106 protein-coding genes and 3 tRNA genes (2 of these 109 running past the window's edge) are annotated in these 112,871 nt (G+C 59.2%); 71 read left to right on the plus strand and 38 right to left on the minus strand.

Features of this window, described 5'->3' with window-relative positions; all coding sequences use genetic code 11:
• From B0H98_RS13125 to B0H98_RS13175, 11 genes are all read left to right on the plus strand, one after another.
• Positions 1–424: the end of an ABC transporter substrate-binding protein gene (locus B0H98_RS13125; protein ID WP_106375522.1), read on the plus strand. 896 nt of this gene lie to the left of the window's left edge; 424 of the gene's 1,320 nt are visible here — the last part of the coding sequence; its start codon lies beyond the left edge, outside the window; the stop codon is at positions 422–424.
• Positions 425–501: 77 nt separating this feature from the next.
• Positions 502–1,392, plus strand: coding sequence for a carbohydrate ABC transporter permease (locus B0H98_RS13130; protein WP_106375523.1), 891 nt, complete (start codon positions 502–504; stop codon positions 1,390–1,392).
• A gap of 30 nt (positions 1,393–1,422) precedes the next feature.
• Positions 1,423–2,277, plus strand: coding sequence for a carbohydrate ABC transporter permease (locus B0H98_RS13135; protein ID WP_106375524.1), 855 nt, complete (start codon positions 1,423–1,425; stop codon positions 2,275–2,277).
• Between the two features lie 12 nt (positions 2,278–2,289).
• Entirely contained in the window at positions 2,290–3,438 is a 1,149-nt protein-coding gene (locus B0H98_RS13140; RefSeq protein ID WP_106375525.1) for an ABC transporter ATP-binding protein, read from the plus strand.
• Positions 3,435–4,133, plus strand: coding sequence for an HAD family hydrolase (locus tag B0H98_RS13145; RefSeq protein ID WP_106375526.1), 699 nt, complete (start codon positions 3,435–3,437; stop codon positions 4,131–4,133). The genes B0H98_RS13140 and B0H98_RS13145 overlap by 4 nt, the downstream gene beginning before the upstream one ends.
• 73 nt (positions 4,134–4,206) lie before the next feature.
• Complete coding sequence (locus tag B0H98_RS13150; protein ID WP_106375527.1) at positions 4,207–5,694, plus strand: mannitol dehydrogenase family protein; 1,488 nt, start codon at positions 4,207–4,209, stop codon at positions 5,692–5,694.
• Positions 5,694–7,181, plus strand: a complete 1,488-nt coding sequence (xylB, locus tag B0H98_RS13155; protein ID WP_106375528.1) for a xylulokinase — start codon at positions 5,694–5,696, stop codon at positions 7,179–7,181. The genes B0H98_RS13150 and xylB overlap by 1 nt, the downstream gene beginning before the upstream one ends.
• A gap of 363 nt (positions 7,182–7,544) precedes the next feature.
• A complete protein-coding gene (locus B0H98_RS13160) occupies positions 7,545–9,029 on the plus strand; it encodes a TolC family outer membrane protein (RefSeq protein WP_106375529.1) in 1,485 nt (494 codons plus the stop codon).
• A 74-nt stretch (positions 9,030–9,103) separates the two neighbouring features.
• Entirely contained in the window at positions 9,104–10,372 is a 1,269-nt protein-coding gene (locus B0H98_RS13165) for an efflux RND transporter periplasmic adaptor subunit (RefSeq protein ID WP_106375530.1), read from the plus strand.
• Complete coding sequence (locus B0H98_RS13170) at positions 10,372–13,581, plus strand: efflux RND transporter permease subunit (RefSeq protein ID WP_106375531.1); 3,210 nt, start codon at positions 10,372–10,374, stop codon at positions 13,579–13,581. Before B0H98_RS13165 ends, B0H98_RS13170 begins: the two co-directional genes overlap by 1 nt.
• Before the next feature lie 204 nt (positions 13,582–13,785).
• Complete coding sequence (locus B0H98_RS13175; RefSeq protein ID WP_106375532.1) at positions 13,786–14,460, plus strand: hypothetical protein; 675 nt, start codon at positions 13,786–13,788, stop codon at positions 14,458–14,460.
• An 87-nt stretch (positions 14,461–14,547) separates the two neighbouring features.
• Here the strand turns inward: B0H98_RS13175 and B0H98_RS13180 are convergent, their stop codons facing one another.
• Positions 14,548–15,159: a TetR family transcriptional regulator gene (locus B0H98_RS13180; protein ID WP_106375533.1), complete on the minus strand. Its 612-nt coding sequence runs from the start codon at positions 15,157–15,159 to the stop codon at positions 14,548–14,550.
• Positions 15,160–15,383: 224 nt separating this feature from the next.
• On the opposite strand from B0H98_RS13180, the gene B0H98_RS13185 reads away from it, so the two are divergent.
• Both B0H98_RS13185 and B0H98_RS13190 read left to right on the plus strand, forming a co-directional pair.
• Positions 15,384–16,415, plus strand: coding sequence for a succinylglutamate desuccinylase/aspartoacylase family protein (locus tag B0H98_RS13185; RefSeq protein ID WP_106375649.1), 1,032 nt, complete (start codon positions 15,384–15,386; stop codon positions 16,413–16,415).
• Positions 16,416–16,605: 190 nt separating this feature from the next.
• The gene (locus B0H98_RS13190) at positions 16,606–18,060 is read left to right on the plus strand and encodes a catalase (protein WP_106375534.1); all 1,455 of its coding nucleotides are present in this window, start codon (positions 16,606–16,608) and stop codon (positions 18,058–18,060) included.
• A gap of 105 nt (positions 18,061–18,165) precedes the next feature.
• On the opposite strand, the gene dusA is transcribed toward B0H98_RS13190, so the two are convergent.
• The 3 genes from dusA to B0H98_RS13205 all read right to left on the minus strand — a co-directional run bounded on the left by dusA (position 18,166) and on the right by B0H98_RS13205 (position 20,202).
• On the minus strand, positions 18,166–19,212 hold the full coding sequence (gene dusA / locus B0H98_RS13195) for a tRNA dihydrouridine(20/20a) synthase DusA (RefSeq protein ID WP_422822154.1): 1,047 nt from the start codon (positions 19,210–19,212) through the stop codon (positions 18,166–18,168).
• A gap of 324 nt (positions 19,213–19,536) precedes the next feature.
• Positions 19,537–19,887, minus strand: a complete 351-nt coding sequence (locus B0H98_RS13200) for a hypothetical protein (protein WP_106375535.1) — start codon at positions 19,885–19,887, stop codon at positions 19,537–19,539.
• 57 nt (positions 19,888–19,944) lie between these two features.
• Positions 19,945–20,202 (minus strand): hypothetical protein, encoded by a 258-nt coding sequence (locus B0H98_RS13205; RefSeq protein ID WP_106375536.1) that lies wholly within the window; start codon positions 20,200–20,202, stop codon positions 19,945–19,947.
• A 190-nt stretch (positions 20,203–20,392) separates the two neighbouring features.
• Between B0H98_RS13205 and B0H98_RS13210 the strand changes: the two genes are divergently transcribed.
• The 5 genes from B0H98_RS13210 (at position 20,393) to B0H98_RS16995 (ending at position 23,586) form a co-directional block, all read left to right on the plus strand.
• On the plus strand, positions 20,393–20,947 hold the full coding sequence (locus B0H98_RS13210; RefSeq protein ID WP_244183151.1) for a S24 family peptidase: 555 nt from the start codon (positions 20,393–20,395) through the stop codon (positions 20,945–20,947).
• Positions 20,947–21,276 carry a hypothetical protein gene (locus B0H98_RS13215; RefSeq protein ID WP_106375538.1) on the plus strand — a complete coding sequence of 110 codons (330 nt, stop codon included), beginning with the start codon at positions 20,947–20,949 and terminating at the stop codon, positions 21,274–21,276. The genes B0H98_RS13210 and B0H98_RS13215 overlap by 1 nt, the downstream gene beginning before the upstream one ends.
• An 89-nt stretch (positions 21,277–21,365) precedes the next feature.
• Entirely contained in the window at positions 21,366–22,463 is a 1,098-nt protein-coding gene (locus tag B0H98_RS13220) for a hypothetical protein (protein ID WP_146130254.1), read from the plus strand.
• A gap of 9 nt (positions 22,464–22,472) precedes the next feature.
• Complete coding sequence (locus B0H98_RS13225; RefSeq protein WP_106375540.1) at positions 22,473–22,901, plus strand: hypothetical protein; 429 nt, start codon at positions 22,473–22,475, stop codon at positions 22,899–22,901.
• On the plus strand, positions 22,894–23,586 hold the full coding sequence (locus tag B0H98_RS16995) for a hypothetical protein (RefSeq protein WP_146130255.1): 693 nt from the start codon (positions 22,894–22,896) through the stop codon (positions 23,584–23,586). Before B0H98_RS13225 ends, B0H98_RS16995 begins: the two co-directional genes overlap by 8 nt.
• A gap of 3 nt (positions 23,587–23,589) precedes the next feature.
• Here B0H98_RS16995 and B0H98_RS13230 read toward each other — a convergent pair whose 3' ends face one another.
• Complete coding sequence (locus B0H98_RS13230) at positions 23,590–24,639, minus strand: DinB/UmuC family translesion DNA polymerase (RefSeq protein WP_244183153.1); 1,050 nt, start codon at positions 24,637–24,639, stop codon at positions 23,590–23,592.
• Between the two features lie 197 nt (positions 24,640–24,836).
• Here B0H98_RS13230 and B0H98_RS13235 point away from each other — a divergent pair, with 197 nt between their 5' ends.
• A complete protein-coding gene (locus tag B0H98_RS13235; RefSeq protein ID WP_146130256.1) occupies positions 24,837–25,160 on the plus strand; it encodes a hypothetical protein in 324 nt (107 codons plus the stop codon).
• A gap of 268 nt (positions 25,161–25,428) precedes the next feature.
• On the opposite strand, the gene B0H98_RS13240 is transcribed toward B0H98_RS13235, so the two are convergent.
• Together B0H98_RS13240 and B0H98_RS13245 are read right to left on the minus strand one after the other, a co-directional pair.
• On the minus strand, positions 25,429–25,641 hold the full coding sequence (locus B0H98_RS13240; protein WP_340162384.1) for a type II toxin-antitoxin system HicB family antitoxin: 213 nt from the start codon (positions 25,639–25,641) through the stop codon (positions 25,429–25,431).
• A 309-nt stretch (positions 25,642–25,950) separates the two neighbouring features.
• Positions 25,951–26,265: a hypothetical protein gene (locus tag B0H98_RS13245; protein ID WP_106375542.1), complete on the minus strand. Its 315-nt coding sequence runs from the start codon at positions 26,263–26,265 to the stop codon at positions 25,951–25,953.
• Positions 26,266–26,599: 334 nt separating this feature from the next.
• Here B0H98_RS13245 and B0H98_RS13250 point away from each other — a divergent pair, with 334 nt between their 5' ends.
• From B0H98_RS13250 to B0H98_RS13260, 3 genes are all read left to right on the plus strand, one after another.
• Positions 26,600–26,869, plus strand: a complete 270-nt coding sequence (locus tag B0H98_RS13250; RefSeq protein ID WP_106375543.1) for a hypothetical protein — start codon at positions 26,600–26,602, stop codon at positions 26,867–26,869.
• 414 nt (positions 26,870–27,283) lie between these two features.
• Positions 27,284–28,168 carry an SDR family oxidoreductase gene (locus B0H98_RS13255; protein ID WP_146130257.1) on the plus strand — a complete coding sequence of 295 codons (885 nt, stop codon included), beginning with the start codon at positions 27,284–27,286 and terminating at the stop codon, positions 28,166–28,168.
• Between the two features lie 245 nt (positions 28,169–28,413).
• Positions 28,414–29,301 carry a dihydrodipicolinate synthase family protein gene (locus B0H98_RS13260; protein ID WP_106375545.1) on the plus strand — a complete coding sequence of 296 codons (888 nt, stop codon included), beginning with the start codon at positions 28,414–28,416 and terminating at the stop codon, positions 29,299–29,301.
• A 57-nt stretch (positions 29,302–29,358) separates the two neighbouring features.
• Here the strand turns inward: B0H98_RS13260 and B0H98_RS13265 are convergent, their stop codons facing one another.
• On the minus strand, positions 29,359–30,294 hold the full coding sequence (locus B0H98_RS13265) for a glycerophosphodiester phosphodiesterase (RefSeq protein ID WP_106375546.1): 936 nt from the start codon (positions 30,292–30,294) through the stop codon (positions 29,359–29,361).
• Positions 30,295–30,389: 95 nt separating this feature from the next.
• Positions 30,390–30,833, minus strand: a complete 444-nt coding sequence (gene soxR, locus B0H98_RS13270; protein ID WP_244183157.1) for a redox-sensitive transcriptional activator SoxR — start codon at positions 30,831–30,833, stop codon at positions 30,390–30,392.
• 176 nt (positions 30,834–31,009) lie between these two features.
• Here soxR and B0H98_RS13275 point away from each other — a divergent pair, with 176 nt between their 5' ends.
• On the plus strand, positions 31,010–31,324 hold the full coding sequence (locus B0H98_RS13275; protein WP_106375548.1) for an alcohol dehydrogenase catalytic domain-containing protein: 315 nt from the start codon (positions 31,010–31,012) through the stop codon (positions 31,322–31,324).
• A gap of 84 nt (positions 31,325–31,408) precedes the next feature.
• Positions 31,409–32,083, plus strand: coding sequence for a zinc-binding dehydrogenase (locus B0H98_RS13280; protein ID WP_167392682.1), 675 nt, complete (start codon positions 31,409–31,411; stop codon positions 32,081–32,083).
• Positions 32,084–32,189: 106 nt separating this feature from the next.
• Here the strand turns inward: B0H98_RS13280 and B0H98_RS13285 are convergent, their stop codons facing one another.
• Entirely contained in the window at positions 32,190–32,492 is a 303-nt protein-coding gene (locus tag B0H98_RS13285) for a hypothetical protein (protein WP_106375550.1), read from the minus strand.
• A gap of 126 nt (positions 32,493–32,618) precedes the next feature.
• Between B0H98_RS13285 and B0H98_RS13290 the strand changes: the two genes are divergently transcribed.
• The 3 genes from B0H98_RS13290 to mmuM all read left to right on the plus strand — a co-directional run bounded on the left by B0H98_RS13290 (position 32,619) and on the right by mmuM (position 36,864).
• Complete coding sequence (locus B0H98_RS13290; protein ID WP_244183176.1) at positions 32,619–34,232, plus strand: methyl-accepting chemotaxis protein; 1,614 nt, start codon at positions 32,619–32,621, stop codon at positions 34,230–34,232.
• Between the two features lie 215 nt (positions 34,233–34,447).
• The gene (locus tag B0H98_RS13295; RefSeq protein ID WP_106375552.1) at positions 34,448–35,914 is read left to right on the plus strand and encodes an amino acid permease; all 1,467 of its coding nucleotides are present in this window, start codon (positions 34,448–34,450) and stop codon (positions 35,912–35,914) included.
• The gene (gene mmuM, locus B0H98_RS13300) at positions 35,911–36,864 is read left to right on the plus strand and encodes a homocysteine S-methyltransferase (protein WP_106375553.1); all 954 of its coding nucleotides are present in this window, start codon (positions 35,911–35,913) and stop codon (positions 36,862–36,864) included. Before B0H98_RS13295 ends, mmuM begins: the two co-directional genes overlap by 4 nt.
• Before the next feature lie 18 nt (positions 36,865–36,882).
• Here mmuM and B0H98_RS13305 read toward each other — a convergent pair whose 3' ends face one another.
• Positions 36,883–37,785, minus strand: coding sequence for a LysR family transcriptional regulator (locus B0H98_RS13305; RefSeq protein ID WP_106375554.1), 903 nt, complete (start codon positions 37,783–37,785; stop codon positions 36,883–36,885).
• Between the two features lie 121 nt (positions 37,786–37,906).
• Here B0H98_RS13305 and trpB point away from each other — a divergent pair, with 121 nt between their 5' ends.
• Both trpB and trpA read left to right on the plus strand, forming a co-directional pair.
• A complete protein-coding gene (gene trpB / locus B0H98_RS13310) occupies positions 37,907–39,124 on the plus strand; it encodes a tryptophan synthase subunit beta (RefSeq protein ID WP_106375652.1) in 1,218 nt (405 codons plus the stop codon).
• Positions 39,121–39,972 (plus strand): tryptophan synthase subunit alpha, encoded by an 852-nt coding sequence (gene trpA / locus B0H98_RS13315; RefSeq protein WP_106375555.1) that lies wholly within the window; start codon positions 39,121–39,123, stop codon positions 39,970–39,972. Before trpB ends, trpA begins: the two co-directional genes overlap by 4 nt.
• A gap of 88 nt (positions 39,973–40,060) precedes the next feature.
• Here trpA and B0H98_RS13320 read toward each other — a convergent pair whose 3' ends face one another.
• Genes B0H98_RS13320 through B0H98_RS13330 form a run of 3 tightly spaced genes read right to left on the minus strand, consistent with a single transcriptional unit; the run spans position 40,061 to position 42,988 of the window.
• Positions 40,061–41,533: a sodium:solute symporter family protein gene (locus tag B0H98_RS13320; protein ID WP_244183159.1), complete on the minus strand. Its 1,473-nt coding sequence runs from the start codon at positions 41,531–41,533 to the stop codon at positions 40,061–40,063.
• Complete coding sequence (locus B0H98_RS13325) at positions 41,526–41,750, minus strand: DUF3311 domain-containing protein (RefSeq protein ID WP_106375557.1); 225 nt, start codon at positions 41,748–41,750, stop codon at positions 41,526–41,528. The genes B0H98_RS13320 and B0H98_RS13325 overlap by 8 nt, the downstream gene beginning before the upstream one ends.
• A 41-nt stretch (positions 41,751–41,791) precedes the next feature.
• Positions 41,792–42,988: a M20 aminoacylase family protein gene (locus B0H98_RS13330; protein WP_106375558.1), complete on the minus strand. Its 1,197-nt coding sequence runs from the start codon at positions 42,986–42,988 to the stop codon at positions 41,792–41,794.
• Positions 42,989–43,124: 136 nt separating this feature from the next.
• Here B0H98_RS13330 and B0H98_RS13335 point away from each other — a divergent pair, with 136 nt between their 5' ends.
• The 6 genes from B0H98_RS13335 to B0H98_RS13360 all read left to right on the plus strand — a co-directional run bounded on the left by B0H98_RS13335 (position 43,125) and on the right by B0H98_RS13360 (position 46,363).
• Positions 43,125–44,018: a LysR family transcriptional regulator gene (locus B0H98_RS13335; RefSeq protein ID WP_106375559.1), complete on the plus strand. Its 894-nt coding sequence runs from the start codon at positions 43,125–43,127 to the stop codon at positions 44,016–44,018.
• Positions 44,019–44,086: 68 nt separating this feature from the next.
• The gene (locus B0H98_RS17135) at positions 44,087–44,278 is read left to right on the plus strand and encodes a hypothetical protein (protein ID WP_208623618.1); all 192 of its coding nucleotides are present in this window, start codon (positions 44,087–44,089) and stop codon (positions 44,276–44,278) included.
• A gap of 4 nt (positions 44,279–44,282) precedes the next feature.
• Positions 44,283–44,438, plus strand: a complete 156-nt coding sequence (locus B0H98_RS13340) for a 2TM domain-containing protein (protein ID WP_244183177.1) — start codon at positions 44,283–44,285, stop codon at positions 44,436–44,438.
• A 78-nt stretch (positions 44,439–44,516) separates the two neighbouring features.
• On the plus strand, positions 44,517–45,410 hold the full coding sequence (locus B0H98_RS13345; protein WP_244183161.1) for a carbon-nitrogen hydrolase family protein: 894 nt from the start codon (positions 44,517–44,519) through the stop codon (positions 45,408–45,410).
• A gap of 167 nt (positions 45,411–45,577) precedes the next feature.
• Complete coding sequence (locus B0H98_RS13355; RefSeq protein WP_106375560.1) at positions 45,578–45,892, plus strand: hypothetical protein; 315 nt, start codon at positions 45,578–45,580, stop codon at positions 45,890–45,892.
• A gap of 39 nt (positions 45,893–45,931) precedes the next feature.
• On the plus strand, positions 45,932–46,363 hold the full coding sequence (locus B0H98_RS13360) for a GNAT family N-acetyltransferase (protein ID WP_106375561.1): 432 nt from the start codon (positions 45,932–45,934) through the stop codon (positions 46,361–46,363).
• Between the two features lie 27 nt (positions 46,364–46,390).
• Here B0H98_RS13360 and B0H98_RS13365 read toward each other — a convergent pair whose 3' ends face one another.
• Positions 46,391–47,359: a zinc-binding metallopeptidase family protein gene (locus tag B0H98_RS13365; RefSeq protein WP_106375562.1), complete on the minus strand. Its 969-nt coding sequence runs from the start codon at positions 47,357–47,359 to the stop codon at positions 46,391–46,393.
• Positions 47,360–47,564: 205 nt separating this feature from the next.
• On the opposite strand from B0H98_RS13365, the gene B0H98_RS13370 reads away from it, so the two are divergent.
• From B0H98_RS13370 to B0H98_RS13380, 3 genes are all read left to right on the plus strand, one after another.
• On the plus strand, positions 47,565–48,134 hold the full coding sequence (locus B0H98_RS13370) for a pyridoxamine 5'-phosphate oxidase family protein (RefSeq protein ID WP_106375563.1): 570 nt from the start codon (positions 47,565–47,567) through the stop codon (positions 48,132–48,134).
• 112 nt (positions 48,135–48,246) lie between these two features.
• Complete coding sequence (locus tag B0H98_RS13375; protein ID WP_106375564.1) at positions 48,247–49,596, plus strand: carboxylesterase family protein; 1,350 nt, start codon at positions 48,247–48,249, stop codon at positions 49,594–49,596.
• 83 nt (positions 49,597–49,679) lie between these two features.
• A complete protein-coding gene (locus tag B0H98_RS13380; protein WP_208623619.1) occupies positions 49,680–50,165 on the plus strand; it encodes a hypothetical protein in 486 nt (161 codons plus the stop codon).
• 78 nt (positions 50,166–50,243) lie between these two features.
• Here B0H98_RS13380 and B0H98_RS13385 read toward each other — a convergent pair whose 3' ends face one another.
• Positions 50,244–50,495 carry a hypothetical protein gene (locus tag B0H98_RS13385; RefSeq protein ID WP_106375566.1) on the minus strand — a complete coding sequence of 84 codons (252 nt, stop codon included), beginning with the start codon at positions 50,493–50,495 and terminating at the stop codon, positions 50,244–50,246.
• A 276-nt stretch (positions 50,496–50,771) separates the two neighbouring features.
• Between B0H98_RS13385 and B0H98_RS13390 the strand changes: the two genes are divergently transcribed.
• The 3 genes from B0H98_RS13390 (at position 50,772) to B0H98_RS13400 (ending at position 54,507) form a co-directional block, all read left to right on the plus strand.
• Positions 50,772–52,385 (plus strand): ABC-F family ATP-binding cassette domain-containing protein, encoded by a 1,614-nt coding sequence (locus tag B0H98_RS13390; RefSeq protein ID WP_106375567.1) that lies wholly within the window; start codon positions 50,772–50,774, stop codon positions 52,383–52,385.
• Between the two features lie 123 nt (positions 52,386–52,508).
• The gene (locus B0H98_RS17205) at positions 52,509–52,904 is read left to right on the plus strand and encodes an HAD family hydrolase (protein ID WP_244183163.1); all 396 of its coding nucleotides are present in this window, start codon (positions 52,509–52,511) and stop codon (positions 52,902–52,904) included.
• A gap of 436 nt (positions 52,905–53,340) precedes the next feature.
• Positions 53,341–54,507, plus strand: a complete 1,167-nt coding sequence (locus B0H98_RS13400; protein WP_106375568.1) for a DUF4062 domain-containing protein — start codon at positions 53,341–53,343, stop codon at positions 54,505–54,507.
• A gap of 226 nt (positions 54,508–54,733) precedes the next feature.
• Here B0H98_RS13400 and B0H98_RS17210 read toward each other — a convergent pair whose 3' ends face one another.
• Positions 54,734–54,940, minus strand: coding sequence for a phosphatase PAP2 family protein (locus B0H98_RS17210; protein WP_244183165.1), 207 nt, complete (start codon positions 54,938–54,940; stop codon positions 54,734–54,736).
• 189 nt (positions 54,941–55,129) lie between these two features.
• On the opposite strand from B0H98_RS17210, the gene B0H98_RS13410 reads away from it, so the two are divergent.
• On the plus strand, positions 55,130–55,696 hold the full coding sequence (locus tag B0H98_RS13410; RefSeq protein ID WP_106375569.1) for a DUF1993 domain-containing protein: 567 nt from the start codon (positions 55,130–55,132) through the stop codon (positions 55,694–55,696).
• Between the two features lie 98 nt (positions 55,697–55,794).
• On the opposite strand, the gene B0H98_RS13415 is transcribed toward B0H98_RS13410, so the two are convergent.
• From B0H98_RS13415 to recB, 3 genes are all read right to left on the minus strand, one after another.
• Positions 55,795–56,550 carry a phosphatase PAP2 family protein gene (locus B0H98_RS13415; RefSeq protein WP_106375570.1) on the minus strand — a complete coding sequence of 252 codons (756 nt, stop codon included), beginning with the start codon at positions 56,548–56,550 and terminating at the stop codon, positions 55,795–55,797.
• Between the two features lie 118 nt (positions 56,551–56,668).
• Positions 56,669–58,927 (minus strand): exodeoxyribonuclease V subunit alpha, encoded by a 2,259-nt coding sequence (gene recD / locus B0H98_RS13420; protein ID WP_106375571.1) that lies wholly within the window; start codon positions 58,925–58,927, stop codon positions 56,669–56,671.
• Complete coding sequence (recB, locus tag B0H98_RS13425; protein WP_106375572.1) at positions 58,924–62,673, minus strand: exodeoxyribonuclease V subunit beta; 3,750 nt, start codon at positions 62,671–62,673, stop codon at positions 58,924–58,926. Before recB ends, recD begins: the two co-directional genes overlap by 4 nt.
• A 264-nt stretch (positions 62,674–62,937) precedes the next feature.
• Here recB and pncB point away from each other — a divergent pair, with 264 nt between their 5' ends.
• Positions 62,938–64,119, plus strand: coding sequence for a nicotinate phosphoribosyltransferase (pncB, locus tag B0H98_RS13430; protein WP_106375573.1), 1,182 nt, complete (start codon positions 62,938–62,940; stop codon positions 64,117–64,119).
• 15 nt (positions 64,120–64,134) lie between these two features.
• On the opposite strand, the gene recC is transcribed toward pncB, so the two are convergent.
• Positions 64,135–67,740 carry an exodeoxyribonuclease V subunit gamma gene (gene recC / locus B0H98_RS13435; RefSeq protein ID WP_106375574.1) on the minus strand — a complete coding sequence of 1,202 codons (3,606 nt, stop codon included), beginning with the start codon at positions 67,738–67,740 and terminating at the stop codon, positions 64,135–64,137.
• Between the two features lie 131 nt (positions 67,741–67,871).
• On the opposite strand from recC, the gene ilvD reads away from it, so the two are divergent.
• Together ilvD and chrA are read left to right on the plus strand one after the other, a co-directional pair.
• Positions 67,872–69,557, plus strand: a complete 1,686-nt coding sequence (gene ilvD / locus B0H98_RS13440) for a dihydroxy-acid dehydratase (RefSeq protein WP_106375575.1) — start codon at positions 67,872–67,874, stop codon at positions 69,555–69,557.
• Between the two features lie 939 nt (positions 69,558–70,496).
• Positions 70,497–71,693 (plus strand): chromate efflux transporter, encoded by a 1,197-nt coding sequence (gene chrA, locus B0H98_RS13445; RefSeq protein ID WP_106375576.1) that lies wholly within the window; start codon positions 70,497–70,499, stop codon positions 71,691–71,693.
• A gap of 53 nt (positions 71,694–71,746) precedes the next feature.
• Here the strand turns inward: chrA and B0H98_RS13450 are convergent, their stop codons facing one another.
• Positions 71,747–72,019, minus strand: coding sequence for an XRE family transcriptional regulator (locus B0H98_RS13450; RefSeq protein ID WP_106375577.1), 273 nt, complete (start codon positions 72,017–72,019; stop codon positions 71,747–71,749).
• A gap of 210 nt (positions 72,020–72,229) precedes the next feature.
• On the opposite strand from B0H98_RS13450, the gene purE reads away from it, so the two are divergent.
• From purE to B0H98_RS13465, 3 genes are all read left to right on the plus strand, one after another.
• Positions 72,230–72,745, plus strand: a complete 516-nt coding sequence (purE, locus tag B0H98_RS13455; RefSeq protein ID WP_106375578.1) for a 5-(carboxyamino)imidazole ribonucleotide mutase — start codon at positions 72,230–72,232, stop codon at positions 72,743–72,745.
• 11 nt (positions 72,746–72,756) lie between these two features.
• Entirely contained in the window at positions 72,757–73,878 is a 1,122-nt protein-coding gene (locus B0H98_RS13460) for a 5-(carboxyamino)imidazole ribonucleotide synthase (RefSeq protein ID WP_106375579.1), read from the plus strand.
• A 324-nt stretch (positions 73,879–74,202) separates the two neighbouring features.
• Positions 74,203–75,639: a diguanylate cyclase domain-containing protein gene (locus tag B0H98_RS13465; protein ID WP_340162382.1), complete on the plus strand. Its 1,437-nt coding sequence runs from the start codon at positions 74,203–74,205 to the stop codon at positions 75,637–75,639.
• Here the strand turns inward: B0H98_RS13465 and B0H98_RS13470 are convergent.
• The 7 genes from B0H98_RS13470 to B0H98_RS13500 form a co-directional block, all read right to left on the minus strand.
• Complete coding sequence (locus B0H98_RS13470) at positions 75,636–76,427, minus strand: TraX family protein (RefSeq protein WP_106375581.1); 792 nt, start codon at positions 76,425–76,427, stop codon at positions 75,636–75,638. The genes B0H98_RS13465 and B0H98_RS13470 overlap by 4 nt on opposite strands.
• Before the next feature lie 187 nt (positions 76,428–76,614).
• The gene (locus B0H98_RS13475) at positions 76,615–77,385 is read right to left on the minus strand and encodes a transporter substrate-binding domain-containing protein (protein WP_106375582.1); all 771 of its coding nucleotides are present in this window, start codon (positions 77,383–77,385) and stop codon (positions 76,615–76,617) included.
• 132 nt (positions 77,386–77,517) lie between these two features.
• Positions 77,518–78,249: an ABC transporter permease gene (locus B0H98_RS13480; RefSeq protein WP_106375583.1), complete on the minus strand. Its 732-nt coding sequence runs from the start codon at positions 78,247–78,249 to the stop codon at positions 77,518–77,520.
• Between the two features lies 1 nt (position 78,250).
• Entirely contained in the window at positions 78,251–78,952 is a 702-nt protein-coding gene (locus B0H98_RS13485) for an ABC transporter permease (protein WP_106375584.1), read from the minus strand.
• A gap of 14 nt (positions 78,953–78,966) precedes the next feature.
• A complete protein-coding gene (locus B0H98_RS13490; protein ID WP_422822155.1) occupies positions 78,967–79,737 on the minus strand; it encodes an ABC transporter ATP-binding protein in 771 nt (256 codons plus the stop codon).
• Positions 79,738–79,955: 218 nt separating this feature from the next.
• The gene (locus B0H98_RS13495; RefSeq protein WP_106375586.1) at positions 79,956–80,942 is read right to left on the minus strand and encodes a succinylglutamate desuccinylase; all 987 of its coding nucleotides are present in this window, start codon (positions 80,940–80,942) and stop codon (positions 79,956–79,958) included.
• 166 nt (positions 80,943–81,108) lie between these two features.
• A complete protein-coding gene (locus B0H98_RS13500) occupies positions 81,109–81,549 on the minus strand; it encodes a hemerythrin domain-containing protein (RefSeq protein WP_106375587.1) in 441 nt (146 codons plus the stop codon).
• A gap of 210 nt (positions 81,550–81,759) precedes the next feature.
• Between B0H98_RS13500 and wrbA the strand changes: the two genes are divergently transcribed.
• Positions 81,760–82,359, plus strand: coding sequence for an NAD(P)H:quinone oxidoreductase (gene wrbA, locus B0H98_RS13505; protein WP_106375588.1), 600 nt, complete (start codon positions 81,760–81,762; stop codon positions 82,357–82,359).
• Between the two features lie 64 nt (positions 82,360–82,423).
• Here wrbA and B0H98_RS13510 read toward each other — a convergent pair whose 3' ends face one another.
• Positions 82,424–83,497 carry a tartrate dehydrogenase gene (locus tag B0H98_RS13510; RefSeq protein ID WP_106375589.1) on the minus strand — a complete coding sequence of 358 codons (1,074 nt, stop codon included), beginning with the start codon at positions 83,495–83,497 and terminating at the stop codon, positions 82,424–82,426.
• A gap of 130 nt (positions 83,498–83,627) precedes the next feature.
• Between B0H98_RS13510 and B0H98_RS13515 the strand changes: the two genes are divergently transcribed.
• The 3 genes from B0H98_RS13515 to B0H98_RS13525 all read left to right on the plus strand — a co-directional run bounded on the left by B0H98_RS13515 (position 83,628) and on the right by B0H98_RS13525 (position 87,419).
• Positions 83,628–84,563, plus strand: coding sequence for a LysR family transcriptional regulator (locus B0H98_RS13515; protein WP_106375590.1), 936 nt, complete (start codon positions 83,628–83,630; stop codon positions 84,561–84,563).
• Positions 84,564–84,665: 102 nt separating this feature from the next.
• Positions 84,666–85,094 carry a secondary thiamine-phosphate synthase enzyme YjbQ gene (locus B0H98_RS13520; protein ID WP_106375591.1) on the plus strand — a complete coding sequence of 143 codons (429 nt, stop codon included), beginning with the start codon at positions 84,666–84,668 and terminating at the stop codon, positions 85,092–85,094.
• 66 nt (positions 85,095–85,160) lie between these two features.
• Positions 85,161–87,419, plus strand: coding sequence for a glycosyltransferase (locus B0H98_RS13525; RefSeq protein WP_106375592.1), 2,259 nt, complete (start codon positions 85,161–85,163; stop codon positions 87,417–87,419).
• A gap of 2 nt (positions 87,420–87,421) precedes the next feature.
• Here the strand turns inward: B0H98_RS13525 and B0H98_RS13530 are convergent, their stop codons facing one another.
• On the minus strand, positions 87,422–88,102 hold the full coding sequence (locus tag B0H98_RS13530) for a TVP38/TMEM64 family protein (RefSeq protein WP_106375593.1): 681 nt from the start codon (positions 88,100–88,102) through the stop codon (positions 87,422–87,424).
• Positions 88,103–88,268: 166 nt separating this feature from the next.
• On the opposite strand from B0H98_RS13530, the gene B0H98_RS13535 reads away from it, so the two are divergent.
• From B0H98_RS13535 to B0H98_RS13545, 3 genes are all read left to right on the plus strand, one after another.
• On the plus strand, positions 88,269–89,720 hold the full coding sequence (locus B0H98_RS13535; protein ID WP_106375594.1) for an alanine/glycine:cation symporter family protein: 1,452 nt from the start codon (positions 88,269–88,271) through the stop codon (positions 89,718–89,720).
• A gap of 167 nt (positions 89,721–89,887) precedes the next feature.
• Positions 89,888–90,496, plus strand: a complete 609-nt coding sequence (locus B0H98_RS13540) for an FMN-dependent NADH-azoreductase (RefSeq protein WP_106375595.1) — start codon at positions 89,888–89,890, stop codon at positions 90,494–90,496.
• A 15-nt stretch (positions 90,497–90,511) separates the two neighbouring features.
• Complete coding sequence (locus tag B0H98_RS13545) at positions 90,512–90,817, plus strand: MGMT family protein (protein WP_106375596.1); 306 nt, start codon at positions 90,512–90,514, stop codon at positions 90,815–90,817.
• Positions 90,818–90,957: 140 nt separating this feature from the next.
• Here B0H98_RS13545 and B0H98_RS13550 read toward each other — a convergent pair whose 3' ends face one another.
• Complete coding sequence (locus B0H98_RS13550; RefSeq protein ID WP_106375597.1) at positions 90,958–92,526, minus strand: bifunctional GNAT family N-acetyltransferase/carbon-nitrogen hydrolase family protein; 1,569 nt, start codon at positions 92,524–92,526, stop codon at positions 90,958–90,960.
• A gap of 46 nt (positions 92,527–92,572) precedes the next feature.
• Entirely contained in the window at positions 92,573–93,484 is a 912-nt protein-coding gene (locus B0H98_RS13555) for a DMT family transporter (RefSeq protein WP_106375598.1), read from the minus strand.
• A 121-nt stretch (positions 93,485–93,605) separates the two neighbouring features.
• Between B0H98_RS13555 and B0H98_RS13560 the strand changes: the two genes are divergently transcribed.
• The gene (locus tag B0H98_RS13560) at positions 93,606–95,627 is read left to right on the plus strand and encodes an NADPH-dependent 2,4-dienoyl-CoA reductase (protein ID WP_106375599.1); all 2,022 of its coding nucleotides are present in this window, start codon (positions 93,606–93,608) and stop codon (positions 95,625–95,627) included.
• A gap of 191 nt (positions 95,628–95,818) precedes the next feature.
• Entirely contained in the window at positions 95,819–96,862 is a 1,044-nt protein-coding gene (locus B0H98_RS13565; RefSeq protein WP_106375600.1) for a threonine aldolase family protein, read from the plus strand.
• 42 nt (positions 96,863–96,904) lie between these two features.
• On the opposite strand, the gene B0H98_RS13570 is transcribed toward B0H98_RS13565, so the two are convergent.
• Complete coding sequence (locus tag B0H98_RS13570) at positions 96,905–97,411, minus strand: invasion associated locus B family protein (RefSeq protein ID WP_106375601.1); 507 nt, start codon at positions 97,409–97,411, stop codon at positions 96,905–96,907.
• 317 nt (positions 97,412–97,728) lie between these two features.
• Here B0H98_RS13570 and B0H98_RS13575 point away from each other — a divergent pair, with 317 nt between their 5' ends.
• From B0H98_RS13575 to B0H98_RS13585, 3 genes are read left to right on the plus strand one after another with little or no spacing between them, the layout of a single operon-like run.
• Positions 97,729–99,651, plus strand: coding sequence for a PrkA family serine protein kinase (locus tag B0H98_RS13575; RefSeq protein WP_106375602.1), 1,923 nt, complete (start codon positions 97,729–97,731; stop codon positions 99,649–99,651).
• Between the two features lie 32 nt (positions 99,652–99,683).
• On the plus strand, positions 99,684–100,973 hold the full coding sequence (locus B0H98_RS13580; protein WP_106375603.1) for a YeaH/YhbH family protein: 1,290 nt from the start codon (positions 99,684–99,686) through the stop codon (positions 100,971–100,973).
• Positions 100,974–100,997: 24 nt separating this feature from the next.
• Positions 100,998–102,560, plus strand: coding sequence for a SpoVR family protein (locus B0H98_RS13585; RefSeq protein WP_106375604.1), 1,563 nt, complete (start codon positions 100,998–101,000; stop codon positions 102,558–102,560).
• A 13-nt stretch (positions 102,561–102,573) separates the two neighbouring features.
• Here the strand turns inward: B0H98_RS13585 and B0H98_RS13590 are convergent, their stop codons facing one another.
• The gene (locus B0H98_RS13590) at positions 102,574–102,888 is read right to left on the minus strand and encodes a high-potential iron-sulfur protein (protein WP_106375605.1); all 315 of its coding nucleotides are present in this window, start codon (positions 102,886–102,888) and stop codon (positions 102,574–102,576) included.
• A gap of 289 nt (positions 102,889–103,177) precedes the next feature.
• On the opposite strand from B0H98_RS13590, the gene B0H98_RS13595 reads away from it, so the two are divergent.
• Together B0H98_RS13595 and B0H98_RS13600 are read left to right on the plus strand one after the other, a co-directional pair.
• Complete coding sequence (locus B0H98_RS13595) at positions 103,178–103,453, plus strand: Lrp/AsnC family transcriptional regulator (protein ID WP_008958975.1); 276 nt, start codon at positions 103,178–103,180, stop codon at positions 103,451–103,453.
• An 81-nt stretch (positions 103,454–103,534) separates the two neighbouring features.
• On the plus strand, positions 103,535–104,398 hold the full coding sequence (locus B0H98_RS13600) for a DNA/RNA non-specific endonuclease (protein ID WP_208623620.1): 864 nt from the start codon (positions 103,535–103,537) through the stop codon (positions 104,396–104,398).
• A 190-nt stretch (positions 104,399–104,588) separates the two neighbouring features.
• On the opposite strand, the gene B0H98_RS13605 is transcribed toward B0H98_RS13600, so the two are convergent.
• From B0H98_RS13605 to B0H98_RS13615, 3 genes are all read right to left on the minus strand, one after another.
• Positions 104,589–104,675: transfer RNA gene (locus tag B0H98_RS13605), tRNA-Leu, on the minus strand.
• A 28-nt stretch (positions 104,676–104,703) separates the two neighbouring features.
• Positions 104,704–104,790, minus strand: a tRNA-Leu gene (locus tag B0H98_RS13610).
• A gap of 62 nt (positions 104,791–104,852) precedes the next feature.
• Positions 104,853–104,939 (minus strand) — tRNA-Leu (locus B0H98_RS13615).
• A gap of 246 nt (positions 104,940–105,185) precedes the next feature.
• On the opposite strand from B0H98_RS13615, the gene rnr reads away from it, so the two are divergent.
• From rnr to B0H98_RS13660, 9 genes are all read left to right on the plus strand, one after another.
• Positions 105,186–107,588 (plus strand): ribonuclease R, encoded by a 2,403-nt coding sequence (rnr, locus tag B0H98_RS13620; RefSeq protein ID WP_106375606.1) that lies wholly within the window; start codon positions 105,186–105,188, stop codon positions 107,586–107,588.
• 2 nt (positions 107,589–107,590) lie between these two features.
• Positions 107,591–108,385 carry a 23S rRNA (guanosine(2251)-2'-O)-methyltransferase RlmB gene (rlmB, locus tag B0H98_RS13625; RefSeq protein WP_106375607.1) on the plus strand — a complete coding sequence of 265 codons (795 nt, stop codon included), beginning with the start codon at positions 107,591–107,593 and terminating at the stop codon, positions 108,383–108,385.
• Positions 108,386–108,590: 205 nt separating this feature from the next.
• Positions 108,591–108,989, plus strand: coding sequence for a 30S ribosomal protein S6 (rpsF, locus tag B0H98_RS13630; protein ID WP_106375608.1), 399 nt, complete (start codon positions 108,591–108,593; stop codon positions 108,987–108,989).
• 33 nt (positions 108,990–109,022) lie between these two features.
• Positions 109,023–109,250 carry a 30S ribosomal protein S18 gene (rpsR, locus tag B0H98_RS13635; RefSeq protein WP_009097135.1) on the plus strand — a complete coding sequence of 76 codons (228 nt, stop codon included), beginning with the start codon at positions 109,023–109,025 and terminating at the stop codon, positions 109,248–109,250.
• A gap of 12 nt (positions 109,251–109,262) precedes the next feature.
• Complete coding sequence (locus B0H98_RS13640; RefSeq protein ID WP_106375609.1) at positions 109,263–110,114, plus strand: hypothetical protein; 852 nt, start codon at positions 109,263–109,265, stop codon at positions 110,112–110,114.
• Positions 110,115–110,129: 15 nt separating this feature from the next.
• Positions 110,130–110,576, plus strand: a complete 447-nt coding sequence (rplI, locus tag B0H98_RS13645) for a 50S ribosomal protein L9 (RefSeq protein WP_106375610.1) — start codon at positions 110,130–110,132, stop codon at positions 110,574–110,576.
• A 199-nt stretch (positions 110,577–110,775) separates the two neighbouring features.
• Positions 110,776–112,161, plus strand: coding sequence for a replicative DNA helicase (gene dnaB, locus B0H98_RS13650; protein WP_106375611.1), 1,386 nt, complete (start codon positions 110,776–110,778; stop codon positions 112,159–112,161).
• A 69-nt stretch (positions 112,162–112,230) separates the two neighbouring features.
• Positions 112,231–112,524 carry a hypothetical protein gene (locus B0H98_RS13655; protein ID WP_106375612.1) on the plus strand — a complete coding sequence of 98 codons (294 nt, stop codon included), beginning with the start codon at positions 112,231–112,233 and terminating at the stop codon, positions 112,522–112,524.
• 145 nt (positions 112,525–112,669) lie between these two features.
• Positions 112,670–112,871: the 5' portion of a DUF6482 family protein gene (locus B0H98_RS13660; protein ID WP_106375613.1), read on the plus strand. Its footprint extends 101 nt past the window's final position; 202 of the gene's 303 nt are visible here — the first part of the coding sequence; its start codon is at positions 112,670–112,672; its stop codon lies beyond the right edge, outside the window.

Consider the following 112,871-nt stretch of genomic DNA (forward strand, 5'->3'; position numbering starts at 1 on the left):
GCTATGGACCTGGGCGCTGGCGATTCCAGCCTCCTCCGAGCACAAGGACGCCGCCAAGCAGTTTATCACCTGGGCGACATCGCAGGAGTACATTGAACTGGTCGGTGAAACCCACGGTTGGACCAATGTGCCGCCGGGTACCCGCGCATCCACCTACGCCAATGAGCAGTACACCCAAGCCGCGCCTTTCGCTGATTTTGTGCTGAGCGCGATTCAAGATGCCGATCCCACCGACTCGACGCTAGAGCCGAACCCCTATACCGGCGTGCAAATTGTCAATATTCCTGAGTTTCAGGCGATTGGCACCCAGGTAGGGCAGAGCATTGCCGCGGCGCTAACCGGCGACACCACGGTAGAGCAAGCGCTGACCAGCGCCCAGCGCGCCACCGAGCGCACCATGCAGCGAGCGGGTTACAACGACTGATGAAAAAGCGCCTACCCGTTACGCGGGTAGGCGTGTTGTGACGGTTTCTCGTTGGTTTTTTTCGCGCAGGTATTTCCATGACTAGAACACGTGCTTCTGGCCGAACGGTCGGCGGGCTAAGAACGCTGTTGCTGCAAGCACCCGCTGTGACGCTGCTGCTGCTATGGATGATCGTACCGTTAGGCATGACGATCTGGTTCTCCTTCCAGTACTACAACCTGCTGATGCCCGGCATGAGCGGATTTGCAGGTGTTGAAAACTACGAGTACCTGTTGACGGATCCTGCCCTCTGGAAGGCAATGGGCAATACCTTGCTGCTGGTCGGCTGGGTATTGGCGATTACCGTAGGCGGCGGCATTCTGCTGGCCGTACTGTTCCAGCAAGAGTTTGCCGGGCGTGGTATCGCTCGGGTACTGGCTATCTCACCGTTTTTCGTCATGCCTACGGTCAGTGCGCTGGTGTGGAAAAACATGATGATGCATCCCTCCAACGGGGTGCTGGCCTGGCTTGCCAACACGCTTGGGCTACCCGCCATGGACTGGTTTTCCACGCTGCCGCTCACGTCAATCGTGATCATCGTGGCGTGGCAGTGGCTGCCCTTTGCGCTGCTGATTCTGCTCACTGCCATGCAGTCGCTGGATGAAGATCAGGTCGAGGCTGCGCGCATGGACGGTGCCGGGCCCTTCGCCATTTTCTTCTTTATCACGCTGCCCCATTTAAAGCGGGCGATCAGCGTGGTGATCATGATCGAAATGATTTTTCTGCTGACCATCTTTGCCGAAATCTTCGTGACGACCTCTGGCGGGCCGGGGCTTGCGACCACCAATTTGGCCTATCTGATCTATATGCAGGCACTGCTTGATTTTGATGTGGGTGTCGCCTCAGCCGGCGGGGTGATTGCGATCATTCTGGCCAACATCGTGGCGATCTTTCTGGTCCGCATGGTGGCCAGGAACCTGGAAGACTGAACCTGCATCTGGACGCTTGAGGGCATGACAATGACAACTCGACACATTAATGCCGCGCCGCCCGCATCGAGATCCCGGCAGATAAAGCAGCTCGTGCTGACGCTGGTGGGCTGGGCCGTGGCGCTGGCAATCTTTTTCCCCATCCTGTGGATGGTGCTGACCGGGTTCAAGACCGAAACCGCGGCGATTGCCGACCCAAGCTTCATCTTCTCGCCGACGCTTGAAAGCTATCAGGCGGTCAATGCGCGCTCGGGCTACGCCCGCTTTGCGCTGAACAGCGTCGCGGTGGCGTTTGGCTCCACTTTTCTGGCGCTTTTGATCGCGATTCCCTGCGCCTACGCCATGGCCTTTCTGCCTACCCGGCGCACCAAGGGCACGCTCTTGTGGATGCTCTCTACCAAGATGCTGCCGCCGGTTGGCGTACTGGTGCCGATTTATTTGATCTTTCGCGACGTGGGCCTGCTGGATACCCGCACCGGGCTGATCATCATCTATACGTTGATGAACCTGCCGATCGTGGTGTGGATGCTTTATACCTTCTTCAAGGATATGCCCGAGGACATCCTCGAAGCGGGGCGCATGGACGGTGCCTCGACGTTTCAGGAAGTGTTCTACCTGCTGCTGCCGCTGACACTGCCCGGCATCGCTTCAACAGGGCTTCTATCGGTGATTCTGAGCTGGAACGAAGCCTTCTGGAGCCTCAACCTGACCACATCGAAAGCCGCCCCGCTGACCGCCTACATCGCCTCGTTCTCAAGCCCTGAAGGGCTGTTCTGGGCCAAGCTTTCCGCCGCTTCCACCATGGCCATTGCGCCCATTCTGGTGCTTGGCTGGATGACCCAAAAACAGATGGTACGCGGCCTGACCTTCGGTGCCGTCAAGTAAAGGATCTTCCTCATGGCAACACTACAACTGCGCACTATCAGCAAACGCTTTGGCGATACCGAGGTGATCAAGGGCATCAATCTTGACGTGAACGACCGCGAATTCGTGGTGTTCGTCGGCCCGTCAGGCTGCGGTAAATCGACCCTGATGCGCATGATCGCGGGCCTTGAAAGCGCCTCCGACGGCGATATTCTGATCGACGGCCAGCGCATCAACGATGTGGGCCCGGCGGACCGTGGCCTTGCCATGGTGTTTCAAAGCTATGCGCTCTACCCGCACATGACGGTTGCGGACAACATGGGCTTCAGCATGCGCCTGGCCGGCGTGCCCAAGGCCGAGCGCCGCGCCAAGGTGCTGGAGGCAGCCAGGATTCTACAGCTGGAACCGCTTTTGGATCGCAAGCCCAAGGCGCTCTCCGGCGGTCAGCGCCAGCGGGTGGCGATTGGCCGCGCCATCGTGCGCAACCCGAGCATCTTCTTGTTCGACGAGCCGCTCTCCAACCTGGACGCGGCGCTGCGCGTGCAGATGCGTATCGAGCTTGCCCGCCTGCACGACGAGCTGGATGCCACCATGATCTACGTTACCCACGACCAGATCGAGGCGATGACCATGGCGGACAAGATCGTCGTGCTCCACGACGGCGTGGTCGAGCAGGTGGGCTCGCCCATGGCGCTGTATCATCACCCACGTAACCGCTTTGTGGCGGGGTTCATTGGCTCGCCTAAAATGAACTTTCTCCCGGCCACGCTCGTTGATACAACGCCTGAAGGCGTGACGATTCGCCTGCCCGGCGGCGATGAGCGCCACGTGCCCGTTGATGGCAGGCATCTGGCGGCGGATACCGCGCTGGAACTTGGCCTGCGCCCGGAACACCTGGTGCTGGACGAACAGGGGCCGCTGAGCGGCGAGATCAAGGTGCTGGAGCGCCTGGGCGGGCAGACCTCGCTTTACGTTCAGATGGGCGCTGAACTCATTACCATCATGGCCGATGGCGATGTAGCCTTTCGCGTCAACGACACCGTGCGCTTTGGTTTCGCCCCCGAGCGCGCGCACCTGTTTGACGGCGAAGGTCTTGCCTTGCCAAGCCTTCAACAGCACCCCCTGGCCGGATTGACCCGTCATGACAACCGCGCCCCGGGTACGGCCGAGGAGCCCGCATGAGGGCGCTGATTTTTGACTGCGACGGCGTGCTGGTCGACAGCGAAGCGCTGGCGGAGGCCACACTGCTCGAGTACCTCTCTCATTGGCTGCCGGACCTGAACGTCAAAGAGGCGCTTGGTCAGGCGCTGGGGATGACTACCGCCAATATACTGGCTCACCTCGAAGGGCTGAGTATTCACACGCTGCCGGCGGATGCCACCGAGCAGATGGATAGCGCTATCGAAAGCCGGCTGGCCCAGGAGCTTCAGGCGATGGAAGGGGCCGATCAGGCCATTCGCGCCATCAGCCTTGATAAGGCGGTCGTTTCCAATAGCCGTCGCCGTCGGGTGCTGGCCTCGCTTGCTCATACGCGGCTGGCCGACGCGTTTGGCGATGTGCCCATCTTTACCGCCGATGAGGTCACCCACCCCAAACCCGACCCCGCGCTCTATCAGCTGGCGGCTTCTCGGCTGGGCCAGATGCCCGGCAACTGCCTGGTGGTGGAGGACAGCGTGGCCGGCGTGACCGCCGCGCGCGCGGCGGGCATGTGTGTCATCGGCTTTGTCGGTGCCAGCCATGTCGATACCCAGCAGGGCGAGCGCCTTCGAAAGGCAGGGGCCTGGCGCATCCTTGCGCATATGCGCGGCCTGGAAGCGCTGGTGGATGAGTGGCAGGCCGGGGCACAGGTTGCCAGCGCGCAAAACGCCGCCCACTGACGGCTTCACAGGAAGAAAGCCGATTGAACCGTCGATCTGCCTTTTTAACTCCACCGTTATCAGGAGAGCACCCGTGACCCGACTCAACAACCAGTCCGTGGGCCAGCTTGCGCCTTCCATTGCCGTTCCCCTTTACGAGCGCAGCGCACTGACGCCCGGTATCGTGCATGTAGGCGTGGGCGGCTTTCACCGGGCGCATCAGGCCATGTACCTGGATGCGCTGATGAACCAGGGCGAGGCGCTTGATTGGGGAATTATCGGCGTTGGCGTCATGCCGGGCGACAAGCGCATGCAGCAGGCGCTCGCCGCTCAGGATTACCTCTACACATTGGTGATAAAGCACCCCGACGGCGAGTATGAGCCTCGGGTCATCGGCAGCATGGTGGGCTATCTGTTCGCGCCGGACGATAGCGAGGCTGTGATCGAGCAGATGGCCGATCCGGCGATTCGGGTGGTGTCGCTCACCGTCACCGAAGGCGGCTACAACGTTCATCCGGTGAGTGGCGAGTTCAACCTTGATGAACCACAGGTACGTGAAGACCTGGCAACCCCGGCCCGGCCTTCCAGCAGCTTTGGTTTGATCGTCGAAGCGTTGGTTCGCCGTCGCGAGCGGGGCGTGGCGCCTTTTACGGTGATGTCCTGCGATAACATTCAGGGCAACGGCGACGTGGCCCGGCGAATGTTTACCGCCTATGCCTGCGCCCGGGATAGCGAGCTTGGCGAGTGGCTGAAGGCTGAAGTAGCGTTTCCCAACGCCATGGTGGACCGCATCACTCCCGTGACGGCGCAGGCGGATATCGACGAGCTGGCCCGCCGGTTTGGCGTGGACGATGCCTGGCCCGTGGTGTGCGAGCCGTTTACCCAGTGGGTGCTGGAAGATCATTTTCCGCTGGGCCGCCCGCCCTTCGAGCGGGTAGGCGTACAGCTGGTGGAGGATGTCGAACCCTACGAGCTGATGAAACTGCGCCTGCTGAATGCAAGCCACCAGGCGCTGACCTATTTTGGCTATCTGGCCGGATACCGCTACGCCCATGAGGTGTGCCAGGATGCGCTGTTCGTCGAATTTCTGCTCGGCTACATGCGCGAGGAAGGGGCGCCCACGCTTTCCCCTGTGCCCGGCGTCGACCTTGAGGCTTATCAGTTGACCCTGATCGAGCGCTTCGCCAACCCGGAAATAAAGGATACGCTGGCGCGGCTGTGCGCGGAAAGCTCGGACCGGATTCCCAAATGGCTGGTGCCGGTGATTCGCCACCAGCTTGCCTATCACGGTGAGATCAAGCGCAGCGCAGCGGTGGTGGCAAGCTGGGCGCGCTATGCCGAAGGGGTGGACGAGCAGGGCGAGCCCATCGAGGTTGTGGACCGCCTGAAAACCTCGCTGATGGCCGTGGCTGCCAATAATCGAGCTCAGCCGAGCGCGTTTATCGATAACCGCGAGCTGTTTGGTGACCTGGCGGATCAGCCGCGCTTTCGCAAGGCTTATCTAGAAGCGCTGGATTCACTGCATCGTCACGGCGCACGGGCTACGCTGGAAACTCTTGTGGCATCCAAAGGAACGCGGTGATGTATATCGGGGTGGATTGCGGTACGCAGAGTACCAAGGTGGTAGTGGTCGACGTGGAGCGAGGCATCATTCTGGGGGAGGCCAGCCGCCCGCACCGCCTGGATGAAGGTGAAAACGGACGGCGCGAGCAGGCGCCTGCCGAGTGGCTGGCCGCGTTGAAAGGCGCATTTTTCAGCGCGCTGGCGCGTGCGGGCGTAAGCGCCAGCCAAGTACGCGGCATCGGCGTTTCCGGGCAGCAGCACGGTATGGTGGCGCTGGATGCGGACGGCGCGCCGGTATACCCCGCCAAGCTCTGGTGTGATACCGAAACCAGCGCGCAGAATAGCCAACTGGTGGCCCGGCTGGGCGGCGAGCAGGGCTGCCTGGAAAAGCTCGGGCTTGTGCTGCAAACCGGCTACACCGCCTCCAAGATTGCCTGGCTGCGCGAGCATCAACCGGACGCCTACCGGCGTATCGACAGCGTACTGCTGCCCCACGATTACCTCAATTTCTGGCTGACCGGTGAGCGCGTTACCGAAGCGGGGGATGCCTCGGGTACTGGCTATTTCGATACCCGCACGCGCCGCTGGCAGTTTGAAGTGTTCTCGCTTATCGCCCCTGAACTTGACCCTGAACGCGCATTGCCGCGCCTGCTTGAAGCCCATGAGCCGGCAGGAGTCGTGCGAACACTGGTGGCCCGTGAGCTGGGGCTTTCCGATGATGTGGTGGTGTCTTCCGGCGGTGGCGACAACATGCTGGGAGCGATCGGCACGGGCAACATTACGCCGGGGCTGGTGACGCTGAGCCTGGGAACCTCCGGCACCGTATGCGCCTATTCGCCGGCGCCGATTATCTGCGATAACGCCATGGTCGCGAATTTCTGCTCCAGCACCGGCGGCTGGCTGCCCCTGATCTGCACCATGAACGTGACCTCGGCCACCACCCGGATACGCGAGCTGTTCGGCCTGGATCTGAATGCCTTTGGCGAGCAGGTCGCCAGCGCCCCGGTCGGGGCTGAAGGCATCACCGTGCTGCCGTTTTTCAACGGCGAACGCGTGCCCATGCTGCCCGACGCCTCGGCAGATTTTCTGGGCATGACCAGCCTCAATACCACCCGAGCGAACATGTGCCGCGGTGTGGTCGAGGGCGCTACCTTCGGACTGCGTTACGGGCTTGAACTGCTGGGAGATTTGACCGCCGGGGCCAGCCAGATACGCCTGATCGGCGGAGGCGCCAACAGTACCGTATGGCGGCAGATGGTCGCCGACATTACCGGCACCGAAGTGATCTGCCCGGAAATTACCGATGCGGCGGCACTGGGGGCGGCTATCCAGGCGGCCTGGTGCGATCAGCGCGCCCAAGGCGTGACGCTTGAAGCGCTGTGCAAGCGCCTGGTGCATCTGGATGCGCAGTCTCACGCCGAACCCGACCCGGGCCGAGTGGCGGCCTATCAAGGCGTTTACCAGCGCTATAAAGACGCCCTTAAACAGCGCCACGCCCACCTTTGACCAGAAGCGGCGCTGGCAATCACGTGCCAGCGTTGCGCAACCTGCCGTTCACCCATTCCCTGCTTGCTGGTCCAGCTAATCGTGGTAGCGTGGCGTACGTGCTAAACGCTTACGCCTCGGCAACCCGGCGATATAAAACTGGCCAGCCGTTCAAATGACGAGTGATGATAAAAAATGCGTCAGCGCGCTTCCCCATACCCTGCTTTGGTCTAAGTTTAGGGGGCGCGGCTTGACAATCGTTTGTACATACAAATAGACAGACTTCAAGTCTAGCATACATACATGAATGTAACTATAATGCCACTCTTCATAAAATGGCTTACGAGCAGCACCACCCCTTCGTTGACACCTAGAGGCACTTCCATGCGACTGGCACACTGGGCAGTCAATGCCCCTTTACGACCCTTGTTACTGGCAGTTTTTGCTGCGTCCGTTGCGCTGCCTGCCCAGGCGGCCGACCTTGTTACCATTACCCGTGATGCGTTGGGTAACAACGCCTCGCTGAACGCCGCCCGCGCTCAATATTCAGGCGTTGAAGCGGCGCGCGACGTAGCGCGTGGCCAGATGCTGCCGCAGGTCAACGCCTCGGGTAATGTCGTACACAATCGTCAGTACGAAAGCCAGACAAGCGCCAGAGCAGTACCCACACCGGCCCCCGGTGCGGGCGATAACGCAGGGGTGGGTGTCGGTGGCGGAAGCGATGACAACTTCAACAGCGCCTCATTGAGCCTGGAAGCTACCCAGGTGCTGTTCAACGAAGTGACCCGCCAGGAAGTGACCCAGGCCGAGCGCCAGATCGACCAGCAGGTGTATCTTCTGGCGGCCACCGAGCAGCAGCTGCTGATCGACGTGGCCAGCGCCTATTTCGATATTCTGCGCGCCAGCGAAGTGCTGGAAGCTCGCCAGGCCCAGGAGCGTGCCATTGGCCGCCAGCTGGAGCAGGCAAGCGAGCAGTTTGAAGTGGGTCTGATTGCGATTACCGAAGTGGAAGAAGCACGCGCCAGCTTTGACCAGTCGCGCGCGGATCGCATCGCGGCGGAAAGTAACCTGCAGGTCGCCTTTGAAGTGCTTGAGCAACTGACCGGCCAGCGCTACGCCAATATTGAGTCCCTGGGTGACAGCATGCCGGTGGCGCTACCTTCGCCCAGCACCCGCGACTACTGGGTAGAGCAGGCGATCCAGCGTAACCCGCAGGTGCTGGCCCAGCAGGCCGGGATCGAAATCTCCCGGGTAGGCGTGGACATCGCCCGTGCCGGCCAGATGCCTACCTTCCAGGCGTTTGCCAACTACCAGCACGCCGATAGCGATAACGACTACCTCACCGGTCACGATTCGTCGAGCCAGGTCGGCATTTCGGCCAACCTGCCCATCTATACCGGTGGCAGCACCAGCGCCCGCATTCGTCAGGGTACCTACCAGCTGGAAAGCACGCAGTACGAGTTCGAGTCACAGCGCCGCACGACCATTCAGCAGGTGCGCTCGCTCTACACCCAGGTCAGCAATAACGTCGAAACCGTCGAAGCCCGCCAGCAGGCCATCGTCTCGACCCAAAGCGCGCTGGAAGCTACCCGGGCAGGCTATGAAGTCGGCACCCGCAACATCGTGGATGTGCTGAACGCCGAGCAGAACTACTACAACGCGATCGCCAACTACGCCGAGTCGCGCTACGACTACGTGGTGAACCTGCTTTCCCTGCGCCAACAGTCTGGCCTGCTGGATGTACCGGCCATCGAGGAAGTCAACGGCTGGCTGACCGGTGAACAGGTCACCTTCACGCTGCCCGATGGCGGTGAAGATGATTACCAGCGTGGCATGAACATTGGTGCGCCGCCGACCCCGGACACATAAGTGCCGTTAATGATGCACAACCGTATGACAGCGCCGTTAGTCAACGTTTCGAGAAGATCAAGGGAAACCAACGTATGAGAAAGGTGATTCACTCACGCCGAGCGAGTCTAGTCACGCTGATTGCCGCGCTAGCGTTGACGGCCTGTGGCCAGGAAGAGCCGGAGCAGGCCCAGGGTGGGCAGCAGGAAGCTCCGCCGCATAAGGTGGAAGTTGTCGAAATGGCGCGCCAGGATATCCCTCTCGACAAGTCCTACCCTTCACTGCTGCGCAGCGATAGCGAAGTGACACTGGTGGCACGGGTCAACGGCTATCTGGAAGAGCGCCACTTCGAGCCCGGGCAGATGGTGGAAGAGGGCGACTCGCTCTATACCATCGAACCCGACCTTTACCAGGCAACGGTCAACCAGCGTGAAGCGGACCTGCAAAGTGCCCGTGCCGAATACTCGCGCGCTCAGCGCGATGCCCAGCGCTTCGAGCAGCTTTTAAGCCAGAACTCCGTCAGCCGCCAGCAGTACGACCAGGCGCAGGCCGAGCAGCGCGTGGCCCAGGCCAACGTTGCCCAGGCGGAAGCCGCGCTCACCAGCGCCAATCTTGACCTGGGTTACGCCAATATGACGGCGCCGGTGTCCGGCATGATCAGCCTGAGCCAGATCAACGTCGGCAACTTTGTTACCTCCGGCACCGAGCTTGCCACCATCACCCCGCTCGACCCGCTGGAAGTACGTTTCCAACTGCCCCAGCGTGACGCTTTCGAGCTGCGCCGCCAGCTAAAGGAGGCGGGTGATGCTTCCAATATCACCGCTCGCCTGAGCATGCCGGGTCAGAGCGGCCGCAGCGGTGCCGAGCTTGAAGGCCGGCTGGACTTTCTGGGGTCGCGGGTGGATAGCGGTACCAGCACGGTGCAGGCATCGGCCACTTTCGATAATCCCGATGGCGAAATCCTGCCCGGCCAGTTCGTACGTGTACGTATCGAAGGACTCAAGCGCTTTGACGTGATGGCCGTGCCGGAAATTGCCGTGACCCAGGGGCTGATGGGCCCCCAGGTATATGTACTGGACGAGGACAACAAGGCCCGCGAGAAGACGGTAACACTTGGCGAAGTGGCCGGCCCCTGGCAGATCATCAACGAGGGCATATCACCCGGTGATCGTGTGATCGTGGGCGACCCTGCTGGCCTGGAGCCTGGCAGGGCGATTGACCCGCAGCCGTTCAACGGCAACGCCGGGGCAATCGTTGAAGACGTCGAGCAGGCAGAGGCTCAAGAGCAGGCCCAGGAAGCAGAAGCGATGGAAGATAGCGCAGGTGGTACACCGCCCGCTGAAGGGGAAGAGGGTGCGCAATAATGAACTTCTCTAACTTCTTCATCAGCCGACCGATATTTGCCACGGTACTGGCAATTATCGTCACGTTGGTGGGTGTCATGTCCATGCGGGTGCTGCCCATCGAGCAGTACCCAAGCGTGGTTCCGCCTACGGTATCGGTGCAGGCGCAGTTCCCCGGCGCGGATGCAGAAACCGTGGCCCAGACGGTGGCAGCGCCCATCGCTGAAGCCATCAACGGCGTCGAGGACATGCTCTACATGACCTCCAACAGCGCCGATAACGGCATCATGAGCCTGAGCGTGGCGTTCAACATTGGCACGGATGGTGATATCAACACCATCAACGTCAATAACCGCGTTCAAGGCGCGCTTTCGCAGCTGCCCGAGGCGGTTCAGTCTCAGGGCGTGACGGTTCAGCTGCAGTCCGACTCCATTTTGATGTTTATAGCGTTGACCTCGCCAAACGGCGACTACAACAACATCTATATGCAGAACTACGCCACCCTCAACGTGCTGGACGAATTACGCCAGGTACCGGGGGTAGGTAACGCAGAGGTGCTGGGTGGCGGTGAGTTCGCCATGCGTATCTGGATGGACCCGGACAAGCTGGCGCAATATGACCTGACGCCCAGCGAAGTGGCCAGCGCCATTCGTTCACAGAACACCGAGATTCCTGCCGGTAGCCTCGCGTCAACGCCCCAAGGCGAGCCACGCGCCTATACCTATACGATCACGGCGGGCGGTCGTCTGAGCAATGTGGATGACTTTCGTAACATCTACCTGCGCACCAACAGCGATGGTTCATCGCTGCACCTGGAAGACGTAGCGCGTATTGAGCTGGGCGCTTCGTTCTACGGGGTCGATGCCCGCTTGAATGGTTCGACGATGACACCAATCATCATCAACCAGCAGCCCGGCGCCAACGCGCTGGAAACGGCGAACGGCGTGCGCGCCACCATGGATGAGCTGGCAGGGCGCTTCCCGCCCGGGCTTGAATATGTCGCGCCCTACGATACGACGCTGTTTATCGATGCCTCGGTCGAGACGGTACTGCATACCTTCATCGAAGCCTTCCTGATCGTTATCGTCATTCTGTTCATCTTCCTGCAGAACTGGCGCTTCACCGTCATTGCCATGTCGGTAGTACCGGTAGCCGTCGTCGGTACCTTTGCCGGTTTCTACATGCTGGGCTTCTCGATCAACCTGCTGACCCTGTTTGCCCTGGTGCTATCCATCGGGATCGTGGTCGATGATGCGATACTGGTAGTGGAGAACGTCGAGCGGGTGCTGAGCGAGGAAGACGACATCACCGTGCGCGATGCCACCGTGCGGGCCATGAAAGAGGTGGGCGGCCCGGTTATCGCGACCTCGCTGATCATGGCGGCGGTGTTCGTGCCCGTGGCCTTCCTGGGTGGTTTTACCGGGCAGATCTATCAGCAGTTCGCGATTACCGTAGCGATCTCGGTGGCCCTCTCGGCGCTGATGGCCCTGACGTTCACTCCGGCGCTGTCGGCCATCTTCATCAAGCACAACCTGCACCATAGCAAGCAGTCAGCGTTCAAGCGGGCCATTTCCACGCCGCTGCGCCTGTTTGATCGGCTGTTTGCCGGTATTACCGCAGTGTACATGTGGTTCGTGATCAGGCTGGTACGCTTCTGGGTGCTGGCGCTGGCCCTGACGGTGGCAGTAGGCGCAGGCTCTTACTGGCTATACGCCAATACGCCCTCGACACTGGTGCCGGAAACCGACCAGGGTATCGTGCTGGTCAGCGTTTCACTGCCCGACGCTGCCTCCCTTGACCGTACCCAGCGGTACATGGAGCAGCTCAGCGCGGAAATCGAGAACATTCCTGGCGTTGAGTACTCCTCGGCGGTGGCGGGTTACGACATTCTATCCAGTGCCGTGAATACGGCGCGCGGTATCATGTTCATCAACATGCTTCCCTGGTCAGAGCGCGAGCTGACGGCTGATCAATTGGTCGGCCGCATCATGGAGCTGGGGGCGGGCATCGATGGTGGCTCTGCGATGGCCTTCAACGTGCCGCCGATCATGGGTCTTTCAACCACGGGCGGCTTCACGGGATACCTGCAGTCCTTTGACGGCGCCTCGCCGCGGGAGCTGTACGAGGCATCACTGCAAATCATGCAGAAGGCCAACCAGCACCCGGCGCTGAGCCAGGTGTTTACCACCTTCAACGTCAACGTGCCCTCCTACCGCGCCAAGATCGATCAGCAGAAAGCGCTCAGTTACGGCGTGGCGCTGGAGAATATCAACTCAGCCCTTGCCAACACCTTCGGTAACGGCTTTGTTAACTACTTCAGCTATCAAAACCGTAACTTCCAGGTCTATCTGCAGAACGAGGATGAATTCCGCAAGACGCCCGAGGATGTCAACAGCGTTTACGTGCGCGGAGGTAACGGCGAGCGTATTCCGCTATCGGAGTTCGTCGAGCTCGAGCGTCAGACCGGCCCTTCTGTGGTATCGCGCTTTGGGGTTTATGCGGGCGCCCAGTTCCAGGGTAATCCTGCGCCTGGCTACAGCTCGACCCAGGCGATCGAAGCGATGAACGAAGTCGTTCAGGAAACGCTGGGTTCCAACTGGGGCATGGGGTGGACCGGTACGGCTTATCAGGAAGCCAACCTGGGCAACGCGGCTACCATGGCCATTGTCTTCGGGCTGCTGATGGTGTTTTTGATTCTGGCAGCTCAGTACGAAAGCTGGTCGCTGCCACTTGCGGTACTCACCGCCACGCCTTTTGCCTTCCTGGGCGGCATCGGCGGTATTGCGCTGCGCGGTCTGGATACCAGCGTGTATGTGCAGATCGGTATGCTGGTGGTCGTGGGTCTGGCGGCGAAGAACGCGATTCTGATCGTGGAGTTTGCCGAGCTGCAGCGCAAGGAGCAGGGTAAATCGATCCGCGAAGCGGCGATTACCGCGGCAGAGCTGCGCTTCAGGCCCATCGTGATGACCTCGCTTGCGTTCATCTTTGGTACCTTGCCGTTGGCATTGGCCACCGGGGCCAGTGATGTCAGCAGTCACCATATCGGCACCACGGTGGCGATGGGCATGGCCTCGGTCGCGATCTTGGGAAGCCTGTTCATTCCGAGCTTCTACGCCATGATCGCTTATGCATCTGACTGGATGCATCGCAAGCGCAAGGGTGATCGTCACGACGATGCTCAGGTGCTGGAGCATGACCAGTCACCCCGTGATCCGCAGAACAACGTCTAGCTAAAACGCCAGACGTAACCCAAACGGGTGTTGCCTTCGGGCGGCACCCGTTTTTTTATGTTCCAGTGACCCGCGTCAAGGACTGCAAACGCAGGAAAGAATAGTTTGGTCTACGCTTAAAGTGTTCAACCGTTTTCAGCTTGCACCAACACCAAAAATACAAGCGAAGACAGCACCAGGCTCAAGCCTGGAGGAGAGTACGCCATGCAACCGATTGTCTCTGCTGCCATGCAGTTTCCTACCATCGTCTTTACGTTTCTACTCGCCCTGCTGGCGCTGTACTGGCTTCTGGTGCTGGTTCGCATCGCGCCGCTCGAGCTATTCGAGCGCGACAGCCTGCGCGATGACCACATGGCGAGTACGCTGGTATCGCTTGGCTTTGCCGGCGTGCCGGCAACGCTTGCCCTGACCTTTCTGGTACTGATTGCAGGTGCTCTATCGCTTGCCGCCGAGCTTTTCGTTCTTCGCTGGCTGTCGCTTGGCATGTTGCGCGTGCCGGTGGGCGTGCTGGTCGTGTGGCTGGCGTTTGCACTTGCCTCACCCATGTCGGCGATGATCTGCCACAGCCTGCACCGCGGCTTGCACCGCTACCAGCCGTTTACAAGGCGCTGCCTGCTGGGTGCTACGGTGATCGTATCCGAGCGCGAAGGCGACGAGGCTGCCATGGCCATTATTGATAATGAGCCCAATAGCCACGTCCGCCTGCACTGCAAAGAGGGCGACTGCCCGCAGGAAGGCGAGCGCCGGGTGCTGGTGAAATATCTGGCAGAAGAGGGGGCCTACCGCAGCGTGACCGAGCAGACCTATATGGATACCCGGGTACGGTTGAACAAGTTGCGCCTGCGGCACAAGCACCACGATGAAGGTTATTCAACCTGATGCAGGGCACGCTGAATGGACGTGCTAGCGTGCTTGAGGCCTGCAACGATCTTTAAAGGGAAATAAAGCGGGGCAGTGGCGGGGCGGTTAGCGATGCATGATGCGTATCAGCGTATCGATCAGCTCGCCGCCTCGCTTGCGTATGGAAAACGCTTCAGGCGTGCGTAGCCAGTCATGAAAAAGCCCGCCCAGCATGGACTGCATCATGCGCGTGGCGACTTCCGGGGTCAGGTCATCGCGCAGCAGCTTTTGCTGTTCGGCCTCCTTGAAGACCAGCAGCATCTCGCCGTAGCACTCTTCGCCAATCGCATCCTGCATCGCCAGGGGATTGATATCGCTGAAAAACTCACAGCGGTGAAGCAGAATGGAGAGAATGCGTTGGTGCGACGGCTGCTCCAGGCGAACAAGGCCGGCATGGCAGGCAAGGCGAATGGCTTCCATGGGGGAGATATCTTCATCGGCCTTGCTGACTTCTTCCATCAGCGACTGGAACGGCATCCGCACGCGCTCCACCAGCGCCATGAACAGATCGCCCTTGTTCTTGAAATGCCAATACACCGCGCCGCGGGTAAGATCCGCATGCCGCGCGATCTGCTCAAGCGACGTGCGCGCAACACCCTTTGCAAAAAATACCTCTTCGGCAGCATCCAACAACGCTTCACGAGTAGCAGCCGCTTCCGCTTTGGTCTTTCTTGCCATGGACACGCAACCTCAGTAATCACATAAGATGGCCATATTTTATCCGATCTAGCCATCTTTTTACATTCAAAACTGTATGGATAGATGATTAAACGTATAGCGTGTGTTATCAAATCAGCAGGGCTTTAACAATGCGCACGATCTGGCGATAGATTGGTTAAGATTTATCAAGGTTAATGCCTTATAGATAGTCATCAACAACGCTGAAAAAAAGGATACTCATGATGGCGAGAGCCCCTTTTCAACTGGCCGGACACACCATAGCGCCTGGCCAACGTGCCCAGATCGATGTACCGGTGGCGCGTCTTTATACCCATACGCCGCTGCATATTACGGTGGAAGTGGTTCACGGGCGTAAAGAGGGGCCCGTCATGCTGGTATGCGGTGGCATTCATGGTGATGAGATCAACAGCGTGGAAATCGTTCGCCGACTGCTTCGCTCAAAAGCCATCAAGAGCCTGCGGGGTACGCTGATCGCAGTCCCCGTGGTCAATGTATTCGGCTTTTTACAGCAAACTCGCTACCTGCCAGACCGGCGCGACCTTAACCGCTGTTTTCCCGGCAGCGAAACCGGTTCCTTGGGCGGGCGTATCGCGGCGCTGTTTCGTGAGCAGATCGTCGATCAGGCCACTCATATCATCGATCTTCACACCGGCGCGCTTCACCGCACCAACCTGCCGCAGATTCGCGCCCAGCTAAGCCCCGGCAGCGAAACCGAGCGCATGGCCGATGCCTTCGGTGCGCCGGTCATTCTCAACGCCGAATTGCGTGAGGGCAGCCTGCGCCATTACGCGCAGAATCGCGGCATTCCCGTGTTGACCTATGAAGCCGGCGAAGCGTTGCGCTTTGATGAGTGGGCCATTGCCCCCGGTGTGCGCGGCGTGCTGCGCGTGATGCGCCGCCTGGACATGCTGACCGGCGAGCAGCGCCGCCGGGCACTGGCTCCGGCCGAGCTTGCCAATGGCTCCAGCTGGGCGCGGGCACCCATCGATGGCATCCTGCGTCCTCAGGTAAGGCTGGGTGCCCGCGTGGCCAAAGGTGAAGTGCTGGGGAGGGTAGCCGACCCGTTCGGCAATCAGGAAGATGAAGTCATCTCCATGGCCGATGGCATCGTGATCGGCATGAGCCGCCTGCCGCTTGCCAACGAAGGGGAAGCGCTTTATCACATCGCGCGTTTTGATGAGATTGAAGAAGCCGAAACCGCTATCGAGAGTTTTCACTCAAGCCTGACACCGCCGCCGGATGCGCTCTATTGAGCTTGTCATGCATGGCAGCTATTGGCCTGATAGCCAAGGTATCGGGCTACCAAGATGGCATTATGGCCATGCATTGACTATACCTTTGGGTAGATCGATTAGCTTAAATTAAAAAAATCGCTAACCAACGCGAATACTATGTATAGACGGTGCCCAGGCACCGTGTCAGCCGTGACATGGAGGAAAGGCAATGACGAGCGGTAATTCAAATTATACGACGACGGGTGCAGGCATTCCGGTTTCAAGCGACGAGCATTCGCTGTCTGTAGGCCCTGATGGCCCGATCGTCATGCACGATCATTTCCTGATGGAACAGATGGCGGCCTTCAACCGGGAAATGATTCCCGACCGTCAGCCCCACGCAAAAGGCAGCGGTGCCTTTGGGCATTTCGAAGTTACTCATGATGTCAGCAAGTACACGAAAGCCAATTTCCTGAAGAAGGGCACCAAGACCGACGTGCTCATTCGTTTCTCGACAGTGGCCGGCGAAAGCGGCAGCCCCGATACCTGGCGTGACCCGCGCGGTTTTGCGATCAAGTTCTATACCGAAGAGGGCAACTTCGACCTGGTGGGCAACAACACCCCCGTGTTCTTTGTCCGCGATCCAATGAAGTTCCAGCACTTTATCCACTCCCAGAAACGTCGCGCCGACAACGGCCTGCGCGACCATGACATGCAGTGGGATTTCTGGACACTGGTGCCTGAATCCGCTCACCAGGTGACCTGGCTGATGGGCGACCGCGGCGTACCCGCTACCTGGCGCCACATGAACGGCTACTCGAGCCATACCTACATGTGGGTCAACGACGAAGGCGAGCGCTTCTGGGTCAAGTACCACTTCAAGACCGACCAGGGCATCAAGTGCATGACCCAGGAACAGGCCGACCAGATGGCCGGTACCGACGCCGATTACCACCGGCGTGACCTGTTCGAGGCGATCAAGCGTGGCGAGTATCCCTCGTGGACGCTGCACATGCAGATCATGCCTTTCGACGATGCCAAGACCTACCGCTATAACCCCTTCGACCTGACCAAGGTGTGGCCGCACGACGACTACCCGCTGATCGAAGTGGGCAAGCTGACCCTGGACAAGAACCCGACCGACTTCCACAGCCAGATCAACCAGGCGGCGTTCGAGCCCAACAACATGGTGCCGGGTACCGGGCTTTCGCCGGACAAGATGCTGCTGGCACGTTCCATCTCCTACGCCGATGCTCACCGGGCGCGTCTGGGCGTCAACTACAAGCATATTCCGGTCAATACGCCCAAGTGCCCGGTGAACAGCTATACCCAGGGCGGGGCGATGCGTATTCATAACGCCACCGATCCGGTATACGTGCCCAACAGCAAGGGCGGCCCGCATGCCAACCCACAGCGCTTCCCGGAAGATGCCGTATGGGCGACCAGCGGCGAACTGGTACGCACCGCCTATACGCTGCGCGAAGATGATGATGACTTCAGCCAGCCCGGCACGCTGGTGCGTGATGTGATGGACGACGCGGCGCGCGACCGCCTGGTGTCCAACGTGGTCGGCCACCTTTCTGCTGGTGTGACCGAGCCCGTGCTGGAGCGCGCGTTCGAGTATTGGCGCAATGTGGATCAGGAAATCGGTAAGCGTATCGAGCAGGGCGTACGCGGCAACTAAGCAACGCGTAATGCCTGTGGCTTAACCGCTGCACATACAGCCCGCTACCTCCTCAGGTAGCGGGCTGTTCTGTTGTATCAGGCCGAGTTTCAAGTGTCGTACGTTTCAAGCGCCGTAGGTTTCAAATTCCGGCTCACGAACCAGCCCCAATGCATCGTCATAAAGGCGCAGCCCGGCGCCTTCCTTATGGGCGTGCTCGGAAAGGTGACGGCGGAAGCGCCGCCCGCCGGGGCAACCCTGGAAAAGCCCGAGCAGGTGGCGGGTAATATGGTTCAGCTTGGCGCCTTCATCCAGCCGCTGCTGGATATAAGGGCGAAACGCCTGGGCGGCCTCAAGGCGGCTAGCCGCCGGGCCGGGCTTGCCGTACAGCAATGCATCCACGCCTGCCAGCAGCCACGGATTCTGATACGCCTCGCGGCCCACCATCACGCTGTCCACGTGCTTGAGCTGCGCCTGGCACTCCTCAAGTGTCTTGATGCCGCCGTTGATGCCAATGTGCAACTCGGGCCGGTCCTGCTTCAAGCGATGCACGCGCGGGTAGTTGAGCGGCGGCACATCGCGGTTCTCCTTGGGCGAAAGCCCCTTGAGCCAGGCCTTGCGGGCGTGCACGGTAAAGATTTCGCACCCCGCATCGGCCACGATGTCGATAAAGCGCGCCAAGTCCGCGTCTTCATCCTGGTCATCAATGCCGATACGGCACTTGACGGTCACCGGAATGGAAACCGCCGCCTGCATGGCGCGCACCGCCTCGGCGACTTTTTCCGGGTAACCCATCAGGCAAGCGCCAATCATGTTGTTCTGCACCCGATCGCTGGGGCAGCCCACGTTCAGGTTGACCTCGTCATAGCCCCACGCCTCGGCAATGGCCGCGCACTCCGCAAGCTCCCCGGCATCGCTACCGCCCAACTGCAGCGCAATCGGATGCTCCACTTCGCTGTAGCCTAAAAAACGCTCCCGCGGCGAACCATGCAAGATCGCCCCGGTCGTCACCATCTCGGTGTACAGCAACGTTTCTTTGGTCAGAGTGCGCACAAACGCTCTGTAATCTTTCGTAGTCCAGTCCATCATGGGCGCGACGGAGAAAGTTCTATCCAGCGCCGGGCGGGGAGTGCCAGGCTTCATGCGGGTTTGCGGTGTTGTGGTATCATTCATAACTGTTCATATTTACAGTAGTTGTGCCACGTTTTTAGCAAATATGTGTCACATATTTGGCACTTCGTGGCACTTTCATTTGTCACATTTCGAGGCAGTGATGGCGACGATCGTGAAACGTCCGAAAAGTGACGGCAGTTTCTCATACCTGGCGCGTATTCGCATTGCGCGCACTGGTCAACCCGACTACTCAGAGTCAAAAACATTCCCCAGAAAGGCAATGGCAGAAGAGTGGGCGAAGCGTCGGGAACTGGAATTAGCAGCGCCTGGTGGTGTGTTGACTGCCAAATGGAAGGGCGTCACTTTACACGATGCCATCGAACGTTACCTGCATGAATTTGCCGATGGAGCAGGTCGGAGCAAGCGCGCCACCATTGAACAACGGCCCGCCGGCAGGAAGAAATAACTCGCCTCACCTGGGGCGACTTGGACGAAGCTGCCATGACCTGCTGGGTTCGGGATGCCAAGCATCCACGCCAGAAATGGGGCAATCACAAGCGCTTCAAGCTCACCCATGAAGCGATGGCCATAATCCAACGCCATGGAGCGCACTTCCAGTTGCTGAATCCGCTCGAGGTCCGCGCACTCGGTTTCCGTGAGGTACGCCATGACGGCCTGATCGCAGCCTTTGGGTGCATAAAGTGGCTTTGGGGTAATGGTGTTGGCGGTAGTCATGGGTTAGGCTTCCTTAATAAAGTGAAAGACTTTGAAAGAGACGTGCGGGGGGCTGGGTTAGCGCTCGTAAAGACGTACCAGCTTGCGCTGCAGAAAGTGTTCATGCAGGTGGGAGCGCAGCTCGCAAAGGGCGTCTTCGATATCCACGCCGGCGGCTTCGCCGGTGGTGCGCTCTTCCAGCGCTTCAAGATCGACCAGCGGGTTGGCCGCGTCGATATCGGCGGTGATGGCCTGGCGGGTGGCGGGTGAGCAGCGGTTCAACTCGACGTCGATACCGCGGAATAGCATGAAAGTACTTGTAGCAGGCGTGGCCATGGCAGTGGCTCCCTTGCAAAGTGAAGTGAAGTAAAAGACATCAATAAAATGGTGCCGAATGGTTGCCTTTGCCAAGAGTTTTGAGGACTTAATGGTTTCATTGGGTGAAAGACTTAGGGAAGAGAGGGAGCGTCTAGGGTTGTCTCAAACCCAGTTTGGCGACCTTGCCCATGTAACTAAAAAGTCCCAAATGCTTTACGAAGCAGATCAACGCAGCCCGAAAGGTGGCTATCTGGCTGCGATTGCTGCTCAGGGAGTTGACGTTCAGTACGTTCTGACTGGAAACCGTTCGGTTTCTTCTAACGTTGAGCTTGTCGATCTATCAGCAGGAATGGCATGTATACCGATGTACGACATCGAGGCCGCCGCCGGCGCTGGCCGTAGCTTTGAAGGCGAGCCGATTAAAACCACTTTGCAGTTCCCGCGCAGCGAGCTGGCTACCCAGGGGCTCGACCCGGCACAGATCGTGGGCGTGCAGGTTAGGGGCGACTCAATGGATGGCACCTTGGCAGATGGTGACTGGGTGCTGGTGAACCGGGCCTCCCGCGACCCGAAGCAGGAAGGGGTGTTCTTGTGGCTGGTGAGTGGGGAGCGGCGGATCAAGCGGGTGCAGCGGTTGGCCGGGGGCGCGCTGTATTTGATTAGTGATAACGAGCTGTACCAGCCGGAAATGATCAAGCCGCAGGATATGGGGGATCTGGAGATTCTGGGGCGGTGTGAGATTCGGATTGGGCGGGTGGTGTGATGATGAAGAGCGCGGTTCGAGCCGCTAGCGTTGGGTGCGTCGCTTTATGGGGGGCACTGGCATTGCCCGCCAGCGCCGATGATGTGCCTAACCTTGATATCAAGACCGACTGCCGTGAAACGAACAAGTACTCCGAACACGATGTTTATGAGTCGTGTTTGGAGCAAGAAAAGATCGCCTATCAGCTGTTGCGCGAGGCATGGGACAGGATCTATCCGTCTGTCGTCGACTGGTGTATGGGCAACATGCAACACGATGGTTGGGAGAGTTACCAGTTTCTATTCGATTGCGTCAATTCGCAACAGGAGGGGGTACTTGGGGCTGATTGAGTCGCGGTGTATGAGGGATCTGGAGATTCTGGGGCGGTGTGAGATTCGGATTGGGCGGGTTGTGTGATAGCTTTTTTAAAGGGAAAATTATGAATACTGCATTACAGTCAAAACAATTATTATTAAATGAGTTTTCTGAGCTATACGAATTGTTTCGTAAGTATGGTGTTAATCAATCCAGTGTTAGAACTCGAATTTTTAATCCATTAAAATTCCCTAAGGTGAAAATCAGCGATAATCATAAAGAAGCCTGTGAAAAACATGCTTCTTTGATGAATGAAAAAGATTTAAAGAAAGTTATAACTGATCTTAAGTTAGTTCTTGAAAAATTTGTTATTTTTAACGATAAAATAGTTCAGTTCTATGATATGAATCACATGCAGCTGAAGTGCATAGATGATTGCATTGAAAAAGAGCTGGCAAATAAAAACAATAGTGGGTTAGTAAATTACTACCCAGGACTTCCACACGACCCAAATATTATCGACGAAGTTGTTAAGCCAATTAAGTCAATTAAGCTTAATAATAACGTAAAAATTTTCCTAGTTGGTTCACGCAGAGAATACTATAAGGTTTTTCAATTAAGCAAGCAGGATTTGACTCAGACGGCTTTAAGCACAATACAGGATGTTAAAGAAGTTTCTGCAAAAGGAATGGTTTCAGAGCTAGCAATTGATTTAGTTGTGTTAGATTATGCTTCTTCTCGTTTAGAGTTAAGACTGTCGAATGCAACAGCTATGTCTAAAACAAATACATCTACATTCCAAAATAAATTAATTAAATATGTGCGTGGTGCTTTGGGTGGTAAATTAGGTGATCCATATGATTTTTTGAGTAAAGTTAATGACTATTATTTTGCTGATGATCATGGCCGCGTTGTAGCATTTGATTTTTTAACAGAGGAAGGTGTAGAGAGAACTGAAAAAGTAAGGAATAAAAAAGATGATTTAAAAGATGAAAGTTATCATATTGGTGGTACTGAAAAGGTAAATAAAATCTTTCAAAGTCATAGTATTGCCAAGGTTTGGGATTTTAAATTTGATAACTCCGACTGTCGAATTTCTTTGAAAGTTAAAGGAAGTTTAAGGCTCTTGCTTAAAGGAAATCAAACTATTGATCAAGTCTATTTGATGGATTGTTTTAGTGAGTCAGACTATAATTATCTTCTTTCTAAATTAATGCTTTGAGTAAATGAGATGAAGTCTCCAAAGCTGAAAGAATTCATTGATGTGCATTATCGTCCTAATGAGGAGGGCGGAGGGCTGTGTAAGTATAATGCACTTTATGCTTTGAATGACTTTTTGGAGAAGTACCCTGGTTCGAACTATCGTGTTGTCTTCACGAAAAATAGGTTATATGAGGTCTTCAAAGATTACTTCTCTGATTCCTATGACATTGAAGATTTTATTGGTGAGTTGAACTATAAATATCCTTTCTTGCTCAAGCCTCGTTACTTTTTTGAGGATGATCGCCTAGAACGTGTAACTTTAGAAGCTTCTGATGTCTTTAAGTATATATCTAAACGTTCAAACCTTGATCCTATTAGTGGTCTGCCTTCAGATTCAATTGAAGAATACATTTTCGTTGAGTATGTCTTGAATGAAGAGGCAGTCGAAAATGATTAGTTTGACTGCTAATAGAATGTCTGCTTTGGATAAGGCTTTCTTATTGTGTAACCAAGCTGAAAATTTTGATGATTTTGCTAGTGGTGTCCATATCCTACTAGATAGAGCTGTTAATAGTGCTGAACAAGAAGCGCATATATTATTTGAAAGCGGTTCTGTTGAAGACGGCTGGACATCTAAAATTATCGCACGCTTGGATAATGGTTTTTGTTTGAAAGCGAGGCCCGCAACAGCGGGCGGGAATGCCGATATTGTTATCGAGCATCTATCAGGTGATTTTACAATTATTTGTGAATCCAAAATATTGGGTGAAATTCCTAATAGCACATCCAAATATTACAATAACCATTTATTGGAAGGTATGAAACAACTTGTAACGCGTTATTCTACCGCTACAGTTGGTCAAGATCATTGTATTTTATTGATTTTTTGTTTCGCTCCAATGATGAGAGATGCAATAGATAAATGGAAACAGTATTTTTTTGATAAATCAAAAAATGGAACAGATGATGATAAAAAACATTTTAAGAATTTAGGCGATTACAATTTCGTAAGCTATGTTGGTCAGAGAGGTTTTTTCACTTCTCATACTCATCACTCTTCAGGCTATCCTGTTAAAGTTAGACATGTACCTGTATGTCTTTATCACCAACCGGTTGACAAATCAGCGAAAAGAAAAACTTAGTTTCTAAAGGCCTATTGAAATGCGTTTGGCTGTTCCTTCATCCGTGTAAGCCTTCATCAGCTCATCCCAACTCGTCGTATAGCGTGGGCTCCGGCTCGCGCAGCGTAGGTGCCAGGGGGCGTTCTTTTCTGGTAGCCCCAGGCGCACCGTGCCTTTCCCCATCTTCTCGTTCAGCGCGTCCATGGTGGCCATGAGCTGCTGGCTGCGCTGGCGTTCTTCTTCCGTTTGCGGGGTGTCCATTAAGCTGAGCTGTTGGCGGTGCTGATCGGTAAGGTCCAGCAACATGACGCCAGCTTTGGTGTAGGCGTACTTGGGCCGGTAGATCTTCGCCAGGGCTTCGTTGGCGGCGTGGAGGATGTCGCGGGTGTCCTGGGTGGGGCGTTCCAGTTCCACCACCTTATTGGGGGCGTATTGGGGCAGGTCGGGCCGAAAGCGGTTGGTTCTGAGGAACACCAGCACGGCGCGAGCTAGGCTCTTTTGCCCACGCAGCTTTTCCGCGCCGCGCTGGGCGTGCTGGCGAACGGCGCCTTGCAGGTCGTAAAGCTGGCCGGTCGGGCGGCCGAAGGGGCGGCTGGTCATGATGCGCTTACGCGGTTCGTTGAAGTCGTTCATTTCCAGGCAGCTGATGCCGCGCAGTTCCAGTACCGTGCGCTCCATGTTGACCGAAAACTTCCACCGTAGGCGCTTGGCGTCCGCTTCGCGCAGATCCCAGACGGTTTTGATGCCCAGCACCTGCAAACGCTCGTTCAGCCGGCGGCCCACGCCCCACACGTCACCCACGTCGATCTGCTGCAGCAGGTGCCGGGCCTCGTCGCTTTCCGGGTGCATGATGCACACGCCTGGGTAGCCGGAGTGCTTCTTGGCGATGCGGTTGGCCAGCTTGGCCAGGGTGTGGGTGGGGGCCACGCCCACGCATACGGGTATGCCGGTATAGCGGCGAATCATCCAGTGCAGCCGCTTGGCGTGCTGGTGGTGGATGAGGCGCGCTCGTTTGGGCACGCCGATCTGGTGGTTGCGAAAGTGGGCGGCGAGTACCGGCTGTTCAAGACCCACCGCGTGGGCCAGCGCTGCCGCCTGCTACCCGCCACCGGGGGCGAGGGGGCTTCATCAAGGCGGAGCAGTTCAAGGGGTAGTGGTCAGGCAGGCGCGGTGCTGGGCGGTGTAGGTGATCATCGAAATGCCGGAGCGTTAATTGATAAAGCCGGGAAAGGTGCTGAAAATAAGTGGGTAAACCGATACAGGGGGAGCGAATGATCATAAAAACCGTACTCGCGTTATCTACGCTAGCGCTATCAAGCTTGGCAATGGCTGCCGATATACCGCGCTTTGAAGTTGAGGCCATTTGCAAAGAAATCACTGGCGGTAGCCGCGATATGTTCAATTTTTGCATTGAGCAGGAGCAAAAATCCTACAATCAGCTGCGCGATAAAGCCGAATCGATTGATCCGCGAACGGTGAGCTATTGCACCGAGGGAGTGGGCGATAGCTATGAGGTGCTGCTGTTTTGTATAGAGGATGAATCTGATGATGAAAACGAGCCCGCCAATTCCCTGAAATCTTTCAGCTTTGACTAGCTATCGATTGGCTAGTGGTAAACGGCGACGGAGGATTCATCAATACCGAGCAGTTTATGGGGAGTAGGTAGACGTGGTGCTGGGCGGTGTAAGCGATCTCTTGCATGACGCGGGCGTGATTACTCACAGCGAATATTCAGAAGCCTTGCCACGCTGAAAGAGTCGCCAAGAAGCTCGCGGTTTACCGCCGGAAGATTGCGACGGATAAGCACCTGTCATGGAGGGCGGGCTTCATGAGAAAGCCCCCGCTCAAGGCCGGGGCTTTTTATTAGGCCGATGTCAGTTGATGCGCCTCGGCTTTCTGTTTTCTGGCCAGCTCGGCCATGGCGACGCGGGAGAGAAAGCCCGAGCGGGTTTTATCGCCGGGATGGCGGGCCACGAAGTCGTCGATCTGCTTGAGCAGCAAGTCCGGCATGGTGACGTTGATCTTGTGGCTTTTGCCCAGGTACGGGATCACGTCAATGCCGACGATGGCCCAGATCCCTCAAGTTCCAGGGTAGGGGTGTAACTGGCATCGGTGAGGCGGTGGGTGACCTGGAATGATCCACGGCGCGTTGGAGGCGCTGCCACTCGGCTTGCGTAGCTGGTGGGCATTTTGTGGCTTGCCGCCGGTGAACGCTGCGCGCTCGGCTATCAAGTAGCGGTGCTGGTCACGCTTTCCCCAACAATGGATTGTGTTGTTATCTCGATAAATCAGCACTCTATAAAATCATAAAAGGCCGCCGATAAGGGCGGCCTTGAGATCGAACTTATGCCTATCATGGAAGGGGGTAGGGTCTGCGAAAGCAGACTATTCGCTTCCCTGCGGATCCGCCTCATCCGTCTTCTCGTCAATATTATCTTTATGTGCGCGTTTTTCCTTGACCACCTGAGCGCCGGAGAAGGGCGCAGTCTTGCCCGAGGTATTATGGTGGGGCGTCGAGCTCGGCTTTTCGTCTTTCTGATTGTCTACGTTTTCATCGGGTCGAAAAGGGCGGGGCTCTTCGCCATATGAGGCTTTTTGAGTCGCGGGGTCGTCGGCATTGGGCGTGTCTTTATCCACTACCTGCTTGGCTTTCTGAGCTTCTTCGCTCTCATTGCGCTTTCCATCCGGTCCATGGCTCATGTCGTCACTCCTATGCTTTCCTGATAGTTGTTTCCATTTCCAACCAAGCCACATTGGCGCTTTTTACTGCTCATAGGCTAGAACAGCCCTTTCATATCTGCAGGCATAGAAGCCTGGTTAAGCAGTTAATTTAATTTGTATTTTTAACTTTTATAAAAATATAGGCGAAATAGGCGCTTAGTCCGTTAACGGTTGCTTAAAACTTGCAATCTGTGTGTGTTTGCTATGGTTAAAGAGATGGTTGGCGTTGAGCGCAAGATGCTCGAGCCAAGCATCGGAGTACCGCTAGCGCATGGAGTCGTTAGGGTTATTACTGAATGGATGGAGAGTTTAAATGGCGAATTTTACGCGCACCAACCTGAGCCTGGATCACTACACGTGGGATGGCGATTCAAACAGCAACGCCGATTTGACCGGTGCGCCGGACAGCTCCACGTTCAACCCTCAGCAGGGCGATGAAGTGCTGTACATACTCAACTCGGCACTTTCCGCCTCGGCGCCGATTACCGCGCTACATAAAGGTGAAGCGCTGATTCGTGACGAGTTGCCGGACGACAAGCGCGCACAGCTGGATGTCAAAAAGTGGTTGGATGAAAAAATCTAACCGGCATCAATTTCAATGATTGATGTGTTCTCTAACCCCTGGCCCATGCGGCCGGGGGTTATTGCGTCTGGATATATAAAAAGCTGAACCCGGCGTTATGTAACCGATTAACCGCCTGTCGTCTTGAGGTGGTTTGTAATCGTGGCGATTACGACTAAAGTCAATAGAGTCTTGGTTTCGGCCTGCGTCCTCAGCATCCGCCGGGACGGCTAGTGCCAGTGCAAACACTGTTTAAACAGGGAGGTTTACGTGAAACCCATCAATACGTTTGATCCTACACGCCGTCGCGTTGTCGGTGGTTTGGCGACCGGTATGGCCGCAGCGATGGCAGCACCTGCTTTTGCCCAGTCATCTTCATCTCAGGCAACAGGCAGTGCAGGTAATTCGGGCAACGCCAGCGCAGCAGGAGGCTCCATGGCACAGAAACAGGACCCTACCACTCAGTATCCGTCACCTTCGTTCCCCGAGCAGCCCCAGGAGTGGCCGGGCCTTGCCAGCGAAATGGACCCACGTCCGGATCACGGTGAGGAAAGCTACCGCGGGAGCGGGCGGCTGGAAGGCCGCAAGGCCCTGATTACCGGCGGTGATTCCGGCATTGGCCGCGCCGCTGCCATCGCCTACGCCCGTGAAGGCGCGGATGTCGCGATCAACTACCTGCCGGAAGAAGAGTCCGACGCTCGAGAAGTGATTGAGCTCATCGAAGCCGAAGGGCGCACCGCCGTGGCGATCCCTGGTGATATTCGCGACGAAGCATTCTGCAGCGAGCTGGTCGAAATCGCCGTGGAACAGCTCGGCGGGCTGGATATTCTGGTCAACAACGCCGCCCGCCAGCAGTGGAAGCCATCGATTACCGACCTGAGCCACGATGACTTCGACGCCACCATGAAAACCAATCTGTACGCCATGTACTGGATTACCCAGGCGGCCATGCCGCACCTGGAAGCCGGCGCGTCGATCATCAACACGTCCTCGGTGGTGGCCTACGACCCGCCCAAGATCCTGCTCGACTACTCCATGACCAAGGCAGCGATCATCGCGTTTACCAAGGCGCTGGCCAAGCAGCTGGGCGAGAAGGGCATTCGCGTCAATGCCGTCGCCCCTGGCCCGTTCTGGACTCCGCTTCAGCCCAGCGGCGGCCAGCCGCAGGAAGCCGTACAGAGCTTCGGTGAAGACACGCCTCTTGGCCGCCCCGGTCAGCCGGTAGAGCTTTCCGGCGTTTATGTACTGCTTGCCTCGCAGGAATCGAGCTTTACCACGGGTAATGTATACGGCGCGGCCGGCGGTAGCGGTCATCCATAAACACGATCAGCAGTGATCGGCTCGGGGTTGATTACCCGCCCTGAGCCACCCGCCTTGCGTCCTTCTTCTACCGCCGTTTCTTTATGTCCAATCAAGCGGTTGCTCTTCGTATTGTCCTTCTCTTCGCTATTTCGCCTTTCCATTATATTTTGACTATCAGTTGATCATCAGAAGATCATGTCTGTTTTAAGTCACATGCTCTTGATCAGTAGCATCGATGCTTACCTGCTCAGAAGGATATGCCCATGTTTACCGGCCTGAGTGCCTTTCCGTTGACCCCCATGAACGAACAGGGCATCCGTGAAGACGAGTTTGCCTGCCTGGTGGCGCGCCTGGCGGCGGCGCGGGTGGATTCCATTGGCGTGCTGGGCTCCACGGGAAGCTACATGTACCTTTCGCGCGAGGAGCGCGCTCGGGTTCTTCGGCTGGCGATGGAAAACGCTGGCGATGTGCCGGTCATTGCCGGTATCGGCGCGCTGAGTACCCGCGAAGTGCTGGCATTGGCCGAAGATGCCCAGAAGGCCGGGGTGGCCGGTGTGCTGCTGGCGCCGGTGTCGTACCAGAAGCTTACCGATGATGAAGTGTTCGGCCACTTCAAGACAGTGTGTGAATCGCTACAAGTGCCGCTGTGCGTCTACGATAACCCAGGCACTACCCACTTCGCGTTCAGTGACGAGCTGCATGGCCGTATCGCTCAACTGCCTTCAGTCAAGTCGATCAAGATACCCCCGGTATCGCTCGAACCCGGTGCAGCCGAGGCGCGTATTCAGCGGCTGCGCGAATTGATCCCGGCGGATGTAACGCTGGGTATCAGCGGCGACCCGGCCGCGGCGGTTGGGTTAAACGTTGGGTGCCAGGCGTGGTATTCGGTGCTGGGCGGGCTGTTTCCGGAACGGGCGCTGGCAATTACCCGCGCCGCCCAGGGTGGCGATACGCAAACGGCGTTGAGGCTTTCAAGCCAGCTCGAGCCGCTGTGGGCGCTTTATCGGGAGTATGGCGGAAGTCTGCGGGTCATCGCGACCGTGGCCGAAGTGCTGGGTGATGTCAGCCGCCCCAGCCTGCCGCAGCCACTGACAACCTTGCAGGGTGACGCGCGCAAAAAGGTAGAGCAGGTAGTTGAACAGCTCAAATGACGCTGGATGCTTCAAAAAATGCCCGGTGCGAGACCGGGCAATGAGTTACAAGATCCGTTATTCGACCAGCTCGATCAACCGGTCCGGGTAGTCGGTGAACAGGCCGTTCACGCCCCAATCGATCAGTTTCTGCATCTCGTCACGCTCGTTGACCGTGTAGACATGCACCGCCAGGTCGTTGTCCTGAGCGCTGGCAACGAAAGATGCGTCGATCACCTCTTCACCGTCATAGCGATAGTTCGTGCCCAAACCTACGGCATACTCGGCGACCGCCTGGAAGTCTTCGTCGCTGATCTCGCCAGGCGCAGGCGTCACGCCGGTCCACTCGGTCAGGCGTTCGTCGTCGGCTTCATCCGGGGAGTACCACACCAGCTGAATCAGCGGAATATCCGCATTGAGATCGTGAATCTTCAGAAGACTTTCCTGATCGAAGGACTGGATCAGCACCCGCCCGGTTTCGATCATGTTGTAGGCTTCCAGGCGGCGAACCAGGCCTTCTTCCACGCCAGGGTTGAGCTCGGGTGATTTGGTTTCCAGGTAGTAGCGCGCATCGTCGCCAAAGCGGTTGAACACCTCTTCCAGCGTCAGAATCTGCGTGCCTTCGAAAGCACTATCGGCAAGGTCGGGGTGTGCTTCGTTGAACCACGAACCCGTGTCCAGCTCTTTCAGCTCGGCCAGGGTATGGTCGTTGATGGAACCTTCGCCATTGCTGGTGCGCTCGAGGGTGTCATCGTGAAAAGCCACCAGCTCGCCGTCGGCGGTGATCTGAATATCCAGCTCCAGGTAGTCCGCGCCCCATTCATGGGCCAGTTCGAGTGCGGCCATGCTGCTTTCCGGCGCGTGGCCGCTGGCGCCACGGTGGGCGATGACCTGAAACGACTGCAGATCCTTTAGCTGTTGCTCCAGCGGAGATGCTTCTGCAAACACAGTCGAGGTGGTAACACCAGCGAAAAGACCTAATGACACGGCAGTAAATAACGAAGAATGATGCATAGATGTTCCTTTTATTGAATAGGCGATCAATAACCCTACCCCTTTTTCCGCACCATTCCAAACCGTGGGGCTGACGCTAAACGTGAGTATCGCGTCTAGACGCGCGACGAGACTAACAAGCGCGCACCGGGGCCTTCCTCGGCCAAGTGGTCATCCGGGTTGCGCAGTGGGCAGTCGGCCAGGGAAAGGCAGCCGCAGCCAATGCATCGGTCCATCTGGTTACGCAGCTGCATCAGGCTTTCCACACGGCGATCAATCTCCTCGCGCCAGGCGGCCGTGATCGCCTGCCAGTCCGCGGCGCTCAGCGGACGATCAGTCGGGATCGAGTCCAGGTGCTCCTTGGTCAACGCCAGCGGAATACCGGCGCGCTGGGCGATGCGAATCACCGCGACCCGGCGCAGTACGCTACGCGGGTAGCGGCGCTGATTGCCGCTGGTTCGCCAGGACGCTATCAGCCCCTTGGACTCGTAGAAGTGAAGCGTCGATACCCGCACGCCGCTGCGCCTGGCGACATCGCCAACGGATAGGTCGGTAGCCATCAGATGTTCAAACCTCGAGTTTACTGAATGCATTTAGATTGCTGTCTCTTTAATACAGTAGCTTGAGTTAAAAATAAATCTGTTGACCTCGACTATAGTTGAGGTCTTAGCCTTGTGCCGTGGCTGCCGTCGCCACATCCAATCTGTATGTCTTTCACCCTAAGGAGTGACTGTTGATGAAAGCCTGGTACAAGGAAACCCTTCAAACCCCGCTGCGCTGCGTCGAGCGTCCGGACCCTGCATGCCTGCCAGGGGCGGTCGTTGTGGATGTGCGGGCGGTTCACGTGCCCGCCTACCTGATGGCGATGGTCGACAGCACCGATATTCCGCTGCCCGTGCCGCTCGTGCTGGGCGCCGGTGGTGTCGGCGTGGTGCGCGAAAAGGCCGATGACGTGTTCAACGTGGAGGTCGGGGATGTCGTTGCGCTCGACTCTCTGGTGGAGTCCGGGGATATCGACTACCCCGAAGACGTGCTCATGGGCTTGGGCTAGATAGGCGGGCGCGGCGAGGAGACCGAGGTGGTGGACGCCATGCGCACGCAGTGGCGACACGGCACCATGGCGCAGAAGGCGCTGTTGCCGAAGGAAGCTGTCACCCGGCTGCCCGGGGCGGAGCATTTTGATGATCCTGGCCGGCTGGCGTTTCTTACCTGGTTAGGGATCGCCGGGGAGGGTGTCGAGCAGTCCGGCCAAAAACCGGGCGATGTCGTGGCAATTCTGGGCGCCACCGGGCAGATGGGCGGGGCGGCAGTGTTGGTCGCCCTGGCGAAAGGCGCTTCACGGGTAATCGCGCTGGGCCGCAATGAAGCCGCACTGCAGAAGTTGGCCGCGCTGGATAAGCGTGTTGTGCCTGTTCGACTGATCGGCAAGATCGATCAGGACGCCGCGGCAATCACGGCGGTGGCCGGCGCCCCGCATGTGGTGATCGACACCATGGGCGACGCCGATAGCGCCAATCCGCTGCTGGCCGGTTTTGCGGCGCTCCGAGATAGCGGCACCCTGGTGCTGATGGGCGGCGTGCGTCAGGACATTCCGATTCCCTACGGAGAGGTGCTGCGCCGCCGACTGACGATCCGCGGATCGCGCATGTACCGATCAAAAACGGTGCTGTCGATCTGGCGCCTGATCGAAGCCGGGCTGATCGATCTGTCTCAGGTGGGCATGGTGGAAGTCGGCATCGATGACCCCAAAGCCGCCATCGAAACCGCTACCAGGACGACCGGACTCAGCTTCGTATCACTGAGACCCTGACGCGTACAACGGCGCGGTTTGCCGCGCCGCTTTGTGGCAGTAGGGAGGGAGCTGAGAGGTGTGCTGCCCAATTTGCTGACGAATTATCTTTTTTTAAAAGCCATACCTAGCCTGTCCTGTGTCTGAATAAGAGAAGTGCTTGATATAAATAATCCTTACCCGCCCAGGCTTCAAAGCAGCCCCCGAGCCTATCAAATTTTAAATGAAGAACAGCGTTTAGACAGCGAAGGCGTTGCATTGCCGCGATACCGGCCTTTCCCTTCAATATCAGGCTATCTGTCGAACGTGCAATGTGTTCACTATTTTTTAAAATCCACTCAACTCCTGTGAATTTCGGTCGATAGATCATCACGGCAGCCATCCCAACGACGGATCGCCGTTCAGGTCGCCCCTGCGTGAAGATAGCCATCCAATACCTCCCCCTTCCTACCCAATGCCTTGCGCGGCGGGCTCTTGTGAGATGTCTACTCCTATGTTGTTCATGAATAAAAGCGTCAAACAGCGGCTGATACTGAGCTTGGGGACGTGTGTGTTGATGTTGATTTGTGTGGGCGCGTTAGGCCTTTATAGTCTCAAGAAGACTGACGATGCCATGACCGAAATTTATGAAAGTAACGTGCTGACGTTGATCGCGCTCAACCAAGTCGGCGAGGGTTTGCTTAGCAACCGGGTCATCATAACGGCGGAACAGCGCGATCAAAATCCTGCTTCTGCCGTGGCCGCCCAGCAGCGAATCGTCGAGAACGATGCCATTATTGATGCCGCCTGGGCGGGCTACTTCCCGGAGCGGGTATCCACGGAAGACGAACGCGTCATCGCGAACGCGTTTATCACGTCGTTGGCCGAGCTGCGTACCGGCGTCAAAGATGTCAACGCCGCGATGATCGGCGGAGATTTTGACAACGCGCGCACTATTGCGACTACGCGGCTGAGTACGGCATATGCAGGAGTGCTGGGCGCCATTACAGAGCTTACTGAGCGTAACAACGTTCAGGCGGCTGCTGCCAACCAGCAATCGACGGATAACTATCTTTGGACGCGCAACGTGATCCTGATCGTCATGGCGATTGCCGTCATTTCCAGCACTCTGCTTGCGATATGGCTGGTTCGCGGCATCATGACGCCGCTCGGCAAGGCGCAGAAGCTCGCCAATGAAATGGCAGAAGGCCGGCTTGATAACGTTATCGACGTTACCTGCCAGGATGAGTTCGGTGACATGCTCCAAGCCCTGAAAACCATGGAAGCCAAGTTTTCAGGCGTAGTAATGTCCGTGCGCAGCAATGCAGAAGCCGTCAACGGCGCCGCCGACGACATCGCCCAGGGAACCGAAGACTTGAGCAGCCGCACTCAGCAGCAGGCGGCGAGTATCGAAGAGACAGCGGCATCGATGGATGAAATTACTTCCACCGTGCGCCAGAACGCAGAGAACGCGGTCGAAGCCGACAAGCTGGTAAGTAACGTCAGCCAGCAGGCCAACGAAGGGGGAGAAATCGCCGGGCAGGCCGTGGAAGCGATGGAGCGTATCAATAGCTCAAGCCGCAAGATTGCCGGTATCGTCGGGTTAATTGATGAAATTGCCTTCCAGACCAACTTGCTGGCGCTGAATGCCTCGGTCGAAGCTGCCCGCGCCGGTGAGCAGGGCCGCGGATTTGCGGTAGTGGCCAACGAAGTGCGTAACCTGGCCGGGCGCAGCGCCGATGCTGCCAAGGACATAAAGAAACTTGTCGAAGACAGTATCGTTCAGGTGGATACCGGCTCGGAGCTGGTCAACCGGGCGGGCAAGGCGCTCGAGGATATCGTTGGCGGTGTGCAGCGCGTCTCGACCCTGGTAGGCGAGATCGCTACGGCAAGCCGAGAGCAGTCGCAGGGTATCGAACAGGTCAATACGGCCATATCGCAGATGGACAGCGTCACCCAGGAAAATGCCAGTTTGGTGGAGGAGTCCAGCGCGGCAGGGCGTTCACTGCAGCTTCAGGCTGCGGCGTTGCTCAAGGAAGTATCCTTTTTCAAAGGAGCGGCGACCGGCCAGCATGCGGCCGCATTGCCTACGCCGCCGCGCCGTCCCCAAAGTGCCCCACGTGCCGCCAGGCCCGAGAAAACTCACGTGCTGGGCAGCCCGCAGGACACGGAGCAGTGGACCTCCTTTTAAACGCGATGAGCGCCCCACCGGGGCGCTTTTTTTGGCAATCCTGCTGTCTAGGCACGCTTCTTCCGGCATCCGCCTGATGCCTCATCAATATCATATTCAAAATTAAGCTATAAAATCGTTTTTTTATGCCTTTTGAATACATTAAGATAACGCCCTTTTTCAGGTCAGGCTCACGGGCCGGCATAGACGCGTCAAGTCAATAGAAGGTTGTCACCATGAGTGATCGGGCAAGTAATTCATCTGAGCGGCAAGATAGCCGACAAGAGGGTGCGCACTTCAAGCGCAGCATGCAGACGCGGCATCTGGTGATGCTTTCGCTTGGGGGCGTGATCGGTACCGGGCTGTTCTTGAGCTCTGGCTATACCGTACAGCAGGCCGGGCCTGTCGGGGCAGTGCTGGCGTATCTGGTGGGCGGCATTGTCGCCTGGCTTGTGATGATGTGCTTGGGTGAGCTTGCCGTGCACATGCCGGACTCCGGCGCGTTCAGCGCCCACGCCAGCCGCTATATTGGCCCCGGCACCGGCTACATGGTGGCCTGGATGTACTGGCTGACCTGGACGGTCGCGCTGGGGTCGGAGTTTACCGCCGCTGCGGTGTTCATGGGGCGCTGGTTTCCCGATATTCCCGGCTGGTACTGGAGCGGGCTGTTCGCGGCGGTCGTGTTCGGGGTGAATGCGTTTACCTCGCGCTTCTTTGCCGAATCCGAGTTCTGGCTTTCGTTGATCAAGGTGATCGCGGTCGTCGTGTTCGTGGTGGTGGGGGCGGGCGCGATCATCGGCTGGGTGCCGCTGCAGGATGCGTCCGGTGCAAGCGTTGCATCCCCCGGGCTTTCGGCGTTCTGGGGCGAAGGCGCCATGTCGCCCAGCCTCTTGGCCATCGGCACCACCTTGCTGGCCGTAATGTTCGCGTTTTCCGGCACCGAGCTGATCGGTATCGCCGCCGGGGAAACCGTGGACCCGGCGCGCAACGTGCCCAAGGCGATCCGTGCCACGCTCTGGCGGCTGATCCTGTTTTTCGTCGGTACCATCATCGTGATTGCCGCACTGCTGCCCCAGAGCCAGGCTGGGCTCAGCCAGAGCCCGTTCGTCGCGGTATTTCAGCGCCTGGGCGTGCCGGGCGCTGCCGACATCATGAACTTCGTGATCATCACCGCGCTGCTCTCGGCGGCCAACTCCGGGCTTTACGCCTCGTCGCGCATGCTCTGGACGCTGTCGGATCAGGGCACCTTGCCCAAGTCGCTGGGCCGGCTCAACAAGCGCGGCATCCCGATGAATGCGCTGCTGCTCAGCATGATTGGCGGCTTCGGCGCGCTGTTCTCGAGCATCTACGCGCCGGAAACCGTTTACCTGGTGCTGGTGTCGATTTCCGGCCTGGCGGTTGTCGTGGTGTGGATGGCGATTGCGCTCAGCCAGCTTAACTTTCGCCGCCAGTATCTGCGCGAAGGCGGGCGGCTCGAGGACCTGGTCTATCGCACGCCGTTCTACCCCTGGGTGCCGCTGATCGCCTTCGCGGCTTGCCTTGCGGCGTGCATCGGCATCGCGTTTGATCCGCAGCAGCGCGTGGCGCTATATTTTGGTGTGCCTTTCATTGGCCTGTGCTACCTGATGTATTTCCTACACCAGCGCAAGGCCGCCCAACCCCCTGCGTACCCGAACACCGCCGCTGAGGAGAAGCGAGCATGAGTCAATCAAATCCGATCAAGGCCCTGCTGGCGGATGCGCCCTTCATGGTGATCGATGGCGCCTTGGCCACCGAGCTTGAAGCGCTTGGCTGCGATCTCAACGATAGCCTGTGGTCGGCACGCCTGCTGGCCCAGGCACCGGAGAAGATTCGCCAGGTGCATCAAGCGTATTTCGAAGCCGGTGCCGACTGCGCGATTACCGCAAGCTACCAGGCAACAATCCCCGGTTTCATGCAGGCGGGGATGACGGTAGAGCAGGCCCGCGAGCTGATCAAGCGCTCGGTCACCCTGGCGATGGAGGCCCGCGATGCGGTGTGGCAGCCGGGGCAGGCGGATCGGCCAAGGCCCTTGGTGGCCGCATCGGTTGGCCCATATGGCGCTTATCTGGCGGACGGCAGCGAGTACCGCGGCGGCTATGATCTGGATCGTGCCGGTCTGGTCGAGTTTCACCGCGAACGCTTGGAGCTGTTGCTGGCATCCGGGGCTGACCTGCTGGCCGTGGAAACCTTGCCCTCGCTGGAGGAAGCCTTGGCCATTACCGATCTACTGGCGGAGCACCCCGGTGCTCAGGCCTGGATCACGTTCTCGGCAAAGGACGGTGAACACATCAGCGACGGCACGCCGATCGAGGCGTGCGCGGCGGCGCTGGCGGGCTGCCCGGGGGTGGCGGCCATCGGCGTGAACTGCACGGCACTCAAGCATATCGAGTCGCTGATTGCGTCGATCAAGCGGGCGTGCGACCTGCCGGTGCTGGTGTACCCCAACTCCGGCGAGCAGTACGACCCGGTGACCAAGACCTGGCACCCGGCGGCCTGCGAACACTCAGGGCCTTCCGGCCTGGTTCAAGGAGCCGAGCAGTGGCTGGCCGCCGGGGCATCCGGCATTGGCGGATGCTGCCGCACCACCCCAGAGGATATTCAAGCCCTGGCCCAGTGGCGGCGCTTACGCTAGAACACTGGAGCCAAAACGCTAACGCACTGGTTCATTCAGCGCCTGCTTGAGCCACTCGGCCAGGCGCTGCCCAACGTGGGGGCTGGTCTGGCCGGGTAGCCATAAACACAGCCGGGCAGGGGTTTCGATACTGCCCCAGGGCGCGACCAGCCGCCCGCTTTTCAGATCATCCTCTACCAGCAGCCTGGGCGCGATGGCCACGCCCAGGCCCGCCACCGCCGCTTCCATCAGGTAGTAAAGGTGATCAAACCCCTGGCCGTGCGTCAACGCCTCATCAAGCTGCGCATCTTCAAACCCCTGAGCGCGCGCCCACTCCGGCCACGCCTGGGGGCGTGAGGCGGTGTACAAAAGCTTTTGGCTGAAAAGCGTTGCCGGTTTGGCCGCCTCAAGATTGGCAGCAAGCTGGGGGCTTGCCACCGCGCAGATTTCTTCCGCCATCAGTTCGATGACCTCACCACCCTCGGGCCAGGGCGGCTCGATAAACGCAAGCGTGGCGCTGGAGCCTGCCTGCCTGCCGGGCTGTTCGGTTTCGCTGACCACCACCTGAACATTGAGCTCGGGCAGCGCCCGGTGCAGGTGGTCAAGCCTTGGAATCAGCCAGCGCGCCAGAAGGCTCCCCGGGCAGGCCAAGGTGAAGGGCGCGCCTTCCACTTCACGCTTGAGCTCAAAGCAACTATCACGCAGGCGTGCGAACGCCTCGCCCAGGCCGCGCTGCAGGGTTTCGCCATGGCGCGAAAGCACGATACCCCGGCCTGACTTTACGAACAGCGCCGTGCCGAAATACGCATCCAGGCTTTTCAAATGACGGCTGACCGCACCGTGGGTCACGCTCAGCTCATCGGCGGCGGCGGTGACACTGCCTAGCCTGGCGGTAGCCTCAAAGGCACGCAGGGCGCTTAACGGCGGCAAGCTGTGGTGCATAAGTGCCTCGAAGATAGTTGATTAAAACTCACGGATGCCTGACATCTTATCGATTTTTATCCCGGCCTGCCTGCGCTACTTTGAAGGCATTGAAATCGTACCCATTGCTTTCGAGGTCGTGATGAATAAACCCCTTAACCTGTCGACAAGCCTGCCCGATGGCAACGGCATGTTTGGTAGCTTCGGCGGCCGTTTTGTCGCGGAAACGCTGATGCCGCTGATCAATGAGCTGCGGGACGAGTACGCCGCGGCCAAGAATGACCCGGAATTTCAGCGTCAGCTGACCTACTTTCAGAACGACTACGTGGGGCGCCCCAGTCCGCTCTACTTCGCCGAGCGGCTGACCGAGCACTTCGGTGGCGCGAAGATCTATTTAAAGCGTGAAGAGCTCAATCACACCGGCGCGCACAAGATCAACAACTGCATCGGGCAGGTGCTGCTCGCCAGGCAGATGGGCAAGAAGCGCATCATTGCCGAAACCGGCGCGGGCATGCATGGCGTGGCTACGGCCACCGTGGCGGCGCGCTTTGGGTTGAAGTGTGTGATCTACATGGGCACCACCGACATCGAGCGCCAGCAGCCCAACGTGTTCCGCATGAAGCTGCTGGGCGCGGAAGTGGTTCCGGTCACCTCCGGCACCGGCACGCTGAAGGACGCCATGAACGAGGCGCTGCGCGACTGGGTCACCAATATCGATGACACCTTCTACATCATCGGCACCGTCGCAGGGCCACACCCGTACCCCGCCATGGTGCGCGACTTCCAGGCGGTGATCGGCCATGAAACCCGCCGCCAGATGCAAGAGAAAGAAGGGCGCCTGCCGGATTCGCTGGTGGCCTGCATCGGCGGCGGCTCCAACGCCATGGGACTTTTCCACCCGTTCCTTGCCGATGAAAGCGTGCAGATGATCGGCGTGGAAGCGGGCGGCAAGGGCGTGCAAAGTGGCCTGCACGCGGCCAGCTTGAACGGTGGCACGCCCGGCGTACTCCACGGTAACCGCACGTACCTGCTGCAAAACGAAGATGGCCAGATTGTTGACGCCCACTCGGTTTCTGCGGGGCTGGATTACCCCGGCATCGGGCCCGAGCACGCCTGGCTTCACGAGCAGGGCCGCGTCGAGTACGTCTCGGCCACTGACGATGAAGCGCTCGACGCCTTCCAGATCTGCTGCCAGCAGGAGGGCATCATTCCGGCGCTTGAAACCGCCCACGCCCTGGCCGAAGTGGCCAAGCGTGCGCCCAAACTCCCCCGCGAGCACCTGATGGTCGTCAACCTGAGCGGGCGCGGCGACAAGGACATGATGAGCGTTGCCCACTATCTAGGAGACAAGTTTCAATGAACCAAGCCAACTCGACTGTCGGCACCAAACGTCTCGAACGCTGCTTTACCGCGCTGCAGGCGCAGAATCGGCCGGCGCTGGTGAGTTACCTGACCGCCGGCGACCCGGACGCCGAAACCTCGCAACGCCTGCTCGACGGGCTGCCCGAAGCGGGCGTGGACATCATCGAGCTGGGCATGCCGTTCAGTGACCCCATGGCCGACGGACCCGCCATCCAGAAAGCCGCCCTGCGCGCGCTGGAAGGCGGCCAGACCCAGGCCAAGACGCTGGAAATGGTGCGCCGCTTTCGTGAAGAGAACGCCACCACCCCCATCGTGCTGATGGGCTACTACAACCCCATCTTCTGCTACGGCGTCGAACGCTTTCTGACCGACGCCGCTAAAGCCGGGGTTGATGGCCTGATCGTCGTCGATCTTCCCCCAGAGCACGACGATGAACTCTGCCAACCCGCCACCCGGCACGGCATCGATTTCATCCGCCTGGCCACGCCCACCACCGACGCCAAGCGCCTGCCCACGGTGCTGGCCAACGCCTCCGGGTTTATCTACTACGTCTCGGTGGCAGGAGTGACCGGCGCGGGTGCGGCCACGCCGGAAAGTATCGAGCGCGCGGTCGCCGACCTGAAACGCCATACTCAGCTTCCCATTGGCGTAGGGTTCGGTATTCGCACACCGCAACAGGCCGCGACTATCGGCCGCTTCAGCGACGCGGTGGTGGTCGGCTCGGCGCTGGTGGATTGCATCGAACAGGCCAGCACCGCCGATGAAGCCGTTGCCCGCGTGCACGGCCTGGTGCGCGAGCTTTCAGCAAGCGTGCGCAGTTGCCGGGAAGAAGAAGCAGTGAGTTAAGCGATGTGCCACGGGCCGCTAGTGATGTTCACTAGCGGCCCGTGGAGTATCGGAGACTCGACGATGCCCTCGAGTGAAGCAGAACGAGTTATCTTGTCTCGCTCAACGCTTGGGCAGGTGAGTGTTGTGAAGTACTGGCCGTGCTCATGCTGGCCGCGATGAACACAATGCTATTAACGAGCAGCCCGCAGAACCCGGCATGCCAGCCAAAGGGGGCATTTATGCCGAACTCAAGCAGCAGAGTGATGAAGGCTCCCACCGCCAAGCCTGCAAAGGCACCTGTCTTAGAGGCGCGTCGCCAGAAAAGCGCGCCCACCAGCATCGGTAGTAGCTGAACAACGATGCCGTATGCGCCCAGTAGTAGTGCTACCAATGAGGCCGGATTGGCCAATGCCAGCAGGTAAGCCAGAAAGGAAAGCAGCACGACGCCGTAACGGGTCAACTTGAGCGACTTCTGATCCGACATGCCACGCAGTGAAGGAAGATGCTGTCCTACATCGCGAACCAGAATGGTCGCCGAGGTATGCGCGAGATTGGCCGCCGTCGACATCGCCGCCGCCAGCGTACCGGAAAGGGCGAGCCCCACCAGCCAGGCCGGGAAATCCGCGATCTCGACCACGATGGTGAGCAGAACCCGGTCGGCGGAATCGAGCGGTGTGTCTATCAGCAATACCCCGGCGAAGCCGATGATCAGCAGGGGTACCAGCAGATAGCTATAAAGCGGATAGAGAACGAAGACACGCTTCAGCGTTCGCTCGCTCTTGGCGCTGTAGAACTTCATGAAGATGTGTGGCCACATCACACAGCCCAGCGCACTGACCAGAATAGCGGTAGAAAACGCCCCCCAGCCCATGCCGCTGGCGCCGGGCATCGTCAGGTATTCCGGGGCTTCACGCTGAAGCTCACGGAACATCTCACCGACCCCGCCAAAAAGCTGGTCGGCGGTGGCCAGCCCCAGAAACCAGGCTACGGCGACCATCATGATGCCCTGCAGAAGGTTGGTCCAGCCAATGCCTTGCAAGCCGCTAGCGTAGACGTATGCCGTGACTACGGCGCAGGCAAGAAGACTGCCCAGCCAGAAGGGAATGGTACCCGAAGTGGCCGCTTCGAACAGCAGGCCAGCCCCCGCGATCTGGATGGTCATGTAAGGGATGATCGCAAGTACGCTGATGATCCCAATGAAAAGTCCTAGAAAATTGTTACGGGTCGGATAGCAGGCCGACAGAAATTCTGCCTGAGTCAGATAGCCATGCAAGCGTCCAAGGCGTGATATGTAGGGGGCAATGAGCCACCAGACGACCACGGACAACGTCAGATAGGCAATGATGTATAACGCAGGAGCACCCCGGCTATAGGCCCATCCTGGGGCGCCCAGAAAGGCAAAAGCGGAAAAGACTTCTGCCCCCAGGATGAAAAAGAGAACCAGCAAACCCATGTGGCGGCCGCCAGCAACATAGCCCTCCAGTGACGAACTCTGGTTATGCCTTGCCCGAAGGCCGACGAGCAGAACGATAGCCAGATAGGCAATAGTGATAGAGGTGATGATTAGAGGCTCACTCATCATACGTCTCCTCTTTCTTCTCGCCCTGATAGGCAATCGCCAGCCCTACGAACAGCGCAAATACCCATGCCACGTACCAGAATACGAAAAATGGCAGCCCCAGCACGAAAGGCTCGATCCGATTGGCAACCAGTGCGCCTGGCCACACCATGGCCAAGGCACAGATTGAGAAATAGATCAGCATCCAGCGGGCAGGTAAGCGGGGGTGATAGTTCATGCGACATCCTCTTTTTTTAGCGTTGTAATCAAGAAAAGTGTTCAGGCGGGTGTTGATAGAGCGCTTAAACCAATGGTGACCAGTAACCGGCAGCCGGTGGGGATGATGGCGTCGTTGAAGTCATATCGTGCGTTGTGTAGCGGATAATCGTTGCCATCCTTTGAAGTGCCCAGAAAGAAATAAGCACCGGGGCACTTCTCCAACATGAAGGCAAAATCTTCTCCGCCCAGACTCGGGTCGGTGTCTCGGATAAGGGCGGATTCGCCCAGTGTATCGACAACGCACCGTTCAACATGCCGGGTTTCCTCGGCGGTATTGATGGTGGCCGGGAAAATGCGCTGGTAATTCAGCTCGATATCGCAGTTGTAGGTCGCGGCGGTGCCTTCACAAACCCGCTGCACCGAGCTTTCGAGCTGTCCACGTGTCGCGTCATCCAGGCTGCGCGCAGTACCGCTGATGCGTACCTCGTCAGGAATGATGGCGAAGCCGTCCAGATCGCCACCTTGCAGGCCACAAAGGCTCAACGCGGCGGGGGAAAGCGGGTTGATTTCCCGAGAGACAACCGAGTGCAGGCTCTGGATCAAGGATGCCGCCGTACGTACCGGATCAATCGATAAATGTGGGTTCACCCCCCCATGTCCGCCTTTGCCGCGCACGGTGATATCGAGGCGGTCGGTGGCGGCCATGATCGGCCCCGTGCGCACTGCTACCTGGCCGACCGGTAGCGTTGGCCAGTTGTGAAGCGCATAGATGGCCTGCATGGGAAAGCGCTCGAACAGGCCATCTTCGACCATCTCCCTACCACCCCCTAGGCCTTCCTCGGCAGGTTGAAAAACGAGATAAAGCGTGCCTGCGAAATCGCGATGCTCGGCCAGATAACGCGCCGCGCCCAGCAGCATGGTGGTGTGGCCGTCATGGCCGCACGCGTGCATGCGCCCCGATGATTCGGAAACGTAGTCGTGCTGGTTGAGCTCCTTGATGGGTAGTGCGTCCATGTCGGCGCGCAAACCGATGCGGTGGCCGTTGTCGGGCTGACTGCCCGTTACCGTTGCGACAATACCGGTCTTGCCGATGCCCGTTTCGAAGGGCAGACCCAGGCGCTCCAGCTCTTTTGCAATACGTCTGGCCGTTTCGTGCTCTTGAAAGCCAAGCTCTGGATGGCGGTGAAATTTCTGACGTAGGTGAGTCAGTTCAAGGTGATGCTTTTCGAAAAACGCAGGATCGATGAAATGTGTCATGGTGAATTCGCATTGTTGTGGATGACACCTTTATCTTGAAGTGCTAGCTAATATAGAGAAAATCGTTTTTTTAATGCTTTTGCATACTTTAATTAGATGTTTGATCGTCAATAAGTAGAATGCCAAAGAGGACGAGATGGACTTCAAGCGCTTGAACTATTTTCAGATAGTCGTCGAAGAGGGATCGATTACCGCTGCCGCCAAGCGTATTCCGTTGGCACAGCCTGCTCTGACACGCCAGCTTCAGTTGTTGGAAGAAGAAGTGGGTACAACGCTGTTGAACCGTTCGCGAACCGGCGTTCGCCTGACGATGGCTGGAAAGGCTTTCTATCGCGATACCCGAAAGCTGTTGAGTGAGTTCGAACAGGCCAAACGTAGCGCCCAGCGCATTTCGGAAGGGCAGCTGGGCCAGTTGCACTTAGGCGTTACCGTCATGCATCTCTGGGTACCGCAGATCACGGCGCTGTTGAACGCTTTCCGTGAGCGCTATCCCGAAGTGTCGCTGAAAGTCGATTCACTCTTGTCCGCGCCACAAGTGGAAGCAATACGCCGTGAAGAGCTGGACGCCGGCATTCTTTTCTTTCCTCCCGACGATGAGACGCTATGTAGCCACTGTCTCTACGAGGATCATCTGGTGCTCGTGACCAGCGCCACTTCTCGCTTGGCAAGGCATCCGCCCCAAAAGCTGAGCGATCTGAACAATGAAGAATTCATCTGGTTCGACCGTAGCGCAACGCCGACCTACCATGACAAGTTGATTCACGCCTTTCAGCGAGCCGATTTCACGCCGCATGTGGTTCAGGAGGGCACCGACAACGCCACCATGCTCTGCCTGGTCGCGGCCGGCATGGGCTGCACGATCTTGCCGGCCATGACCATGGCCGGTGCGCCCGAAGGGGTGGTTAGTCATCGTGTCAGCGATCTTGATCTTAAGTTACCATTGATGCTCGTCTGGCGTCGTGACTCGGGGCTGTCGGCGGTTCAGAAATTCATCGAGATCGCCGAAGGGCGCTCGCTGGGAATGAACTGAGGGCTCATAAATGCGTGAAAGCGGCGGTACGAAAGCCCTCGTGCTGTTCTGTATTTAACATGTTTCGGATGCCCGAAGTCGAGTTTGGGCGTTCTCAGGTTATTGAAAATAAAAAACTGTCAGGCCGCTGTCGTGTTGGTGACGTTGTTTGGGGCGCTATCGGCTTCGATGATGATTTCTGGAACAGCAGAAAGGATTCAACAATGATCGTTAGAAAATATTTCTTACGTGTTGGTTATCTCACTGCTGTTTGCCATTAACCTTGTGAGCGGAACTGGCTATATGTGGGCGTGGTGGCCCGCCATGGGGTGGGGGATAGGAATTATCAGCCACGGCCTGAGTGCCTTTGAAGTGCTGAACTTTTTTGGGCCGGAGTGGGAGAAAAAGCAGATCGAGAAGAGGCTGGGCAGAAAGCTGTAAGCTGCTTTTATCTGCCGCATCTCTTCTCGTTGCGAATGGGTACCGCTAGCTGGCCGTGGCGGTAAGTGGTACCCACACATGCTCAAAACCAATCGACAGCGCCACGGCCGCCAGCAATCCCGCCATCACACTGTTAAAGCCCTTCATGGTGCGCGGGTTCTGGAGGCGCTGGCCGACCAGACGTTAGATGACAGCGAGGGTGGAATGAACAGTAGCAGTATCACGATCGGCTTGGCGCAGCTCCCCGTGGTAAAAGGCGCCGTCAGCGAAAATCTGGCAGCCCACCTTGCCTATATAGAGCGTGCGGCCAAAAACGGCGCCGATGTGGTCGTCTTTCCCGAGCTTTCACTAACCGGCTACGAGCTTGCGCTACTGGAAGAGCTTGCGATGTCCAGGGCGTCAGACGTATTCAACACACTTTCTGGCGCTGCCGCCCAGCACAACATCGTGGTGATTGCTGGCTGCCCGTTGGGCAACGAAGGTAACAAACCGCGCATCGGTGCCGTTATCTGCTTCCCCAGTGGCGAGCGCGAGTTTTACGCCAAGCAGTACCTGCACGAAGGCGAGGACGTCTACTGCTCGCCGGGTACTCAGCACTATCTATTTACCGTCAACGATACGCGCATCGCGCTGGCGGTTTGTGCCGATTTCGCCAACCCTGCCCATATCAAGGCCGCGGCCGCTCAGCAGGCAGAGGTGTATATCGCCAGTGCTCTGATATCCGAAGCGGGTTATGAAGCGGATGCCGAGCTGCTGGCCGCTATGGCAAAACATCATCAAATGCCGGTGCTGCTTTCCAATCATCTATCCATCACCGGCGGCTGGCAAACCTGTGGTAACAGTGGTGGCTGGAATGCCGAAGGCGAACTGACCGTGGCGGCAAATGGAACTGAGCCGGGCTTGGTGCAGTGCCATATCCACCAGGGACAACTGACTGACGGGAAGGTAAACCATGTTTCCAGTCTCCATTAAAGGCGTGCTGCTGTTGCCTTCAAGCGAAGTAGTGCTGGCGCTCAATGATCGAAACAGGCGAAGACCCCCGCCGAGTGACCGGCCACGGGTTCTGCTTGTGCACTGGATTCGCCATTGGCATTATCACGCCTAGCCGTTGGATGAACGGCGATAATGTGAGGATGTTCATGGGTAAGCTATTGTCATTGGTCGTGGTGCTGGCGCTGGGCTATGCGGGTATCTATGTTTACTACGGCCACGCCGTAGAGCAGAAAGTGCAGCAGGAACTCGATAGCCGCGGCCTTTCTTCGGTGAAGGTAGACAGTGTCGAATACGGGCTGTGGGCACCGGTGAGTACTTCGACCGAGGTGACGATCAACGTGACCTACCGTGGCTCGCAGGCCGCGCTGAACTTGGGTATCGAAGGGCATCCGGTCTTTTCTGATAACGTCAGCGTGAGACTTGATGGCCTTCAAGCGCTGCGGCTGGGTATCAGCTTTTAAGCACGCAGGTATGTAACCAGCCACGAACGAGATTCCGCCATGCACTACCGCCCCATGACGATTGAAGATTATGACGCCGCCGTAGCGCTATGGCTGAGCACGGAAGGCGTGCGCCTACGCGATGCGGACTCCTGCGAAGGTATCGATAAATACCTGAAGCGAAACCCCGGCTTGAGCTTCGTGGCAGAGCAACAGGGCAAAGTGGTGGGCACCATCATGGCGGGGCATGACGGCCATCGCGGTTTTGTGCAGCATCTGGCGGTCGCGGCGGCGTGCCGTAAACAGGGCATTGGCTCTGAGCTGGTCAGCCGCTGCATGAACGCGCTGAAAGAAGAGGGCATTCAAAAATCGCACCTGATGCTGCTGGTGGATAATGAGGTCGGCAAGCGCTTCTGGAAGCGCCTGGGCTGGGAATTTCGCACCGATATCGAGCTTCACTCGTTTATCTTGAGCGGCGGCCCCAGCGCCTAGGAACCCGCCAGGCCTGAGATATAGTACTTAAAGCCCCAGCGCCCCCCGGCGCAGCCAGCCATGCACAAAAACCAGCTTTTGCAGCGTCGCTTCCGTCAGCACAAACGGGTACACATCCGAAAGCCCCATGGAGCGGTTGACGTTGTTAACCCCGGCTACCACCGCCGTGGCAATATGGATCAAACGCTCGGCATCCGGCTCGGCGTAGGCGTCCCATTTGTGATCGCGCGGAAGCTCTGGCAAATCCATGCCTGAGGCCACAAAACTGTCGGTGATGTCGGTCAAGTGCAGCAGATGCGAAACGGTTTCCGCCCAGTCTTCATGCGGATGGGCCGAGGCGTAGGTCGAGACATAGTGTGCGCGCCAGTCCTCTGGCGGGCCTTCATGGTAGTGATGCTTAAGCGCCTCGGTGTAGTCGGCACGCTCATCGTCAAACGCCTCGCGAAAGGCATCGAGAAAATCTTCCCGCAGGCTTAGCCGCCACCACAGCATATGGGCGATTTCATGGCGCATATGGCCAATCATGGTGCGATAGGGCTCTTCCAGCGCTTCGCGGCGGGTGGTGCTCAGCACCGGGTCGGCTTCCGCCACGCTGATAGTAACCACGCCGCCCACATGGCCCATGGGCACCGGCGTGGCGCCTTCGGCCAGCATATGAAAGGTGGGCGGCGCGCCTGGGTCTTCCGGCCGGAACCAGTGCCAGCGGCCCAGGTTATCGATCACCCAGCGCTTGGCGGCTTCGGTCAGTGCCCAGTTGGGAATGGCGTCGGGAATCTCGGGGTCCGGCGCCAGGGCGGTCATCGCACAGGCGCGGCAGAACTCGCCCGCTTTGGGCGCAATCCAGTTACAGCCGATCACCTCGCGGTTGGCGCAGAAGGGCGGCATGGGAATGAACGCCCGCGCCTGCGGGTCGTAAGCCACCGGCACGCCATCGGCGGTCACCAGGTTATCGAACCACAACGAGCCGGCACCGACCGGGTTGGAAAAAACGCGCATGGGCCGGGTACTCTTTGGAAGGAGTTTTGAGTCTAGGCAGTGATGTGCCGCCACGTCCACTCACTTCTGCCTGGGCATCTAGGCCCTGTGCTTGCCGTCTGAATACACCGTAGGAGCCGGCTTCAGCCCGCAACGATTCCAGCACATGCTATAAATACCCCCACGCGAGTGAGAAGCCCGCCTAATTTTTCTACAAAGGTACCCCATGTCGAGAAGCGAACACCCTTGGGCAGAAGCGCTGCCGCTGCTCTACAACCACCTTTGGGCGTGCCTGACCCAAGGCGTCAACGACCGTCACGGCCCGGCCCGCCACCCTACCTTGGCCACCGTCAGCGAAAAAGGCGAACCTCAGGCTCGCACCATCGTGCTGCGCGAAGCCGACCCGCACGCCGCCACGCTTGCCACCTACACGGATATCCACTCCGACAAGATCGCCGCCCTGCGCGCCAATCCCGTGGCAGGCCTGCACATATGGGACGCCAAGCAAAAGCTGCAAGTACGCATCGAGGCCAACGTCACCCTCTTGAGCGGTGATGAGGTGAGCGCGCGCTGGCAGCGAATACCCGAACACGCCCGCACCGCTTACAGCAGCGGCCCCGCCCCGGGCGAGCCAATTGCGGATTCACTGGCCTACACCAAGACCCCGGCCCAACGCGCCTTCGCAGTACTGTGGCTGGAGGTTCAAACGATAGAAGCGCTGCACCTGGGCCAGCAGCACCGCCGCGCGGTGTTCAAGCGAGCGGATGGCTGGGCCGGACAGTGGCTGGTGCCTTGATGGGCGTGCTGGCTAACGTAAATGGCTGCCACACGTTTTTGTAGGAGCCGGCTTTAGCCCGCGACGGTATAGGCTATCCAGTAGCGATAATTTTCAAACCTCAAGGACCCCCATGCCCCACGCAGAGCCTACCGAGCAGGATGCTCCACGCTTCACTACCCCCGCCGGTGAAATCATCGGCTGGCGGGATCGCGGCGTGATTCGCGCCACGGGTATCCGCTACGCCCGCGCCAAGCGCTTTTGCGCTCCAGAAGATGAGCCGCCCGCCACTGTGCCCATTCACGCCACCGAATGGTCGCCAGCCTTGCCACAGAACACCATTCCCGAGCTGGATGCGGCCTTGGGCGTTACCCCTAAGGAAGCGGCCTACTGCGAAGGTGAACTGCATCTCTCGGTTACCGTTCCGGATAGCCCCGCCACAAAGCCACGCCCGGTAATGGTGTGGATTCACGGCGGCTCCTACGTGTTTGGCGCGGCGGATCTTGCGGTGTTCGACGTGCGCCCGCTGGCACTTGAGCAAGACGTGATCGTGGTGGCCGTGAGCTACCGGCTCGGCCTGTTGGGATTTCTCGGCGGCTACGCCAACCGCCCCGCCAACCTGGGCCTGCTCGACATGGTTTCGGCGCTGCGCTGGGTCAACACCAACATCGCCGCCATGGGCGGCGACCCGGCCAACGTCACCCTGTTTGGGCACTCCGCCGGGGGCGATGCGGTGGCCCACCTGATGATTGCCGAAGGCACGCAAGGGCTATTTCGGCGGGCCATCATTCAGAGCGCCCCGTTAGGCATCAGCCGCAGGCGAGCAAAGATGAACGCCAAGATGGGCCAAAAGGCCGCCGCGCTGAAAGATGATGCGCCTCTGAGTCAGGTGTTGCGCACGCAGGTAAAGGTAGAGAAAGCCGCCCAAGGCTTCGGGCTGAGATCGACCATGCCGTTCGGCATTCAGTACGGCCATTACCCACTGCCCGCTGAGCACGACGTAGACGCTGCCTGGCGCCATGTGGCGACGAATTTTGACGTCTTCATTGGCACCACCGCCGAAGAAACCGCGCTGTTTCTAGTGATGTCGCCCAACCTGATGCGTCTTCGCCAACTGCCACTGGTTGGAGAGCCTGCGTGCCGGGCGATGGTAGCCGCCACTACGCGAAGGGTATATCAGCGCGATGCGCTTCGGTTTGCCCGCCGCCATGCACGCGCAGGCGGCAACGCCTACGTTTACCGGTTGCACTGGGGCAAGGGGCGCTACCCGTTTGGCGCCGCCCACACGATTGATCTGCCGCTGCTGTTGGGCGAACCCGAAAGCTGGCAGTATGCCGACCTGATAAAGCACGTGGACGAAACCACCCTGCTTGAGCACGGCCAGCGCCTGCGTGGGCTATGGACGGAGTTTGCGCGAAGTGGGCAACTGCCGGCCTCGGGGCAGGTTGAGCCGCAGATATTGCAATGGTGGAAAGCAGACTAACATCATCGCCATTCCGAACAGGACTTAGCCCTTTGCATTAATGTAAAATAATAAAGATACAACTAATGCAGACAGGAAAGGGCATGCAAGACGATAACGATAGTTCTAATATCTATAAGCTTTCCTGGCTGGCCTACTTCAAGCCACTTGTAATGGGTATTGTGGTCGGGTTAGCCGGGCTTGTTGTTTCGGGGATGGTACAGCAAACGTGGTTGAGCTGGGTGGCGCTACTGGCAGGGGTGGTAAGCTTTATCTATCAGCTCATCTATGTGCGGACCACGACGCTCTATACCGATGAAGCTGGTGTATGGCTTTATGAAGGCGTTTTCCCCTGGCAAAAGGGAGTGCGGGGCGTGAAATGGCGCGACCTGGATAGCGCGCTGTTCTTTACCGGCTTTATCAGTTGGGCGTTCAAGTCCTACGCGATCAATATCGGCCACCGTTATACCAAGGGCAGCGAGATTCATGTTCGCCACGTGAAAAACGGCAAGCAGTTTGTCGAACTGGTGAATGCCGAACACTATCGCCAGGTGGGCGGTGAGTCGCCAAGCATCAATGTAATGGATTAAGCAGCCTTACATGAATGTGAGAAGGGCATAGTGCTTCAACAGCGCTATGCCCTTTTTATTGCCAAAACGGTTTAAAAACTATTCGACACGTTTGCCCACATCCCTTTGCGAGGCATCATAATCCTGAGTATCGTCCGGATCGGACCCCGGCTCATTTGAGGTCTCGGCCTCGAAGAGCCGCGCCGCCTCGATGGCTTCGGGTTCACTGTCGTGGCGCGAAATTTCCTGCGGGGCGTCTGGGTCGGTCACATCCACGACGCGCCATGCGAGCACGATGATGGCATCTTCCTGGTCTTCGCTGACGGGTTCCACGCGTGCAGTATGGGTCATGTTCTCTTCTCCTTGAGTACGGTTACGGGGTGATCTTTCACTATGGCAGAGCAGGGCGAACCCTGCCGGGCTTGCGATGAAATTTAACCAAGCCGGGGGTAAGAACCGTATTTGACACGTTCAACCATCCCTCGCTAAGGTAATCCAGCACGCCACACGTTTCCCTATTCTTTAAAGGTAGTTGTCCAATGAATCATTGATGCCGCCGTTGCAATGACGGCCAGTCTTCACCAGCCCCCAGACGCGGGGAAGTCTTGGCATCCTTGGTATCAAAACATGACCACTACCTCTATCACCGTCAGCGGTGTTTCCTACGTTTTGCCGGATGGCAGAGCACTTTTTACTGACCTGCATGAGCAGTTCGATGGCCGCCCCACAGGGTTGGTCGGGCGTAATGGTGTCGGCAAGACGGTCCTGGCCAGGATCCTTGCAGGCTTATTGGCGCCTGCGAGCGGGCAGTGCCAGCGCCTTGGGAGCGTGCATTACCTCGCCCAGCAGGTCGCCCGGCCTAAGGAGGCCACCGTTGCTGAGCTTGCGGGTGTGCAACCAACGCTGGATGCGCTTTCCAACATTGCCGCGGGAAGTACCGCCCCCAACGATTTTGAAATGGCGGAAGGCAACTGGGATATGGCCCAGCGATTTCACCATGAGCTCGAGCGAGGCGGCCTGGGCTATCTTGATGCCACCACGCTCGCCAGCACCCTGAGCGGGGGCGAAACCATGCGGGTCGCCTTGATAGGCGCCATGCTTTCCCAGGCGGATTTTCTGATTCTCGATGAGCCGAGCAACCACTTGGACCGCCCCAACCGGCAGGCACTCATCGAACAGCTACAGCGCTGGCCGCGTGGGCTAATCGTCGTCAGCCACGACCGGCAACTGCTGGACGCCATGGAGCGTATTGTGGAGCTTTCCCCGCTGGGGCTGCACAGCTACGGCGGTAACTACACGTTCTATGCCGAGGCCAAGGCATGCGAGCAGCAAAACGCGCTGGAGCAACTCAGCCAGCGCAAGCTGGAACGCCAGCGCGAAGAGCGAGCGCAGCAAAAGCAGCGTGAGCGCCAGGAGCGCCGCCAAGCGCGGGGCAACCGCCAAGGCAAGGAAACCAACCAGGCCAAGATACTGCTCGACCGCCAGAAAGCGCGCAGCGAAGCCTCAGCAGGCGCGCTGCGCCAAAGCCAAGCCGCTCGCCAAGCGCACCATCGGAAGCTGGTTCTTGAGGCCGCGCAGCGCGTCGAAGACGCAGCCCACATCACCCTGCACGATATACCCGTTACCCAGGCCGCAAAGCGAACCGTAGCGACGCTAGAACGCTGCGTGTTGCCCCACGTGACGAGCGCGACCCGGCACATCGATCTGATGGTGCGGGGGCAGCAGCGAATCGGGGTCGTCGGGCCGAATGGGTGCGGCAAGTCCACGCTGCTTCGCGTGCTGGCGGGGCAGATGGCACCGTTAACGGGAAACTGCCAGGTAACGCCGGAATACGCCTATCTCGATCAGCGCCTGGAAAGCCTGAACCCGCAGCAGAGCGTATTCGAGCAGTTGCGCGAGGCCAACCGAACGACGACAGAGGGGGAGCTGCGCATGCGGCTGGCCCAGCTCGGCCTGGATGCGCAGAAAATCACCACCCCCAGCGGCGTGCTGAGCGGTGGCGAGCGCCTGAAAGGCGCGCTTGCCTGTCTGCTCTACGCCGACACTCCGCCACACCTGCTGCTGCTGGACGAGCCCAACAACCATCTCGACCTGCCATCCAACCAGGCACTGGAAACCATGCTACGCAGCTATTCTGGCGCTTTGCTGGTGGTATCTCACGACGACACCTTTCTGGAAAACCTGGCCCTCACTGACCACCTATACGCCACAGAGCAAGGCTGGCACTTGGCGCCAGTGTGACCTTTCGTTTATCCACCCGCATCGACGCTCTTGATAACGGGCATTAAGCATACCTAGCGGGCGGCGGACGATTGCGATACCGTTACCAAAACGAACAACAACCAACCTTCGGGAAAGGCGTGTATGAAAGCTATCCTGTTTGACGTGTTCGGCACCGTGGTCGACTGGCGCTCAAGCCTGATTCAACAGTTCAGCGAGCTGGAGCTGGGGTTCGAGCTACCCAAAGAGGCACTGACCGATCAATGGCGACAATGTTACGCGCCTTCCATGGATAGGGTGCGCAAGGGCGAACTCCCTTGGACGATCCTCGATGATCTGCACCGCGAAAGCTTGAATCAGCTTCTCGATCAGCACGCCATTGCGCTGGATGAAGCAACCATCGATAAACCTCTTCTGGCACCGGCTGGAGCCGTGTTCAGACGTACAGCAACGCCTCGCGCAGCTAAAAGAGAAGTAAATTATCGGAACGTTGACCAATGGCAACGTCTCGTTGATGGTCGATGTGGCTCGCCATGCTAAGCTGCCTTGGGATATGATCTTTAGTGCTGGGCTGTTTGAGCCTTACCAGCCGAATGCAGAAGTGTATCTGGGCGCGTGCCATTTGCTGAATCTACCGCTTGAAAAATTGTTGCTTTGCGCAGCGCATAATGCTGATTTGCAGGCTGTCCGCACCTTGGGTATGAAAAACGCGTTCATTCCTCGATTCAAGTAGTACCGACTAGAGGAGCAGAGGGATTTAGCCGATGAAAACGTATAGGATTATATGGTTGAGAGTTTATTATAAGAAGCAATTAGCTGAAAAAGCATTCTGGAGCTCTAACTGGACACTATATTTTTTTGCGCGTCTCAAGGTACTATTTTAGCCTAGAGTTTTGATTGTTATTTTTAGCTTATAAATGTTTGGTTTTTATCATTAAGAGTTTAAGTTTAGTAGTTGTTATTGAGGGCTTTATTTATGTCTAAAGGTAGTAAGGCTACTTTGTTTGTTAGCTCTACTTGCTACGACCTTAGTCAGGTGCGTGCTGATTTGAGAGATTTTTCTGAATCCTTAGGTTTAGAACCAATTCTCTCTGAGTTTAATACGTTTCCAGTAAATCCAAATCAAAATACATTGAGTAACTGTTTAGAAGTAGTTAAAAGTCGAGCAGATATTTTTGTTCTTATAGTTGGTGGGAGATACGGCTCTATTACCGATGCTGGTAAATCGATTACGAATCTTGAATACTTTGAAGCAAAAGCAAAAGGTATTCCTATCTACGTATTTATTAAAGAAGATATATTGCCTTTGATAAAAATATGGAAAGATAACCCTACTGGAGATTATAGTTCCATAGTTGATAGTCCTTCACTGTTTGAGTTTGTTGTTAATCTGAGAGATTCTGGTGATGGATGGGTATTCCCCTTTGTAAACGCGCAAAATATAATATCAACTTTAAGAGAGCAACTCAGTTATTTACTTTCTGATTGTTTAGAACTTCGTGCAAAAGCGCAAAAAAGCGATCCTTTGATTTATGATTTAGAGCCAAAAGCATTTCGCTTAGCACTCGAAAAACCAGCTGGTTGGGAGTTTTTGCTTTTTGCTGAAGTGTTATCTGATGAGCTTGCAAAACTCGAAAGCAAACGGCTTGACTCAGAGTTAGGTATAAGTTTTGGAAAACCTAAAAGATTAGAGGATTTAAAGGAGTTAACTAGCTGGGTTTCTTCAAGCTGTTCGTGGATATCTTCGACTATTCATCACATATCAAAGGCTTTGAATCAAGGTTTTGTTAAAGCTGTAGGTGAGCCAGGTCAGTCTGGAGACCTTAAACGAATTATTCATTTAGCTAAGAGAGTGGGTGAAGGTTACGAACAATTGCTAGATTGGAAACTACAGTTTCTACGTGTATCATGTGATGATATATTTTTAAAATTAATAGAAATTACATCAAATCTTTCTTCTAACGCTATCAAAGAGATTGAAGAGTTTTCTGAAAGTCTTTATTCCATTATTGAAAATGATATCAAGAGTTCTGAACCTGGTTATGTGAGGAGAATTACTTTAACCTTGACGGTTCCAGATACAGAATCTTTTTTTGAAGAGATAAATCGACTGAAAAATTTATATGGTGCTTCAAGCTTGTAGGGTAATCGCAGCCCTTATATAGAGGCGTGGCCCTCGGCTAACAGCGCCGCTTTACACCTTGCTTATAAGCCCCCTTACCCGCATTACTTCTCGCTCTACCGCCTTATTTAACACCCGCCCTTGGCTTCCTTCAGGGGTAGCCATCCGCGGGCGCGGGTTACGCCGGTGTTCACCCGTTCTCGCACCAACGTCGGGCTAGTCGCTGATCGCCTCGCGCTCTTCCTTCTCAATCTGCCCACGCCCCAGCAAAACGCCACCCATTCCGCCCCGACGGCCCAGCCAGCACATCGGTCGGCCAGTGGACGCCTAAGTAGACGCGGCTCACGCCCACGAGCAGGGTCAGCAGTATCAGCAGATAGGCTGTTAGGCGCGGTGCGCGCTGAATGCGGATGAAGAGTGCTGCAAGCGTCAGGTAGGTCACGGTCGACATCATGGAGTGGTCGCTGGGAAAGCTCGCGGTGTAGACCATGGCTTCATGCGGCACGAGATTAGGGGACGTTCAAAGCCCAACTTCATCACGGTGCAATCGACTTGATGGCTATTATTCGCAATCACTCACGTTTATAAAGAAGCCTCACCCTCACGACCATTCGTCGATTACCGATTCAAAGGAAGAGTATTCATGTCACTAACGCAGCTGCTGGTACCCACTTACACCCAAATGCTGGGCGCGCTTTCCAACTGGTTAAAGAAGGCTCAAAGCCAGTTGCCTGATGCCGAGGCACAAGCGCTGCTTTCCGCGCAGCTTGCGCCGGATATGTTCCCGCTGTCGACGCAAGTGCGGTTTGCTTGCGTGCAGGCGCAAGAGGCAGTCCACCGGTTGCAGGGTGAGGCGCTACCGGCTTCTATCAAGGAAATGCTCGACGAGGGACGAAATGCCGGTGAGAACCCTGGAACGTTTGCAGAGGCGCAGGCGCGTATTGAGGAAACCCTCGTCTTGCTCAACGGACTGGCTTTTGATGCGCTGGATGCCAAGGCGGATAAGCCGTTAGTGCACGAGCTGCCCAACGGTATGATTCTCGATTTAACCGCCGAGCAGTATGCGCGTGATTGGACGCTGGGGCAGTTCTACTTCCACATCATGACTGCCTATTCCATCTTGCGCAGCGAGAAGGTCGCGCTTGGGAAGGCCGATTATGTCGCGCACCTGTTTCCCTATATTCGCCCTGAAACGCTTCCCAAAGGCTAAGCGGCTGGTTTGGCGGCGTAGCCTTTGGCTTCTTGAGGGGCAGCCATTCGCGGGCGCGGGTGATGTCGGTCTACACCCGTTCCCGCAGCAAGATCGGGCTAGTCGCTGCTCACCTCGCGCGCTTCCGCTTCAATCTGCCCGCGCCCCTGCATCCAGTGCATCACGCCCCAGCAGAGCGCCGCCCAGCTCGCCCCGGCGGTCCAGCCGGCCAGCACATCGGTCGGCCAGTGAACGCCGAGATAAACGCGGCTTACGCCGACGAGCAGGGTCAGCAGTATCGCCAGTATCAGCAGGTACGCTTTCAGGCGCAGCGCGGGCTGAATGCGGATGAGGAGGGCGGCCAGCGTCAGGTAGGTCACGGCGGACATCATGGAGTGGCCGCTGGGAAAGCTCGCGGTGTAGACCATGGCTTCGTGCGGCACGAGATCCGGGCGGGGGCGGTCAAAGCCCAGCTTCATCACGGTGCTGAGCAGAATGCCGCCGGGCACCGCCACCAGGGCGAAAAGGGCCGCGCGAAAGTGCCTGGCGAGTAGCAGATACCCCAGCGCCCCCAGCGTGATGACCACCAACACGCCCACACCGCCCAGCGCGGTGAAGTCCCGGCCCATCTCCTCGACCCAGCCCGGCCCGATGGGGTCGTTCAGGTCGGCGGGGTTGCGAAGGGCGAGCAGCAGACGCTCGTCGAAGCTCTGGGTATCCCCCTCGATAACTTCACCGGCCAGCGCGACGAAGCCCCAGATGCCGCCGGAAATGATCGCCAGGCACAGCAGCAGGGCGAGTTCGTGGCGGCCAAGCCGAGATAGCAGGGAAACGCCCTGACGCCCGAGATGGGCGATTTTCCTGTGATACTTCATGTGCAACTCCCTTGCATTGGTCTGTCACGCCCCGGTGGTTCAAGGCGATCCTGTGGTGATGGTTACGCCGTCTCTCAAGCGCTCAGCGATGGGTGTTTTAACCATCCATTTATCTTGATCACGCCCGCATTACTTCCCTGACTACCGCTTCATTCAAGATGCCCCGCCTGGCTTCCGCGACGGTGAGCCACTGCCGGGCGCGGGTGATGCCGGTATACACCAGTTCCCGCGTCAGAATGGGGTTGATCGTGGCGGGCAGCAGCAGCGCCGTGTGCAGAAACTCCGAGCCCTGGGATTTGTGCACCGTCATCGCGAACACGGTTTCTACCGCGTGCAGGCGCGAGGGCAATACCCAGCGGATGGGTTTTTCCGGGTCGCTGTTGGGAAAGGCGACCCTCAACAGCATTCTGCCCGGTGCGCGCGGGTCGGGCACCGCGAGTGTAATGCCGATATCGCCGTTCATCAGCCCCAGGCTGTAGTCGTTTTGCGTGACCAGCACCGGGCGGCCCTCAAACCAGCCTTTTTCAAGCTCCATATCGCTGGCGCTCAAAAGCCTTTCGCGGCGCAGTACCTGGGCGATGCGCAGGTTCAGGCCTTCCACGCCCCAAGGGCCTTTGCGCAGAGCGCAGAGCAGTTGAAAGTGGCCGTAGGCGTTCAGCACCTGCTGGGCCCAGGCGTTGTAGGGCTCGCGGTTCTCCTCGAACGCCAGCCCTGAATCCGGGCGCAGGCTGCCGAGGGCGGTGAGGTAGTGGCGGTAGCCGGTGGGCAGGGCGAGCGCTACGCCGGAGCGCTTATCCACACGGCCTTTGCCGGCGTCGGGAAAGCGCTCCGGTGAGCCGGTGATGACCAGGCGCTCCAGGGCGGTGTCGTCCTCGCCGTTCAGCACCAGGTGATGCAGATCGGCGTAGCCGTGGCGCAGCGCTTCCTGCACGGCGCTTTGCTTGTCGCGCTCGTCGAGTTCACGGCTCAGCGGCTGGTTGATCGCCTGGGCCAGCTGGCCAATGCCGCTTTGGGCATCGAAGCGGTGGCTTACCCGCAGCATGGTTATCGCCTGGTCCTGGGGCTGGCCGTGTGGGTCGGTCAGCTCTTCCGGCAGCGGCTGGCCGGTGAGTGCCTGCAGCCACTGCGCGGTTGCCGGTGTGTAGTGGGCGGCTTCGGCGCGGCGGCATAAATCGCCCAGCACGGCGCCTGCTTCTACCGAGGCGAGCTGGTCCTTGTCCCCCAGCAGCACCAGCTGGGCGTTTGCGGGCAGGGCGCTGAGCACGGCGGTCATCATTTCGATATCCACCATGGAAGCTTCGTCGATCACCAGCACATCCAGGGCCAACGGGTTGTTGGGGTTGTGGCGGAAGTGGCGGGTATCTGGTCGGGCGCCCAGCAGGCGGTGGAGGGTTGTGACCTCTGTGGGGATTGATGCTTGTAGAGGTTCAGCGCTTGAATCATCGCCCAGTGAACCGGGGGCCTGCACTAAGTTGGGCTTATGCAATGGGTTTTGCTTCAACAAAGTGGCCAGTGACTCTGTGGGCAACTGGCTTACCTGCCCGGCGATGGATTCGTTCAGGCGGGCGGCGGCCTTGCCGGTGGGGGCGGCCAGGCGGATGCGCAGCGGCTGATCAGACTCGGCCAGTTGCAGGGTTTGCAGAAGGGCCAGCAGGCGCACCACGGTGGTGGTCTTGCCGGTGCCGGGGCCGCCGGTGATGATCGCAAAGTGGCTGCGCGATGCCAGGGCGCAGGCGATCTTTTGCCAGTCCAGGGTCGCGGTGGCGGGAAACAGTGTGTCCAGGCTGGGCTTGAGCAGCGGCTTCTGGCTTGTGGCGTCCTGCTCCGGCGCGGCCAGGCGGGCGGCGATTTCCTGGTGCAGGGTCTGCTCGTACTGCCAGTAGCGGCGCAGGTAGAGCCGCGTGGTGTGCGCGGCGTCGGCGCGTACCAGCGGCGTATTGCCGGGGCCTTCGCCTACCAGCGTGGGGTGGGCAAGCGCGGCCTGCCACTGCTTGAGCGTGAGCGTGTCGAGCACATCGCTTGGCAGCGGCGGCGGCTCAACCAGGTCATCGCCTTCCGGCGGCAGCGAAAGCGCGAAGTCCGGCGAGTCGAGGGTAGCGCTTAAATCCAGGCAGACGTGGCCGCGGCCAAGCTGGTGGCTGGCCAGGGCGGCGGCCAGCAGAAGCAGCGGCGGGGCGTCGCTGGCCTCGCGGGCGAAGAAGCTGGCCAGCGCCCGGTCCAGGTCGCGAAGCCAGCCTCGGGCTACCCAGCGCTCGAACAGCGCCATTAACGCCGCCGTGCTGGCAAGCGCCGGGTGCGGCTTGGGCACACTTGGCGCAGGCGCGGAAACGTGCGGCTCGCTGTCGCCGAACAGGTCGAAGGTGTAGCCATCGTTCATGCGGTTGCCTCCTGACGTTCGCGGCCTGCAAAAAGAGCGTCCAGCGCTTCGATCAGCGCCACCGGGGCGGGCTCTGCATGAACGCCGCGCTGGGCGGTGCGGCTGCCGCGCAGAAACACCGTGAGCGAGCCGCCCAGGTGGCGGTGCGGGTCGTAGTCCGGCAGGCGGGCCTTGAGCAGGCGATGAAGCGCCAGTAGATAGAGCGCGGCCTGCAGGTCGTAGCGTTTTTCCAGCAGCGCCGCGCTCAGGGCATCAGAGGTGTAGGCAGTGTCATCGCCGCCCAGATAGTTGGATTTCCAGTCCAGCACGTAGAAGCGCCCCTCGAACTCGAAGGCCAGGTCGATAAAGCCCTTGAGCATACCGTTCAGCGTGTCGGCGTCCAGCGCTGGCCGTGCCGTGCCGGGGAGTAAGTGCTGGCTCACCAGGCCATCCAGCGTCTGGGTATTGACGTGATGGGCGGCAAACCAGAACTCCAGCTCTACCTGATAACCGCTCAGCTGATCGAGCGCCACGCTTTGCTGGCCGGGCAGCGGCAGCGGGGCGCGTAGAAGCCCGGCAAGCCAGCTGTCCAGCGTTTCGTACCACGCCTGCCAGCCGCGCAATTGCAGGCGGCGGCGCAGGGCATCTTCGCGGGCGGTGGCGTCTTCCAGCGCCTTCTTGAACCCGAGCTGGCCGGCCCACTCCAGCAGCCCGTGCAGAAAGGTGCCGGGGCCGGGGCCGCGCGGGAAGCGGTGCAGGTGCGCGGCTTCCTCCTGCGGGGCGCTCTGCGCCGGGGCGGCCTCAATCCCTGCCTGCGGGGTCAGCGGCGCCTCGAACAGCAGGTCCTGGGGTTCGTCCAGTACCTCGAACGTGGTGGCTTCCTGGGGCGTGGTGGGTTCCGGGGTGTGCGTGGAAGGCGCCTCTGACGCGCCGGACACCCCGCCGGAGGTGCGCAGCGCCGAGTAGCTGGCAATCCACCACTGCTCGCGGGCCGGGCGGTTGGGCGTGCGCGCCTGGCCCAGCGCCGGGTGCTGTTCGGCGGGGGTGAAGCGCTGCGCGGTGGCCTGGGGCGCGGGCGCCAGGGCAATCTCGCTTTTATCGACCAGCGCTTCCAGCGCCTTGCCCAGCTCGGCGGGGGCGATGGCCTTGCCGCCATTCAGCAGGTAGCCCAGCGCACTGCCTTCGCCATTTTTCAACGGGGCCAGGCCCAGCCAGGTGGCGTGGCGGGCGCGGGTGAGCGCCACATACAGCTTGCGCAAATCTTCACCCAAACGTTCGCGGTCGGCGGTGGCCAGGGTGTGTTCGTCGGCGCCCAGGCTGAGCTGCAGGTTGCCTTCACCGTCGTGCCAGCGCAGCGGCACATCGCTCTCTTTCGTGGGGCGGTGGTTGGCGATGAAGGGCAGGAACACCAGCGGGTACTCTAGGCCCTTGGATTTGTGGATGGTGACCACCTTGACCAGATCGGCGTCGCTTTCCAGGCGCAGTTTGTGGCTGTCGCCGTGGCTTTCCGGCTCCGCAATGGCCTCGGAAAGAAAGCGGATCAGGGCGTGTTCGCCGTCAAGCTCCTGGCTTGCCTGCTGAAGCAGCTCACCCAGGTGGAGCAGGTCAGTGAGCAAGCGCTCACCCTCATTGAATTCACCCAGCAGCCGCTCGGCAATGGCGAAGTCCACCATCAGCTTGCGTACCAGCGGCAGCACCCCCTGGCGCTGCCACAGGCGGTGGTAGCGGCTGAACTGCTCGACCCGCGCTTCCCAGGCAAGCTCGCTCTGGTTCAGGTGGTCAAGCTCGGCAAGGTCCAGCCCCAGCAGCGGCGTGGCGAGCGCGGCGCGCAGTTTGGCCTCGGCTTGGCGCGAGTTGGCCTGGGGCTCGGCGCAGGCACGCAGGCAGGTTTCCAGCTGTTGGGCGATGGGCGAGCTGAACACCTTGTCGTTATCCGAGAGGTAGACGCTTTTCACGCCGCGGCTGGCCAGCGCCAGGCGAATGGCGCGGGCTTCCTGCAAGCCGTTGACCAGCACCGCCATGTCCGATGGCTTGAGCGGGGTGAGTTCGCCTTCGAGGGCAAAACCGGCGTCACGCTTGCGCCCGGCCTCCAGCAGGGCGGCCATGTGCGAGGCGCAGCGCTCGGCCATTTCCAGCTGGTAGGCGGTCTTGGAAAGCGGCTCGTCGCTTGCGAGTTCCCACAGCGTCATGGCGGGCAGCGGTACGCCGCCCCACACCAGCTGTTCGCGGCGGCCCTTGGCCTTGACGGGCAGAAAGGGCAGCGGGTTGTTGCCAGCGGCGTCGCGGAACAGAAAGGCACCGGCGTCGTGCTGGTCGGCGTAGCGAAAGCAGTGGTTGACCGCCGCTACCATGGCCTGGCTTGAGCGGAAGTTGGTGCCCAGGGTGACGTGGCGGCCGTCGGTGTCCTGGCGGGCCTTCAGGTAGGTGAAGATATCCGCCCCGCGAAAGGCGTAGATGGCCTGCTTCGGGTCGCCGATCAGCAGGATGGCGCTGTCGCGGCGCGGCTTTGCAGCGTCATACACGGCGTTGAAGATCCGGTACTGAATCGGGTCGGTGTCCTGAAACTCGTCGATCAGCGCGACCGGGAACTGGCGCAGTATCTGCGCGGCCAGCGCCTCGCGGTTCGGTCCTTGCAGGGCGCGGTCCAGGTGGGTCAACAGATCGTTCGGGCCCATTTCGGCGCGGCGCTCCTGCTCGCGCTCCAGCCGGGCGCGGCACCACTGCACGGCGTGAATCAAGAGATCATTGCGCGGCTCGGGCAGGGCGTTGAGTTCGCCGGGCAGTGCCGCCAGCGCTTCCCAGGCCTCCGGGCAAGGCGGCGCGCCGTCTTTCCAGATATCCGCCATGCCTTCCGGCGTCATGCGTTTCCAGGCGGCGTCGGTCAGCTGAGGGCGGGCGGCATCGCTCTCAAGCCACTCGCGCAGCGCCCCTAGCCAGTTGGCGCGGCTCTTGGCGTTGAAGCTCTGGCCCTTGAAGGCCTTGCGCTGGGCGGCGTCTTCAAGTGCGGGTATCAGTTCATCCAGCCACTCGGCCCAGGGGGCTTTCAGCTCATCGAGCTTGGCGGCCCGGGCGGCCTGGCAGGTAGCCAGCGTTTGTGAAGGCTCAGGGCGCGGTTCGCCCAGCGCGTCGCACTCGGGCAACAGGCGCTGAAGGCTTGCGTGCAGGGCATCCGGCGAGGGCCAGTAGCCCACGATTCCTTCCAGCGCGTCGTTATCCAGCGGGTAGTAGAAGGTGCGCCAGTAGTCGCGCACCACTTCCTGCTCGAGTTCGCGCTGGTCGTTTTCCAGGTTCAGCGAAAAGAGGCTGCCGCTGTCAAAGGCGTGCTCGCGCAGCATGCGGTAGCACCAGCTGTGAATGGTGGACACCGCCGCCTCGTCCATCCACTCGGCGGCCAATGCCAGACGCCGTGCGCAGGCGGGCCAGGTCGAGGGTGGGTACTCACTGCGCAGCTCCACAAGCAATGGATCGCTTGGGGAATCACCAAGAGTTTGGTCTTCTCGGAAGACCTCGGCGGCTTCCACCAGCCGGTTGCGAATCCGCTCGCGCAGCTCCTGCGTTGCCGCGTTGGTAAAGGTGACCACCAGAATTTCCGGCGGAGTCAGCGGGCGGATGAACGCCGCGTCGTCGTCCTGGCTGCGCCCGCCCAGTACCAGGCGCACGTATAAAAGCGCGATGGTGAAGGTCTTGCCGGTACCCGCGCTGGCTTCGATCAGGCGGCTGCCGTAGAGCGGCAGGCTCAAGGGGTTGAGCGGGGCGGGCTGGCTCATCGCTGATCTCCACAGGCGGGCGCAAAAACAGAGCGCCCCTGGTAAGCAAGGAGCGGTAGCCGGCACTATATCGCGATGGCCGATAGGGAGCAAAAGTGGGGCAAACGCGGAGCAAAAAGGGCTCATGGCGCGGTTTTGGCCCTGAGCACGCCGGGAGCGGGCTGGGAGATAGCGCCGCCAGCTGCTAATCTTGTCGGCTCGCCACGTTAGGGGCGACCCGTTTACACTACCGCGGCTTTAAGTTCACGCTGACGATGAGACTCCATGCTGACCTCGCTTCTGGATAACGACTTCTACAAGATCACGATGCAGAATGCCGTGATCAAACGCTTTCCGTACGCGCATGTGCGTTACGCTTTCATCAATCGCGGCGAGCATGAGTTCCCGGAAGGCTTTGGCGCGGCGCTGCGCCGTGAAGTCGACAACATGCAAACGCTGCGCCTGACGGCAGAAGAGAAGCGTTATCTGGAAACCACCTGCCCGTATCTCGACCCCACCTACCTCGATTTTCTGGCGGGCTTTCGCTACGACTCGAGCGAAGTGGTGATCGAGCAGCAGGGCAGCGAGCTTTCGGTGATCATCGAAGGCCCCTGGTATCGCACCATCTTGTGGGAAGTGCCGCTGATGTCGCTGATCAGCGAGCTCTGGTACCGCCTGCGCGGCATCACGGTCTCCAGGGATAGCCACGCGCTGATCGAACAGCGCACCCAGGAAAAGATCGAGCACTACCGCCAGATGGGCCTGAAGATTGCCGAGTTCGGCACCCGGCGGCGCTTTTCGTTTGACGTGCACGACCGCGTGGTCGGCGCGCTTCGCCATCACGGCGGCGAGTCGTTCACCGGTACCAGCAACGTGCTGCTGGCCATGCGCCACGGCGTCAAGCCAATTGGCACCCACGCCCACGAGTGGTTCATGTTCCACGGCGCGCGCTTCGGCTTCAAGATGGCCAACAGTCTGGCGCTGGAGAACTGGGTGGACGTGTACCGCGGGGATTTGGGGATAGCCCTGACCGATACCTTCACCTCGAAAGCCTTCTTCGCCAGCTTCGACAAGAAGTTCGCCAAGCTGTTTGACGGCGTGCGCCACGACAGCGGCGACCCGATCGACTTCGCGGCACAGACCATCAGCCACTACGAGCGCCTGGGGGTGAACCCGCTGAGCAAGACGATCATCTTCTCGGATGCGCTGACCCCGGAAAAGGTCGAGCGTATTCAGACGTTCTGCCAGGACCGTATCGGCATGGCCTTCGGCATCGGCACCAACTTCACCAACGATGTGGGCGTCGACCCGATGAACATGGTGATCAAGATGATCGATGCCCGCCCGGAAGGGCAGGGCTGGCTGCCGGTCATCAAGCTGTCCGATGTACCGGAAAAGAACACCGGTGACCCGGAAATGATCTCACTGGCCAAGCGCGTGCTGGCGCTCAACGGCCACAGCCGTTGAGCCGTTGCCGCGCCGTTACTCCTTGACGGCGCGGTAGAGCGGAGCGTAGAGCGTATCAACCAGCGTGGCGAAGCCGTGGCCTTGAGCGTGTGCGTTGTAAAGCGCCTCGAAGCTCGGCCACTGGCGCGCCAGATAAGCACTCTGCTGTACCTCGCCGGTGCGAAAGCGGTCGCCTTCATAGGCGCTGGCGGCCGCGCGATAGGCGTCGCTCTCTTCGATATCCTCTTCACTACTCGCTTTACTGCCCTCCACACTGCCGTCCTTGCCCAGCCAGGCGAATGCCGCCTGGGGGGCGAGTGGCAGCGGGCTTTCCATGCCCGCCTGCCAGCACGCCAGCAGGTTGTTCAGGTGCGTGCGGGCCGTCTCGGCGTCCAGCGGGGCCAGGCGCACGTGGCCCGCCTTGGAAAGCAGCTGGGTGGTCATGGGCGTTTGCGCGTTGGCCGCCAGGTGCACCACCCACGGGCGCAGCAGGTGCTGCCAGCGGTACTGGCCACGCCCGCGCCCCTGGCTGACCAGGCTGTTGCTGAGCAGCAGCAGGCGGCAGCGGTGGCCGTCTTCGTCCACGCGAATCTCGTTGATCCAGTCGTTCACTTCCAGGCCGTGGGCGCTGAACGCCACCGTCAGCGCGGCGTCCAGCGGGTGCGGCCACTCGGCAAGCACTTTCTGGTAGTCGATGAACAGCGCGTCCATGGGTTCCATCAGCGCCTCGCGCATGCGCTCGCCAAAGGCGCCTACCGCCAGCACTCCCTGGCCCTTGATGCGCTCGAGCGCGGCGAACATGGCGTCTTCGCGCGGTTCACCGCTATCCACCGCCTGGCGCTGGGCGGCAATCAGCTGATCCTGCAACTGCCAGTGTTGCAGGCCGTCCAGAGTAAACGGCTCGACATCCAGCTGGGCGAGCGCCTCCTGCTCGAAGTAGACGCCCAGGCGCGTGTTGAAGAACGCCTTGGCGGGTTCGCGCAGGAAGCTGCCCAGCTGGGCAAGCGTGAGCGGGATCTCCTGCTCGAAAGTGGGCAGGGCGGCGGGCGGTGTAGGCACCTGCGCCGGTGGCGTGTGCAGTGCGTGCCACTCCTGGGCGTAGGTGAATAGCCGCGCCTGGGAGGGCGAGGCGGTATCCGTACTGAAGTAGCGTTGGCTGAACGGCTGCAGCGGGTGCTCGGTGGTCAGCGCTTCCAGAAGCGATGTTTCACCCCGGCTCTGCCAGCCAGCGGCCAGGTGATCGCGCAGCTGGCCCACCAGCACCGAGGGCGGCATGGGGTTGTTGTCGATCTGGCTGCGGCCCACCCAGCTGATATAGAGCTGGTGGCGGGCGGAGAGCAGCGCCTCCAGAAACAGGTAGCGGTCATCCTCTCGGCGGGAACGGTCGCCGGGGCGGTAGTCGCCGCCCATCAAATCGAAATCCAGCGGCGGCTGGGAGCGCGGATACTCGCCGTCGTTCATGCCCAGAAGGCACACCCGCTTGAACGGAATCGCGCGCATGGGCATCAGCGTTGCGAAGTTGACCGCTCCGGCCAGAAAACGCTGAGAGAGGCTGTGCTCATCGATTTGCGCTAGCCAGTGTTCGCGCACCATGGAGAGCGGCAGCGGCTCAAAGAGCCCGGCCTCTTCGGTGCTCTCCTGCACCTGCTGAAGCGCGCCTTCGAGCTTGGTGAGCATCACGCTCTCCTGGGCATCGTCGGTCAAGAAGAAGGTTTCCAGCAGCTCGCGCAGCCTTGCTACCCACTCGGCGGCGGGGGCGGGCTGGCAGAACGTTTCCCAGGTGTCTTCCAGGCGTTCGAGCAGCGTGGCCAGCGGCCCGGCAAGCGACGCTTCGAGCCCGCCGATGTCATCGAAGGGCTCGATGCCCTGCCATGCGTCTGCCACACCCACGGTGTAGCCCAGCAGCAGGCGGCGCAGGCCGAAGGCCCAGGTGTTCTGGCTCAGCCCCTGGGGTAAATCCAGCCGGGTGCGCTGCTCGGCGTTCAGCCCCCAGCGGATGCCCGCGCCTTCGATCCAGCGGCTGAGCGTGGGTAAATCACTCTCCTCGATGCCGAAGCGCTCGCGCAGGGCGGGCACGTCGAGAAGGTCCAGCAGATCGCTCACCGACAGGCGCAGCTCCGGCAGGCGCAGGAGCTTTTCGAGCGCGATCATCAGCGGCAGGCGGTGGCGGCTTGCCTGGTCCGACAGCGTGTAGGGGATGTAGCGTGAGTCGTCGCCCCCGGTGCTGGCGCGGTAGTGCCCCGTGCGGTACTGGCCGAACACGGCTTCAATATGCGGTGCGTAGCGGTCGATATCCGGCACCATGACGATGATATCGCGCGGGCGCAATGCCGGGTCAGTGCTGAAGGCGGCCAGCAGCTGGTCGTGCAGAATCTCCACTTCGCGCTGGGGGCCGTGGGCGATGTGGAAGACGATGGAGTCGTCCTGCTGCACATCCACGTCGGGCCAGGTGGTCTGCGTTTCCGCCACCGGGCGCAGCTCGCGGATGTCGTCCTGAAGCTGGCTGAGCAGGCAGCTGTGCTCGGGGGTGGTGAACGGCTCGAACATGTCGATGCGCAGCGCCTGCTGTTCGAACAGTGTCTGGTAGTTGCCGGCGTCGTCGTGCTCGTCGAGCAGGCGCAGATAGTCGCGGCCCTGCTTGCCCCAGGCGGCCAGAAGCGGCTGGGCGTGCAGGTGCAGGGCGCTGTCCACGTCGCCATCGCCGAGCACATCCAGCGCATCAGGCATGCCGGCCTTGCGGCTCTGGCGGTAGCGGTGGGCACGCAGCAGGTCCTTGTGTTCGATGATATCCGCCCAGTAGTACTGGCAGGGGTTGTGCACGCACAGCACGATCTGGCAGCAGCGCGAAAGCGCGGCTAGCGCCTCGAGCGTCTGCTGGGGCAGCGACGAGATGCCGAAGATGATCAGCCGCCGGGGCAGGCCGTGGGGGCAGCCGCCGTCTTCGAGCCCGCCGGCCACCTCCAGAAAGCGGCTGTGTACCTGGGCGCGGCTGCTGTTCAGGCCCGCTTCGCCCTGGGTCGCGGCCACATCGTCGCGCAGGGCGCGCCACAGGGCGGGCTGCCAGCGCTGGTGCTCGTCAAGCGGTCGCCGTTCGCCGCGGGCGGTAATCAGTATGTCACGGCCATCGGCCCAGGCGTCCAGCCAGTCGGCGCGGTATACCTGGTACTGGTCGAACAGATCCGCCAGGCGCTCGGCGAGCTGGTAGTGCTTGCGCTGGTCGCGGTCGGTTTCCAGAAAGCGGGCCAGCGGGGCAAACACGGGCTGCTCGGCAAGCAGAGGTAGCAGGCGCAGCAGGCGCCACACCAGGCGCGATTTATCGAAGGGCGAGGTTTCCGGCACGGCCTCACTGTCGCCGGTAAGCTCCGTCAATACCGTGCGGTAGGCCTGCCACAGAAAACGCGCGGGCAGCGTGACATTGAGCGCGGCGGCAATCCCGGCGCCGCCCTGGGCCGGGTCTTCCGCCAGGGCCAGCTTCAGCCACTGGCCGATGCCGTTGCTCTGCACCAGAATGGTTTCGTTCTCGAGCGGCCCCAGCGGATGAAGGCGCATCCACTCCACCGCCAGCCCACGCAGATCTTCCAGCCGGTTGGCGTGCACCACCATGAAACCGGGCGTGAGGGGCGATGTGGTCGAGAGCGGCATGGCGGGTTTCCTTCGCTAGAGCGCGCGGGCGGGCGGCGTGGTCATATGGTGCCATAAGTTAAGTGTCTTGCGGGATGTGTCTTATATCGCCAAGCTGTGGGCATGTTAATGCGTCTTTAAAGGATTTTTCCATGACTGAACCGACCAACACGACTCGCCGTCATTCCGCCCAGGTAGTAGATGGCGTCGGCAAGGCCGCCAGCCGCGCCATGCTGCGCGCCGTGGGCTTTACCGACGACGATTTCAAGAAGCCCCAGGTGGGCGTGGCCTCTACCTGGAGCATGGTGACGCCGTGCAACAGTCATATCGGCGAGCTGGCGGAACTGGCCCGCGACGGCGCGGATGCTGCCGGTGGCAAGGGCGTGATCTTCAACACCATCACGATTTCCGACGGCATCGCCAACGGCACCGAAGGCATGAAGTACTCGCTGGTATCGCGCGAAGTCATTGCCGACTCCATCGAAACCGTGGCGGGCTGCGAAGGCTTTGACGGCCTGGTCGCCATCGGCGGCTGCGACAAGAACATGCCGGGCTGCGTAATGGGGCTGGCACGCCTGAATCGCCCCAGCGTGTTCGTGTATGGCGGCACCATCATGCCGGGCAAGGGGCATACCGATATCGTGTCGGTGTTCGAGGCCATGGGCGCACACTCGCGTGGCGATATGGACCTGATCGAACTCAAGCAGATCGAGGAAACCGCGATTCCCGGCCCCGGTTCCTGCGGCGGCATGTACACCGCCAATACCATGGCGTCCGCCATCGAGGCGCTGGGCATGAGCTTGCCGGGCAGTTCGGCGCAGAACGCCATCTCTCAGGAGAAGCGCGACGACTGCAAGGCGGCGGGCGAGGCGGTGCTCGAACTGCTGGCCGCCGATATCAAACCCTCGGATATCATGACCCGCCAGGCGTTTGAAAACGCCATCACCGTGGTGATTGCCCTCGGCGGCTCGACCAACGCGGTGCTGCACCTGATCGGCATGGCGCGCACCATCGATGTCGAGCTGACCCTTGAAGACTTTACCGAGATCGGCAAGCGAGTGCCGGTAGTCGCCGACCTGCGCCCCAGCGGCCACTACATGATGAGCGAGCTGGTGTCCCTAGGCGGCATTCAGCCGCTGATGAAGAACCTGCTGGAGGCCGGTCTTCTGCACGGCGACTGCCTGACGGTCACGGGCAAGACCTTGGCGGAGAATCTGGCAAGTGTTGAACCTTACCCGGATGATCAGAAAATCATCGCGCCGCTCGATCAGCCTATCAAGGCGGAAAGCCATCTGCGCATTCTTTACGGCAACCTGGCGCCGGAAGGGGCGGTTGCCAAGATTTCCGGCAAGGAAGGCACGCGTTTCTCCGGCACCGCCCGGGTATTTGGCTCTGAAGAAGAGGCCCAGGCACGCATCAATGATGGCACTGTAGTGGCGGGGGATGTGGTCGTCATCCGTTACGAAGGCCCCAAAGGCGGCCCTGGCATGCGCGAAATGCTCACCCCCACCTCGGCGATCATGGGCCGCGGGCTGGGCAACGACGTGGCGCTGATCACCGATGGCCGCTTCTCCGGCGGCAGCCACGGTTTCGTGGTCGGCCACGTATCGCCGGAGGCGTTTGAAGGCGGCCCGCTGGCGCTGGTGGAAAACGGCGACCGTATCACCATCGACGCCGAAGCCGACACCATCGAAATGCACGTGGCCGACGATGAGCTGATGCGCCGCCAAGCCGCCTGGCAGCGCCCACAACCGCGCTATACCCGCGGCGTGCTGGCCAAGTACGCAAGGTTGGTAAGCTCCGCAAGTACCGGCGCGGTGACTGATCAGAGCGAATAAGAGGCCACGCCCCGACGTTGGCCCATACCGTAGCGCGTAGTAAGCCGCCAGGCGCACCCGCAGCGGCGGCCCGACGCGGAAACAGCGCGGAGAGCGCTGCCGGGGTCGGGTGGTAGGGCGCAAACGCAAACATGGTTGCAACGGCCGAGGCGTCTTGTCAGCCGCCACCCGCGGGTGCCTTATTTACTCGTGTCCTCGCAAAACGTTACCACGCGCTACGGTGCCGTATCCGAATGTGGTGCAGAACCGTAGCGCGTGGTAAGCCGTTAGGCGCACCCGCGGGAGCAGCGCGGAGAGCGCTGCCGGGGTTGGGTGATGCGGCGCAAACGCAAACATGGTTGCAACGGCCGAGGCGTCTTGTCAGCCGCCACCCGCGGGTGCCTTATTTGCTCGTGTCCTCGCAAAACGTTACCACGCGCTACGGTGCCGTATCCGAATGTGGTGCAGAACCGTAGCGCGTGGTAAGCCGCCAGGCGCACCCGCGGATGCAGCGCGGAGAGCGCTGCCGGGGTCGGGTGATAGGGCGCAAACGCAAACATGGTTGCCACGGCCGAGGCGTCTTGTCAGCCGCCACCCGCGGGTGCCTTATTTACTCGTGTCCTCGCAAAACGTTACCACACGCTACTGTGCCGTATCCGAATGTGATGCAGAACCGTAGCGCGTGGTAAGCCGTTAGGCGCACCCGCGGGAGCAGCGCGGAGAGCGCTGCCGGGGTTGGGTGATGCGGCGCAAGCGCAAACATGGTTGCCACGGCCGAGGCGTCTTATCAGCCGCCACCCGCGGGTGCCTTATTTGCTCGTGTCCTCGCAAAACGTTACCACGCGCTACGTGGCATTCTCCGACGTTGGTGCATACTCGTAGGTTTTTAATCCGCTCGCTGTCATCATCATGTCAAACGTGGCGGTCATGCTTGAAATTTTCTTTCAAGGAACTGGTGCCATGTCTCGACAAGCGGCCGCCCGTGCCTCTATCGGCGAAGTCTTCAGCGTTTTTCTGCTGCTTGGGCTGACCTCCTTTGGTGGTCCGGTGGCGCATCTGGGCTATTTTCGTACCGAGTTTGTAGAGCGCCGCCGCTGGCTTTCCGAGACGGCCTATGCGGATCTGGTCGCGCTCTGCCAATTTTTGCCGGGGCCAGCCAGCAGCCAGGTGGGTTTTGCCATCGGGCTGCTGCGCGCCGGGCCTTGGGGGGCGGCCGCTGCGTGGCTTGCCTTTACCTTGCCTTCCGCTATCGTCCTGGGGCTTTTTGCACTGGGGGCATCGCTTTTGGATGGCCCGCTTGCCAGCGGCATTATTCACGGTTTGAAAGTAGCAGCGGTGGCCATCGTGGCCCACGCGGTGTGGGGCATGGCGGGTAACCTGTGCCCTGATAAGACTCGCGCCGGTATCGCGCTGCTGGCGGTGTTGACGGTGGTGGGGCTAAGTGGGCCGTTGGGGCAGGTAAGTGCCATTGTGCTCGGTGGCTTGCTAGGTTTGGTGATGTGTCGCGAGAGCGCAACTGCACCACAAGATGCAGCACTTCACTTCAAGGTATCGCGTTCGGCAGGTTTCATGGCGTTGGGCCTATTTGCCGGGCTGCTGGTTCTGCTGCCGCTGATAGCGGGAAGTGCAATCTGGCTGAGCATCATCGATGCGTTTTACCGCTCCGGCGCGCTGGTATTTGGCGGTGGCCATGTGGTGTTGCCGCTGCTGCAGGCCGAGGTGGTGCAGTCGGGGTGGGTGACGCCGGATGCGTTTCTAACCGGCTACGGCGCGGCGCAGGCGGTACCGGGGCCGCTGTTTACCTTTGCAGCGTACCTAGGTGCACTGGTGCCGGGTATCCATTGGCTGGCAGGCGCGTTGGTGGCGCTTCTGGCAATTTTTGTGCCTGGGTTCTTGCTACTGGTTGGCGTGCTGCCCTTCTGGAGCCGTTTTCGTCAGTGGGGCAGTGCCCAGGCGCTGATGCGTGGCGCTAATGCGGCAGTCGTCGGGATTTTAGGGGCGGCGCTTTATCAGCCGGTATGGACGAGTGCCGTGATAGGGCCTTATGAGTTTGCTTTGGCACTGACAGGCTTTTTGCTGCTGGCGGTGTGGAAGCTTCCTGCCTGGGCGGTGGTTGCGGTGATGGCGCTCGGTGGTCTGTTGATATCGATGCCATAAAAAAACGCCTCGCATTGGCGAGGCGTTTGTCTGTGTGATCAGTGGGGCTGCTGCTATGGCGCCTCCAGTTCTAACGTGCGACGCAGGACATTGAGTTCATCAATATCCAGGTGCTCAAGCCTACCGGCGAGCAGATCGCTGATCTTCTGTACTGGAAGACCTGCCTGGCGGGCGATTTCCCGGCTACCCAGGTCGGATACTGCAATCAAACGCGTAATGATGCGCATCAGGCGCGTGCGTTTCTCTAGGTCCCTGACATCGAGGTCAGGGCTGCTTCGCGGAGGATCCAGCGTTTCTGCGTGAGCAGTTGCGTATGCCGTACTCATGTGACTCCATCAGTCTGAAATGACACCTACACAATGCCGCCAACGCAGGTGCTTTTCAATATTTAATTTGATGAAAATTTCACGACATTTGGGACCGCCGCTTGCCGCCTGGCTCTGGTAAACTATGCGCCTTCCTTTTAGCGCGCGCTGTGGCTTGTGCGTGCGGCACTTTTATCGTTTTACAAGGCCCTCAGGCCGAGGAGAAATGGCATGTCGTCGAATAGCGCGCCCAAGGTGGGCGTCATCATGGGCTCCAAATCCGATTGGCCGGTCATGGAACACGCGGTCGCCATGCTGGAGCGTTTGGGTGTTGCCTACGAAACGCGTGTGGTCTCCGCCCACCGGACGCCTGACCTGCTGTTCGACTATGCCAAGAGCGCTGCCGAGCGTGGCCTTCAGGTAATTGTGGCCGGCGCTGGTGGTGCCGCGCACCTGCCGGGCATGGTGGCCTCACAGACGCCCTTGCCGGTGCTGGGCGTGCCGGTGGAATCCAAGGCGTTGAAGGGCCTGGATTCGCTGCTCTCCATCGCCCAGATGCCGGGCGGCATTGCCGTGGGCACACTGGCGATCGGCAAGGCCGGCGCCACCAACGCGGGGCTTCTGGCCGCCCAGATTGTGGGCTTGCAGGACACCGCCGTGCGCGAAGCGGTCGAGGCCTTCCGCACCGAGCAGACCCAGCTGGTGCTGGATAACCCGGACCCGCGCCCCGCGCCGGATGCAGAGTAAGGAGATACGCGATGAACATTGGCGTTCTAGGCGCGGGCCAGCTGGGCCGCATGCTGGCCTTGGCGGGCTACCCACTGGGCAACCGCTTCACCTTTCTGGACACCACGGGCAACCCGAGTGCGGGCATTGGCGAGGTCATCGTCGACCCGGATAACCAGCATCTGGCCGAGTTTCTGGCCAAGGTGGACGTGGTTACTTATGAGTTCGAACACCTGCCGGTGGCGCTGGTACAGGAGATCGAGAAGCACAAGCCGGTGTATCCCAGCAGCCGCGCGATTCAGGTATGCCAGAACCGGGTGGAAGAGAAGGCCCTGTTTGACCGCCTGAACATCCCCACGCCTGCCTATCGCGTGGTAGAGAGCTCTGACGAGCTTGAGGCCGCCGCCCGTGAGCTTGGCTGCCCGGTAGTGGCGAAATCGGTGACCGAAGGCTATGACGGCAAGGGTCAGGCGGTACTGAAAGCGCCGGAAGAGGCCGCTGACGCGTGGCAGAGCATTGGCCACACGCAGCTGATCGTCGAGGCGTTTGTCGATTTCGTGCGCGAAGTATCGATGATTGCCGTGCGCGGCCGTGACGGTGAAGTGGTGTTCTACCCCATGGCGGAAAACCAGCACGTGGGCGGCATTCTGCGCTATTCGGTGGCACCGCTTCCGGACCTGGACGCCCAGGTGCAGCAGACCGCGGATACCTATATTCGCGCGCTGCTCGACGAGCTCGATTACGTAGGCGTGCTGGCCCTTGAGCTGTTCCAGACCCGTGACGGCAGCCTGCTGGCCAATGAGATGGCCCCCCGCGTGCACAACTCCGGCCACTGGACGATGGACGGCGCGGCCACGAGCCAGTTCGAGAACCATCTGCGCGCTGTACAGGGTCTGCCGCTGGGCAGTACTCAGGCGATTGCCCCCACCTGCATGGTCAACGTGATCGGCCAGGAGGGCGATAACGCTGCCATGCTGGCGCTGGCCCATACCCACCTGCACCGTTACGACAAGGCCGAGCGTGCCGGGCGCAAGCTTGCCCACATCAATGTGGTGGCCGCCACCCACGCAGAGCTTCTGGAAAAGGTCCGCGCCTGCCAGGCGCTGCTGCCCGAGGCGCCGCCGGTCGAGTGGAGTTTCGAACCCTCGCTGTAACCTAGAAGCCGCCATATGAGGCGGCTTTTTTATGATTTTTTACAATAAGTTAGCCTGACGATATGTACTCGGGCGGTATAGATGCGTTTATTAATTCAATAAATATCTATATCAGCCGATTATATGTACAGAATTAATCACCGGGAAGTCAGTATGCCGCCTCTTGCAAGGATAACCGCCGAGCCATCCTGGCTCGGCGGTTATCCGTACGCTCATCAAAAAGCGGCTTGCCGTTTACAGGCAGAAAAAGTTGGCCTGCTCTATGAAAAACTGTGGCAGCCAGTGCTGAGCAGTGTCTGTGCAGGCGGACTGTTGATAACGGCAATGTGGTCAAGTGTCAGCACCGGGCTGCTGCTTGGCTGGTTTGCAGCCTTGGTACTCATTTCAACGTTACGGCTGATGCTGGCCTATTTTTATCATCGTGCGACGGCGGATCAACAAAAACACTCAGTTTGGCTGCGGTGGTTTTTCCAGGCAGCATTCTTGGCGGGCGGGGTGTGGGGAGCGGCCGCCATTTTGTTCTTCAGCCCCGAATACAGCCGGCAGACCAACATTCTAGCCATTGTGCTAGGCGGTGTTGCTGCGGGGGGCGTCACCACCCTGTCATCGGTATGGCGGGTGGCCCTTGTATTCATCCTGCCGGCTCTGCTTCCGTTACCCGTTCAGTTTCTGCTTAGTGGTGGTGAGCTTTCGCTGCTCATGGGTCTGCTGCTGCAGCTGTTCCTGGGCCTGATGCTGGTCATCAGCCGTCGGCTCAGCCGTATCATTCACGACAACATCGCCCTGCATGTTGAGGTTTCATCCAGAGAAGCACAGCTTCAAGAGAGTGAAGACCGATATCGCTCCATCTATCAGCACTCGCCACTGGGAGTACTGCATTTTGATTCGCGCGGCATGATTACCGACTGCAATGCAAAATTGCTGGAAATTCTCGGCAGTCAGCGCGATCAGATGATCGGCTACTGCATGCTGGACCACCGTGCTGACCAGGAGGTAGCAACCGCCGTGGCTAATGCCTTGGAAAAGGGCACGGGATATTACGAGGGCACCTTTTACCTACCCCGTCGTGATCAGGGAACGCCGCTGCGGTCGTTCTTCAATGCGGTGCGTACGGCGAGCGATCACAAGATTGGTGGCATTGCGATTATTGAAGATTTCACTGAACGAAAGCGCACTGAAGCGATTATCTATCGACAGGCTTACTACGACGCGTTGACGGATCTTCCCAACCGGCGACTGTTTATCGACCGGTTGAATCAGTTGGGCCATGAATCATCAGCGAAAACCGGGCTTGTCGTGTTTCTGGACATGGATCACTTCAAACGGGTAAACGACACTCTGGGTCACGCCGCCGGCGATGACCTGCTGATTCAGGTAGCTCGGCGTCTGGAGCAGTGTCAGGGCGAAGAGGGGATGGCGGCACGCCTGAGTGGTGATGAATTCGTACTACTGGCCCTGTTCGATATAACCAGTAGCTGCGCGGAAGAGCAGCAGGTTCAGGAGTTCATGCAGCACATGAAACAGGTACTGTCAGGTACCTATTATCTGGAAGGTGATTGGCTGAAGGTAACGCCCAGTATTGGTTATACCTGCTTTGAATCTGATCGCTTTGATGCCTCTGAAATTCTCAAGCAGGCAGATATCGCCATGTACCAGGCAAAAGCAGAAGGTCGTGACCAGTTAAAACGTTATGCGCCGTGGATGCGTGAAGCCGCCAAGCAGAACTTCACGCAGACCGACGCTTTCATGCCGAGCGTTTAAATAGCTGCGTGACCGCTGATCAGCAGCCACAGGGCGATCAGGGCGAAGTGCCCCGGGTACCAGGCAAGCCATAGCCTGCGCGGCATGACCACCGGCACGGCGGTAATCTGACGAGACGCGCCGGCGGCCAGAATCAGTACCGCCACACACGTGGCCACGGTAAACGATTTGGCCATGTCCGAGGCGTTCATCTGCCCGGCGATCCACAATACCGGAAAGGCAGCGAGGCCTGCCCACAGGCGTGACTGAAAGCGCGGACCGGCCTGGTTGAGCGCGTGCATGGCAAACATGAGCAGCGGAATCAGCAGCAGGCCGTTGTGGCCGTACTCCACCCAGAAACCCAGCAGATACCAGAGCGTGACACCCACCGCCGTGCCCAGCATCAGCCAGCCAAGGCCTAACGTTTGCTGCTGGTAGTGCTGCCAGCCCTGGCGCACCAGCGTGCCCAGCGCCAGGCCGCTTGCCAGCGTAAAGCAGACGTTGAGAATCAGCGCATCCGAGGCGCGGGGCATCAGCATGTAGGGCACCTGGGCGACCAGGCCGATAATCAGAATGCGGCGGGAATAGCGCAGCGGATTGCGCGTATTGAACAGCCCATGCCAGGCCACCATGGCGGCAAACAGCGGAAACGCAATCCGGCCGATGGAGGAGCCTGCCCAGCTCAAGTCCCAACCAGCAGGCAGTACATAGCGGGTCAGGTGATCCACGGTCATGGTGATGAGCGCAAGCCACTGGCCCCATCCCGTCCAGTGGGAAGAGGGTCGCAAAGGTGATGATGTGTTAGCCATAAAACCTCCCTGTCGGTCACTAGCTCGCTTAAGAAGACCGATAGTAGCACGGCTAGTTCACTGAATTTGCTCGCCTTGATGGCAAGTGGGGTAAAACAGGCGGTAAGTCGTGAAGAAGGAAACAGGGGGAGGGGGCTGCGAGAGCAGGCGTTGAAAACCTCCCCGGCGCAGCCGGGGAGGGCAGGAATCACTCTTCGCCGAAGTAGCGGGTGTAGATTTCGTCGTAGGTGCCGTCTTCTTTCAGCGTTGCCAGGGCTTCGTTGAATTTCTCGGCAAGCGCTTCGTCACGCTGGCGGAAGGCGATACCGAAGCCGTCACCGAAGTATTCTTTAGGCTCGGTGATCTGCTCGCCCACGATGACGTAGTCGCCGTCTTCGTTTTCAACCAGCGTGGACTGGCCAATCGGGAAATCGAGGAACACGATATCCAGACGCTGGGCGTCCATGTCCAGCACCATGTCATCGGCAGTGGAGTAGCGGCTGATATCGGCCACGCTGCCGTAGTTATCAGTGACGTAGTTGTCCTGAAGCGTGCCGCGTTGAACACCGATGGTCAGGCCTTCAAGGGTTTCTTCATTGGCTTCGTCGATGTCCAGGTCGCTTGCCGCAAACCAGGCTGATGGCATGGTGATGTAGGGCTCGGAGAACAGTACCTGCTGGCGACGCTCATCGTTGATGGTCATGGAGGACATGACGGCGTCGTAATTGCGCGACAGAAGGCCGGGGATGATGCCGTCCCACTCCTGCTCGATCCACTCGCAGGTCACGCCGATCTCTTCACACATGGCGTTACCCAGGTCGATATCGAAACCGGTCAGGTCGCCTTCAGCGGTGCGGTACTCCATGGGGACGTACGGCACGTCCACGCCAATGCGCACGTGGTCGTAATCGCGTGCCTGGGCGGAAGAGGCTGCTGCAACAGCCAGACCGATCAATGAAACCGATAGCAGTTTTTTCATTATTAAACTCCGTTGTAAAACAGGTTCACATGATGTGATCTTCTTTAACGTAACCCAGCTTTGCGCTGGCGAAAAGAGAAAAACATCATGCGAACCAACGTTTGTTTGACGTTAGCTGCCAGCCTCCTGGACTCAAGGTGTCTGAGGCTTCAAGTGGGCGAGCAGTTTCTTCTCCAGGAAGCGGAAGAAGAACAGAATGGCAAACGTCAGGCAGAGATAGATCAGCGCCACGAACAAAAAGGGCTCGAACGGGGTATAGAAGCGGGAATAGACGTAGCGCGCCGCTCCGGTCAAGTCCATCAGCGTGACAACGCTTGCGATGGCGCTGGCGTGAAGCATGAAGATCACTTCATTGCCGTAGGCGGGCAGGGCACGGCGAAAGGCGCTGGGAATGATGATACGCCGCATCATCAGCCCCTGAGACATGCCGTAGGCGCGCGCCGCTTCGATTTCACCCTTGGCCGTTGCCTTGATCGCACCCCGGAAGATCTCGGTGGTGTAGGCGGCGGTGTTCAGGGTAAAGGCGATCAGCGCGGGGTAGAACGCCTCGCGGAAGATGGGCCAGAAAACGCTTTCCTGAATGCCGTCAAAGAACACCACGCCGTAGTAGATGATATACAGCTGAACGAGCAGCGGTGTGCCGCGAAACACGTAGGTGAAAAGGTATACCGGCAGGCTGATCCACTTGCGCTTCGAGCTGCGCAGAATGGCCAGCGGTACGGCAAGCACCAGGCCAATCACCAGCGAGAGAAAGACCAGCTGGGTGGTGGTGACCAGGCCGGTCCAGTAATAGCCCATGGTGGTGGCGGTAAAGATCAGGTTGCCGGATAGAAGGTCATTAAACCAGGCGGAAATATCAGGCATGTTACTGCTCCCCAAAGCCGATATCGTAGCGTTTCTGCAGCCTTGCAAAGATCCACTCGGACACACTGGCGATCAGCAGGTAGGCAACCGCTACGGGAATTAGAAACACGAAGGGTTCGTGGGTCGCTCGGGAGGCTTCGGCTGCCACGCGAACCATATCGGTCAGGCCGATGACCGAGACCAGCGCGGTGGTCTTGAGCAGTACCATCCAGTTATTGGACAGTCCCGGCAGTGCGTGGCGCATCATCTGCGGGAACCGAATACGCCGAAACACAAGGCTGCCGCTCATGCCGTAGGCCTTGCCCGCTTCGATCTGGCCGTTATCCACGGCCATGAAGGCGCCGCGAAAGGTCTCGCCCATGTAGGCGCCGAAAATGAACCCGATGGTCAGTACGCCCGCAGCAAAGGCGTTGAAGTTGATGTAGATATCAATGTCGTAACTGTAATAGAGAATATCGCTGATGGCATTGACGCCGATCTGCCCGCCGTAGAACAGCAGCATCATCAGCACCAGATCCGGCACGCCGCGAATCAGCGTCGTATACACGGTCGCAATGCCATGCGGTAGCCAGTGACGCGACATCTTGGCCGTGGCGGTAAAAAGCCCCAGCACCAGGGCCAGCAGCAGCGATAACACCGCCAGTTGAACGGTAACCCCGGCGCCTTCGATCAAACGCGGGCCGTACCCTTGCAAATCCAGCATGGTAGCCTCGCAGATCAGTAGTTGGGGGTAAGAAACTGTTTGAGCCGCGGCGACTGCGGATTGCCCAGGACTTCATCCGGCGTGCCGGCTTCTTCTACCAGCCCCTGATGCAGGTAGATCACCTTGCTTGAAACATCCCGGGCGAAGCTCATTTCATGGGTGACCACGACCATGGTGCGTCCTTCGTTGGCCAGGTCGCGCATGACCTTCAGCACATCGCCCACCAGCTCCGGGTCAAGTGCCGAGGTGGGCTCGTCAAACAGCATGACTTCCGGGTCCATGGCCAGCGCCCGTGCAATCGCGCCGCGCTGCTGCTGCCCGCCGGACATCTGAGCGGGGTAGGCGTTGGCGCGGGCGGTCAGGCCTACGCGCTCGAGTAACGCATGGGCGTGGTCGGTGGCCTCTTTCCTGGATTTTCCCAGCACGTGAATGGGCGCTTCGATGATGTTCTGAAGCAGGGTCATGTGAGCCCAGAGGTTGAAGTTCTGAAACACCATCGACAGTTTGGCACGCATCTGCACGACCTGTTTCCAGTCGGCCGGCTCACGCCCGTGGCGGGTTTCTTTAAAGCGGATGGTGTCACCGTGGAGAATGATCTCGCCCTCGTCGGGCTGCTCCAGCAGGTTCATGCAGCGTAGAAAGGTGCTTTTACCAGACCCCGAAGCGCCAATCAGAGTGATCACGTCACCTTTTTGTGCTTCCAATGAGAGGCCTTTGAGGACTTCCGTATCGCCAAAGCGCTTTTTGATATTACGCACTTCAAGGGGAGTAGCGGCCATAAACATAGGCTCCAGTACAAAGTTGCCGCGGTAGCAACGCGTTTAATTGACGTTAGACTAGGTGGCGGCTGGCGCGAAAAAGTGGCGATTCTATCAGGCCCAGCGAAAATTGCGTGCTTTCGTTATGCGATAAATGCAGGGCGCTTGACGAACACAACGCGTGCGGTAGCCATGAATAGCCTCTAGGTTGTTGTTATTAATGCGTTATTCTAATAGTTCAACGTTTAATTCGGTGCCTGGGTCGGTGATACCAAAAGGGCCGCCCTGGCGCCGATGGCGACATCGGCATTGGGAAACACGACGTGCAAGGGAGTATCGCCCACAATGAAATCCCCTGCCACGCTATCGCAGGCCAAGCGTGTGCCCGGTTCAAAGCGGCTGAAATTGGGCGTATCCGCTGCGAAGCAGAGTGAGAAGTCTTCTGCCTGGCGCATCAGCTCGTGCTGCACCTGGAAAAACGTCATGCTGCCTGGCGCTTGCCGGGCAGGCTTGCCACCTTCACCCAGCGCCTTCAGCAGGGCCAGCATGGGTGCCAGCGCGGCCATGTCGTTTTGCCCAAAGGGGGCGACACGTCCAAGCTCGAAGGTAAATGCCTGCGCCTGATGATAGTGCTTGCTGTAGTGCGAAAACGTCCAGCTAGTCTGGTGCTGGTGAAGTACGGCCTGCATGTCGGCGGCAGCCAGCCACGCCCACTGCATTGTCGTAATCGCGGTATCGGCAAACGGCTCGACTACAAAACGCGGGTAGAGGCTGCCACGAATCGCGGTGTGCAGGTCGTAATGCAGCTTGGGAAGCTCGGTATGCGCGACAAAGAAGCGGTCCACCGCGGCCATCAGTTCTCGGGCGCGCTCGGGTTCGGCGCCTTGTTCGGCAAGGCCGCGCTGGAAAAGGCGGTTGAGGTTGATGTCGATAAAGCGGCGTTGGGCGCGCAGGGCTGGAATGTTGCCGAGTATCACCAGCACCGGGGCGCCAAGGGAGGCGACACCCGCTTCCAGCGCGCTTAGCCAACTGCCCAGAAGCTCGACCGGGGCGGTTTCGTTGCCGTGAATGGCCGCCGAGAAAATGCAGGCGTGAGCATCGGATGTGGGCGTATCGGGCAGAAGCTCGATGATGCCAGGGGCATGTAGCTGATAAGTGCCGCTGGCGAATCGGCCGCGCTTTTGTGAAGGCAGGCGCTCATTGAGCGTCCAGTCGAGCCAGTGATCCAGCATATCGGCCTCTTGTTATTGGTGGCTAGTCCACGGTCATGTTTAGCATGCCCTTGAGGCAGAGCAAGCGTCAGCGTCGTGGTTATGAAAATGAAGAGGGGCTTTGTGTAAGCACTGACCCAAAAACGCCCGCAAAGAAGCGGGCGTTGAGAAGCGAGAAAGGGAAGGCTTAGCCGGCGCGCAGGCGCTGCATCTCTTCTTCGTAGTCATCCGCCAGCGCGGTTTTCTGTGGATTTTTCAGGCCACGCCCGGCCAGCTGGAATACTTCCTGCTCTTCTTCGTCCAGATGGTGGGTCACCAGATGCTGCAGCTGCTTGGCGTAGGTAAGCCAACTGGAGGCGCTGTAGTCGGTGCTGTCCAATTGCTCGATCAGCTCATCGATTTCATGGTGCTCGGCCACGCTGTGGCGGGCTTTTTCCTGGGTGAGGTCCAGCTCCATCAGCGGGATGTAGAACATGCGCTCTTCAGCGGCGGCATGGTGCTGAAGCTCGTGCTTGACCTGCTTGTAGAGGGTATCGCGCTCTTCGCTGTCGCCATGGGTTTCGACCAGTCGCGCCAGCAGGTCGCGTTGGAGGTCATGGTCTTTACGCAGGGCTTCGAAAATGGTCATTTGGCTACTTCCTTGTGGTGAACACTTATAGCAAAGAGTAAACGTTAGTCAGTAGTGGGCATCTTCGCAAGCAAAAAGCCGTGCAGTAAATCGAAGCGAGTAGATGAAAACATTCGCTTTTATGCTTTTGATATTGGGCTATGGTTAAAGGCGCTGTCCACAAGGGTGGTTAGTCACGCAGACTTAAAGCAACGTCCAAAGGAGTGAGCAATGTCAAAGGTACTGGTACTCTACTATTCCATGTATGGTCACGTTGATACCCTGGCTCAGGCTGTCGCCGAAGGCGCAAGAAAGGTTGATGGCGTGGAGGTAACCGTCAAGCGGGTGCCGGAAACCATGCCCGAAGATGCCTTCAAGAACGCTGGGGGCAAGCAGGATTACGCGACACCAGAAGCCACTCCTCAGGAACTTGCCGATTACGACGCCATCATCTTCGGTACGCCGACCCGCTTTGGCAACATGGCCGGTCAGATGCGTACCTTCCTGGACCAGACCGGTGGCCTTTGGGCCAACGGCTCGCTGCGCGGCAAGGTAGGCAGCGTATTTACCTCGACGGGCACCGGCGGGGGCGAAGAGATGACGGTGACCTCCACCTGGACCACGCTTGCCCACCACGGCATGGTGATCGTGCCCATTGGCTACGGCATTGAAGAGCAGTTCGATATTTCCGAGGTAAGCGGCGGCAACCCTTACGGCGCCGCGACACTTGCCGGCGGCGACGGCTCCCGCCAGCCCAGCGAACGCGAGCTGAAGCTTGCCCGGTTCCAGGGCGAACACGTGGCCGGCATTGCCGCCAAACTGGCGCGTTGATAGCGCTTGCAAGAAAGCCACCCGACGGGGTGGCTTTTTTCATGCCTGACGCTTTTATTAGAGATTAGTCACCCAGCCGCTTGGCAATCGCTTCGCCCAGCGTCTTGGTAGTGCCCTGACCGCCGATATCGCCGGTCAATACGGTTGTGTCACCGTCGCTCAGCACTGACTCGATGGCACCGACGATAGCATCGCTGGCTTCCTTGTAGCCCAGGTGTTCCAGCATCATCGCGCCGGACCAGATCTGGCCGATGGGGTTGGCGATACCCTTGCCAGCGATGTCCGGGGCGCTGCCGTGGACCGGCTCGAACAGGCTGGGGAACTTGCCTTCCGGGTTGATGTTGGCCGACGGCGCAATACCGATGGTGCCAGTGCAGGCCGGGCCCAGGTCAGAGAGGATGTCACCAAACAGGTTGCTGCCCACCACCACGTCGAACCAGTCCGGGTGGAGCACGAAGTTGGCAGTCAAAATATCGATATGAAACTTGTCGACGTCGATGTCCGGGTACTGCTTGGCCATCTCCAGAACGCGCTCGTCCCAGTAGGGCATGGTGATGGAGATGCCGTTGGACTTGGTGGCCGAGGTCAGCTTCTTGCGCGGGCGGGTCTGGGCCAAGTCAAAGGCGTATTTCAGCACGCGGTCAACGCCGGTGCGACTCATTACGGTTTCCTGAATGACCACCTCGCGCTCGGTGCCTTCGAACATCTTGCCGCCGATGCTCGAGTACTCGCCCTCGGTGTTTTCACGCACCACGTAAAAATCGATATCGCCGGGTTCGCGGCCGGCCAGCGGGCTCTTGATGCCGGGCATCAGCTTGCAGGGGCGCAGGTTGACGTACTGATCGAAGCAGCGGCGGAACTGGATCAGCGAGCCCCATAGCGAAATATGGTCGGGCACTTTTTCGGGCCAGCCGACGGCGCCGTAGAAAAGTGCGTCGAAGCCCTTGAGCTGCTCGAACCAGTCGTCCGGCATCATCTTGCCGTGCTCCAGGTAGTAGTCGCAGTTACCGAAATCAAAGGTGGTGAACTCAAGGTCGATATTGAAGCGCTTGGCGGCGGCTTCCAGAGTGCGCAGGCCCTCGGGCATGACTTCCGGGCCGATACCGTCACCGGCGATAACCGCAATACGATGAGTCATGGGAACTCCTGTTTGTTGTTGAGTGAGGGTGGATGACGCTTGGATAAGCTCTACAGGCAGTCTAGCGGCTGTGGCGGGAAAGATAATCGGGTTAGTATGCAAGCTATTGTTGCCTGAAAGTGGAGAATCGATGTCGGCGCTTGATGATCTGGCGTTCTTTCAACAGCTGGCCCGCTCGGGCAGCCTGACGGCCACGGCGCGCGAGCTTGGTCTTTCGCTCTCTGCGGTCAGCAAGCGGCTCAAGCAGCTGGAAGCCCGGCTTGGGGTGGAGCTTGCCGCCCGCACCACGCGGCGGCTGACGCTAACCGCGGAAGGGGAGCGCTACCTTGCGCGCGGGTCGCTGATCCTCGACGAGCTGGGAGAGCTTGAAAATTCGCTGGGCGATGCTCGCCAGCAGGCGCTGAGTGGCCGGCTTCGAGTGAACGCCACGTTCGGCTTTGGCCGGCGGCATATCGCGCCGCTGCTTTCCGCATTCTGCGCGGCGAATCCTGGGGTAGAGGGGTGGCTCGAGCTGACCAATTTTCCGCTCAACCTGAGCGATCACGGTTTCGATATCGGCATTCGCGTTGGCCAGCCGCCGGATTCTCGCCTGATTGCCCGGCCGCTTCTGGCCAACCGGCGCGTACTCTGTGCAGCGCCTGACTATATTGCGCGCATGCCGCCGCTCGCAGCTCCGATGGATCTGGCCCGGCAGGCGTGTCTGGTGGTACGGGAAAACGATACCGATTTCCCGCTCTGGCGTTTCGAGCGCTGCGACAAGCCAAGCGAGGTGCAGTCAGTCAAGGTCAGCGGGCGGTTGGCCAGCAACGACGGCGAGGTGATCACCCAGCTGGCGCTGGATGGGCACGGCGTCATGCTGCGCTCCTGGTGGGATGTGAATGAGCATCTGGCCAGCGGTGCGCTCTGCCCCCTGATGCCTGGTTGGCAGAGCGTGCGTGCCGATTTTCATGCCGTGTTCGAGCAGCGCCGCCACGTGCCCGCCCGGCTGCGCGCCTTTATCCATTACCTGGAGCGCGAGATCGCCGGGCGGGTGCCGCCGTTACCGCTGTGTCCGGTGTCACCTTGATCGACAATAGAGGTTCCCGATTGGGCTATGGTGAAGTGAGTCTTACAAGAAGGGCGCGCGGTCGACGTGCCTCACGTGCAGTTAAGAACAAAGGAGTGTTTTATGTGGTATCAGCAGGAAATCCATCTACCCGAGCTTGCCCGTGGCTTTCATCTGGTGACCGATCAGGTGGCGCGGGCGCTACCGTGCCTGGAGGATTGCAGCATGGGAATGCTGCATCTTCAACTGATGCACACCTCGGCGTCGTTGACGCTCAATGAAAACAGCGACCCGGATGTGCGTCATGATCTCGACGCCTTTATCCGTCGGCTGGTACCGGAAGGGCTGGATTACTTTCGCCATACGCTTGAAGGGCCGGACGATATGCCCGCCCACGTGGCCGCCAGCCTGCTCGGCACTCAGGTTACTCTTGCCGTGCGCGATGGACGTATGGCGCTGGGCACCTGGCAAGGCCTCTGGCTGGGTGAACATCGCGAGCAGGGTGGCCCACGGCGTATACTGGCTACCCTGAATGGCTGCGAAGCCCGTTAAATTCGATATACCCTTATCCCGGGCTGCTTTGCCATGAATCCCCATGCCTTGAGAACACTGCTGTAGATGCTCCCGAAACGTTCCTTTCTGCGTGTTTTACGACGTTCGCACAAGCGCTGGCTGCGGCTTTTCTTCGTGCTCAATCTTCTGCTGGTCGCGGGGCTCGTCACACACCAGGTATGGCTGTATGTTGCCGAGCCCACGTTCGAGTCGGTGCATACCCTGCAGGTGGCGGATATCCGTGAAACGCTAGCCGAGCGCGACGCTTTTCGGTTTGCGGTGGTGGGGAACATCAACAATTCGGTCAGCGTGTTCCGCAACGAGATCGTGCCACGGGTGAATAGCAGCGGGGCCGATTTTCTGGTGTCCGCAGGCAACGCCGTAAGCAGCGGCCAGCAGGAGAGTTACAAGGCGATTTACGACAGCCTGGAGCAGCTGACGATGCCTTATCTGCTGACCTATGGCGAAAACGAGGACAGCGATTTTGGCAGCTACCTGTTCTACGAGTATTTTGGCCCGCACTTCTACTCCTTTGTAGCCGGCAACAGCCACTTCATCTTTCTGGATGCGACCGGAAAATCCTCGACCTCCTGGCAGCTGGACTGGCTGGAGCGTGAGCTTTCGGCATCCAATGCCGAGCATCGTTTCATCTTTATCGGTCTGCCGCTGCATGATGTGGTGCAGAATGCGCCGCTGTTTGAAACCGACAACTATCTGAATGACGCTAAGCTTGGCGAAGGGATCATGCGTCTGGCGGAAAGCTATGCGGTGGATACCGTGTTCTCGGCCAATCTGTCGCTGTTTTCCGACCAGACCATCAACGGCGTGGAGTATGTGACCACCGGCGGCGCGGGGGGGCTTCTTCTGAACGCCGACAGCAGCTTTCATCACTATGTGGTAGTGGATGTGCAGGGGGATGATGTGAGCATCCATCCGGTCCGCTTGAACGTTGACCGCCCCGGCTGGTGGCGCATGCTGAGCAGCGTCGGCTCGACGATCTATGCGTTCTTCTATGTGAGCTATCCACGTTTTCTGCTGATCGTGGGCCTGCTGACGCTGCTGGCCATGCGCCTTTATCAGCTGATATTCGAAGAGCGCGATTACTATCCGGATTTTGACATCGACCCTACCCCCTATCTGAACAAGCCGCTGCGCGTGGCAATGGTTTCCAACAACTACTTTCCGTTCGTTTCGGGGGTGTCTGTTTCGGTGGAGCGCCTGCGGCGCGGACTGAGCGAGCTTGGCCATACCCTTGAGCTTTACGTGCCGCGCTACCGTGAGGCGTGTCAGGACGACAAGGCCGTGCTGCGTATCCCGACGCTGATGTCGTTTGGCGAGAAGCGCGAATTCCGGCTTACCAACCCGTTCAGCCTGCGGTTCAGGCGCTATGTGCGTCGCTTCAGGCCGGACGTGATTCACGTGCATCACCCGTTCTGGCTAGGCTCCATGGGGCTGTTCATGGGACGCCGGCTCAAGGTGCCGGTAGTGTATACCTATCACACCCGCCTGGAGCACTACGCCCATTTTGTGCCATTACCCAGCGTCCTGTTCCGTAACCTGATTTCGCACTACCTGATCAAGCGCTTCTCCAACGCCTGCCAGGGGGTAATCGTGCCCACCTATTCGGCGGAAGAGTATCTGCGCATGATTGGCGTAAAGACGCCGACGCTGGTACAGCCAACGGGCATCGACTGCGCCCGGTTTGCCCAGGTGGATGGTCAGGCGTTGGCTGAGCTTCGCGAACAGCTGGCTATTTCCGCAAAGCGCAGGATATTGATCAGCGTCTCGCGCATCAGCCAGGAGAAGAATATCGGCTTCATGCTGGAGGCGCTGGCGGAACTCAAGCAGCAGGGGCATCAGAATCTACACCTGCTGATGATTGGCGACGGCCCGGACCGGGAAAACCTGAGCAGGCAGATTGAACGCCTGGGGCTTGGCGATCACGTTACCCTGGCTGGCGCCGTACCGCCTGAGGAGATGGCGCTTTATTACCACCTGGGCGATCTGTTCGTGTTTGCTTCGACCTCGGAAACCCAGGGAATGGTCATTCTCGAAGCCATGGCGGCCGGGTTGCCGGTGGTGGCCGTGCGCTCAAGCGGTATCGATGACGTGGTGCGCGAAGGCTTCAACGGCTACAAGACGCCGCAAAACCGCACGGCCTGGGGGCGGCGGATCGTTGAGCTGACGGAAAACGATTCGCTGCGTGAAACCCTGGGCCATCAGGCCAGTACGTTTGCCGCCGACTTCGATATCCAGAACTTTGCGGCAACGGTCGCGGGCTTTTATGCCGATGTGCTGGCCAAGTACCACGCCCCGCCCCGCTAGATTTACTGCCTGGCATTGCGCCTGGCGGCGTAGCGCTTTAGCCCGAACAGCACGCCAACCCCGGCTGCAAGCCCAATAACGGCCAGGGCAATTTCCAACGGCGTGGCTGCGGTAAACAGCGCCCCCAGCTGGCTGCCGAGCAGAATTACGGCGGCCAGCCCCGGCACGATGCCAAGCGTGGAGCCGATCATGTAGTCGCGAAAGTTGAGATGAAACGCGCCTGCCAGCATGTTGGTCAGGGTGAAGGGCGCCAGCGGCAGCAGATTGATGACCGTCATGGTGCGGATGCCGCGCTGGGAAAGGTAGCCCGAAAGTCCGCGCAGGTGTTTGCCGCCATAGCGCATCAGCGCCTCACGCCCCAGCCAGCGCCCTGCCCAGTAGGAGACCACTGACGATGCCAGCGTGCCGAGCGTGGCGTACCCAAGGCCCCAAAGCGGGCCAAAAAGTAGCCCCGTGGCCACTACCAGCAGGCTGAGCGGAAACATCACTAACAGCGCCGCGACATATACCCCCATTACCGCGGCAAACATCCAGGGGGCGGTCTTCCACTGGCTGACCGTGGCCGCAAACGCTGTCAGATGCTCCTGGGTAAGCAGGCCGGTTCGCTGTAGCCAGGACCACATCAATCCAAGCCCGATAAGGACGACCAGCAGGCCCAGGCCCTTGAGCAGTGTTCGCGACATGGCGAGCCTCATTCAAAAATCGTCAGCATACGCGAGCCGACAGCAAACGGTCGATATTTAGCATCCGTTTGCAGGAACATCAGAATAAATACGCCAATTTTCTTGCCATTTTGGTGCAGGCATGAAGAATGAAGCGCCTTCGATAAGTTAAAAAAGGGCATGTGGTATGGATTTTACGATTCCAGGGCTGTTGACGGCGGCCGTTGACCGCAGCAACGGACTACTGTGGGGCAGCGTGCTGATTTACCTGCTGATTGGGGCAGGGCTTTATTTCACGGTCATGACCGGCGGCATTCAGGTGCGTTATTTCGGCCATATGTTCAAGCTGCTGCGCACCTCCCGCGATGCCGGCGAAGGCATCTCCTCGTTTCAGGCGCTCTCGACAAGCCTGGCCGCCCGTGTCGGTACGGGTAACCTGGCTGGCGTAGCGGTCGCCATCTACTTTGGCGGCCCGGGGGCGATCTTCTGGATGTGGATGACGGCGATGGTGGGCATGGCCACCAGCTTCATCGAGTCCACCCTGGCCCAGGCGTACAAGACCGACCACGGCGACAATACCTTCCGCGGCGGCCCGGCGCGTTATATCGAGCGTGGGCTTGGGCTACGCTGGCTAGCGGTACTGTTCTCGATCTGCTTGATCATTGCGTTCGGGTTGGCGTTCAACAGCGTTCAGGCCAACTCCATCGCCCAGGCCATGGAGCAGGCGTTTGCCGTTCCCACCTGGGCCATGGGGTTAGTCTTGGTCGTGGTGGTCACACCCATCATCTTTGGCGGCTTGAAATCCATCGCCAAGGTAGCCGAGCTGGTCGTACCGCTGATGGCGCTGCTCTATCTGATTCTGGCGCTGGTCGTGGTCGCGCTTAATATCGGTGATTTCCCGGCGGCCATCATGACCATCGTGAAGAGCGCCTTTGGCCTGGAGCAGGCCGCTGGCGGGGCCGTGGGTTACGCGATTTCTCAGGCCATCATGAACGGTATCCAGCGCGGCCTGTTCTCGAACGAGGCGGGCATGGGCTCTGCGCCCAACGCGGCGGCAACGGCGAGCACGCGTCCGGATCACCCGGCAGCCCAGGGCTTTATCCAGATGCTGGGCGTGTTTCTGGATACGCTGGTGATCTGTACGGCCACCGCCGCCATCATCATCATGGCAGGCCCGGAGCTGCTGGCCGGTGAAGAGAACAACGGCATTCAGCTCACCCAGATGGCCCTTTCAAGCCATGTGGGTGATTGGGGGGCGATGTTCGTGGCGGTTGCCATACTGCTGTTTGCCTTCACCTCGGTCATTGCCAACTACTCCTACGGTGAGTCCAACATCGAGTACCTGGCCGGACGCCGCGCGCCGGTGGCGATCTTCCTCTACCGCCTGGCGGTGCTGGCGATGATCATGGTGGGCTCGGTGGCAAGCCTGGGTGCGATCTGGAACTTCGCCGATCTCTCCATGGGCATGATGGCGATCATCAACCTGGTGGCTATCCTCATGCTTTCCCCCGTGGCCTTCTCGCTGTTCCGCGATTACGAAAAGCAGTTGAAGGCGGGCAAGGAGCCAACCTTTGACCCGAGCAAGTTCCCCAAGCTTGCCAATCGGGTCGACCCCAAGGCGTGGCCCAGGAAGAAGTAGCGGCTATCTGCTGAAAACCCCGCCCTCGTGGCGGGGTTTTTTATGCACGTTTGACAGCATTCGATTTTGTCGAATGAAAATCGCAAATCAATGCGCTTTTGATTCAAAAAAAGCGTCGTAAAATAGCGGTCAATGTTCATCTTTTCATTATGAATCAGGAGCTTTCAATGACAACGCGTGCCCTGCTGGTAACCGCTTCCGTACTGGGTGAAAACGGTCAATCCACGGCGCTGGCCAAGCATTTTCAAACCCGTGCCGCTGCCCGTGAAGGTGTTGAAGTGACCCAGCGTGATGTAGTGGCCAACGCGCTGCCCCATCTGGATATTGCCGAACTCGGCGCCTGGCAGACCCCGGCGCAAGAGCGTAGCGAAGAGCAGCAGGTACTGGCCGCACGCTCGGATGAGTTGCTGACCGAGCTGCGCGCCAACGATGTGCTGGTCATCGCCGTGCCCATGTACAACCTGGGCGTGCCTTCTCAGCTCAAGGCCTGGTTTGACCGTGTGCTGCGCGCTGGTGAAACCTTCCGCTATACCGAAAATGGCCCACAGGGCCTGGTGGAAGGCAAGCGGGCGGTCATTCTGGCCGCGCGGGGCGGCATGTATGCGGGTACCGACATGGATAGCCAGACGCCGCATCTTAAAAGCATGCTAGGCTTGATGGGGATTACCGATGTAGACGTCGTCTACGCCGAAGGCCTGAACATGGGCGAGGCGACGCGCGAAGCGGCGCTGAAAGAAGCCTTCCAGGCCATCGATCAACTGGTTGAAGCGCTATAACAGAGAGAGTTGGCCATGGCACGCCCCGAATTGCTTGAGCAGATCTACACCATTGTCGATCAGATTCCGGCGGGGCGGGTGACGACCTATGGGCGCATTGCCGCCATGACCGAAGGCGCGACGCCGCGCTCGGTAGGCTCGGCCATGCGCCACCTGCCCGCGGGCCACACGCTTCCCTGGCATCGGGTGATCTCGGCAAGCCTTACGCTTGCCGACCACGGCGGCGCTTCCCGTCAGCACCAGAAGCTGCGCGATGAAGGGGTGGCCTTTGATGCCAAGGGGCGTGTTCCGGCGCACCTGATCTGGCCAGACAAGCTGTAGGAGCAGGCTTCAGCCAGCGACGCAGCGCTACGCGCTGCTGGGGTTGATGGATCACTAACGCTGCCTTCCGCCTAGGGAGGCTCTGCCTCCCATCGCCCAATAGAATTGGGCTCCTACAGGGGTAATAAACCTGCCGACCTTCACTCGTCCAGATTGGAGCCGGACTTCAGCGACCAGTCGCGCCAGCGCAGATCGAACAGATCCTTGCGGCGGTCTTTCAGGTTGGTCACCGAGCCTTCGGCGCGCACGATGGTCAGGCGCGTCAGGTCCAGGTCCGAGAAGAAGATCATCTCGGTGTTAGGCGTGGTTTCCGCCAGCACCGCATCGTGGGGGAAGGCGAAGTCAGAAGGGGTAAACACCGCCGACTGAGCGTACTGGATATCCAGGTTCTCGATCGAGGGCAGGTTGCCGACGCTTCCGCATAGCACCACGTAGCACTCGTTCTCGATGGCGCGGGCCTGGCCGCAGTGGCGTACGCGCAGGTAGCCGTTCTTGGTGTCGGTCCAGAAGGGCACGAAGAGGATATCCATGTCCTGATCGGCCAGCAGGCGGCCAAGTTCCGGAAACTCGACGTCGTAGCAGATCAGAATGCCCACACGGCCGGCGTCGGTATCGAATACCTGCAGGTTGTCGCCACCCTCGATCACCCAGTCGCGGCGCTCCTGCGGGGTGATATGCAGCTTGGCCTGCTTGTCGATGTCGCCATCGCGGTGGAAGAGGTAGGCGACGTTGTAGAGCCGGTCATCTTCACCCACCTCGATCATCGAACCGCCCACGATGTTGATGTTGTAGGACACCGCCATGCGGGAAAGCTCGGCCTTGAAGCGTTCGGTAAAGCTTGCCAGAAAGCGGATAGCACCCATCTGGTCCTGCTGAGCGGCGCGGTCCTGCAAGCCCATCAGCGGCGTGGTGAACAGCTCCGGGAAGACGGCAAAGTCGCTCTGGTAATCCGACAGTGCATCCACGAAGTATTCGATCTGCTGAAGAGCGGCTTCCACCGAGGAAAATTCGCGCATCTGCCACTGTACGGCGCCTACCCGTACCTGGGTCGGGCGGGTGTCCAGCACGTTCTCGGCGGGCTCGAAGAGAATGTTGTTCCACTCGAGCAGCGTGGCGTAGCCTCTTGACTGCTCGTCTTCTGGCAGGTATTTGCGCAGCAGGCGCTTGACCTGGAAATCGTTGGCCAACTGGAAGGACAGGATCGGGTCGTAGATCTCCTTGCGCGAGACCTTGTCGATGTACTGGGCCGGAGACAGCTCGTCGGCGTGCTGGTAATACTCGGGAATGCGCCCGCCGGCCAGAATGGCGCGCAGGTTGTGCGAACGGCACAGCTCCTTGCGGGCTTCGTAAAGGCGACGGCCCAGGCGGTAGCCGCGGTAGTCCGGGTGGATCAGCACATCCAGCCCGTACATCGCATCGCCTTCCTCGTTGTTGAGGATGATTTCACGATGGCCAATCAGATCGTCATACTTGTGCGGGTTGGAAAACTCGTCGTAATCCACCTGTACCGTGAGTGCCACGCCAACCAGGTTGCCGTCGTCTTCAATGGCGATCTGGCCGTCGGGAAACTCCTGGATCAGCTTGTCGATAGTGTGCCGGGGCCAGGCACCGCCGATATCGTGATAGACAGCGTCCATCAATGTCTTGAGCTGATCGTAATCATCGCTCGTCAGGTTGCGCAGATTTAGATGCAGTTCTTCTAAGGACATATCAGGGGGTTCCAGAATAAAAAGAAAACAGCTTAGTACAAGATGACTAGGCGCTGCCTGGCTTATTTGCTGCCACGCCGCGCACCAGTGGGCGCGTCAGAGTCTGCGCCATGACCACGCCAGCCAGAATCAGCAGGCCACCGGTAAAATGAAAGCCCGCCACCTGCTCGCCCAGCATCGCCATGGCTATCAGCGCGCTGAACAGCGGCATCAGGTTGATGAAAATACTCGCCTGGTTGGCGCCGATCTGGCGCACGGCGCGCATCCACAGATAGGTAGTAATTACCGAGGCGGGAATACCCGCATACACGATCAGCCCGATGTTCTGGCTATCTACCGGGGTCATGGGGCCCATCAGATAGGGCGGGAGCAGAAACAGCACCGCAAAACATACCTGAGCATAGAGCATCACCCAGGGCGGTAAGTTCATTTTCCAGCGCTTGAGCATGACACCGTAAAGCGCGTAGCAGCTGGCGGCGACTACCATCAGCGCATCGCCTCGCGCCACGTCAAGGTTCAAAAGCGAAAGGGGATTGCCGCGGCCCAGCAGCACGGTCACACCGATAAATGCCAGTACGCCGCCCATCACGCCGCCAAGCGTGGGCGGCTCGCGCAGAATCAGCGCGCTCAGCAGAACGGTCAACAGCGGTACCATGGCGGCCAGGATGCCCATGTTGGTCGCCGTGGTGGTTTCCGCTGCCACATAGGCAAGGCCTTGCCACAGCCCCATGCCCAGAAGCCCGAGGGAAGCCAGCTTGTACCCGTTCCGGGCGATTTCCTGACGATGGCGAATGACCGCCGGAAGAACGAACGGCGTCATGACCAGAAGCGCCAGCAGCCAGCGCAGAAAGGCGATACTGCTGGGGGCAATGGCGCCTACGGTCAGTTGGTTGATGGTCATGTTGCCCGACCAGATCAAGACGGTGGCAAGCGGCGGTAGAAAGTAGATCAGCGGCATCACAGTTTTCCTTGTCGTTAGCCGGATAATGTTACGTGCTTTACAGCGTGTCGCAAGCGAAGACTGTACGCGGTGGCAAGGATGTCATACGCTTGTTTGAATAACGCCAAGGAGAACCGTGATGACCCGTGCGCCCGCTTACCCGCATCTTTTTCAGCCGATTACGATTGGCCATCTGACGCTGCCCAATCGCCTGTTGATGGGCTCCATGCATACCAACCTTGAAGAAGCGCCCGACGGCTTTGCAAGGCTTGCGGCCTTTTATGCCGAGCGCGCGCGGGCGGGGGTAAGTTTGATCGTGACCGGAGGCATTGCGCCCAACCCGGAAGGTGCGGTGTTTCAGGGCGCTCATGCGCTGACCGATGAAACGCATCTGGCTGATCACCGTCAGGTGGTAGAGGCGGTACACGCCGAAGGCGGGCATCTGTGCATGCAGATTCTTCACGCCGGGCGCTACGCCTACTCGCCGGAATTGGTGGCGCCTTCGGCGATCCAGGCGCCGATCAACCCGTTCACACCGCGCGAGCTGCAAAGCGACGAGGTCGAGCAGCAGATCGATGACTACGTGCGCTGCGCCGTGCTTGCCCAGAAGGCCGGCTATGATGGCGTGGAAATCATGGGCTCGGAAGGCTACCTGATCAACCAGTTCATCTGCCAGCGCACCAATCAGCGCACAGATAGCTGGGGCGGCAGCTTCGAGAACCGCATTCGCTTTCCCGTCAGTATCGTCAAACGCGTTCGTGAGGCCGTGGGCGCGCGGTTCATGGTGATCTTTCGCCTCTCGATGATCGATCTGGTGGAAGAGGGCAGCACCAGTGAGGAAATCGTGGCGCTTGGCCAGGCCGTGGAAGCCGCCGGTGCCAATCTGATCAATACCGGTATCGGCTGGCACGAAGCGCGGGTACCGACCATCGTGACCAGCGTACCGCGGGCGGCCTTCACCGAGGTGACCCGGCGGGTGAAGGCCGCGCTCTCGATACCACTGGTCACGACCAACCGGATCAATATGCCAAGCGTGGCCGAGGCGGTGCTGGCCGAAGGCCACGCCGACATGGTGTCCATGGCCCGGCCGTTTCTGGCCGACCCGGCCTGGGTCGAAAAGGCCGAGGCGGGGCTTGCCGATGAAATCAATACCTGTATTGCCTGTAACCAGGCGTGTCTGGATCACACCTTTGCCGGCAAGCTGACCTCCTGCTTGGTCAACCCCCGCGCCTGCCACGAAACCGAGCTGGTTATCGAGCCTGCCGCGGCGCCCAAGCGCGTGGCGGTAGTGGGCGGCGGGCCAGCGGGCCTTGCCACCGCGGTCACGGCGGCCAGCCGTGGGCATCACGTGGTGCTGTTCGAGCAGCGCTCCGAGCTGGGCGGCCAGTTCAACTATGCGCGCAGAATTCCCGGCAAGGAGGAGTTCAACGAGACTCTGCGCTACTACCGCGTCATGCTTGAAAAGTACGCCGTCGAGGTGCGTCTGAACACCCGCGCCACGCCAGAGGCTTTGGCAGAATTCGATGACATCGTGATGGCAAGCGGCGTACGCCCGCGCACACTGACGCTTCCCGGCGCCGAGCACGAGCGCGTGGTCAGCTACGCCGAGGCTATCGAGAACCCGAGCCGCGTGGGCCGGCGGGTGGCTGTGATTGGCGCCGGCGGCATCGGTTTTGACGTCTCCGAGCTGCTGGCCCACGAGGAGCACCCGGCGCTGGATATCGATGCCTGGTGCAAGGAGTGGGGCGTGGACCTGGCGGTCAGCGAGCCCGGCGGCTTGAAGACACCGGTGGCCCCGGCGGTATCGCGGGAGATCGTCATGCTTCAACGCAAGACGTCCAAGGCAGGCAAGTATCTGGGGAAAACCACGGGCTGGGTGCACCGCGCCTCTTTGAAAGCACGCGGCGTCAAGACGCTGACGGGCTGCGAGTACGTGAAGGTGGACGATGCGGGTCTGCATATCCGCCGCGAAGGTGAAGAGCAACTGCTCGAGGTGGATACCGTGGTGGTCTGCGCAGGCCAGGAATCCGTGCGCGACCTGATTGCGCCGCTGGAAGCTGCCGGCAAGGGAGTACACGTCATCGGTGGTGCCGACGAGGCGGCGGAGCTGGATGCCAAACGGGCCATCGACCAGGGTATGCGCCTGGCCGCCGCATTGTAAGGCGTTGATAGACGCGGGTGACGCTTGTCCATAAATGGCGATAGACTGACAGCCCCATCACCTTATTAAGCATAACGTGATGTTTAAGGCGCTGGTGGCACCCAGCCAGCGCTGTAACGGTGTCTGAAAAAGGCAATGTCAGTAAAAGACAATGTCAGTAAAAGACCATGTCAGTGATAAGGACCAACGCCATGACTTCGGAGTGTACCCCGCGATTTCTAGCCAGTGATAACACCTCGGGTATCTGCCCGGAAGCCATGCAGTACTTGATGGAAGCGAACCAGGCCGATGATCTGGCCTACGGCAACGACCGTTGGACCGAGCGGGCCGCAAACCGCTTTCGTGAAATGTTCGACTACGACTGCGACGTGTTTTTCGTATTCAACGGTACCGCCGCCAACTCGCTGGCGCTTTCGGCAATGGGGCGCAGCTACCACAGCGTGATCTGCCACGAGCTTGCGCATATCGAAACCGACGAGTGCGGCGGGCCGGAGTTCTTCTCCAATGGCGCCAAGCTTTTGACCTCGCCCGGGGCGAACGGCAAGCTGACGCCTGAAGGTATCGAGGCGCTGGTTACCCGGCGAAGCGACATTCACTACCCCAAGCCCAAGGTCGTCTCGCTCACCCAGGCCACCGAAGTGGGCACGGTATATACCCGCGAAGAGCTGCTGGCGATTCGCGCCGTTGCCGACAAGCACGACCTGCGCCTGCACATGGACGGCGCCCGCTTCGCCAACGCCTGTGCCGGATTGAATGCCACGCCGGCTGAGCTTACCTGGCAGGTAGGTGTGGATGCGCTGTGCTTTTCGGGCACCAAGAACGGCCTGGCGATGGGGGAGGCCATTCTGTTCTTCAACCGCGAACTTGCCGAAGACTTCTCCTACCGCTGCAAGCAGGCGGGTCAGCTGGCCTCCAAGATGCGCTATATTTCCGCGCCCTGGCTTGGCCTGCTGGAAAGCGGCGCCTGGCTGACCAATGCCCAACATGCCAACGCCATGGCTGACTACCTATCCAAAGGGTTGCAGGCGCTGCCGGGCGTCTCGCTGATGTTCCCGACCCAGGCCAACAGCGTCTTTGTCGAGCTGCCTGCTCATGCCATCAACGCGCTCAAGGCCAAGGGGTGGACCTTCTATACCTTTATCGGCGCGGGCGGGGCACGTTTTGTATGCGCCTGGAACACTACCGTCGAGCTGCTCGACCAGTTGATGGCCGACGTCCGGGAGGCCATGACCTAGCGCCGACGGCCGATGCCGCCGCCCTGGGGGCGGCGGCGTAGATCAGGGCGCGATCTCTTGGCTGGCGCTGGTAAAGCCCATCAGTGACAGATCAAGATCAAGACGCTGACCGTCCGGGGCGATGGCGCTTACGGTGGCGCTGGTGCCGCTGCGAAGCTGTTGCAGCATGCTCGGCTCCAGCGGCAGGTCGGCGCGGCAGCCCTGCTCGTGGCAGAACTGGTAGGGGAAGCCGACCGGCTCGTTGTTATCCACCTGAAGCTGCATGCCCGGCGCCAGATTAACCCCCAGCGGCAGCATGAAGGCGATCACTGCATTGCCCTGCGCCTGGGGCGGGTAGCCGACCATGGCGCGCATCAGGGGTTCGTTGCTGTCGGGATTGTTGACCATCTGGCTCATGGTGCAGCCCTGCTGGGCGCCGCCGGTGGGGCAGCCCACCTCCCAGTCCTGAAAGCGCTGGGTTTCGACGTTGGCCGCTCCCTGCTGGGCCTGGGCAGCGGTAGCCGCAAGCAGCGGCAGTAGTGCGGTGATCAGGGCACGACGAATCGGCATGAGTTTATCTCTCCGGGTTTGAAAAGGGCGGGCCGCGGCTCGCCGTTGAGTCATTCAGCATTATCTTCATCAGTATTACCTGCATTCGAACATGAGGCGCCCCTCGTGTTCCAGCTTCGCGTTCACAAGACGCTCACTATGTTCTGCTTTTCGAGCGCTGCTTTCTCGTTCGCAGCGTCATCGCACCGCTAGCGTTGAAGGTTTTACTCTCGCTTTCTGCATTGCTGACTACGCTGATAGTACGACCCTACGTTGGGCACACCGCACGGTGGATGAGTGAAAGGGCGGTGGCCTGGGCTGTGCCAAAGGAGAGTTCCATGAGCATCTTTGATCACGTTCAAGACCGTTTTGCCCGCGTTCAGCAAGAAGACATGAGCCTTGAGGAGTATCTGGCGCTGTGTCGCCGCGACCCCAAGGTGTATGCCAGCGCCGCCGAGCGCATGCTGGAAGCCATCGGCGAGCCCAACGTCATTGATACGGCGAAGGACCCGCGCCTGTCGCGTATCTTTTCCAACAAGGTGATCCGCCGCTATCCGGCGTTTGCCGAATTTCACGGCATGGAGGAGGCCATCGAGCAGATCGTGGCCTACTTCCGCCATGCCGCCCAGGGCCTTGAGGAGCGCAAGCAGATTCTCTACCTGCTTGGGCCGGTGGGCGGCGGCAAGTCATCGCTTGCCGAGCGTTTGAAGCTTTTGATGGAGCGCATTCCCTTCTACGCGATCAAGGACTCGCCGGTGTATGAGTCGCCTCTTGGTCTGTTCTCGCCGGAAGAGGATGGCGAGCTTCTCGAACATGAGTACGGCATTGCTCCGCGCTACATCAAAAGCGTGATGTCGCCCTGGGCGGCCAAACGGTTGAAGGAGTACGGTGGGGATATCTCGAAGTTTCGCGTGGTGCGTCTTTACCCCTCGCGGCTTAACCAGATCGCGATTTCCAAGACCGAGCCCGGCGACGAGAATAACCAGGATATCTCCTCGCTGGTGGGCAAGGTGGACATTCGCCAGCTGGAACTCTACTCCCAGGATGACCCGGACGCCTACAGCTTCTCCGGCGGGCTGTGCCGCGCCAACCAGGGGTTGATGGAGTTCGTTGAGATGTTCAAGGCGCCCATCAAGGTGCTGCATCCGCTGCTCACGGCCACCCAGGAGGGTAACTACAACCCGACCGAAGGCATGGGCGCGATTCCGTTTGACGGCGTGATCCTGGCTCACTCCAACGAGTCCGAATGGCAGGCGTTTCGCAACAACCGCAATAACGAGGCGTTTCTTGACCGGGTATATATCGTCAAGGTGCCGTACTGCCTGCGGGTTTCCGAAGAGGTGAAGATCTACCAGAAGCTGCTGGAGGACTCCTCGCTCAACGCCGCCCCCTGCGCGCCGGACACGCTGCGCATGCTGGCGCAGTTCTCGGTGCTCTCGCGCCTGAAAGTACCTGAAAACTCCAGTATCTACTCCAAGATGCGCGTATATGACGGCGAGAATCTGAAGGACACCGACCCGCGCGCCAAATCGATTCAGGAGTACCGCGATGCCGCCGGGGTGGATGAAGGCATGCAGGGCCTCTCTACGCGCTTTGCGTTCAAGATTCTCTCCAAGGTATTCAACTTCGACAGCCTGGAAGTGGCCGCCAACCCGGTGCACCTGCTCTACGTGCTGGAGCAGGCGCTGGAGCGCGAACAGCTGCCGTCTGAAGTGTTCGAGCGCTATCTGGGCTTTATCAAGGAGTTCATGGCGCCGCGCTACGTGGCGTTCATCGGCAAGGAGATCCAGACCGCTTATCTCGAGTCTTACAGCGAGTATGGCCAGAACATTTTTGATCGCTACGTGACCTATGCGGATTTCTGGATTCAGGATCAGGAGTACCGCGACCCGGAAACCGGCGAGCTTCTGAACCGCCAGTCGCTCAACGAGGAGCTCGAGAAGATCGAGAAGCCTGCGGGGATTTCCAATCCGAAGGACTTCCGTCACGAGGTGGTGAACTTCGTGCTGCGAGCCCGCGCCCAGAACAACGGCATGAACCCCAGCTGGCAGTCCTACGAGAAGCTCAAGGGGGTGATCGAGCACAAGATGTTTGCCAATACCGAAGAGCTCTTGCCGGTGATTTCGTTCAACGCCAAGGCTTCGAAATCGGACCAGAAAAAGCACGAGGACTTCGTGGCTCGAATGGTGGAACGCGGCTATACCGAGAAGCAGGTGCGGCTACTTTCCGAGTGGTATCTGCGTGTACGCAAGTCGCAATAGCCGCATCTACCTTCCGGGCTTGAGGAGGTCGCATGACCTACTTTATTGATCGAAGACCCAACGCCAAGCACAAGAGCGCGGTCAACCGGCAGCGCTTTCTGGAGCGCTACCGCAAGCATATCAAGCGTTCAGTGGAAGACGCGGTCAACCGCCGCTCGATTACCGATATGGAGCGCGGCGAGAAAATCTCCATTCCGACCAAGGATATCTCCGAGCCGGTGTTTCAGCATGGCCCCGGCGGGGCGCGCAATATCGTCTCGCCGGGTAACAAGGAGTTTGTGCAAGGCGACAGGATTCGCCGGCCCGGCGGCCAGGGCGGCGGGAATGGCGCCGGCGAGGGTGGGGCTTCCAACCAGGGCGAGGGCAACGATGAGTTTGCCTTCACCCTGACCCGTGAAGAGTTTCTGGAGTTCGTCTTCGACGGCCTGGAGCTACCCCACCTGCAGCGCAAGCCGCTCAAGTCGCTGGAGGAGGTCAAGATGGTGCGCGCCGGGCTTTCCCGCGACGGCGTGCCGGCGCGCATCAGCATCACCCGTTCCATGCGCGAAGCCTACGCCCGGCGTATTGCCATGCGTGCGCCTATCAAGCGTGCGCTCAAGGAAGCGATCGAGGCGCTTGAAGAGGAGGAGCGCAAGGATTCCGTGCTGCGTAACCCCGCCCGTATCACCGAACTGAAAGCGGACATCGAGCGGCTGCAAAAGCGTATCGAGGCGGTGCCGTTCATCGATACCTACGACTTGCGCTACCACCAGCTAAGCGCCCAGCCGCAGCCATCGAGCCAGGCTGTCATGTTCTGCGTCATGGATGTGTCCGGTTCCATGACGCAGAACCACAAGGATATCGCCAAGCGCTTTTTCCTGCTGCTCTATATGTTTCTGGAGAAGCATTACGAGAAAGTGGAGCTGGTGTTCGTGCGTCACCACACGGCCGCCCGAGAAGTCAGCGAGGAGGAGTTCTTCTACTCCCGGGAAACCGGCGGCACGATCGTGTCCAGCGCCTTGAAACTGGTCAATACTATTATTAAGGCGCGCTACCCGCCGGAGAAGTGGAATCTCTACGTGGCCCAGGCCTCGGACGGGGACAACTGGGATGACGACTCCAATACCTGCCGCGAGATGCTTGTCAAGCAGCTGATGCCGCAGCTTCAATACTACGCCTACGTGGAAATCACACCCCACGATCATCAGTCGCTGTGGCACGAGTACGAAAGCGTGGCGGGCCATTTCCCCGAGCGTTTTGCCATGCGCCAGATTGTCGAAGCCAGCGATATCTATTCCGTTTTTCGCGAGCTGTTCAAGCGCCGCTTGAGTCAAACCAACTAGGTGCAACCGCGACAGGAGTGCGCCATGACAGCGTCTCAAAAGCCCATTGCCACCGGCTCCGACTGGAACTTCACCATTCTGGAGCGTTTCAACGACAAGCTGGCGGCCCTGGCCGACGAGTACCGGCTGGACACCTACCCCAACCAGATCGAAGTGATCACTACCGAGCAGATGATGGACGCCTACGCAAGCGTAGGCATGCCGGTGGGCTATCATCACTGGTCGTTCGGCAAGCAGTTCTTGGCTGTCGAGCAGGCCTACAAGCGCGGCCAGATGGGGCTGGCCTACGAGCTTGTGATCAACTCAAACCCCTGCATTGCCTACCTGATGGAAGAGAACACCCTGATGATGCAGGTGCTGGTGATGGCTCACGCCTGCTACGGGCACAACTCGTTTTTCAAGGGCAACTACCTGTTTCGTACCTGGACCGATGCCGATTCGATCGTCGACTACCTGGTCTTCGCGCGGCAGTACATCGCCCGGTGCGAGGAGCGCCATGGCGTGCATGCCGTCGAACAGCTGCTGGATGCCTGCCATGCGCTGCAAAACTACGGTGTCGATCGCTACAAGCGGCCATCTCCCATCTCTGCCGAGGAGGAGGCCAAGCGCCAGGACGAGCGCGAAGCGTACCTGCAGACTCAGGTGAACATGCTGTGGCGCACGATTCCCGAGCCGCCGGCTAACGCCTCGCCGTTGCCTGGCAGCCTGCATAGCGATGAAGACCCGTTGGGCCTGCATGAGGGGGGCATCTATCCGCCGGAGCCTCAGGAAAACCTGCTCTATTTCATCGAGAAGAATGCGCCGCTGCTGGCGCCCTGGCAGCGGGAAATCGTGCGCATCGTGCGCAAGCTGGCGCAGTACTTCTATCCGCAGCGCCAGACCCAGGTAATGAACGAGGGCTGGGCCTGTTTCTGGCACTATACGCTGATGAATCGGCTGTACGACGAGGGCGATGTGGACGAAGGCTTGATGCTGGAGTTCTTGCAGTCTCACGCGGCGGTCATCAACCAGCCGGATTTTGACAGCCCCTATTACAGCGGTATCAACCCCTACGCGCTGGGGTTTGCCATCTTTCGGGATATTCAAAGGATCTGCGAAGCGCCTACCGCCGAGGATCGTCAGTGGTTTCCGGATATTGCCGGCACCCCCTGGCGGGCAACCCTCGAGTTTGCCATGCGCAACTTCAAGGACGAGTCGTTCATCCAGCAGTTTCTATCGCCCAAGGTGATGCGCGATCTCAAGCTGTTTCTGATAGTGGATGATGATCAGTCCGAAACGCTTGAAGTAGCCGCCATTCACGATGAGCAGGGTTACCGCCGGGTGCGTGATGCGCTTTCTACCCAGTATGCGCTTTCCGTCAAGGAGCCCAACGTGCAGGTGGTGGAAGCGGCGATTCGCGGGGACCGCTCGCTGACGCTGCATCACGTGCAGGATAGCCGACGCCCACTGGCGAGAAGCGTCTACCCGGTGATTCGCCACCTGCACGAGCTGTGGGGGTTTCCAGTCCGGCTGGTGTCCATGGATGAAGGTCGTGTCACCCATCGCTACCGCTGGCCGGTCGAGGAGGAGGGCAAGGACAAGCCCTGAGCGTAGAGCGATATCAGCCCATGGCTACCCAAGATTGGCACCAGCCGCCGGGTTCGACGCTATGTTCGGGAAACAGCTGGCAGCCCTGGGTGCGCTCGGTATAGAACATGCAGTTATCGCAGCGCTCGCCCGCTTCAAAAGCCGGGTGGTCGCTGGCATCACTGGCCTCTTCTACGTAGTTGAGCGCCTGAGCACTGGGGGCTTCGGGATCCAGGCGCGGCAATGTCTGGGCAAAGGCCGTCTTGGAAAGAATGCCCATGCCCAAGGGCAGGGCGGCCAGGCTCAGCGCGCTGCTACGTAAGAACTGTCGACGGCTTTGATTCGCCATGGTTTCTCCTAAGGCTTGCGTTTATCCATCTTGATTGCGTGTAACGTCACGGTGAACGGATGGTAGGCCATCTCTATTGTCTTTCTCTTCATTATGACGTCTGACCAACCTGGGGTTATTGATGCTGCCAGGGCGGTAGTCACGGTTATTCTGACAGCATCCAGCTTAATACGATCCCCTGGATGGCCGCTACCCGTGCGGTTGTGAGCACGCGCGTAAGCTGCGGATTCAATCAGGCCTGTTATACTCCCTGCGTATTTTTGTATCACTTACCCTTAGTGAGGTCGTCATGCAGAACGCAGTTATCTTGATCAATACCGACAAAGGCCAGGTCAAAGCGGTGGCCGAGCGTTTAGCGGACGTGGAAGGTATCAGCGAAGTGTACTCTACCTGCGGACGCTACGATCTGGTGGCCATCGCCCGCACCCGGGATTTCGAAAGTTTGGCCGAGCTTGTGACCGAGCGCCTTAACGCGGTGGAAGGCATCAGCGATACCGAAACCCTGAACGCCATGCAGGTGCACTCACGCCACGATCTTGAAACCATGTTTTCCCTTGGCTGGTAATTCTTAAGTAAACACCAGCCAGAGCATGGCTTGCTGTCATAAGTAAAAGATAAGAAATTAAAAAAGTAGGGAGTGGGGAACTTGGGAAGATCGCTTCTGCGCTTGCGTCGGCAAGGGCGACGCTTGGGTATTGCCGTACTGTTTGTGGTGGCCGGGGCCGGGCTTTGGGAATTTCAGGGGCGCCAGTATCAAGATGCCTATACCTGGATGGGCGTACCCACCTGGGACGGCTTTCATCCAACGACGTTTCACCGAGTGCTGCGCAATGATGGCTATCTGGTGGGCTGGTCGGATGTACGCGTCAATCCGCTCTGGGTCAGTTATCAGCTCGAAGCGGTAGATGACGATACGCGCATCGGCTCGCGGCCCAACTTTCAGTCCGACTGGCGAACGCTGTGGCCGGTGACCACCGATAGCTATTCAGGTAGCGGTTATGACCGCGGGCACATGGCGCCCAACTACGCCATTGCCGCGGTACATGGGCGCAGCGCCCAGATCGATACGTTCTTGATGAGCAACATGTCCCCCCAGCGGCCCAACTTGAACCGCCAGCTCTGGCAGCGCCTGGAGCAGTCGGTGATGGATCATTTTGCGCCGCGCTTTGACCGCTTGCAGGTGATTACCGGGCCGATATTCCCCGAGCATTTCATGGATAACGTGTTCAATCGGGTGGGGTTTGTAGAGGTGCCGGAGGCGTTTTACAAGATAATCGTGGCGCCACATGCGGATGCCCCGTTGGCGCTGGCTTTCATCATGCCCCAGGACGTGCGCGGCAACGAGCCGTTGGCAGACTATCTGGTCACTATCGATGAAATCGAAGCGCGCACCGGGCTCAACTTTTTCCCGGACCTTTCGCCGGAGCTTGAGGCCGTGCTCGAAGGGGAGCTGCGCACCCAGGGCTGGGCGCTCGAGGACGTTTCAAAACGTCCGGGGCGGTTCCAGTAACGCTGTAAGCGTCGTTAGCCGGGCGTCTTCAAGGCGCCCGGAGCGTTTTCATGGTGAACAGAGCGGGGCCAAGCATAAAAAATAAATAAAAAGCGTAAACGTCAGACAGCAGAAAATGACGCAAAGGGCGTCAGTCTCTTGAAGAAAGGAAATTAAAACGCGAAGTGATGATGCGGACGGGACCAATCAATGGTGCCCAGGAGAGGACTTGAACCTCCACGTCCATACGGACACTAGCACCTGAAGCTAGCGCGTCTACCAATTCCGCCACCTGGGCGCATCATTCACATCTGTTTGTATTCGTATGGTGCCCAGGAGAGGACTTGAACCTCCACGTCCATACAGACACTAGCACCTGAAGCTAGCGCGTCTACCAATTCCGCCACCTGGGCGAATACAAACATCTACTTGCTTTGACACCATGCAATAGCGTGCAAGAACAGCACGATAATGATGGTGCCCAGAAGAGGACTTGAACCTCCACGTCCATACGGACACTAGCACCTGAAGCTAGCGCGTCTACCAATTCCGCCATCTGGGCAAGTGGCGCGTATGATACGCGTATGCCGATTAAATGCAAGCCCTAAAAACTGATTCTATAACATAAAACAACACAATTGCCGTTCAAGGTGGTTGGGTCATGGAACGTGCAGCGCTATACTGCACCCATGACCAAACAAAACGTTGAATTTTTCAGCTCAATGAATGCTGAAACCCCTCGCTCGCAACGCTCGGCGTTTGCGCTTTTTCACTGCCTCCCGAAAGCGCCATCAAGGAAGTTGATTGCATGAAGTACTGGACGTTAAGTGATGATCCGCACGCTGAACGCGAAGCGCACAAATACGATAACCCGGCACCCAGCCGCGAATACCTTCTCGCCGCTCTTGAAAGCTACGGTAAGCCGATCACACACGAAAACATGAGCCGTATGCTGGGCCTTGAAGATGAGGATCATCATGAGGCGATTCGCCGCCGCCTGGCCGCCATGGAACGCGACGGCCAGGTGCTGCGCGACCGCCGCGGTGCCTATGCGTTGATCGACAAGCTCGATCTTGTCAAAGGCAAGGTGCTGGGCCATCGCGACGGCTTCGGCTTTCTACAGCGTGATGACGGCAAGAAGCCTGATCTTGTGCTGCCGCCGCGCCAGATGCGCCGTGTCTTCCACGGCGACCACGTGCTGGCGCGGGTCAGTGGCACTGACCGCCGCGGCCGCGATGAGGCCACCATTGCCGAGGTAATTGCGCATAATACGCAGACGCTGGTGGGTGTATATCGCAGCAATACGCCCGAGTTCGGTATTTTGATTCCGGAAAATCCGCGTATCACTCAAGAAATCATCATCCCGCACAGCGCCTGCGCTGGCGCGAAGGATGGCCAGGTGATTTCGGCCAGAATCGTGCAGCAACCCGCGACGCGGGTTCAGCCGGTGGGGGAAGTGATCGAAGTGCTGGGTGAGCGTATGGACCCGGGCATGGAGATCGATATTGCGATCCGCAGTTACGATATTCCTGCCGAGTTTCCGCCGGAAGTGCTCGATCAGACCTCCGGTATTTCCGCCGAGGTGCTGGAGCAAGACAAGCAGCACCGCGTCGACCTGCGCGATACGCCGCTGGTGACCATCGATGACGAGTCCGCCAAGGATTTCGATGACGCCGTCTGCGCGTGGAAAACCAAATCGGGTAGCTGGAAGCTGCTGGTCGCGATTGCCGATGTCTCTCACTACGTGCGTCCGGGTACCGCGCTTGATGACGAAGCGCGTACACGGGGCAATTCGGTGTACTTCCCCGGTCAAGTGGTTCCCATGCTGCCGGAGCTCTTGTCCAACGGCCTTTGCTCGCTGAACCCGCACGTGGATCGGCTGGTCATGGTGTGCGAGATGAATATCTCCAAGACCGGCGCCATCAGCCGTTACTCGTTCTATGAAGCCGTGATGAACTCTCACGCCCGCCTTACCTATAACAAGGTGGCGGCGATGCTCGATGAAGAGAGTGAAGAGGGCGCCTCGCTACGCGAAGAGCACCGCGAGCTGGTCAAGCCGATGCAGGATCTGCACGAGCTGTACCGCCTGCTGCGCGAAGCCCGCGACGAGCGCGGCGCAATTGATTTCGATACCACCGAGACGGCAATCATCTTCAATGACGAGCGCAAGATCGAGAAGATCGTGCCGCGCACGCGTAACGACGCGCACAAGATGATCGAAGAGTGCATGCTGGCCGCCAACGTGGCCACGGCACGCTTTCTGGACAAGCACGACCTGCCAGCGCTGTACCGCATCCATGAGCGGCCCACGCCAGAGCGCCTGGACAAGCTACGCCTGTTCCTGAACGAGCTGGGGCTTTCTGTAGGTGGCGGTGATCTGCCTACGCCGCAGGACTACCAGGCGCTGCGAGAGGCAATTATTGACCGCCCGGATGCCGATATCATTCAGACCGTCATGCTGCGCTCCATGAATCAGGCCGTGTACTCGCCGCAGAACGAAGGCCACTTTGGTCTGGCCTACCAGGCCTATGCGCACTTCACCTCGCCGATTCGCCGCTACCCCGATCTGCTGGTTCACCGTGCGATCCGCTCGGTCATTCGCGGGCCGCGCCAGACGACCACCGTGATGCGCGTTGAAGGCGCACCGGTCGAGCCGCCGAGCAAATGGTGCCCGTACACCTTCGAGCAGATGCTCGAGCTGGGTGAGCACTGCTCCATGACCGAACGGCGCGCCGATGAGGCCACGCGCGATGTAGAGGGCTGGCTCAAGTGCGAGTTCATGTCGGACAAGCTGGGCGAAACCTTCGAAGGCACCATTGCCTCGGTGACGCAGTTCGGCCTGTTCGTGCGCCTGGACGCCTTCTACGTGGAAGGCCTGGTGCACGTGACATCGCTGCCGTCGGACTACTACCACTACGAGGCGGAGAAGCATCGCTTGAAGGGCGAGCGTACCGGTACCACCTATCGCCTGGGTGATGGCCTCACGGTTCAGGTCGCGCGGGTGGACATGGATGACCGCAAGATCGATTTCAGCCTGACCGACGACAAGCCGCGCCCGCGCCGCCAGCCGCGCAAGCGTCGCGGTGGTGAAAGTAGTAACGATACGCCTAAAGCTGACGCCGCCAAGGGTGATTCAGCGCCCAGGAAAGACAAACCGTCGACGCGTCGCGGCCCGCGACGTACTCGTCAGTCATCGCCGAGGAGAAGCTGAGCATGAAGTCAGCGTCATCTCGACGCGGGGCGCGTACGCTGCGCACCCCCGATGGGCTGGACCAGGTTTATGGTATGCACGCCCTGCAGAGCCTTCTGGAGCGCGGTGAAACGCCGCGAGAGCTGTGGGTACAGCAGGGCGCGGGCAGCCGGCTGGCGGAAGTGGTTTCTCAGGCGCAAGCGCGCGGCGCACGAATCAAGGAGCAGCCGCGCGATGTGCTTGACCAGCTGACCCAAGGGGCTGCTCACCAGGGGGTGGTGGCGTTTTGCCCGCCGTTGACGCCAGAGGGCGAAGAGTCGCTGTGGCTGAAGCTGCGTGCCTGGCACGCGCCGACACCGCCGCTGTTCCTGGTGCTGGATGGCGTGACGGATGTACATAACTTCGGCGCCTGCCTGCGCAGCGCCGATGCGGCGGGCGCGCACGGCGTGATCGTTGCCAAGGACAAGGCGGCGCCGCTCAACGCCACGGTGCGCAAGGTAGCCTGCGGCGCGGCGGAAGTGGTGCCGGTCTATCAGGTCACCAACCTTGCGCGCACGCTTGCCAAGCTCAAGGATGCCGGTGTTTGGATTACCGGCACGGCGGGGGAGGCCGAGGCGAGCGTTTACGAGATCGACATGACCGGCCCTACGGCGCTTGTCATGGGTGCTGAAGGCAAGGGCATGCGACGTCTGACTCGTGAGGCGTGCGATAACCTGGCCAAGCTTCCCATGGCAGGGCAGGTATCGAGTTTGAACGTGTCGGTGGCCACCGGTATCTGCCTGTTTGAAGCGGTACGTCAGCGCCAGCTTGCAAGTTAGCCGCTTGCCCACTAGAATACCTGCGCCCGTTTGTCTGCAGGCGGGTGCAGGTTTCATACCCTGTTTGAATACCAGTTCTGCTTAATGCCCCGGCTGACGTTGTGCAACCCGGGTGCATTTCAGTTAACTCCTTGCTTCCCTGTCGTCGCTCTTCGTCTATCGGCCTAGGCACACACCGGAAGCTGTCAAACCGCAAGGAGATTCCATGCGTCATTACGAAATCGTGTTTATGGTCCACCCGGATCAGAGCGAGCAAGTGCCGGCTATGGTCGAGCGCTACACCAGCATCGTTACCGAAAACGGTGGCACTGTGCATCGCTTGGAAGATTGGGGCCGTCGTCACCTGGCTTACCCGATCAACAAGATCCACAAAGCCCACTACGTGCTGATGAACGTTGAATGTACTGGCGAGACGCTCGAAGAAATCGAGAACATCTTCCGCTTCAACGATGCCATCATCCGCAGCCTGGTTGTACGCTGCAAGGAAGCCGTTACTGAAGCTTCCCCGATGATGAAACCGGCAGAAGAAAAGCGTCCGCGTCGCGAAGACAAGCCGCGCGCCGATGCTGAATCTGATTCAGATTCAGAAATCGAAACTGCCTGATTCTATCCACTGCACGTTTTAAGGAGCTAATCCATGGCACGTTTTTTCCGTCGCCGTAAGTTTTGCCGCTTCACTGCTGAAGGCGTCAAGCAGATCGACTACAAAGATCTGGACACCCTGAAAGCTTACATCACCGAAACCGGCAAGATTGTTCCGAGCCGTATCACCGGTACCAAAGCACGCTACCAGCGTCAGCTGGCGACTGCTATCAAGCGCTCGCGCTACCTGGCGCTGCTGCCCTACTCCGATAGCCACCAGTAAGCGTTTAACGTGATGCTGGCACTGGCAAGATGGCTGATGCGAGGGCTGCCCTACGCCGCAGGCGTGGCAGCACTTGCAACGCTAGTGCCGTGGCTGTTCTGGTTAGGAGCAGCCATTGCTGCCCTGGTGACGCTGCGTAAAGGCTTCGCGCCTGCGCTTCCGGTCATTATGGCAGCCGCGCTACCGGCAGGTTTCTGGTGGTCGCAGGGGGATGTCATTCCGCTTACCAGTGTACTTCTGGTAACGCTGATGGCCGTCATCCTGCGCGAAAGGATGCGTTGGAGCGAAGCCATGATTGTGGGCACCCTGGTGGCCGCAGCCATGATTCAGTTCGGCATCTTTAGCCCGCCTGGCGGTACAGAGCTGATGCTTGAGCAGCTGCGTCAAGGTTCCTCGGACGTTGACCGCATGCTCACGGAGCTGGCTAGCCAAGGCTACGACACTCAGATGCTGGCTACCATCGTGGTAGGCGGCGTTACGGGGCTAGTAGTACTAATAGCGGCGATCGCATGTTTGGCTCTGGCACGAAGCTGGCAGGCCGGATTGTACAATCCGGGCGGCTTTCGTGAAGAGTTCCACGCGTTGCGCCTGTCCCCAAAGGAGCTTGCCATACTGGCAGCCCTGTGTGTGGCGGGCATGATGTTTGGAGCTGATGCGCTGGCGGTACTTGGCTGGATTCCGCTGCTGGTGGCTGGCGTTGCGTTGGTGCACGGGTTTATTGGATTAAAGGGGATGAACGGGCTGTGGCTAGTGGCATTTTATGTGCTGCTGATCATGACCTGGCCCACGATTCTCATTGTGCTGCTGTTGGGGCTGATTGATACATTCGCGAACATTCGCGCACGCCTTGCCCGCGGCAACTGACAAGAGGTTTACGAGATGGAAGTCATTCTGCTCGACAACATTGGTAAGCTGGGCGGCCTGGGTGACAAGGTCACTGTCAAGCCTGGTTATGGACGTAACTACCTGGTGCCTTACGGCTTGGCCGTACCGGCAACCAAGGAAAACGTTGAAGCGTTTGAAACACAGCGTGCCGAGCTTGAAGCTCAAGCCGCTGAGCGCAAGGCTGAAGCCCAGGCGCGCGCTGAACAGCTGAACGACATCGAGCTTTCTCTGGTGTCCAAAGCTGGCGACGAAGGCAAGCTGTTTGGTTCAATCGGTCCGCGCGACCTGGCCGACGCTATTTCCTCTGCCGGCATCGATGTTGCCAAGAGCGAAGTACGTATGCCGCAAGGCCCGATTCGTCAAACTGGCGAATACGACATCGACCTCCACCTGCATGCAGAAGTGGACGCCGTTGTACGCGTGGTAGTTGTCGCAGAGTAAGCTCTGCTGCTGCTATTTACGCCTAGAAGGGCGCGGGTTATCCCGCGCCCTTTGTTATTTCTAAGCGTCCCGGTTTGTCCATGAGTGGGGTGTTTAGACATATTGCGCATTGAGAGGGTCAGCCGCTGGTTAGGTGCGTGCTGGCCGATTAAGATAGTGGCCTTTATCGGCTATGCTGCACTGTTGAAAGGAGCTCGCTATGGACCAGCCTTCTGCTGATCAGGAAACGGCAGCGGTCAAGCTGCCGCCGCATTCGCTGGAGGCGGAGCAGTCGGTGCTTGGCGGGCTGATGCTGGATAATCAGGCGTGGGACAACGTTTCCGAGCGCCTGGTAGCCGATGATTTCTATCGTTACGAGCACCGTCTGGTGTTCAACGTCATGATTCACCTGGCGGAGTCGGGCCAGCCTCTGGACGTCATCACGCTGTCCGAGGCGCTTGAGGCGCGCGATCATCTGGATACCGTGGGCGGCTTGTCCTTTCTTGCCGAGCTTGCTCGCAATACGCCGTCGGCGAGCAATATTCGCGCCTATGCCGATATCGTGCGCGAGCGGGCAACGCTTCGAAAGCTGATCCGGGCTGCCAATCAGATCGCCGAGGGTGCCTTTGCGCCTCAAGGGCGGCCTGCCGATGAGCTGCTTAACGAAGCCGAACGGCTGGTATTCCAGATTGCCGAAGAGCGTCCCAAGACGGGTGGCCCTATCGGCATGAGCGAGCTTCTGACCAAGGCGGTCGACCGCATCGACGAGCTGTTCAACCTCAAAGGTGAGATGACCGGCCTCTCCACAGGGTTTCGTGACCTGGATGAGATGACCTCAGGCTTGCAGCCTTCGGATCTGGTGATTATCGCCGGGCGCCCCTCGATGGGTAAGACCACCTTTGCCATGAACCTGGTCGAGCACGCCGTCATTTCAAGCGACAAGCCCGTGATGGTGTTCTCCATGGAGATGCCCGCGGAGTCGCTGATGCTCAGGGTGCTGTCATCGCTTGGGCGTATCGATCAGACCCGCGTGCGCTCGGGCCAGCTTGAAGACGAGGATTGGCCGCGCCTCACCTCGGCGGTCAACCTGTTGAAAGACAAGCAGCTGTTCATTGATGATACCGCCGCGCTTTCGCCCAACGAAATGCGCTCGCGGCTGCGCCGAGTGGTGCGTGAGCACGGCAACATGGCGCTGATCATGATCGACTACCTTCAGCTGATGCAGATTCCGGGCTTTTCGGAAAACCGTACCGGCGAGATTTCGGAAATCTCGCGCTCGTTGAAAGGCTTGGCAAAAGAGTTCAAGTGCCCGGTAGTGGCGCTTTCTCAGCTTAACCGTTCGCTTGAGCAGCGCCCCAACAAGCGTCCTGTGATGTCGGATTTGCGCGAATCCGGCGCCATCGAGCAGGATGCGGACGTTATCGCCTTCGTCTACCGTGACGAAGTCTATAACCAGGATAATCCGGATAACCAGGGGTTGGCCGAGCTGATTATCGGCAAGCAGCGTAACGGGCCTATTGGCACGGTCCATATGGCGTTCATCGGTAAATATACCCGCTTTGAAGATCTCGCCCCGGACAGTTACGGTGAGGCCTTCGGCGATTGATGCAAGTGTCGAGGGGTTGTCAGCAATACCTTGACTGAATAGAGAATATCGGAACAACGGGAGTACTACATGGCAGGTGGTTTTCGGCGTGGTAATCGTCAGCGTCTTCCCAAGCTTGAAGGGCGTGGAGAACTTCAGGAACTGGAGCGGGAAGGGCCCTTCAAGGAGTGGCTGGGCATGCCTGACCTGTATCGCTACTTTCTGGTCGTGGAAGGCGAGAAGTACAGCTACCAGACAGAAGATTCCGAGCTTCCGGTGGCGGTAGGCGATAGGGTGGTATTTCGCTACAAGGAAACCAAGGGTGGCAACTGGATTGACCGCAACTCATTGGGTAAGGCGATAGATCCTTCCGAATATCAATAATCCGACCCATTTGTTGCGTTAGTGGTCAGGAACCCTCCTGAAAAGTTGCCGTCTTGACTAAGTAGTGCCAAGGTAAGGTAACAGGAATGTAATAGGGCATGGTCATGCTGTGCCCTATTGATTGATTCAATAACAGGAGGGAACCATGGAACTGAAAGCGCTGAAGCAGTTCGTCGATAGCCACGACAATTTCGAAATTCGCGTTATTACGCATTCGGGTAGTGGTTTTTATCAGCTCGAACTGGAAGATGTAGAAGGCAAACGGCATATGCTTACTCAGCGTAGCAAGCCGATCATGTTTCGCTCGCTCGATGATATCTATCTAGAGCTCAAACGAGCCGGCATTT

This window comes from Vreelandella songnenensis (genome assembly GCF_003002925.1).
Lineage (GTDB): Bacteria > Pseudomonadota > Gammaproteobacteria > Pseudomonadales > Halomonadaceae > Vreelandella > Vreelandella songnenensis.

Bases quoted from the DNA above. Each gene is read 5' to 3' on its own strand.
- B0H98_RS13355 (WP_106375560.1), top strand. From the start codon at position 45,578: ATGGGTAAGCTATTGTCATTGGTCGTGGTGCTGGCGCTGGGCTATGCG.
- B0H98_RS13215 (WP_106375538.1), top strand. From the start codon at position 20,947: ATGATGAAGAGCGCGGTTCGAGCCGCTAGCGTTGGGTGCGTCGCTTTA.
- rplI (WP_106375610.1), top strand. From the start codon at position 110,130: ATGGAAGTCATTCTGCTCGACAACATTGGTAAGCTGGGCGGCCTGGGT.
- B0H98_RS13145 (WP_106375526.1), top strand. From the start codon at position 3,435: ATGAGGGCGCTGATTTTTGACTGCGACGGCGTGCTGGTCGACAGCGAA.
- B0H98_RS17135 (WP_208623618.1), top strand. From the start codon at position 44,087: ATGCCCGAAGTCGAGTTTGGGCGTTCTCAGGTTATTGAAAATAAAAAA.
- B0H98_RS13345 (WP_244183161.1), top strand. From the start codon at position 44,517: ATGCTCAAAACCAATCGACAGCGCCACGGCCGCCAGCAATCCCGCCAT.
- B0H98_RS13290 (WP_244183176.1), top strand. From the start codon at position 32,619: ATGTTGATTTGTGTGGGCGCGTTAGGCCTTTATAGTCTCAAGAAGACT.
- B0H98_RS13335 (WP_106375559.1), top strand. From the start codon at position 43,125: ATGGACTTCAAGCGCTTGAACTATTTTCAGATAGTCGTCGAAGAGGGA.
- B0H98_RS13585 (WP_106375604.1), top strand. From the start codon at position 100,998: ATGACAGCGTCTCAAAAGCCCATTGCCACCGGCTCCGACTGGAACTTC.
- xylB (WP_106375528.1), top strand. From the start codon at position 5,694: ATGTATATCGGGGTGGATTGCGGTACGCAGAGTACCAAGGTGGTAGTG.
- B0H98_RS13260 (WP_106375545.1), top strand. From the start codon at position 28,414: ATGTTTACCGGCCTGAGTGCCTTTCCGTTGACCCCCATGAACGAACAG.
- B0H98_RS13465 (WP_340162382.1), top strand. From the start codon at position 74,203: ATGTGGTCAAGTGTCAGCACCGGGCTGCTGCTTGGCTGGTTTGCAGCC.
- B0H98_RS13570 (WP_106375601.1), bottom strand. From the start codon at position 97,411: ATGCCGATTCGTCGTGCCCTGATCACCGCACTACTGCCGCTGCTTGCG.
- B0H98_RS13130 (WP_106375523.1), top strand. From the start codon at position 502: ATGACTAGAACACGTGCTTCTGGCCGAACGGTCGGCGGGCTAAGAACG.
- mmuM (WP_106375553.1), top strand. From the start codon at position 35,911: ATGAGTCAATCAAATCCGATCAAGGCCCTGCTGGCGGATGCGCCCTTC.
- B0H98_RS13450 (WP_106375577.1), bottom strand. From the start codon at position 72,019: ATGAGTACGGCATACGCAACTGCTCACGCAGAAACGCTGGATCCTCCG.
- B0H98_RS13385 (WP_106375566.1), bottom strand. From the start codon at position 50,495: ATGACCCATACTGCACGCGTGGAACCCGTCAGCGAAGACCAGGAAGAT.
- B0H98_RS16995 (WP_146130255.1), top strand. From the start codon at position 22,894: ATGATTAGTTTGACTGCTAATAGAATGTCTGCTTTGGATAAGGCTTTC.
- B0H98_RS13370 (WP_106375563.1), top strand. From the start codon at position 47,565: ATGTCGAGAAGCGAACACCCTTGGGCAGAAGCGCTGCCGCTGCTCTAC.
- B0H98_RS13525 (WP_106375592.1), top strand. From the start codon at position 85,161: ATGCTCCCGAAACGTTCCTTTCTGCGTGTTTTACGACGTTCGCACAAG.
- B0H98_RS13545 (WP_106375596.1), top strand. From the start codon at position 90,512: ATGGCACGCCCCGAATTGCTTGAGCAGATCTACACCATTGTCGATCAG.
- B0H98_RS13510 (WP_106375589.1), bottom strand. From the start codon at position 83,497: ATGACTCATCGTATTGCGGTTATCGCCGGTGACGGTATCGGCCCGGAA.
- dusA (WP_422822154.1), bottom strand. From the start codon at position 19,212: ATGAATGATACCACAACACCGCAAACCCGCATGAAGCCTGGCACTCCC.
- B0H98_RS13365 (WP_106375562.1), bottom strand. From the start codon at position 47,359: ATGCGCGTTTTTTCCAACCCGGTCGGTGCCGGCTCGTTGTGGTTCGAT.
- B0H98_RS13180 (WP_106375533.1), bottom strand. From the start codon at position 15,159: ATGGCAAGAAAGACCAAAGCGGAAGCGGCTGCTACTCGTGAAGCGTTG.
- B0H98_RS13330 (WP_106375558.1), bottom strand. From the start codon at position 42,988: ATGACACATTTCATCGATCCTGCGTTTTTCGAAAAGCATCACCTTGAA.
- B0H98_RS13590 (WP_106375605.1), bottom strand. From the start codon at position 102,888: ATGGCGAATCAAAGCCGTCGACAGTTCTTACGTAGCAGCGCGCTGAGC.
- rnr (WP_106375606.1), top strand. From the start codon at position 105,186: ATGAAGTACTGGACGTTAAGTGATGATCCGCACGCTGAACGCGAAGCG.
- B0H98_RS13495 (WP_106375586.1), bottom strand. From the start codon at position 80,942: ATGCTGGATCACTGGCTCGACTGGACGCTCAATGAGCGCCTGCCTTCA.
- B0H98_RS13575 (WP_106375602.1), top strand. From the start codon at position 97,729: ATGAGCATCTTTGATCACGTTCAAGACCGTTTTGCCCGCGTTCAGCAA.
- B0H98_RS13175 (WP_106375532.1), top strand. From the start codon at position 13,786: ATGCAACCGATTGTCTCTGCTGCCATGCAGTTTCCTACCATCGTCTTT.
- B0H98_RS13485 (WP_106375584.1), bottom strand. From the start codon at position 78,952: ATGCTGGATTTGCAAGGGTACGGCCCGCGTTTGATCGAAGGCGCCGGG.
- B0H98_RS13250 (WP_106375543.1), top strand. From the start codon at position 26,600: ATGGCGAATTTTACGCGCACCAACCTGAGCCTGGATCACTACACGTGG.
- B0H98_RS13210 (WP_244183151.1), top strand. From the start codon at position 20,393: ATGCTTTACGAAGCAGATCAACGCAGCCCGAAAGGTGGCTATCTGGCT.
- ilvD (WP_106375575.1), top strand. From the start codon at position 67,872: ATGACTGAACCGACCAACACGACTCGCCGTCATTCCGCCCAGGTAGTA.
- B0H98_RS13170 (WP_106375531.1), top strand. From the start codon at position 10,372: ATGAACTTCTCTAACTTCTTCATCAGCCGACCGATATTTGCCACGGTA.
- B0H98_RS13480 (WP_106375583.1), bottom strand. From the start codon at position 78,249: ATGCCTGATATTTCCGCCTGGTTTAATGACCTTCTATCCGGCAACCTG.
- B0H98_RS13640 (WP_106375609.1), top strand. From the start codon at position 109,263: ATGCTGGCACTGGCAAGATGGCTGATGCGAGGGCTGCCCTACGCCGCA.
- B0H98_RS13535 (WP_106375594.1), top strand. From the start codon at position 88,269: ATGGATTTTACGATTCCAGGGCTGTTGACGGCGGCCGTTGACCGCAGC.
- B0H98_RS13530 (WP_106375593.1), bottom strand. From the start codon at position 88,102: ATGTCGCGAACACTGCTCAAGGGCCTGGGCCTGCTGGTCGTCCTTATC.
- B0H98_RS17210 (WP_244183165.1), bottom strand. From the start codon at position 54,940: ATGATGTCGACCGTGACCTACCTGACGCTTGCAGCACTCTTCATCCGC.
- purE (WP_106375578.1), top strand. From the start codon at position 72,230: ATGTCGTCGAATAGCGCGCCCAAGGTGGGCGTCATCATGGGCTCCAAA.
- B0H98_RS13200 (WP_106375535.1), bottom strand. From the start codon at position 19,887: ATGACTACCGCCAACACCATTACCCCAAAGCCACTTTATGCACCCAAA.
- B0H98_RS13265 (WP_106375546.1), bottom strand. From the start codon at position 30,294: ATGCATCATTCTTCGTTATTTACTGCCGTGTCATTAGGTCTTTTCGCT.
- rlmB (WP_106375607.1), top strand. From the start codon at position 107,591: ATGAAGTCAGCGTCATCTCGACGCGGGGCGCGTACGCTGCGCACCCCC.
- chrA (WP_106375576.1), top strand. From the start codon at position 70,497: ATGTCTCGACAAGCGGCCGCCCGTGCCTCTATCGGCGAAGTCTTCAGC.
- soxR (WP_244183157.1), bottom strand. From the start codon at position 30,833: ATGGCTACCGACCTATCCGTTGGCGATGTCGCCAGGCGCAGCGGCGTG.
- B0H98_RS13515 (WP_106375590.1), top strand. From the start codon at position 83,628: ATGTCGGCGCTTGATGATCTGGCGTTCTTTCAACAGCTGGCCCGCTCG.
- B0H98_RS13460 (WP_106375579.1), top strand. From the start codon at position 72,757: ATGAACATTGGCGTTCTAGGCGCGGGCCAGCTGGGCCGCATGCTGGCC.
- B0H98_RS13305 (WP_106375554.1), bottom strand. From the start codon at position 37,785: ATGCACCACAGCTTGCCGCCGTTAAGCGCCCTGCGTGCCTTTGAGGCT.
- B0H98_RS13135 (WP_106375524.1), top strand. From the start codon at position 1,423: ATGACAACTCGACACATTAATGCCGCGCCGCCCGCATCGAGATCCCGG.
- B0H98_RS13275 (WP_106375548.1), top strand. From the start codon at position 31,010: ATGAAAGCCTGGTACAAGGAAACCCTTCAAACCCCGCTGCGCTGCGTC.
- B0H98_RS13540 (WP_106375595.1), top strand. From the start codon at position 89,888: ATGACAACGCGTGCCCTGCTGGTAACCGCTTCCGTACTGGGTGAAAAC.
- B0H98_RS13285 (WP_106375550.1), bottom strand. From the start codon at position 32,492: ATGGCTATCTTCACGCAGGGGCGACCTGAACGGCGATCCGTCGTTGGG.
- rpsR (WP_009097135.1), top strand. From the start codon at position 109,023: ATGGCACGTTTTTTCCGTCGCCGTAAGTTTTGCCGCTTCACTGCTGAA.
- B0H98_RS13140 (WP_106375525.1), top strand. From the start codon at position 2,290: ATGGCAACACTACAACTGCGCACTATCAGCAAACGCTTTGGCGATACC.
- trpA (WP_106375555.1), top strand. From the start codon at position 39,121: ATGAACCAAGCCAACTCGACTGTCGGCACCAAACGTCTCGAACGCTGC.
- B0H98_RS17205 (WP_244183163.1), top strand. From the start codon at position 52,509: ATGAAAGCTATCCTGTTTGACGTGTTCGGCACCGTGGTCGACTGGCGC.
- B0H98_RS13190 (WP_106375534.1), top strand. From the start codon at position 16,606: ATGACGAGCGGTAATTCAAATTATACGACGACGGGTGCAGGCATTCCG.
- B0H98_RS13500 (WP_106375587.1), bottom strand. From the start codon at position 81,549: ATGACCATTTTCGAAGCCCTGCGTAAAGACCATGACCTCCAACGCGAC.
- B0H98_RS13320 (WP_244183159.1), bottom strand. From the start codon at position 41,533: ATGAGTGAGCCTCTAATCATCACCTCTATCACTATTGCCTATCTGGCT.
- B0H98_RS13550 (WP_106375597.1), bottom strand. From the start codon at position 92,526: ATGTCCTTAGAAGAACTGCATCTAAATCTGCGCAACCTGACGAGCGAT.
- B0H98_RS13655 (WP_106375612.1), top strand. From the start codon at position 112,231: ATGGCAGGTGGTTTTCGGCGTGGTAATCGTCAGCGTCTTCCCAAGCTT.
- B0H98_RS13325 (WP_106375557.1), bottom strand. From the start codon at position 41,750: ATGAACTATCACCCCCGCTTACCTGCCCGCTGGATGCTGATCTATTTC.
- rpsF (WP_106375608.1), top strand. From the start codon at position 108,591: ATGCGTCATTACGAAATCGTGTTTATGGTCCACCCGGATCAGAGCGAG.
- B0H98_RS13390 (WP_106375567.1), top strand. From the start codon at position 50,772: ATGACCACTACCTCTATCACCGTCAGCGGTGTTTCCTACGTTTTGCCG.
- B0H98_RS13165 (WP_106375530.1), top strand. From the start codon at position 9,104: ATGAGAAAGGTGATTCACTCACGCCGAGCGAGTCTAGTCACGCTGATT.
- B0H98_RS13475 (WP_106375582.1), bottom strand. From the start codon at position 77,385: ATGAAAAAACTGCTATCGGTTTCATTGATCGGTCTGGCTGTTGCAGCA.
- B0H98_RS13360 (WP_106375561.1), top strand. From the start codon at position 45,932: ATGCACTACCGCCCCATGACGATTGAAGATTATGACGCCGCCGTAGCG.
- B0H98_RS13490 (WP_422822155.1), bottom strand. From the start codon at position 79,737: ATGTTTATGGCCGCTACTCCCCTTGAAGTGCGTAATATCAAAAAGCGC.
- B0H98_RS13415 (WP_106375570.1), bottom strand. From the start codon at position 56,550: ATGAAGTATCACAGGAAAATCGCCCATCTCGGGCGTCAGGGCGTTTCC.
- B0H98_RS13470 (WP_106375581.1), bottom strand. From the start codon at position 76,427: ATGGCTAACACATCATCACCTTTGCGACCCTCTTCCCACTGGACGGGA.
- B0H98_RS13185 (WP_106375649.1), top strand. From the start codon at position 15,384: ATGGCGAGAGCCCCTTTTCAACTGGCCGGACACACCATAGCGCCTGGC.
- wrbA (WP_106375588.1), top strand. From the start codon at position 81,760: ATGTCAAAGGTACTGGTACTCTACTATTCCATGTATGGTCACGTTGAT.
- B0H98_RS13520 (WP_106375591.1), top strand. From the start codon at position 84,666: ATGTGGTATCAGCAGGAAATCCATCTACCCGAGCTTGCCCGTGGCTTT.
- B0H98_RS13400 (WP_106375568.1), top strand. From the start codon at position 53,341: ATGTCTAAAGGTAGTAAGGCTACTTTGTTTGTTAGCTCTACTTGCTAC.
- B0H98_RS13380 (WP_208623619.1), top strand. From the start codon at position 49,680: ATGCAAGACGATAACGATAGTTCTAATATCTATAAGCTTTCCTGGCTG.
- B0H98_RS13595 (WP_008958975.1), top strand. From the start codon at position 103,178: ATGCAGAACGCAGTTATCTTGATCAATACCGACAAAGGCCAGGTCAAA.
- B0H98_RS13235 (WP_146130256.1), top strand. From the start codon at position 24,837: ATGATCATAAAAACCGTACTCGCGTTATCTACGCTAGCGCTATCAAGC.
- recD (WP_106375571.1), bottom strand. From the start codon at position 58,927: ATGAACGATGGCTACACCTTCGACCTGTTCGGCGACAGCGAGCCGCAC.
- B0H98_RS13245 (WP_106375542.1), bottom strand. From the start codon at position 26,265: ATGAGCCATGGACCGGATGGAAAGCGCAATGAGAGCGAAGAAGCTCAG.
- B0H98_RS13160 (WP_106375529.1), top strand. From the start codon at position 7,545: ATGCGACTGGCACACTGGGCAGTCAATGCCCCTTTACGACCCTTGTTA.
- B0H98_RS13225 (WP_106375540.1), top strand. From the start codon at position 22,473: ATGAAGTCTCCAAAGCTGAAAGAATTCATTGATGTGCATTATCGTCCT.
- B0H98_RS13220 (WP_146130254.1), top strand. From the start codon at position 21,366: ATGAATACTGCATTACAGTCAAAACAATTATTATTAAATGAGTTTTCT.
- dnaB (WP_106375611.1), top strand. From the start codon at position 110,776: ATGGACCAGCCTTCTGCTGATCAGGAAACGGCAGCGGTCAAGCTGCCG.
- B0H98_RS13410 (WP_106375569.1), top strand. From the start codon at position 55,130: ATGTCACTAACGCAGCTGCTGGTACCCACTTACACCCAAATGCTGGGC.
- recB (WP_106375572.1), bottom strand. From the start codon at position 62,673: ATGAGCCAGCCCGCCCCGCTCAACCCCTTGAGCCTGCCGCTCTACGGC.
- B0H98_RS13555 (WP_106375598.1), bottom strand. From the start codon at position 93,484: ATGCCGCTGATCTACTTTCTACCGCCGCTTGCCACCGTCTTGATCTGG.
- trpB (WP_106375652.1), top strand. From the start codon at position 37,907: ATGAATAAACCCCTTAACCTGTCGACAAGCCTGCCCGATGGCAACGGC.
- B0H98_RS13560 (WP_106375599.1), top strand. From the start codon at position 93,606: ATGACCCGTGCGCCCGCTTACCCGCATCTTTTTCAGCCGATTACGATT.
- B0H98_RS13580 (WP_106375603.1), top strand. From the start codon at position 99,684: ATGACCTACTTTATTGATCGAAGACCCAACGCCAAGCACAAGAGCGCG.
- B0H98_RS13255 (WP_146130257.1), top strand. From the start codon at position 27,284: ATGGCACAGAAACAGGACCCTACCACTCAGTATCCGTCACCTTCGTTC.
- B0H98_RS13295 (WP_106375552.1), top strand. From the start codon at position 34,448: ATGAGTGATCGGGCAAGTAATTCATCTGAGCGGCAAGATAGCCGACAA.
- pncB (WP_106375573.1), top strand. From the start codon at position 62,938: ATGCTGACCTCGCTTCTGGATAACGACTTCTACAAGATCACGATGCAG.
- B0H98_RS13565 (WP_106375600.1), top strand. From the start codon at position 95,819: ATGACTTCGGAGTGTACCCCGCGATTTCTAGCCAGTGATAACACCTCG.
- B0H98_RS13375 (WP_106375564.1), top strand. From the start codon at position 48,247: ATGCCCCACGCAGAGCCTACCGAGCAGGATGCTCCACGCTTCACTACC.
- recC (WP_106375574.1), bottom strand. From the start codon at position 67,740: ATGCCGCTCTCGACCACATCGCCCCTCACGCCCGGTTTCATGGTGGTG.
- B0H98_RS13205 (WP_106375536.1), bottom strand. From the start codon at position 20,202: ATGGCCACGCCTGCTACAAGTACTTTCATGCTATTCCGCGGTATCGAC.